The 108,885-nt window shown below is 72.8% G+C and carries 107 protein-coding genes, 1 tRNA gene and 2 pseudogenes (1 of these 110 only partly in view); 61 read left to right on the forward strand and 49 right to left on the reverse strand.

Annotated features, from left to right (window positions below; all coding sequences use genetic code 11):
- The 3 genes and pseudogenes from ACLBXO_RS17655 to ACLBXO_RS17665 all read left to right on the forward strand — a co-directional run.
- Positions 1-250, forward strand: a pseudogene (locus ACLBXO_RS17655) (RNA-directed DNA polymerase); the annotation flags it as partial.
- Complete coding sequence (locus ACLBXO_RS17660) at positions 247-987, forward strand: hypothetical protein (protein ID WP_447686148.1); 741 nt, start codon at positions 247-249, stop codon at positions 985-987. The pseudogene ACLBXO_RS17655 and the gene ACLBXO_RS17660, both read left to right, overlap by 4 nt.
- Positions 984-1,370, forward strand: coding sequence for a hypothetical protein (locus ACLBXO_RS17665; protein ID WP_447686149.1), 387 nt, complete (start codon positions 984-986; stop codon positions 1,368-1,370). The genes ACLBXO_RS17660 and ACLBXO_RS17665 overlap by 4 nt, the downstream gene beginning before the upstream one ends.
- Before the next feature lie 32 nt (positions 1,371-1,402).
- Here ACLBXO_RS17665 and ACLBXO_RS17670 read toward each other — a convergent pair whose 3' ends face one another.
- The gene (locus ACLBXO_RS17670) at positions 1,403-2,506 is read right to left on the reverse strand and encodes an adenylate/guanylate cyclase domain-containing protein (RefSeq protein ID WP_331317418.1); all 1,104 of its coding nucleotides are present in this window, start codon (positions 2,504-2,506) and stop codon (positions 1,403-1,405) included.
- 711 nt (positions 2,507-3,217) lie between these two features.
- On the opposite strand from ACLBXO_RS17670, the gene ACLBXO_RS17675 reads away from it, so the two are divergent.
- Positions 3,218-4,255 carry a YeeE/YedE family protein gene (locus ACLBXO_RS17675; RefSeq protein WP_447686150.1) on the forward strand — a complete coding sequence of 346 codons (1,038 nt, stop codon included), beginning with the start codon at positions 3,218-3,220 and terminating at the stop codon, positions 4,253-4,255.
- 5 nt (positions 4,256-4,260) lie between these two features.
- Here the strand turns inward: ACLBXO_RS17675 and ACLBXO_RS17680 are convergent, their stop codons facing one another.
- Entirely contained in the window at positions 4,261-5,259 is a 999-nt protein-coding gene (locus tag ACLBXO_RS17680) for an MBL fold metallo-hydrolase (RefSeq protein ID WP_331317422.1), read from the reverse strand.
- 2 nt (positions 5,260-5,261) lie between these two features.
- The gene (locus tag ACLBXO_RS17685; protein ID WP_331317423.1) at positions 5,262-5,588 is read right to left on the reverse strand and encodes an ArsR/SmtB family transcription factor; all 327 of its coding nucleotides are present in this window, start codon (positions 5,586-5,588) and stop codon (positions 5,262-5,264) included.
- A gap of 211 nt (positions 5,589-5,799) precedes the next feature.
- On the opposite strand from ACLBXO_RS17685, the gene soxC reads away from it, so the two are divergent.
- The 13 genes from soxC (at position 5,800) to ACLBXO_RS17750 (ending at position 15,393) form a co-directional block, all read left to right on the forward strand.
- Complete coding sequence (soxC, locus tag ACLBXO_RS17690; protein ID WP_331317424.1) at positions 5,800-7,101, forward strand: sulfite dehydrogenase; 1,302 nt, start codon at positions 5,800-5,802, stop codon at positions 7,099-7,101.
- Entirely contained in the window at positions 7,085-7,753 is a 669-nt protein-coding gene (locus ACLBXO_RS17695; protein ID WP_331317425.1) for a c-type cytochrome, read from the forward strand. Before soxC ends, ACLBXO_RS17695 begins: the two co-directional genes overlap by 17 nt.
- 20 nt (positions 7,754-7,773) lie before the next feature.
- Positions 7,774-8,121: a sulfur oxidation c-type cytochrome SoxX gene (gene soxX, locus ACLBXO_RS17700; protein ID WP_331317427.1), complete on the forward strand. Its 348-nt coding sequence runs from the start codon at positions 7,774-7,776 to the stop codon at positions 8,119-8,121.
- Between the two features lie 13 nt (positions 8,122-8,134).
- The gene (gene soxY / locus ACLBXO_RS17705; RefSeq protein WP_331317428.1) at positions 8,135-8,620 is read left to right on the forward strand and encodes a thiosulfate oxidation carrier protein SoxY; all 486 of its coding nucleotides are present in this window, start codon (positions 8,135-8,137) and stop codon (positions 8,618-8,620) included.
- Between the two features lie 28 nt (positions 8,621-8,648).
- Positions 8,649-8,960: a thiosulfate oxidation carrier complex protein SoxZ gene (gene soxZ, locus ACLBXO_RS17710; RefSeq protein ID WP_331317429.1), complete on the forward strand. Its 312-nt coding sequence runs from the start codon at positions 8,649-8,651 to the stop codon at positions 8,958-8,960.
- Positions 8,957-9,826 (forward strand): sulfur oxidation c-type cytochrome SoxA, encoded by an 870-nt coding sequence (soxA, locus tag ACLBXO_RS17715; protein WP_447686151.1) that lies wholly within the window; start codon positions 8,957-8,959, stop codon positions 9,824-9,826. The genes soxZ and soxA overlap by 4 nt, the downstream gene beginning before the upstream one ends.
- An 8-nt stretch (positions 9,827-9,834) precedes the next feature.
- Positions 9,835-10,143, forward strand: coding sequence for a hypothetical protein (locus ACLBXO_RS17720; protein WP_331317431.1), 309 nt, complete (start codon positions 9,835-9,837; stop codon positions 10,141-10,143).
- Complete coding sequence (gene soxB / locus ACLBXO_RS17725) at positions 10,140-11,921, forward strand: thiosulfohydrolase SoxB (RefSeq protein ID WP_331317432.1); 1,782 nt, start codon at positions 10,140-10,142, stop codon at positions 11,919-11,921. The genes ACLBXO_RS17720 and soxB overlap by 4 nt, the downstream gene beginning before the upstream one ends.
- A complete protein-coding gene (locus tag ACLBXO_RS17730) occupies positions 11,918-12,385 on the forward strand; it encodes a DsrE family protein (protein WP_331317433.1) in 468 nt (155 codons plus the stop codon). The genes soxB and ACLBXO_RS17730 overlap by 4 nt, the downstream gene beginning before the upstream one ends.
- Positions 12,386-12,398: 13 nt before the next feature.
- On the forward strand, positions 12,399-12,854 hold the full coding sequence (locus tag ACLBXO_RS17735; protein WP_331317434.1) for a DsrE family protein: 456 nt from the start codon (positions 12,399-12,401) through the stop codon (positions 12,852-12,854).
- Positions 12,841-13,356: a GlcG/HbpS family heme-binding protein gene (locus tag ACLBXO_RS17740; protein ID WP_331317435.1), complete on the forward strand. Its 516-nt coding sequence runs from the start codon at positions 12,841-12,843 to the stop codon at positions 13,354-13,356. The genes ACLBXO_RS17735 and ACLBXO_RS17740 overlap by 14 nt, the downstream gene beginning before the upstream one ends.
- A 135-nt stretch (positions 13,357-13,491) precedes the next feature.
- Complete coding sequence (locus tag ACLBXO_RS17745; protein ID WP_447686152.1) at positions 13,492-14,331, forward strand: L,D-transpeptidase; 840 nt, start codon at positions 13,492-13,494, stop codon at positions 14,329-14,331.
- Between the two features lie 93 nt (positions 14,332-14,424).
- On the forward strand, positions 14,425-15,393 hold the full coding sequence (locus ACLBXO_RS17750) for a molybdate ABC transporter substrate-binding protein (protein WP_447686153.1): 969 nt from the start codon (positions 14,425-14,427) through the stop codon (positions 15,391-15,393).
- Here the strand turns inward: ACLBXO_RS17750 and ACLBXO_RS17755 are convergent.
- The 6 genes from ACLBXO_RS17755 to dsbD are packed head-to-tail and all read right to left on the reverse strand — an operon-like array spanning position 15,366 to position 20,400.
- Entirely contained in the window at positions 15,366-15,590 is a 225-nt protein-coding gene (locus tag ACLBXO_RS17755) for a hypothetical protein (protein ID WP_447686154.1), read from the reverse strand. The genes ACLBXO_RS17750 and ACLBXO_RS17755 overlap by 28 nt on opposite strands.
- An 8-nt stretch (positions 15,591-15,598) precedes the next feature.
- Complete coding sequence (tetH, locus tag ACLBXO_RS17760) at positions 15,599-16,369, reverse strand: thiosulfate dehydrogenase (protein ID WP_331317440.1); 771 nt, start codon at positions 16,367-16,369, stop codon at positions 15,599-15,601.
- Between the two features lie 30 nt (positions 16,370-16,399).
- On the reverse strand, positions 16,400-17,323 hold the full coding sequence (locus tag ACLBXO_RS17765) for a c-type cytochrome (RefSeq protein WP_447686155.1): 924 nt from the start codon (positions 17,321-17,323) through the stop codon (positions 16,400-16,402).
- A complete protein-coding gene (locus ACLBXO_RS17770; protein ID WP_447686156.1) occupies positions 17,320-17,991 on the reverse strand; it encodes a c-type cytochrome in 672 nt (223 codons plus the stop codon). Before ACLBXO_RS17770 ends, ACLBXO_RS17765 begins: the two co-directional genes overlap by 4 nt.
- A 24-nt stretch (positions 17,992-18,015) precedes the next feature.
- On the reverse strand, positions 18,016-18,651 hold the full coding sequence (locus tag ACLBXO_RS17775; RefSeq protein ID WP_447686157.1) for a DsbA family protein: 636 nt from the start codon (positions 18,649-18,651) through the stop codon (positions 18,016-18,018).
- 21 nt (positions 18,652-18,672) lie between these two features.
- Complete coding sequence (gene dsbD / locus ACLBXO_RS17780) at positions 18,673-20,400, reverse strand: protein-disulfide reductase DsbD (RefSeq protein ID WP_447686158.1); 1,728 nt, start codon at positions 20,398-20,400, stop codon at positions 18,673-18,675.
- Between the two features lie 122 nt (positions 20,401-20,522).
- Between dsbD and ACLBXO_RS17785 the strand changes: the two genes are divergently transcribed.
- The 6 genes from ACLBXO_RS17785 to ACLBXO_RS17810 all read left to right on the forward strand — a co-directional run bounded on the left by ACLBXO_RS17785 (position 20,523) and on the right by ACLBXO_RS17810 (position 24,613).
- A complete protein-coding gene (locus ACLBXO_RS17785; protein ID WP_331317446.1) occupies positions 20,523-21,182 on the forward strand; it encodes a response regulator transcription factor in 660 nt (219 codons plus the stop codon).
- Positions 21,179-22,528 (forward strand): ATP-binding protein, encoded by a 1,350-nt coding sequence (locus tag ACLBXO_RS17790; protein ID WP_447686159.1) that lies wholly within the window; start codon positions 21,179-21,181, stop codon positions 22,526-22,528. Before ACLBXO_RS17785 ends, ACLBXO_RS17790 begins: the two co-directional genes overlap by 4 nt.
- 174 nt (positions 22,529-22,702) lie before the next feature.
- Positions 22,703-23,353 carry a peroxiredoxin gene (locus ACLBXO_RS17795; RefSeq protein ID WP_447686219.1) on the forward strand — a complete coding sequence of 217 codons (651 nt, stop codon included), beginning with the start codon at positions 22,703-22,705 and terminating at the stop codon, positions 23,351-23,353.
- Complete coding sequence (locus ACLBXO_RS17800; RefSeq protein WP_419539400.1) at positions 23,353-23,742, forward strand: ArsR/SmtB family transcription factor; 390 nt, start codon at positions 23,353-23,355, stop codon at positions 23,740-23,742. Before ACLBXO_RS17795 ends, ACLBXO_RS17800 begins: the two co-directional genes overlap by 1 nt.
- Positions 23,739-24,170, forward strand: coding sequence for a YeeE/YedE family protein (locus tag ACLBXO_RS17805; protein ID WP_447686160.1), 432 nt, complete (start codon positions 23,739-23,741; stop codon positions 24,168-24,170). The genes ACLBXO_RS17800 and ACLBXO_RS17805 overlap by 4 nt, the downstream gene beginning before the upstream one ends.
- A complete protein-coding gene (locus tag ACLBXO_RS17810; RefSeq protein WP_331317450.1) occupies positions 24,167-24,613 on the forward strand; it encodes a YeeE/YedE family protein in 447 nt (148 codons plus the stop codon). The genes ACLBXO_RS17805 and ACLBXO_RS17810 overlap by 4 nt, the downstream gene beginning before the upstream one ends.
- A 273-nt stretch (positions 24,614-24,886) precedes the next feature.
- Here ACLBXO_RS17810 and ACLBXO_RS17815 read toward each other — a convergent pair whose 3' ends face one another.
- The gene (locus ACLBXO_RS17815; protein ID WP_447686161.1) at positions 24,887-26,572 is read right to left on the reverse strand and encodes a TIGR01244 family sulfur transferase; all 1,686 of its coding nucleotides are present in this window, start codon (positions 26,570-26,572) and stop codon (positions 24,887-24,889) included.
- Between the two features lie 201 nt (positions 26,573-26,773).
- Between ACLBXO_RS17815 and ACLBXO_RS17820 the strand changes: the two genes are divergently transcribed.
- Positions 26,774-27,559, forward strand: coding sequence for a sulfite exporter TauE/SafE family protein (locus ACLBXO_RS17820; RefSeq protein WP_447686162.1), 786 nt, complete (start codon positions 26,774-26,776; stop codon positions 27,557-27,559).
- 100 nt (positions 27,560-27,659) lie between these two features.
- On the forward strand, positions 27,660-28,553 hold the full coding sequence (locus ACLBXO_RS17825) for an MBL fold metallo-hydrolase (protein ID WP_447686163.1): 894 nt from the start codon (positions 27,660-27,662) through the stop codon (positions 28,551-28,553).
- A gap of 254 nt (positions 28,554-28,807) precedes the next feature.
- On the opposite strand, the gene hpxZ is transcribed toward ACLBXO_RS17825, so the two are convergent.
- The 10 genes from hpxZ to ACLBXO_RS17875 all read right to left on the reverse strand — a co-directional run bounded on the left by hpxZ (position 28,808) and on the right by ACLBXO_RS17875 (position 40,113).
- Positions 28,808-29,209: an oxalurate catabolism protein HpxZ gene (gene hpxZ, locus ACLBXO_RS17830; RefSeq protein WP_447686164.1), complete on the reverse strand. Its 402-nt coding sequence runs from the start codon at positions 29,207-29,209 to the stop codon at positions 28,808-28,810.
- Complete coding sequence (locus ACLBXO_RS17835; RefSeq protein ID WP_447686165.1) at positions 29,210-30,391, reverse strand: amidase; 1,182 nt, start codon at positions 30,389-30,391, stop codon at positions 29,210-29,212. It abuts the gene before it with no gap.
- Positions 30,388-32,004 carry an ABC transporter ATP-binding protein gene (locus ACLBXO_RS17840; RefSeq protein WP_447686166.1) on the reverse strand — a complete coding sequence of 539 codons (1,617 nt, stop codon included), beginning with the start codon at positions 32,002-32,004 and terminating at the stop codon, positions 30,388-30,390. The genes ACLBXO_RS17835 and ACLBXO_RS17840 overlap by 4 nt, the downstream gene beginning before the upstream one ends.
- Positions 32,001-32,828, reverse strand: a complete 828-nt coding sequence (locus ACLBXO_RS17845) for an ABC transporter permease (protein WP_447686167.1) — start codon at positions 32,826-32,828, stop codon at positions 32,001-32,003. The genes ACLBXO_RS17840 and ACLBXO_RS17845 overlap by 4 nt, the downstream gene beginning before the upstream one ends.
- Before the next feature lie 2 nt (positions 32,829-32,830).
- Positions 32,831-33,802: an ABC transporter permease gene (locus tag ACLBXO_RS17850; RefSeq protein WP_043755366.1), complete on the reverse strand. Its 972-nt coding sequence runs from the start codon at positions 33,800-33,802 to the stop codon at positions 32,831-32,833.
- A 4-nt stretch (positions 33,803-33,806) separates the two neighbouring features.
- Positions 33,807-35,426, reverse strand: a complete 1,620-nt coding sequence (locus ACLBXO_RS17855) for an ABC transporter substrate-binding protein (RefSeq protein WP_447686168.1) — start codon at positions 35,424-35,426, stop codon at positions 33,807-33,809.
- A gap of 312 nt (positions 35,427-35,738) precedes the next feature.
- Positions 35,739-37,322: a GMC family oxidoreductase gene (locus ACLBXO_RS17860; RefSeq protein WP_447686169.1), complete on the reverse strand. Its 1,584-nt coding sequence runs from the start codon at positions 37,320-37,322 to the stop codon at positions 35,739-35,741.
- Entirely contained in the window at positions 37,319-38,878 is a 1,560-nt protein-coding gene (locus tag ACLBXO_RS17865) for an ABC transporter substrate-binding protein (RefSeq protein ID WP_447686170.1), read from the reverse strand. The genes ACLBXO_RS17860 and ACLBXO_RS17865 overlap by 4 nt, the downstream gene beginning before the upstream one ends.
- Before the next feature lie 420 nt (positions 38,879-39,298).
- Positions 39,299-39,374 (reverse strand) — tRNA-Ile (locus ACLBXO_RS17870).
- Between the two features lie 37 nt (positions 39,375-39,411).
- A complete protein-coding gene (locus ACLBXO_RS17875) occupies positions 39,412-40,113 on the reverse strand; it encodes a DNA-3-methyladenine glycosylase 2 family protein (protein WP_447686171.1) in 702 nt (233 codons plus the stop codon).
- Positions 40,114-40,298: 185 nt separating this feature from the next.
- Between ACLBXO_RS17875 and ACLBXO_RS17880 the strand changes: the two genes are divergently transcribed.
- The 3 genes from ACLBXO_RS17880 (at position 40,299) to ACLBXO_RS17890 (ending at position 41,623) form a co-directional block, all read left to right on the forward strand.
- Positions 40,299-40,856 (forward strand): metallophosphoesterase, encoded by a 558-nt coding sequence (locus ACLBXO_RS17880; RefSeq protein WP_331318617.1) that lies wholly within the window; start codon positions 40,299-40,301, stop codon positions 40,854-40,856.
- Between the two features lie 67 nt (positions 40,857-40,923).
- Positions 40,924-41,250: a hypothetical protein gene (locus ACLBXO_RS17885; protein ID WP_447686172.1), complete on the forward strand. Its 327-nt coding sequence runs from the start codon at positions 40,924-40,926 to the stop codon at positions 41,248-41,250.
- Positions 41,243-41,623, forward strand: coding sequence for a hypothetical protein (locus tag ACLBXO_RS17890; RefSeq protein WP_447686173.1), 381 nt, complete (start codon positions 41,243-41,245; stop codon positions 41,621-41,623). The genes ACLBXO_RS17885 and ACLBXO_RS17890 overlap by 8 nt, the downstream gene beginning before the upstream one ends.
- Before the next feature lie 235 nt (positions 41,624-41,858).
- Here ACLBXO_RS17890 and ACLBXO_RS17895 read toward each other — a convergent pair whose 3' ends face one another.
- Positions 41,859-42,620, reverse strand: coding sequence for a sigma-70 family RNA polymerase sigma factor (locus tag ACLBXO_RS17895; protein WP_331314374.1), 762 nt, complete (start codon positions 42,618-42,620; stop codon positions 41,859-41,861).
- 106 nt (positions 42,621-42,726) lie between these two features.
- A complete protein-coding gene (locus tag ACLBXO_RS17900; RefSeq protein WP_447686174.1) occupies positions 42,727-43,731 on the reverse strand; it encodes an SDR family oxidoreductase in 1,005 nt (334 codons plus the stop codon).
- Between the two features lie 185 nt (positions 43,732-43,916).
- Here ACLBXO_RS17900 and ACLBXO_RS17905 point away from each other — a divergent pair, with 185 nt between their 5' ends.
- From ACLBXO_RS17905 to ACLBXO_RS17930, 6 genes are all read left to right on the forward strand, one after another.
- Positions 43,917-45,125, forward strand: a complete 1,209-nt coding sequence (locus ACLBXO_RS17905) for a YihY/virulence factor BrkB family protein (protein WP_447686175.1) — start codon at positions 43,917-43,919, stop codon at positions 45,123-45,125.
- Positions 45,126-45,478: 353 nt separating this feature from the next.
- The gene (locus ACLBXO_RS17910) at positions 45,479-46,189 is read left to right on the forward strand and encodes a Crp/Fnr family transcriptional regulator (RefSeq protein ID WP_447686176.1); all 711 of its coding nucleotides are present in this window, start codon (positions 45,479-45,481) and stop codon (positions 46,187-46,189) included.
- 113 nt (positions 46,190-46,302) lie between these two features.
- Complete coding sequence (locus ACLBXO_RS17915) at positions 46,303-47,598, forward strand: LarC family nickel insertion protein (RefSeq protein WP_447686177.1); 1,296 nt, start codon at positions 46,303-46,305, stop codon at positions 47,596-47,598.
- Positions 47,595-48,413: an adenine nucleotide alpha hydrolase gene (locus tag ACLBXO_RS17920; RefSeq protein ID WP_447686178.1), complete on the forward strand. Its 819-nt coding sequence runs from the start codon at positions 47,595-47,597 to the stop codon at positions 48,411-48,413. The genes ACLBXO_RS17915 and ACLBXO_RS17920 overlap by 4 nt, the downstream gene beginning before the upstream one ends.
- Positions 48,410-49,090, forward strand: a complete 681-nt coding sequence (gene larB / locus ACLBXO_RS17925) for a nickel pincer cofactor biosynthesis protein LarB (RefSeq protein WP_447686179.1) — start codon at positions 48,410-48,412, stop codon at positions 49,088-49,090. Before ACLBXO_RS17920 ends, larB begins: the two co-directional genes overlap by 4 nt.
- Before the next feature lie 55 nt (positions 49,091-49,145).
- Positions 49,146-50,255, forward strand: coding sequence for an aldo/keto reductase (locus ACLBXO_RS17930; protein ID WP_447686180.1), 1,110 nt, complete (start codon positions 49,146-49,148; stop codon positions 50,253-50,255).
- Positions 50,256-50,426: 171 nt separating this feature from the next.
- On the opposite strand, the gene ACLBXO_RS17935 is transcribed toward ACLBXO_RS17930, so the two are convergent.
- Positions 50,427-52,703: a xanthine dehydrogenase family protein molybdopterin-binding subunit gene (locus tag ACLBXO_RS17935; protein WP_447686181.1), complete on the reverse strand. Its 2,277-nt coding sequence runs from the start codon at positions 52,701-52,703 to the stop codon at positions 50,427-50,429.
- A gap of 135 nt (positions 52,704-52,838) precedes the next feature.
- The gene (locus tag ACLBXO_RS17940) at positions 52,839-53,408 is read right to left on the reverse strand and encodes a PepSY domain-containing protein (protein WP_331314360.1); all 570 of its coding nucleotides are present in this window, start codon (positions 53,406-53,408) and stop codon (positions 52,839-52,841) included.
- 159 nt (positions 53,409-53,567) lie between these two features.
- Between ACLBXO_RS17940 and ACLBXO_RS17945 the strand changes: the two genes are divergently transcribed.
- On the forward strand, positions 53,568-53,816 hold the full coding sequence (locus ACLBXO_RS17945; protein ID WP_331314359.1) for a hypothetical protein: 249 nt from the start codon (positions 53,568-53,570) through the stop codon (positions 53,814-53,816).
- Positions 53,817-53,820: 4 nt separating this feature from the next.
- Here the strand turns inward: ACLBXO_RS17945 and ACLBXO_RS17950 are convergent, their stop codons facing one another.
- Positions 53,821-54,585, reverse strand: coding sequence for an SDR family NAD(P)-dependent oxidoreductase (locus tag ACLBXO_RS17950; RefSeq protein ID WP_447686182.1), 765 nt, complete (start codon positions 54,583-54,585; stop codon positions 53,821-53,823).
- A gap of 348 nt (positions 54,586-54,933) precedes the next feature.
- On the opposite strand from ACLBXO_RS17950, the gene ACLBXO_RS17955 reads away from it, so the two are divergent.
- Together ACLBXO_RS17955 and ACLBXO_RS17960 are read left to right on the forward strand one after the other, a co-directional pair.
- A complete protein-coding gene (locus ACLBXO_RS17955) occupies positions 54,934-55,677 on the forward strand; it encodes an SGNH/GDSL hydrolase family protein (RefSeq protein ID WP_331314355.1) in 744 nt (247 codons plus the stop codon).
- The gene (locus ACLBXO_RS17960; RefSeq protein WP_447686183.1) at positions 55,674-55,991 is read left to right on the forward strand and encodes a hypothetical protein; all 318 of its coding nucleotides are present in this window, start codon (positions 55,674-55,676) and stop codon (positions 55,989-55,991) included. The genes ACLBXO_RS17955 and ACLBXO_RS17960 overlap by 4 nt, the downstream gene beginning before the upstream one ends.
- An 11-nt stretch (positions 55,992-56,002) precedes the next feature.
- Here ACLBXO_RS17960 and ACLBXO_RS17965 read toward each other — a convergent pair whose 3' ends face one another.
- Both ACLBXO_RS17965 and ACLBXO_RS17970 read right to left on the reverse strand, forming a co-directional pair.
- On the reverse strand, positions 56,003-56,776 hold the full coding sequence (locus tag ACLBXO_RS17965; RefSeq protein WP_447686184.1) for a GNAT family N-acetyltransferase: 774 nt from the start codon (positions 56,774-56,776) through the stop codon (positions 56,003-56,005).
- 1 nt (position 56,777) lies between these two features.
- Positions 56,778-59,663 carry an amino acid adenylation domain-containing protein gene (locus ACLBXO_RS17970; protein WP_447686185.1) on the reverse strand — a complete coding sequence of 962 codons (2,886 nt, stop codon included), beginning with the start codon at positions 59,661-59,663 and terminating at the stop codon, positions 56,778-56,780.
- Between the two features lie 231 nt (positions 59,664-59,894).
- Between ACLBXO_RS17970 and ACLBXO_RS17975 the strand changes: the two genes are divergently transcribed.
- The 3 genes from ACLBXO_RS17975 to ACLBXO_RS17985 are packed head-to-tail and all read left to right on the forward strand — an operon-like array spanning position 59,895 to position 63,720.
- Complete coding sequence (locus ACLBXO_RS17975) at positions 59,895-60,980, forward strand: GNAT family N-acetyltransferase (RefSeq protein ID WP_447686186.1); 1,086 nt, start codon at positions 59,895-59,897, stop codon at positions 60,978-60,980.
- Positions 60,980-62,311 (forward strand): lysine N(6)-hydroxylase/L-ornithine N(5)-oxygenase family protein, encoded by a 1,332-nt coding sequence (locus tag ACLBXO_RS17980; protein WP_447686187.1) that lies wholly within the window; start codon positions 60,980-60,982, stop codon positions 62,309-62,311. The genes ACLBXO_RS17975 and ACLBXO_RS17980 overlap by 1 nt, the downstream gene beginning before the upstream one ends.
- Positions 62,308-63,720: an MATE family efflux transporter gene (locus tag ACLBXO_RS17985; protein ID WP_447686188.1), complete on the forward strand. Its 1,413-nt coding sequence runs from the start codon at positions 62,308-62,310 to the stop codon at positions 63,718-63,720. The genes ACLBXO_RS17980 and ACLBXO_RS17985 overlap by 4 nt, the downstream gene beginning before the upstream one ends.
- 24 nt (positions 63,721-63,744) lie before the next feature.
- On the opposite strand, the pseudogene ACLBXO_RS17990 reads toward ACLBXO_RS17985, so the two are convergent.
- A pseudogene (locus ACLBXO_RS17990) lies at positions 63,745-64,236 on the reverse strand (sigma-70 family RNA polymerase sigma factor); the annotation flags it as partial.
- A gap of 345 nt (positions 64,237-64,581) precedes the next feature.
- Here ACLBXO_RS17990 and ACLBXO_RS17995 point away from each other — a divergent pair.
- Complete coding sequence (locus ACLBXO_RS17995; protein ID WP_331314348.1) at positions 64,582-64,977, forward strand: DUF3307 domain-containing protein; 396 nt, start codon at positions 64,582-64,584, stop codon at positions 64,975-64,977.
- A gap of 34 nt (positions 64,978-65,011) precedes the next feature.
- Here the strand turns inward: ACLBXO_RS17995 and ACLBXO_RS18000 are convergent, their stop codons facing one another.
- The 15 genes from ACLBXO_RS18000 to ACLBXO_RS18070 form a co-directional block, all read right to left on the reverse strand.
- On the reverse strand, positions 65,012-67,267 hold the full coding sequence (locus tag ACLBXO_RS18000; protein ID WP_447686220.1) for an SLC26A/SulP transporter family protein: 2,256 nt from the start codon (positions 67,265-67,267) through the stop codon (positions 65,012-65,014).
- 226 nt (positions 67,268-67,493) lie between these two features.
- The gene (locus ACLBXO_RS18005; RefSeq protein ID WP_273563121.1) at positions 67,494-67,763 is read right to left on the reverse strand and encodes a hypothetical protein; all 270 of its coding nucleotides are present in this window, start codon (positions 67,761-67,763) and stop codon (positions 67,494-67,496) included.
- A gap of 140 nt (positions 67,764-67,903) precedes the next feature.
- Positions 67,904-69,079: an FMNH2-dependent alkanesulfonate monooxygenase gene (gene ssuD, locus ACLBXO_RS18010; RefSeq protein ID WP_331314345.1), complete on the reverse strand. Its 1,176-nt coding sequence runs from the start codon at positions 69,077-69,079 to the stop codon at positions 67,904-67,906.
- Positions 69,080-69,197: 118 nt separating this feature from the next.
- Positions 69,198-70,073, reverse strand: a complete 876-nt coding sequence (locus tag ACLBXO_RS18015; RefSeq protein WP_447686189.1) for an ABC transporter ATP-binding protein — start codon at positions 70,071-70,073, stop codon at positions 69,198-69,200.
- Positions 70,073-70,855: an aliphatic sulfonate ABC transporter permease SsuC gene (gene ssuC / locus ACLBXO_RS18020; RefSeq protein ID WP_447686190.1), complete on the reverse strand. Its 783-nt coding sequence runs from the start codon at positions 70,853-70,855 to the stop codon at positions 70,073-70,075. The genes ACLBXO_RS18015 and ssuC overlap by 1 nt, the downstream gene beginning before the upstream one ends.
- Positions 70,855-71,898 carry a sulfonate ABC transporter substrate-binding protein gene (locus ACLBXO_RS18025; RefSeq protein ID WP_447686191.1) on the reverse strand — a complete coding sequence of 348 codons (1,044 nt, stop codon included), beginning with the start codon at positions 71,896-71,898 and terminating at the stop codon, positions 70,855-70,857. The genes ssuC and ACLBXO_RS18025 overlap by 1 nt, the downstream gene beginning before the upstream one ends.
- Positions 71,899-71,916: 18 nt before the next feature.
- Positions 71,917-72,888, reverse strand: coding sequence for an aliphatic sulfonate ABC transporter substrate-binding protein (locus tag ACLBXO_RS18030; RefSeq protein WP_447686192.1), 972 nt, complete (start codon positions 72,886-72,888; stop codon positions 71,917-71,919).
- Between the two features lie 8 nt (positions 72,889-72,896).
- On the reverse strand, positions 72,897-73,469 hold the full coding sequence (msuE, locus tag ACLBXO_RS18035; RefSeq protein ID WP_447686193.1) for an FMN reductase: 573 nt from the start codon (positions 73,467-73,469) through the stop codon (positions 72,897-72,899).
- 401 nt (positions 73,470-73,870) lie between these two features.
- Complete coding sequence (locus ACLBXO_RS18040) at positions 73,871-74,233, reverse strand: hypothetical protein (protein ID WP_447686194.1); 363 nt, start codon at positions 74,231-74,233, stop codon at positions 73,871-73,873.
- Positions 74,234-74,375: 142 nt separating this feature from the next.
- Positions 74,376-75,416, reverse strand: coding sequence for a sensor histidine kinase (locus tag ACLBXO_RS18045; protein WP_447686195.1), 1,041 nt, complete (start codon positions 75,414-75,416; stop codon positions 74,376-74,378).
- The gene (locus tag ACLBXO_RS18050) at positions 75,403-76,911 is read right to left on the reverse strand and encodes an ATPase domain-containing protein (protein WP_331314333.1); all 1,509 of its coding nucleotides are present in this window, start codon (positions 76,909-76,911) and stop codon (positions 75,403-75,405) included. Before ACLBXO_RS18050 ends, ACLBXO_RS18045 begins: the two co-directional genes overlap by 14 nt.
- 224 nt (positions 76,912-77,135) lie before the next feature.
- A complete protein-coding gene (locus ACLBXO_RS18055) occupies positions 77,136-78,680 on the reverse strand; it encodes a carbohydrate porin (RefSeq protein ID WP_331314332.1) in 1,545 nt (514 codons plus the stop codon).
- Positions 78,681-78,766: 86 nt separating this feature from the next.
- Complete coding sequence (locus tag ACLBXO_RS18060) at positions 78,767-79,693, reverse strand: Gfo/Idh/MocA family protein (RefSeq protein ID WP_447686196.1); 927 nt, start codon at positions 79,691-79,693, stop codon at positions 78,767-78,769.
- Positions 79,694-79,695: 2 nt separating this feature from the next.
- On the reverse strand, positions 79,696-80,676 hold the full coding sequence (gene araD1, locus ACLBXO_RS18065) for an AraD1 family protein (RefSeq protein ID WP_447686197.1): 981 nt from the start codon (positions 80,674-80,676) through the stop codon (positions 79,696-79,698).
- Between the two features lie 72 nt (positions 80,677-80,748).
- The gene (locus ACLBXO_RS18070; protein ID WP_447686198.1) at positions 80,749-81,387 is read right to left on the reverse strand and encodes a hypothetical protein; all 639 of its coding nucleotides are present in this window, start codon (positions 81,385-81,387) and stop codon (positions 80,749-80,751) included.
- A 138-nt stretch (positions 81,388-81,525) separates the two neighbouring features.
- Between ACLBXO_RS18070 and ACLBXO_RS18075 the strand changes: the two genes are divergently transcribed.
- Complete coding sequence (locus ACLBXO_RS18075) at positions 81,526-82,275, forward strand: FadR/GntR family transcriptional regulator (RefSeq protein WP_331314327.1); 750 nt, start codon at positions 81,526-81,528, stop codon at positions 82,273-82,275.
- A gap of 40 nt (positions 82,276-82,315) precedes the next feature.
- Here ACLBXO_RS18075 and ACLBXO_RS18080 read toward each other — a convergent pair whose 3' ends face one another.
- Together ACLBXO_RS18080 and ACLBXO_RS18085 are read right to left on the reverse strand one after the other, a co-directional pair.
- A complete protein-coding gene (locus ACLBXO_RS18080) occupies positions 82,316-84,115 on the reverse strand; it encodes an IlvD/Edd family dehydratase (RefSeq protein ID WP_447686199.1) in 1,800 nt (599 codons plus the stop codon).
- Positions 84,112-85,275 (reverse strand): aldose epimerase family protein, encoded by a 1,164-nt coding sequence (locus ACLBXO_RS18085; RefSeq protein WP_331314324.1) that lies wholly within the window; start codon positions 85,273-85,275, stop codon positions 84,112-84,114. Before ACLBXO_RS18085 ends, ACLBXO_RS18080 begins: the two co-directional genes overlap by 4 nt.
- Before the next feature lie 161 nt (positions 85,276-85,436).
- Here ACLBXO_RS18085 and ACLBXO_RS18090 point away from each other — a divergent pair, with 161 nt between their 5' ends.
- The 14 genes from ACLBXO_RS18090 to ACLBXO_RS18155 all read left to right on the forward strand — a co-directional run bounded on the left by ACLBXO_RS18090 (position 85,437) and on the right by ACLBXO_RS18155 (position 100,511).
- Entirely contained in the window at positions 85,437-86,762 is a 1,326-nt protein-coding gene (locus tag ACLBXO_RS18090; RefSeq protein WP_331314322.1) for a sugar MFS transporter, read from the forward strand.
- Positions 86,763-86,788: 26 nt separating this feature from the next.
- Complete coding sequence (locus tag ACLBXO_RS18095; protein WP_447686200.1) at positions 86,789-87,652, forward strand: SMP-30/gluconolactonase/LRE family protein; 864 nt, start codon at positions 86,789-86,791, stop codon at positions 87,650-87,652.
- A 437-nt stretch (positions 87,653-88,089) separates the two neighbouring features.
- Positions 88,090-89,211 carry an NAD-dependent epimerase/dehydratase family protein gene (locus ACLBXO_RS18100; protein WP_447686201.1) on the forward strand — a complete coding sequence of 374 codons (1,122 nt, stop codon included), beginning with the start codon at positions 88,090-88,092 and terminating at the stop codon, positions 89,209-89,211.
- On the forward strand, positions 89,208-90,284 hold the full coding sequence (locus tag ACLBXO_RS18105) for an SDR family NAD(P)-dependent oxidoreductase (protein WP_447686202.1): 1,077 nt from the start codon (positions 89,208-89,210) through the stop codon (positions 90,282-90,284). Before ACLBXO_RS18100 ends, ACLBXO_RS18105 begins: the two co-directional genes overlap by 4 nt.
- Positions 90,281-91,588, forward strand: a complete 1,308-nt coding sequence (locus ACLBXO_RS18110) for a TIGR04295 family B12-binding domain-containing radical SAM protein (protein ID WP_447686203.1) — start codon at positions 90,281-90,283, stop codon at positions 91,586-91,588. Before ACLBXO_RS18105 ends, ACLBXO_RS18110 begins: the two co-directional genes overlap by 4 nt.
- Positions 91,573-92,706, forward strand: coding sequence for a glycosyltransferase (locus ACLBXO_RS18115; RefSeq protein ID WP_447686204.1), 1,134 nt, complete (start codon positions 91,573-91,575; stop codon positions 92,704-92,706). The genes ACLBXO_RS18110 and ACLBXO_RS18115 overlap by 16 nt, the downstream gene beginning before the upstream one ends.
- Positions 92,703-93,815 (forward strand): CgeB family protein, encoded by a 1,113-nt coding sequence (locus tag ACLBXO_RS18120; RefSeq protein WP_331314313.1) that lies wholly within the window; start codon positions 92,703-92,705, stop codon positions 93,813-93,815. The genes ACLBXO_RS18115 and ACLBXO_RS18120 overlap by 4 nt, the downstream gene beginning before the upstream one ends.
- Positions 93,812-94,915, forward strand: coding sequence for a CgeB family protein (locus ACLBXO_RS18125; protein ID WP_331314311.1), 1,104 nt, complete (start codon positions 93,812-93,814; stop codon positions 94,913-94,915). The genes ACLBXO_RS18120 and ACLBXO_RS18125 overlap by 4 nt, the downstream gene beginning before the upstream one ends.
- 11 nt (positions 94,916-94,926) lie before the next feature.
- Positions 94,927-96,015: a CgeB family protein gene (locus ACLBXO_RS18130; protein WP_447686221.1), complete on the forward strand. Its 1,089-nt coding sequence runs from the start codon at positions 94,927-94,929 to the stop codon at positions 96,013-96,015.
- 15 nt (positions 96,016-96,030) lie between these two features.
- Positions 96,031-97,038 carry a UDP-glucuronic acid decarboxylase family protein gene (locus ACLBXO_RS18135; RefSeq protein WP_447686205.1) on the forward strand — a complete coding sequence of 336 codons (1,008 nt, stop codon included), beginning with the start codon at positions 96,031-96,033 and terminating at the stop codon, positions 97,036-97,038.
- Positions 97,039-97,065: 27 nt separating this feature from the next.
- Complete coding sequence (locus ACLBXO_RS18140; RefSeq protein WP_331314305.1) at positions 97,066-98,148, forward strand: inositol-3-phosphate synthase; 1,083 nt, start codon at positions 97,066-97,068, stop codon at positions 98,146-98,148.
- An 82-nt stretch (positions 98,149-98,230) separates the two neighbouring features.
- On the forward strand, positions 98,231-98,833 hold the full coding sequence (locus ACLBXO_RS18145) for a histidine phosphatase family protein (RefSeq protein ID WP_447686206.1): 603 nt from the start codon (positions 98,231-98,233) through the stop codon (positions 98,831-98,833).
- On the forward strand, positions 98,830-99,603 hold the full coding sequence (locus tag ACLBXO_RS18150; protein ID WP_331314304.1) for a TIGR04290 family methyltransferase: 774 nt from the start codon (positions 98,830-98,832) through the stop codon (positions 99,601-99,603). The genes ACLBXO_RS18145 and ACLBXO_RS18150 overlap by 4 nt, the downstream gene beginning before the upstream one ends.
- Positions 99,600-100,511: a beta-xylosidase gene (locus ACLBXO_RS18155; protein WP_331314302.1), complete on the forward strand. Its 912-nt coding sequence runs from the start codon at positions 99,600-99,602 to the stop codon at positions 100,509-100,511. Before ACLBXO_RS18150 ends, ACLBXO_RS18155 begins: the two co-directional genes overlap by 4 nt.
- 230 nt (positions 100,512-100,741) lie before the next feature.
- On the opposite strand, the gene ACLBXO_RS18160 is transcribed toward ACLBXO_RS18155, so the two are convergent.
- Positions 100,742-100,963, reverse strand: coding sequence for a DUF6894 family protein (locus ACLBXO_RS18160; RefSeq protein ID WP_331314300.1), 222 nt, complete (start codon positions 100,961-100,963; stop codon positions 100,742-100,744).
- Positions 100,964-101,202: 239 nt separating this feature from the next.
- Here ACLBXO_RS18160 and ACLBXO_RS18165 point away from each other — a divergent pair, with 239 nt between their 5' ends.
- Together ACLBXO_RS18165 and ACLBXO_RS18170 are read left to right on the forward strand one after the other, a co-directional pair.
- Complete coding sequence (locus tag ACLBXO_RS18165) at positions 101,203-101,409, forward strand: hypothetical protein (protein WP_331314299.1); 207 nt, start codon at positions 101,203-101,205, stop codon at positions 101,407-101,409.
- A 596-nt stretch (positions 101,410-102,005) separates the two neighbouring features.
- The gene (locus ACLBXO_RS18170; RefSeq protein ID WP_447686207.1) at positions 102,006-103,064 is read left to right on the forward strand and encodes a LacI family DNA-binding transcriptional regulator; all 1,059 of its coding nucleotides are present in this window, start codon (positions 102,006-102,008) and stop codon (positions 103,062-103,064) included.
- A 12-nt stretch (positions 103,065-103,076) separates the two neighbouring features.
- Here the strand turns inward: ACLBXO_RS18170 and ACLBXO_RS18175 are convergent, their stop codons facing one another.
- Genes ACLBXO_RS18175 through ACLBXO_RS18185 form a run of 3 tightly spaced genes read right to left on the reverse strand, consistent with a single transcriptional unit; the run spans position 103,077 to position 106,895 of the window.
- Positions 103,077-104,825 carry an ABC transporter ATP-binding protein gene (locus ACLBXO_RS18175; protein ID WP_331313457.1) on the reverse strand — a complete coding sequence of 583 codons (1,749 nt, stop codon included), beginning with the start codon at positions 104,823-104,825 and terminating at the stop codon, positions 103,077-103,079.
- A 13-nt stretch (positions 104,826-104,838) separates the two neighbouring features.
- A complete protein-coding gene (gene fhuF / locus ACLBXO_RS18180) occupies positions 104,839-105,645 on the reverse strand; it encodes a siderophore-iron reductase FhuF (protein WP_447686208.1) in 807 nt (268 codons plus the stop codon).
- Positions 105,642-106,895, reverse strand: coding sequence for an MFS transporter (locus ACLBXO_RS18185; protein WP_447686209.1), 1,254 nt, complete (start codon positions 106,893-106,895; stop codon positions 105,642-105,644). The genes fhuF and ACLBXO_RS18185 overlap by 4 nt, the downstream gene beginning before the upstream one ends.
- 223 nt (positions 106,896-107,118) lie before the next feature.
- Here ACLBXO_RS18185 and ACLBXO_RS18190 point away from each other — a divergent pair, with 223 nt between their 5' ends.
- The 3 genes from ACLBXO_RS18190 to ACLBXO_RS18200 all read left to right on the forward strand — a co-directional run.
- Positions 107,119-107,337, forward strand: a complete 219-nt coding sequence (locus ACLBXO_RS18190) for a hypothetical protein (RefSeq protein ID WP_447686210.1) — start codon at positions 107,119-107,121, stop codon at positions 107,335-107,337.
- Between the two features lie 79 nt (positions 107,338-107,416).
- The gene (locus tag ACLBXO_RS18195; protein ID WP_447686211.1) at positions 107,417-107,749 is read left to right on the forward strand and encodes a hypothetical protein; all 333 of its coding nucleotides are present in this window, start codon (positions 107,417-107,419) and stop codon (positions 107,747-107,749) included.
- Positions 107,750-107,755: 6 nt separating this feature from the next.
- A protein-coding gene (locus ACLBXO_RS18200) for an HWE histidine kinase domain-containing protein (RefSeq protein ID WP_447686212.1) crosses the window boundary here: on the forward strand, positions 107,756-108,885 show its 5' portion. It continues 619 nt past the right edge of the window; the window shows 1,130 of its 1,749 coding nt (coding positions 1-1,130); the start codon lies at positions 107,756-107,758; its stop codon lies beyond the right edge, outside the window.

Below are 108,885 nucleotides of genomic sequence, written 5' to 3' on the forward strand. Positions count from 1 at the left end.
CAGCGGCGTGCCGGCCTCGGGGCGCCCGCGCCTCGGCGCGCCGGAGCCCGCCGCCCGCGCGGAGGCCGCGCCGGACGCGGGCGCCGAGCCCGACGACGCCCCGATGAAGCCCTGGAAGGTCGTCCTGGGGATCTTCGTCCTGTTCCAGGCGGCCGCCCTTCTGCACCCGGCGCTCGGGCTGCTCGTCCTCGCGGTCGCCCTGCTGCTCGGCCTGCGACGCCTGCTGCGCCGCTGGCGACGGCGCCGATGAGCGTGGCCCGGAGCCTCCCTGCCGGGCACCTCCGGACCAGCCTCGCCGCGCTCTTCGCCCTGGCCCCGGTCCTCTCGCTCGGACCGGGGGCGTCCCGGGCCGAGGAGGCGCCCGCCGCACCCGTCTTCAACAAGGCCGAGGCCGCGGAGATCGCGGAGCCGCTGCGGCAGGACCCGGCCTTGCTGCGCAGCTTCGGCACCTGCCCGGCCGACACCTTCGCGCGGGAGCGGCCGCTCTGGCGGTGGGCGTTCGCGCCCCGGCGGCCCACCGAGCGCCGCTGCGCGCGCGAGCCCGCGGCCTGCTACGCGCTCTGCACCCGGTGGTCGAACGCGCCGGCCTGCTTCGACCTCGCCCTCGCCCTGGAGCACCACTCCCTCGACGTCGCCGACATCCTCGACAAGGAGCGGCTCTACGCCCTCGCCTGCGCGGGCGGGTTCCCGGCGGGCTGCACCAACCGTGCGGCCGGGATCCGGAACGGCGGCTACGCGGAGGATCCCTTCCGCGACGCGCCGCGCGCCGACACGGATGCCTGCCTCGCCCGGAGCTTCCGCCTCGATTGCGACCGGCGCGGCGCCTGGGGCTGCGCCATGCTCGGCCAGGCCTATCGCCTCGGCGAGGGCGTCGACGCCGAGGCGTCCCGGGCCCGGGCGGCGTTCGACATGGCCTGCGCGATCAACCCGGACTTCGCGGCCTGCACCTTCGCCAAGCGGCAGCTGGCCGCGATGGGCGCGCCGTGAGCGCCGGCGACGCCGGACCGGATTCCGACGCTCTGCGGGCCCTCTACGACCGGGTCGACCCGGTGCCCGCGGGGCCGCCGGCCCCGGGCCACGCGCGCGCCTCCCTGTGCGTGGACGCGGGCGACGGGGAGGACGTCGCCGCCGCCGAGCGCTGGATGCTGGCCCATGCCGGCCGGCTCACCCGCGTGCGCAGCACCGGCTGCGGCTGCTGCGTGATCGGCTGGGACATCGAGGGCCCGGCGGCGCTCGTCGCCACCCTGCCGGCGGCGCTCGGGGCGGCCTCCGACTGGGCCGGCCCGGCCGCGGCCCCGCGGGGCGCGCCGATCGCGTGGGTTCGGCGGCTCCGCGAGCGCTGGGTCCGCCGCGGGCTGAGACGCGGCTGAGACCCGGCTGACACGGGGCGGAGACGAGGGGCCTAGCGCGGTACCGCGACGACCTCGGCGCGATCCGGCACCGGCGGCGCCGGCCTCCGCTCCGGGATCAGCCGGTCGGGCACCGCCGCCCCGCGCTCGAGGGTGGCGACCGCCAGGGGGGCGCCCCGGCCGCGCAGGGCGTGCGTCCCCAGTGGACGGGCGCGGACGCCCTCGGGCAGCCGGTCCAGCCGGTCGAGCAGATCCTGCGAGATCAGGATGCCGACGCCGAGCGGCCGGCACAGGGCCTCGATCCGCGCGGTGACGTTCACGGCGTCGCCGAAATACGCGATCTTGTGGCGGTCGACCCCGACCTCGGCCGTGACCACCGGACCGCCGTGCAGCGCCGCCCGCAGCCGCGGGACCGTGCCGAACCGGGCTTGCCAGGCCGCGGCCTGCGCGTCGATCCGGTCGAGCACCTCGAACACGCAGGTCACGCAGCGCGCGTCCTTCAGGCCGCGCTTCATCGGCCACGTGATCATCGCGAGGTCCCCGATGAAATCGTCCGTGGAGCCGGCGTTGCGCCGCACCGGCTCGGCCAACGTCGCGAAGACGGCACCGAGGTATTCCTGCGCGCGCAGGTCGCCGTGGGCCTCCGCGAAGGCCGTGGAGCCGACCACGTCGAGGAACAGGAAGATCCGCTCCTCCTGCACCGGCCTGTGGTAGCGGCCGATCATGAAGTTCACGAACACCTCGCCGCCGATCAGGTCGCGCATGCGCATGACGAAGACCAGCAGGGCCGACACGGCCAGCGAGTAGGCGAGGAACCGCGGGGTGATCCGCACCGCCGTGGACAGGCTGTCGCCGGTCAGGCCGAAGGCCCAGACGACCAGCCCGCCGAGGGCGCAGCCGAGCGTGATCAGCACCACGTAGAGCAGCTCGGCCGCCAGCATGTAGATCAGCGCCGGCAGGCGTCGCAGCCGCGTCTGGACGCCCGACAGGGCCAGGCCGGGCACGAAGGCCAGCACCGTCCCGCCGACCGCCAGGGCGTAGACGAGGCCGGCGAGCATCGAGGCCCCGCCGACGAAGAGCAGGTTGTAGAGGAGACCCGCCCCGCCGGAGGCGAGGAGGAGGGTCAGGGCCCAGAGCCAGCGGTACTGTGGGAGCATGGGCGGTCGGCGGGGTCGAGCGTGGCGGCGGGCACGGTTTGACCTACGCGATGGCGGGGGGCGAAGGCGAGAGGGCGGGGGCGCGCCGCGCCGGGCGGGTCGGGCCGGTGCCCTCAGACGGGCCGGTCAGCCGTGACCGATCGGGAGCGATTCGCGCCGTCCACACGACGTCGTCCCCTGGAGTCGCGCGGCCACAGGCGGGGGAGCTCGCCCTCACCGGGCGGTGACCGGTATCCGCGGGCATCTGCAATGAAGCGCGGAACGGCAAAGATCCACCCATCTGGGAGGTTCGGAGGCGGTGAGCCAAAGCGGATTTGGCCAGACGCGGCGAGTTTGCTTCGGCGCAGGGCCGCCTGAAAACGGACGGCCATCTGCCGGTCCCTGCAGGCCGCGCAGATCGCGGTCGGCTCTCACCGGAAGCGGACGCCGCTAACGCCGGCTCTTCTGCAGCGATGCGACCCGATCCGATCGTCTGACCCATGATGCCGATCCACGCTTAGATATGGATCCGCTTGGAGCCGAGATACCAGGGCATTGGGTCCGTCGGGCGAGTGCTCATACCTTCACTTGGCGGCCGACCAATGTCGACAGAGCCGCGCGAGAGTGTTCCGCGCGATCAGCCTCATAAGCTTCCCTTAAGCCGCGCCGTGAAGTTTCTTGAGACCCGAGAAACTGTAGTTGGTTGCAGTCGGCAGGGCGATGGGAGGATGGATGGAGCCGCATCTCGTCCGTGCGGTGCTCGGACTCGTGATCGGCTGCGCGCTCGGCTACGCCGCGCGGCGCGGCCGCTTCTGCACGCTCGGCGCGCTGGAGGATGCCGTTTACGGGCAAGATACACGGCGCCTGCGCGCCTGGGCGCTCGCCATAGCGGTGGCCATTCTCGGCGTCCATACCCTGCGACTGAGCGGACTCGCGCTTCACCGGACGCTGTACGCCACACCGCAGCTCCAGCTCGGCCCCCTCGTCGTCGGCGGCCTGACCTTCGGGTTCGGCATGGCGTTGGTGGGCAACTGCGCCTTCGGCAACCTGCTCCGGCTCGGCGGTGGGGACCTGAAGGCCCTGGTCGCGCTCCTCGTCGCCGCCGTCTCGGCGGTGATGGCAATGCGGGGGCTCACCGCCATCGTGCGGGTGGTGGCGGTCGATCCGCTCTTCGTGTCGATGCCCGGCGGACGCGCGCAGCTCCTCCCGGAGCTGCTGGGTTTCGGGCGCACCGCGGCGACTGCCCTCGCGGCCGCCTGCGCCGTCCCCCTCGCCGTCTACGCCTTCGCCGGCAGTACCTTCCGGCAGGACCGGAAACTCGTCACCGCGGCGATCGCGATCGGGATGTGTGTGACCGCCGGATGGTGGGCGACCGGCTTTGCCGGCTACGACGAGTTCGGGACCGAGCGTCCGCTATCCCTGAGTTTCGCCCGGCCGGTCGGCGACACCGTGCTCTTCGCGATGTTGGCCTCCGGTATGCAGGTGGATTTCGGGATCGCCTCGGTCGTCGGCGTCCTGCTCGGAGCGTTTATCGAGGCACGTCAGGCCGGGCGATTCCGCTGGGAGGCGCCGGACGATCCGGGCGAGTTGCGCCGGCATCTCGTCGGTGCCTTCCTGATGGGGACCGGCGGTATCACGGCTCTGGGTTGCACCATCGGCCAGGGGATCACCGGAGTCGCGACGCTCTCCGTCGGCTCCGCCATCGCCCTGGCGTCTATCGCGCTGGGCGGACGCGCCGGCCTCTACTACCTCGTGGAGCGCCGGGTCTGATCGCCTCAGGGCCCGGGCTTCCCGCCGTCCGTGAAATGCGCGCCTTCCCGTTCCAGGAAGACCCTGTAGGCGTTGCCGCGGTTGTTGGCGGCGAAGGCTGGGAGCGTCGCGTAGGCGGACCAGTCGGCGGCCCGATAAGCGGCGTCGAAATCGGTCCACGTGTCGACCGCCGCCGTCATCACGCGCCTGAGATCGGCGATGTAGCCCGCCGTGAAGGCGATGGCCCGCGCAGCCTCGGTCGAGGGGGCGCCGTGGCCGGGAATGATGAAGCGGGGCTTCAGGCCCTCGACTCGCTTCAGGGCCGCCAGCCAGCGGTCGGTATCGACGTCATCGCTGTTCATGTGCGGGATCCGTCCGTTCTGGACGATGTCGCCCGCGAACAAGACCCCGTCGGGCTCGACCATCATCATCAGGTCGCTCGCCGAGTGGGCGGGCCCGGCATAGAGCAGCACGAAGCGCTTGCCGCCGAGCGTCAGGGTTGCCCGCTCGGCAAAGGTGATGTCGGGCGGTACGATCCGCGTGTGCTCGTCCACCCAGGGGGCGAGTGCGCCCTGACGCTGGCGCAGGCGGGCATCGGCCCGCTCGTCGGCGGTCTCGTCGTTCTCGCGGTACTCCGCCGCGCGCTCCTGGGCGATCACGACCGCGCCGGTATGATCCTTGAACGCCTGCAGCCCGTAGATGTGGTCGGCGTGATAATGGCTCACGACGAGGTAGCGGACCGGCTTGTCGGTGACTCTGCGGATCTGCTCCAGGAGCGCCCAGCCGAGGCTCGGCGTGCCCAGGGCGTCGAACACGACCACGCCCTCCTCCGTGACGACGAAGCCGCCATTCGACGTGTTGCCCTCGTTGGCCTGGCTCGGCACCCCCGTGTTGCCGATGCTGTAGTAGACCGGCTCGCCGGGCACCTGCGCCACGGTGAGCGGCGTGCCGAGGGGCGGATAATCCGCGGCGCGCGCAGGTCCCACGATCACGATGGCGAGGATCAGCGCGACCCGAAGGATCATCCTCAGAGATCCTTGCAGTAGAGCTGCTTGAGGAGCCCGATCACCGCGACGGCGTTCGGGTCCTTGATGCTGTAGAAGAGTGTCTGCGCCTCCCGCCGGAACGTGAGGACCCCGTCCTCCCGCATCCGCGCGAGGTGCTGCGACAGGGCGGACTGGCTGAGCCGCAGCTCCTCGACCAACTGCCCGACCGTCATCTCGCCGTGGACGATCAGAAGGCAGGCTATCATCAGCCGGTGCTCGTTCCCGAGCAGGCGCAGGAGCCGCACGGCCTGGGCGGCCTGATCCGCGAAGGCATCCAGTGTCGTCTCGTCGATCGTCGTCGCCTGCATGGTCTCGCAAAACCGGCTTGGCCCAAATTGGATCGGGCGAGAAGAGATCGCGGCCATCGTCGCCCGAACGGGGCGCCCTGGCCAGTCAGCGAACCGCCGCAACGGAACGGCGGTCCCTATATCAGATTTTGCTAAATTAGCATTGACTGATGGAAGGCGGCTGGCTAGCCCTAGAGAAACGGCGCGAGCCGGTCAATTCGGGAGGAAGCCGGTGACGAACCGGACTGACGGGCGCACGCCAGAAGGCGGAGCGCCGACGCGATCCCATGCGCCGGCCCTCGCCCGCAGGCGCTTCCTGCGGCTCGCAGCGGCGGGAGCGGGCGGCGCGGCGCTACCGAAGCTCGCCGGGGCTGGAGAGGCGGGACCGCCGGCCGAGTATCCCTGGTCGCAGAGCCTCGGGGCTGGGGTCGTGGACCGGCCCTACGGTCAACCCGCCGCGCAGGAGGCCGGCGTGATCCGCCGAAACGTGCCCTGGCTGACGGCCGGCACGGAATCGTCGATCAGCTTCTCCCCGATCCAGGACTTGCAGGGCATCCTCACGCCCAACGGCCTGTTCTTCGAGCGCTACCATGCCGGCCGCGTCGACGTGGATCCGGAGCAGCATCGTCTGATGATCCACGGTCTGGTGGAGCGCCCCCTGCTGCTCGCCATGAGCGATATCGTCCGCTTCCCCTCGGTCTCGCGCATCCATTTCATCGAGTGCCCGGCCAATGGCGGCATGGAGTGGCGCGGGGCGCAGCTCAACTCGCTCCAGTTCACCCACGGCATGATCTCCTGCGCCGAGTGGACCGGCGTGCCACTCTCGACCCTCCTCGCGGAGGTCGGCGTGAAGCCCGAGGGCAAGTGGGTGATGTTCGAGGGGGCGGACGGCGCCCACATGAACCGGTCCCTGCCGCTGTCCAAGTGCCTGGACGATTGTCTGATCGCCTACGGCCAGAACGGCGAGGCGCTGCGGCCGGAACAGGGTTATCCGCTGCGTCTGGTGGTGCCGGGCTGGGAAGGCAATGTCAGCGTCAAGTGGCTGCGGCGTATCAAGATCGGCGACCAGCCGTGGTATACGCGCGAGGAGACTTCCAAGTACACCGACCTGATGCCTGACGGGCGATCGCGGGGATTTACTTGGGGAATCGATGCCAAGTCGGTCATCACCTTTCCCTGCCCCGAGAAGCCGCTCGGCAAGCCCGGCCTCTACGAGGTGCGCGGCCTCGCCTGGACCGGCAATGGCAAGGTCAAGCGGGTCGACGTGTCCTTCGACGGCGGCGCCAACTGGCAGACCGCGGCCCTGCACGAGCCGGTCCTGTCGAAGGCTCTGACCCGGTTCTCCCTGCCGTGGCAATGGGATGGCGGGCCGGCCCTGCTCGAATCCCGCGTCATCGACGAGACCGGATACGTACAGCCGACCATCGCCGATCTGCGCAAGGTCCGCGGTGTGAACTCGGTCTACCACAACAACTCGATCCAGACCTGGCAGGTGAAGCCGGATGGCAGCGTGTTCGATGTCCAGACCGCTTGAGACCCTTCTCGCTCTCGGAGCACTGCTCGCCCTCGCCGGGGCCACGCAGGCCGGCGAAAGGCCCCGCTACGGCTACGGCACGCCTCCAACCCAGGCGCAGGTCGACGCCTGGAACATCGACGTGCGCGGCCATGACGGCCTTGGCCTACCGGCCGGCAAGGGCGGCGTCGACCAGGGCAGCGAGGTCTTCGCCGAGAAGTGCGCCGCCTGTCACGGCACGTTCGGCGAGGGCGTCGACCGCTGGCCCAAGCTCGCGGGCGGGGAAGGCACCCTGAAGGCGGACCGCCCGGAGCCGACCGTGGGCAGCTACTGGCCCTTCGCCGCGACCCTCTACGACTACATCGACCGGGCGATGCCGTTCCCGAATCCGCGCAGCCTCGCGCCGGACGAGATCTACGCGCTCACCGCGTACATCCTGAACCTCAACAACCTCGTGCCCGCCGACTTCGTGGCCGACAAGGACAGCCTGCCCAAGGTCAGGATGCCGAACCACGGCAGTTTCACCTGGACGGATCCGCGGCCCGACACCCGAGTCGCGCCGTGCATGACCGGGTGCCGCGATCCGAAGGCGGTCGTGATCACCTCGACCGCCGAGGGCAAGACCCTGACCCCGCGCACCACGGGGCCCCTCGACGACATGCAGCCGAAATGACGTCCCCCAAGGAGGCCTCCATGCATCGGCGTCCCGCCACGGCCTTGCTGCCCGCCGCGCTGCTCCTCGCCTCCGCCGGTACCGCGCTGGCGCAGGGTGATGCGGCCGAGGGAAAGGCGATCGCGTTCGACCGCGGCCGGGGCAACTGCCTGTCCTGCCACGCGATTCCGGGCGGCGACCTGCCCGGAAACATCGGCCCGTCGCTGGCGGGCCTGAAGGAGCGATACCCGAACCGCGAGGATGTGGTCGCGATCATCCGAGACGAAACCCTGCGCAACCCGGCGACAGTGATGCCGCCGTTCGGACGGAACCTGCTCCTCTCCGACCGGGAGATCCGGTCCGTCGTCGAGTACCTCTATTCGTACTGAAAGGAAGGCCGACATGGCTGCCTCTGACAGCAAGATGTTCGACCGTCGCTTCGTCCTCCGGGCGGCGGGCCTCGGGAGCGTTCTGGCGGTGACCGCCTTCGGATTTCCGCTCCGAGCGGCGGCCAGTTCCGCCGCCTACCCTGCCGACGCCTTCAGGCAGAAGGGCGAGGCGGACGCGGTGAAGGCGCTGTTCGGACAGGCCGCCGCGGCCTCCGACAAGGTCAAGCTCGACGCGCCCGAGATTGCCGAGAACGGCGCCGTCGTGCCCGTCTCGGTCAGCACCGACCTGCCGGACGTGACCGCGATCGCGATCCTGGTGGCCGAGAACCCGAGTGCCCTGGCCGCCCTGTACAAGTTCGCGCCTGGCACGCCGCCCACCGTGGCGAGCCGCCTGAAGATGGCCAAGACCACGCCGGTCATCGCCGTCGTGGAGGCCGGAGGCAAGCTCTACAGCGCCACCAGGGAAGTGAAGGTCACGGTCGGCGGCTGCGGCGGCTGACGACGCCAACACGAGCGGAGGAACATCCATGCCATCGACCATCCGCGTGCGCGCGACCGCCAGCGGCGACCAGACCGACGTCCAGTCGTTGATCCAGCATCCCATGGATTCCGGATACGTGAAGGATTCCAAGGGGGAGCTGATACCCCCGCACTATATCGAGACCGTCACCTTCGAGCACGACGGCAAGGCGGTGTTCACCGCCTTCTGGGGGCCCGCAGTCTCGAAGGACCCCTACCTCAAGTTCAAGTTCTCGGGAGGCAGGAAGGGCGACGAGCTCAAGGTCAGCTGGACGGATAACCTGGGCAAGACGGATTCGTCCGTCGCGAAGATCGGATGAGTGCCCGCCGCGCCCCGGCGGTCGGGTTCGCCCTCGCCTTCGCCCTCGCCTTCGGCCTCGTCGCCGGCCTCTCCGTGGCGCGTGCCGCCGACGCCGTCGATCCGAAGGCCGACCTGAAGGCGTTCCAGGCCTACTTCTTCGAGAAGTTCCCGAACGTGACGCGTGAGGACTTCGTGAACGGGCCCTACTCGATGGATGAGGGCATGCGCAAGCAATGGGAGGAGAAGGAAGAATTCCCGCCCTATGACTTCGCGGTCGAGCGCGGCAAGGAACTGTTCGAAACGCCGTTCAAGAACGGCAAGACCTTCGCGGGCTGCTTCGAGAACGGCGGCATCGGCGTGCGTCAGACGTATCCGCGCTTCGACCCCGGGCTCGGCGAGGTCGTCACGCTGGAGTACGCGGTCAACCGCTGCCTCACCGAGAACGGTGAGGCCCCCTATTCCTACGTCAAGGACGATATGGCCGCCGTGACGGCCTACATGGCGTTCACCTCGCGCGGGAAGCCTTTCACCGTCACGGTCCCGGACGATCCGCGGGCGCTCGCGGCCTACGAGGCCGGCAAGCAGTACTTCTACACCCGCCGGGGACAGCTCAACTTCTCCTGCGCGAGCTGCCACGTCCAGAATCCCGGGAACCGCATCCGCGCCGAGGTTCTGGCGCCAGCGCTCGGCATCACTGCGGCGCTGCCGATCTACCGCTCGGAATGGGGCGGCATGGGCACGGCGACCCGCCGCTACATGTCGTGCAACAGCCAAGTCCGCGGAACGCCGCTCGCCCCCGACGACGTGCTCTACCGCGACGTCGACTACTTCCTCTCCTTCATGAGCAACGGGCTGCCGATCTCCGGCCCCGGCGCGCGTCCGTGAGGTCGGCCATGGTCTCGCCAACGGTGCGCGCCGCGCTCGCCTTCCTCCTGCTACCGGCCTCGGCCGCCCTGGCGGCGGGGGCGGAGGAGGCGAGGCAGGCCTACGCGGCGGCCAAGATGCTCTCGGACACGGCGGCCGCCAACAAGAACCAGTGGCCCGCCACGGCGACGGCGCTCGCCGCCGCCAGGGCCGCGACCGAGACGGGCCGCTTCGACGAGGCCGTCGCGCGGGCGATGGAGGCCGAGGCGCTGGCCCGCGCCTCCATCGCGCAGACCGAGCGAGAGAAGACCGCCTGGAAGGATGCGGTGATCCGATGACGCGCGAGCTGGACGTATCGAGCCCCGGCCTGCGCCGACGGCAACTCCTCCAGGCCGGCGGCGCCGCCCTGGCACTGCCGTTCCTGTGGCGCCGCACCCTGGCGCAGGACAGGGGCGCGGGGCTCTACGCGCTGCAGCCGTTCGGCAATGCCCGCCTTCTGCACATGACCGACACCCATGCCCAGTTGCGGCCGGTCCTGTTCCGGGAGCCGAGCGTCAATATCGGCATCGGTGCGATGCGCGCCCGCCCGCCCCACCTGGTCGGCGAGGCGTTCCTGAAGCGGTTCGGCATCGCTCCCGGCAGCCGCGAAGCCTACGCCTTCACCTATCTCGATTTCGAGGCGGGCGCGCGGCGCTACGGCCGGCTCGGCGGCTTCGCGCACCTGAGCAGCCTCGTCGCCCGGCTGCGCGCCGAGGCGCCCCGCGGACATGCCGTGCTGATCGACGGCGGCGATCTCTGGCAGGGCAGCGGCCTCTCGAATGCCCGCAAGGGCGCCGACATGGTCGAGGCGGCCAATCTCCTGGGTATCGAGGCCATGACCGGCCACTGGGAGTTCACCTACGGGCAGGACGGGCTGCGGGCCAACCTCGACAGGTTCAAGGGCGAGTTCCTGGCGCAGAACGTGTTCCTCACGGAGGAGGCGGCCTTCAACGAGGCGCCGGCCTTCGATTCCGCGTCCGGCCGAGTGTTCAAGCCGGCGACCGTGAAGGCATTCGGCGACCGCCGCGTCGCGGTCATCGGCCAAGCCTTCCCCTACGTGCCGATCGCGCACCCGAAGCGCTTCACGCCGGATTGGACCTTCGGCATCCGCGACCGCGAACTCCAGACCCTCGTGGACGATCTGCGGGCGAAGGAGAAGGTCGACGCCGTGGTGCTGCTCTCTCACAACGGCATGGACGTCGACCTGAAGCTCGCGAGCCGCGTCTCCGGCATCGACCTCATCCTCGGGGGGCACACCCACGACGCGGTGCCCGAGCCGGTCGCGGTGGAGAATTCCGGCGGGAAGACGCTCGTCTCGAATGCCGGCTCGAACGGCAAGTTCCTGGCGGTGGTCGATCTCGACCTCGCTCCGGGCTCCCTGCGGGGCATCCGCTACCGCCTGCTCCCGGTCTTCGCCGACCTCCTCGAGCCCGATGCCGAGATGGAGGCGTTGATCGCCGCCCTCGAGGCCCCGCACGCGGCCGCGTTCGGGCGGCGCCTCGCAACCGCGGAAGGCCTACTCTACCGCCGAGGCAACTTCACCGGCACGATGGACCACCTGCTCTGCGATGCCCTGCGCGGGCAACTCGACGCGGAGATTGCCCTGTCTCCGGGCTTTCGCTGGGGGACCACGACCCTTGCCGGAGGAGAGATCACGGCTGCCGACGTCCTGGCGCAGACCGCGACGACCTATTCGGAGGTCTACGTCCAACCGATGACCGGCACCCAGATCCGCTCGATCTTGGAGGATGTCTGCGACAACCTCTTCAATCCGGATCCGTATTACCAGCAAGGCGGCGACATGGTCCGCGTCGGCGGCTTGAGCTACCGCTGCGAGCCGGGTGCCGAGAGCGGCAAGCGCCTCTCGAACCTCACCCTCACGGACGGCGGCGCCCTCGATCCGGCCAAGACGTACCGCGTCGCGGGCTGGGCCTCGGTGAACCCGCAGGATGGCAAGCCGGTATGGGAGGTGCTGGAGGCCCATCTCGGTCGCTCGTCGAAGGCGCACCTGTCGGCCGACCGGCCGGTCGATGTCGGCGGCGTGGCGGACAATCCCGGCTACGGCGGAGCCGCGTGAGGCGCGTCGGCCTCCCGCGCCGGCTGCTCCTCGGCGCGGCCCTTGTCCCGGCCGCTGCATGGGCGGCCGGGACCGTCGGCGGCGGCGCGCCACCGGAGATCTCAGCCTTCGCGGAGCACCGCCTCGCCCTGCAGCTGTCAGAGCGGGAGCCGCACCGGCAGGATCTCGTGCTCAGCGTCGCCAACAACGTGCTGAAGGCCTACGGGCCGGACAAAGTCGCCGTCGAGGTCGTCGCCTTCGGGCCCGGCATCGATCTCCTGCGCGCGGACAGCCCCCGCCGCGCGGCCGTCGACAGCCTCGCGTCGCAGGGCGTGCGCTTCGACGTCTGCCTGAACACCGTCGAGACCATTGCCCGCGAGACCGGGCAGCGGCCGGCGCTCAACCCGCACGCCATCCCGGTCGAGGCCGGCGTTGTGCAACTCATGACGCTCGCCGAGGCCGGGTACATCCTAGTCCGGCCCTGACCGAGGATCCGCCATGCGACAGCCTGCCCGACGCCTGATCCTGTTCCTGCTGGCCGGGCTCGCTGCCGCCCCGGTCGCGGCCGCCGAGGCCGGTAAGGGGCATCGCGTGGTGTTCCAGGTGGACACGGCCGACCCGGCCACGATGAACCTGACGCTCAACAACGCGACCAACGTCATCGACTATTATCGCGCCCAGAACGAGCAGGTGGAGATCGACATCGTCGCCTTCGGGCCGGGCCTCGCCATGTATCGGGCCGACAAGTCCGCGGTCGCCGACCGGATCGCGCATTTCGCCGATTACGGCTTCCCGTCGAAGATCCAGTTCTCCGCCTGCAACAACACCAAGACCGCCATGGAGAAGGCCGAGGGACACCCGATCACGCTGCTGCCGCAGGCGACGATCGTGCCTTCCGGCGTGGTGCAGATCATGGAGCGGCAGGAGCAGGGGTGGAGCTATGTGCGGCCTTGAGACGATCCGCGGGCGCGCCGTCCTCGTGGCCGTCGCGAGCATGAGTCTCGCGCGGCCAGTCGCCGCCGAAGAGGCGCTGGTCACCTACAGGTCGGTCTCTCCGGACATCGCCCTGGAGATCGCCCAGGCGGCCATGAAGCGGTGCCGCGACGACGGGCTTCAGATCGCGGTCGTCGTGATGGACCGGTTCGGCGCCCCCCTCGTGCTGCTGCGCGACCGCTTCGCCGGCCTGCCCTCGGCGGCCACGGCGTCATCGAAGGCCTACACGGCACTGAGCTTCCGCAGCAGCACGGCGGAGTTCGCCCGAGGCATCGAGAACAAACGCCTCGATGCCGGCCTCGGCCGGCTGCCGAACGTGGTCGCCATGGCGGGCGGCCTGCCCGTCGAGGCAGGGGGAAGCGTCGTCGGCGCGGTCGGCGTCTCAGGCGCGCCGGGTGGCGACAGGGACGAGGCCTGCGCCGCCGCCGGGATCGAAGCCGTGCGGGACCGGCTCGACTTCTGACACGGGCCCGGGCGCCCTTAAGCGCGGCTTAAGCTCGGCCGCGAGGATCGCCGCCCGACGCCCGTTCCGTCCCGCCTGCCGCCCGACGCGGCCGGCAGCGGAGTATCCCGCCGGGCTGCCTCTGAAGGCCTCCGCATGCCGCTCCGTTTATCGTCCCTGCCGGCTCTGGTCCTGGCGGCTTCGGCGCTCGGCGCCTGCTCCGCTACCCTGGGCGCCCCGGAGCCCGGCGCGGTCGCGTCGCTGCCGCCGGATGTCCAGCGGCGCTACGCGGCCATCACCGACGAGCCCTACGCGGTCCCGGCGATCGATCCGCAGGACATCAAGGCGCGCAACGTCCGCCAAGTGGTCGACTACGACACGACCGAACCCCCCGGGACGATCCTGGTCGATCCCTACAACCGCTTCCTCTACCTCGTCCTGGAGGGCGGGAAGGCCCTGCGCTACGGCGTCGGCGTCGGCAAGGCGGGCTTCGAGTTCGCCGGCACCGCGACGGTGGCCCGCAAGGCCGCGTGGCCGAACTGGACGCCGACACCCGACATGATCCGGCGGGAGCCCGACCGGTACGGGCCCTGGGCCGGCGGCATGAAGGGCGGCGCGCGCAATCCCCTGGGCGCCCGCGCCCTGTACCTGTTCAAGGACGGCAAAGACACGCTCTACCGCATCCACGGCACCACCGAGCCCTGGAGTATCGGAGAGGCCGTCTCCTCCGGCTGCATCCGGATGCTCAACCAGGATGTCATCGACCTTCACCGCCGCGTCCCGACGGGATCGAAGGTCGTGGTGCTGGGACCGCGCGCGGTCGCGAGCGCCGGCCGGTCTGATCCAGCGACGACGGAGAGCATCGTGCCCGGATCGAGCGGCGCCGGACGCGTTGACCGGACGGGTCTCGATGCGCTGACGCGGCAACTCACGACGGGAACCCGTCGGACAGCCTCCGGCGTCGCGGATGAGTCGGAGGTTGGCGACGGTCGCTGATGCCCGCGATCGAACCTGTGCTCCCGCCCGGCCCGGGCCGCGCGACGAGCGCCTTCATGCTGCACACGGCCGACGCAACGGGAGAGTACCGCGATGATTCGCGCTCAAGGGTTCACCCATCTTGGGATCGCGTTCGCCCTGACTCTGTGCGCGGTGCCAAGCCGCGCCGCCGAGCCGTCGGTCGCGTGGCTTCCGCCCTGGCAGGGGGGCGCCAACAATCCTGCGATCGACAGGGGATTGGACTTCACCGTCAAGGAGGCCGACAACCTCGCCGACTTCCACGGGGACCTGACCAATGCCGGGCTCATACTCTACGTCGGTGGCAACTACTTCTTCGCCATGGCGCCCCTGGTGGTCGCCTTCGAGGCGAAGCACCCCGAATTGAAGGGCCGCGTCTACTACGAGACAATCCCGCCCGGCCTCCTGGTCCGGCAGATGAGGGCGGGCGGGCGCATCACTGTTGGCAACATGACTTGGACTGCCAAGCCAGATGCCTACTTCTCGGGCCTGAGGGCTGTGAACCGCCTGATCGATGATGGCGATCTCGTCGGCCCTCCCACCGTGTACGCCACCAACCAGCTCGCGATCATGGTGCCCAAGGGGAACCCAGCCGGGGTAAAGGGGCTGGCCGATCTCGGCCGGCCGGACATCAGGCTCGCCATGCCGAACCCCGACTACGAGGGCGTGGCGCGTCAGATCAAGGCCGCGCTCGCGAAGGCGGGCGGCGATGCTTTGGTGACGGCGGTGTACGAGACGAAAGTCGCCGGAGGCTCGACCCACCTCACGCGGATGCACCATCGACAGACGCCGGTTTGGCTGATGCAGGGGAAGGCCGAGGCCGGCGTCACGTGGCGCTCCGAGACGCTCTTCCAAGAACAGGCCGGTCTACCGACTGAACGCATCGACATCCCGGCCGACCTGAACGCCACCGGCATCTATGCCGGCGCTGTTGTCAGAGGCGCCGCTCACCCAACCGAGGCGAAGCTCTGGCTGGAATTCCTGTTGAGCGACGAAGCGCGATCCATCTTCGCTCGCTACGGCTTCGGCGCATATCGGCCGTGAGCCGGCGATGACTGCATGCCCCGCGCGAGGGCTCGGTTGAGCGTCCGAAGAGCGCGGTCGTCGCGGGTGCAGAGATCGTGGGCGAAGGCCTCCTCCAGGTAGGCCGCCTCCGGTGTCGGCCGCGTCTTGCCCGCGGCGGCCTGCGTCGCGGGGAGGCCCAGCGCCGCGGCCAGGAGCCAGAGGCCGATCCGCGTCATCGCTCGGTTCACTTCGCGTAGTGGAAGCCGGCCTGCTGCAGTTCGGGCAGCGTGCCGACGGCGCCGGGGGTCAGGATCACGCCCGGAATCAGGTGGTTGGTGAGGTCGGCCGCGAGCGCCTCGTGCGAGAGGCGGTCGGGATTGAGGTCGCGCTTGATGAGCGCGGCCGCCTGTTCCCAGATCGCGTTGTGGCACGACAGGAACACGACGCCGCGGGCCATCAGCGCCGGAATGCTGTTGTTCGCCGGCGAGAACATGCCGGCGGGATCCTGATAGTCGGACGCACTCACTTGCGCCGCCGACTTGGGCTCGATGAGTGTGTTGGTCTTGAAGCTCTCGCCGGCGAGCTTGGTGAACTGGTACTTGTCCCACATCGCTTGATCGTAGAGGGCGATGTTGGCCGAGCCGTGCGTCGCCGAGGCCGCCAGAAAATCCGGGTGCCGGAACGACCACACCTGATTGTTCACGGCATTGCGCATCAGGTTGAGCCAGGGTCCGCCGATCTCGGTGTTGTCCCAGACCTGCCGCGGGCCGCCGCGGTAGGCGATCACCTCCGACAAGGCCTCGTGATCCCAGAGATCGGGTCGGTCGAGGATCATCGGTACGGTCTTGAAGTCGCGGCGACGCGGCGCCTCGGCGAGGCGAGCCGTGAGTGCCTGCAGGGTCTGCGCACCCTCGGGCGGTCCGGAGGCGGCGGTCGCCGCTGCGGGACGACTTTCTGCGAGGCCGGCGGCAAGGCCGGCTCCCAGGGCGAGAAGGCCACGACGTGCGAAATTCATGATCGTCCTCCGATCGGAGCCGGTCTCGAGTCAGCGCGGAACGGTGCCGGAGGGCGGGGCGTGCGCGCCGAGTGTCACGCCGTCCACGGTCCGGCCGTAGTAGTCGTAGGGACTGTCGTGATGGGCGGCGCGGGTCACGGCGAGGTCGCCGGTGAAACGCGGGTCCTGCGGACGCTCGCGGCTGTCGATATAGGCGGCCACGTCCCACGCCTCCGGGTCGGTCAGGCTGTCGCCTTGGCCAAGCGGCATGTTGGCCTTGATGAAGCCTGCCGCATTGACGACCGAACTCATCCCAGCCCCCCAGTTGTAGGACCTGTCGCCCCACAGCGGCGGGAACACGACGGTTCCGTCCGGGCTCGCCTGTCCGGCGCCGTCGCCGCCGTGGCAGAGGGCGCATTTCGCGGCGTAGACCTCCCGGCCGTGCCCGATATCGAGGCTCTCGGGTTTGGCGAGCTTCGGATATCCCTGACCGGGCAGCTTCACCCCTACCGGTGCGCCGCCCGCCAGGAAGGCCGCATAGGTCTCCAGGGCGACCAGCGCGGGATCGCCGAGCGGGGGCGCCTTGCCGTTCATGCTATACCGGAAGCATCCCTGGAGGCGCTCGGCGAAGGTGTTCACGTGCCCATTCTTGGCCCGATAGGCCGGATACAGCACGTAGGCGGCCCAGAGCGGTGCAGAGTGCCCGAGCCGCCCGCGGTCGAGGTGGCAATTCGAACACCGGAGGTCGTTGCCGACGAAGCCGGGCACCTGCGCCTTCGTGTCGTGGAAGATGCGCTCGCCCTGACGGATGACCTTGCCGAAGGCGTCGTCGGGGATCGCCGAATCCGGCGGCGGCGCGAAGGCGCCCGCAGTCTCGGTCTCGGCCTCTGCCGTACTGAACTGCAGCAGCGCCAAGGCTAGCCCGAGGATGGATACGGCCGCCGAACGGATCGCGTCGCGTCTCTCGAGACTCATGGCCGACCCCCGACCGGCGAGGCGGGGAGAGCGGCGTAGTAGGCGGCCGCCGCAGCCCCGTCGTCCTCGCCAAGCTTGGCGGCGATGCCCTTCATCAGCCCGAGCGGATCGTTGTGCCGCGTTCCGGCCTTCCAGGCGGAGAGTTGCGATCTCAGGTAGGCGGCCGGCTGGCCGGCGAGCGCCGGGAAGGCGGGACCGACCCCCTGTCCGCCGGGCCCGTGGCACTGCGCGCAGGCGGGCAGCCCCTTCGACCACGCTCCGGTTTCCGCGAGGGCTTTGCCTCGCGCCATGACGGTGGTGTCCGGAATCGACGTCTCCGCGGCGACCTTCGATGCAGGGAGTGCGGCGTAGAAGGCGGCGACTGCACGCCGCTCGCCCGGCGTCAGAGCCTGGGCGATGGGGCTCATGATCTCGTTCTGGCGGGTTCCGTCGACGAAGCTGTCGAGCTCGTGCACGAGGTAACCGCCGGCGAGGCCGGCGAGGCGGGGGAAGCCATCCGCGGCGCTCCCGCCGCCGCGATCCCCGTGGCACGAGGCGCAGGCCGGGGCTCCGGCCTGCGTTCCGTTCCCGGCGATGTCACCGCCGTCGGCAGCCCGAGTCGGACCGGCGACGAGAGACATCATCAGCCCGGCGAGCGTGATCCGGGAACTCCATCCTGACGATCTCATCGCCTCCTCCCGACGTATTCGGTTCTACTGTCCGGCCTGCCGGGCGCGAGCCTGCGCTATCGCGTCGCGAAATCCCTTCGCATCCAGCGCCTGGGCCACCTTGAGTGGGCCGACGAGGTAGACGGGAGTTCCCTGCAGACCCATCGCGTCGGCTTGGGCCATCGTACGCTGGAGCAGGCTACCGATTTCCTGCTTGTGCGAGTCCCGGTCGGCTTCGAGCTTGGCCATGTCGATGCCGGTGCCGGCGATGGCCTGCCGCATCTGGTCCTTCGCGATCTTGCGGCCGGGAATCGCCATCAGCGCGCCGTGCACGTCCTGATATCGACCCTGATACTTGGCCGCGAGCGCCATCTGCGCCGCGTAGATCGAGGCATCGGAGAGGATAGGCCAATCCTTGTAGACGAGGCGGATGCGGCCATCCTTCGTCACCGCCGCTTCGAGTTCGGGCTCGGCCTTCTTGCAGAACGGGCAGTTGTAATCGAAGAACGCCACGATGGTGACATCGCCCTTCGGGTTCCCCGCCTCGGGTGCGTCGGGGTCGTGCAGGATGGCGTTCACGTCCACGCCCTGCGCCAAGGCGAGTCCCGGCCTCAGCGTGCGCACCAGGGGCCACGCGGCGGCCGTGACGAGGGAGGCGCGAAGAAGCTGTCTGCGGTCCATGGATCGGTCCTTGTCTGAGGATCAAGCGCCGAGGCGGTCGAGCACGCGGCGGAATTCAGCCGCCGACACTTCCCCGGTCGAGCGCGTTCCGGCGATCTCCGCGCTGCTCCTGTCATCGAGGAAGATCAGGGTGGGCGGACCGGCGACCTGGAAGCGTCGCATCAGACCCTCGCTCGGGGGACCGGGGGCCGTGATGTCGGCGCGGATCACCGTGACGCCACGCAGCTTCTCCCGCACCGCCGGGTCGGCGAGCACCGTGCGCTCGATGGTCCGGCAGGCGGTGCACCACGCCGCCGAGAAGGCGATCAGGACCGGCCGGCCGCTGCCGCGATTTCCGGCCAGGGCGGCATCGAGTTCGGCCGTGCTGTGCACCACCGTCTCGGCTTCGGGCGCCTGAGCTCCGGCGGTGAAGGCCAGAGGCCGAAGCGGATCGTCCTGGCCCGCGGCGGCCCCGACGGCCAACGTCGCGCCGTAGACGACGGCCAGGATCCCGGCCGCCTTGCCGAGACGCCGGACGGCACCATCCGTCGGTGACAGCCTGTCGAAGGCGCCGGCGAACACGCCGCCCCCGATCGCGAGGGCGGCCCAGAGGGCGAGGGCGGCCGGTGCGGGCACTGCGCGCCCGACGAGCGAGACGGCCAGGCCGAGGAAGACGAAGCCGAAGATGCGGTTCGTGACGCGGAGCCACGGCCCCGAGCGCGGCAGCAGACGGGTGCCGAAGGTTCCGACCAGCACGAGCGGCAGACCCATGCCGAGGCCGAGGGCGAACAGAGCCGCCGCACCGCGCCCGATATCGCCGGTCTGCGCAACGTAGAGCAGGGCGGCCGCGAGCGGAGGCGTCACGCAGGGGCCAACGATCAGCGCGGAGGTGAAGCCGAGGATCGCCGCTCCGCTCACGGGCCCCAACGCCCCTCCGGGCCGACCGGCAAAGCGTGCAGTCAGGGCGGCTGGCAGGCGCAGGTCGAACAGGCCGAAGCTCGCCAGACCCAGGACGACGAACACGGCAGCCATCGCGGAGAGGGCGACAGGCGACTGCAATGCCATCTGCAAGTTGCGACCGGACCAGGATGCCGCCACCCCGAGGGCGGCATAAGCCGTCGCCATGGCGAGTGCGTAGGTCGCCGAGAGGACGAAGCCGCGGCCACGCATCGGAGATTGATCGGGCCCGGATCCTGCGAGCATGCCCGCAAGGATCGGCACCATCGGCAGCACGCAGGGGGTGAAGGCCAGAAGCAGCCCGAGCCCGAAGAAGGTCACGACCAGCACGGGCAGCAGCCCGGTCAGCGCGGGAAGCAGCGGCACCGTCTCGGCGGAGGGAGCCGGGTCCCAGCCCGCGGCGGCCACGGCGGGGGTCGCCGCCGGCATCTGGACCGCCAGGGTAGCGAGATCGACAGTCCGTCGCGCGGGCGGGTAGCAGATGCCCCGCTCGGCGCAGCCCTGATACCGGACGACGAGCCTGCTCATCCCCGCGAGGGCGCCGGGCGCGATCGTCGCCGTCGCGTGTGTCCGGTAGATCTCGGTGGGACCGAAATTCGGGTCGTCCTCCATGTGGCCCGGCGGCGTCGCGACCGGGACCGCCTGCCCGGTCTCGGTCGCGGCTGAGATCCGGTCACGGTAGAGGTGGATTCCGGGCGCCATGCGCCAAGCGAGCCGGAGCGTCCCGTCCGGGTCCCGCTGAGCCGTGAGGGCGAAGGGCGCGCCCTCGGCGCGTCCGCGATCAGCGGGGAGCGCGGCGCAGACCAGGGCCAACAGGATGAGAGCGACGCGGCGAGGGGATATGGATGACGCGGAAGACATGCCGACAGCCTCACCGCTCCGCTTAAGCCAGGCTTAAGGAGGCGGCCGGAGAGCGCGCACAGGAGGCTTGATCCATGCGCATCCTCGTCGTTGAGGACGATCCCATCCTGGGCAACGGCCTGCGGGCCGGCCTGTCCCTCGGCGGCGCGACGGTCGATCACGTGGGCGACTGCGCCGACGCCGCCGCCGCCCTGGCGACCTCGGATTTCTCGGCCATCGTCCTCGACGTGATGCTGCCGGACGGCAGCGGCATCGATCTCCTGCGCGACCTGCGCGCGGCCGGAGACCGGACGCCGGTCCTCCTGCTGACTGCCCGCGACGGCGTGGGGGACAAGGTGGCGGGTCTCGATGCCGGCGCCGACGACTACCTCGCCAAACCCTTCGATCTCGACGAGCTCGCGGCGCGGCTGCGCGCCATCACACGGCGCGACATGGGCCGCGCGGAGCCGGAGCTGCGTCACGGACCGATCCGCGTGAATCCGGCCGACCTCACGGCCAGCGTCGCCGGGCGTCCCGTGAGCCTGTCGCGCCGGGAATTCGCGATCCTCTCGGCGCTGATGGAGCGGCCCGGACAGGTCCGCTCCCGCGGCGATCTGGAGGAGCGGCTCTACGGCTGGCAGGAAGACGTGGAGAGCAATGCCGTCGAGGTTCACATCCATCACCTGCGCGCCAAGATCGGCCGCGAGGCCATCGAGACTCTGCGCGGCCTCGGCTACCGGATGCGGCCCCTGTGACCGGCTCGCTCCGCCTGCGCCTGTTCGCCGCGCTCCTCCTCGCCACCGGCATCGTCTGGCTCGCGGCCGTGGTCTGGATCGCTGTCGGCAGTCGACGGGAGGTCGAGCGGGTGCTCGACACGCGCCTGCAGGAGGCCGCCCGCATGGTGGTCTCCCTGGTCACGGATCTCGACCATCCGTCGAGCACGACCGCGGAAGGCCGGCCGGCTCAGCTCGGCAGCTACGAGCGCCAGCTCTCCTGTCAGGTCTGGTCCCTCGACGGGCGGCTCATCGCCCGGTCGAGCGGCGCGCCTGACCGGAAGCTCTCCGAGGCCGCGCCGGGCTTCTCCGAGCGGACCATCGACGGCGAGACGTGGCGTGTGTTCACGGCCGAAGATGCCGGGCGCAACGTGCGGGTCATGGTCGGCGACAGGCTCGGTCTGCGCGAGCGGCTGGTCACGGATCTCATCAAGGGCGTCGTCTGGCCGGCCCTGCTCATCGCGCCGCTCCTCGGAGCGGTGATCTGGCTCAGCCTCGGGCGAGGCCTGCGGCCGCTGCGGCGCATGGCCCGCGATCTCGCGCAGCGGGACGCGGACGACATGCGGCCGGTCGATGCCACGCACGCGCCGGTCGAGGTCCGGCCCCTCGCCGACGCCCTGAATGGTCTGTTCGGCAAGGTCGAGGCGGCCCGCGCCCACGAGCGCACCGTGACGGCCTTCGCCGCGCACGAGCTGCGGACGCCGCTCGCCGGGCTGAAGACCCAGGCTCAGGTCGCGCTCGCGGCCCGGGACCCGGACACGGTCCGGGAGGCGTTGGGGCAGATCATCCTCGCCGTCGATCGGAGCAGCCGCCTCGTGCGCCAGCTGCTCGCCCTCGCCCGCGTCGACGCGCAGGAGCGCGTGCCCGCAACGGATTTGGTCGCGCCGGCCGAGGTGCTTCAGCGCGTGATCGCCGGTGTCCCCTCCGTGGGCGAGATCACCGTCGCGGTCAGTCCCGACGCGCAGGTCGGGTCCGTGCGAACGAACGCCGAGTATCTGGAGCTGGCGCTCCGCAACCTCCACGAGAACGCCGTCCAGCACGCCGTCCCCGGTGGCTCGGTGCGCTGGCGCCTGAACCGGGACGGCCTCACCGTCGAGAATGACGGACCAACCATCCCCGAGGACGAGGTCGCGAGGCTCGGTACCCGCTTCTTCCGGGGCCGAAACCGGCATCCGACCGGCAGCGGCCTCGGCCTCGCCATCGCCAAGGCCGCGCTTGCGAAGATCGGTGCCCGGCTGTCGATCGACAACAGGGAGGACCGGACCGGGGTCGTGTGCAGCGTCACGCTCGGGTCGGACGAAGCCCCGGTCGCGGTCAAGCCGGCCTGAGCGGCCTCTCGCGTCGCGGTCGATCGCGGAGGTCGATGCCGGACCATCTCCGAACGCCCCTCTGCGCGGTCGATTGACGTTTTTGTATATTCAGGATTCCGTTCCATGCGTGGCTTAATTGACGCCAGCCGGCGAGGGGGTATTGTCGCAGCGCAGTCTGCGCAGAGTCAGTTCATGATTTCAGAAAACAACCTTGGCGTCGCTGGCGTGCCCCCTGCCCTGCCGCCGATCATCGGGGACGCGGCGCCGGGCTTCCGCGCACGAACGACAATGGGCACGCGCGCCCTCTCGTCGTATCGCGGCCGCTGGCTCGTGTTCTTCTCGCATCCGGCCGACTTCACCCCGGTCTGCACCAGCGAGTTTGTGGCGTTCGCGCGGGCCCATGAGGCGTTCCAGGCCCTGGATTGCGATCTCCTGGCGCTCTCCGTCGACAGCCTGTCGTCGCATTTGGCGTGGCAGCAGAGCATCGAGCAGCGCTTCGGCGTCCGGGTGCCGTTCCCCATCGTGGAGGATCCGGCGATGGGGATCGCGCAGGCCTACGGCATGCTGCCCCAAGGTGCGACGTCGAGCGCCACGGTGCGCACCACCTTCGTCATCGATCCCGACAGCATCGTGCGGGCCCTCATCACCTACCCGCTGACGGTGGGAAGGAGCGTCGCCGAGATCCTGCGGCTGGTGAAGGCCCTTCAGGCCTCCGACGCGGCCAACGTCTCGACCCCGGAGGGCTGGCAACCCGGCGAGCCGGTGCTGATGAACCCGCCGCTGACGAGCGACGAGGTCGGCGCCTGCGGCCCCGACTGGTACTATCGTCTGGAGAGCGTCTGATGGCGCCAGGCACGGACGAGGCCCGGGCGACCGCAGCGGCCGACCTGCTCAAGCTGGTCGCCAACCCGAACCGTCTGCGCATCCTCTACCTGCTGACGGATGGCGAATGGTCGGTCTCGGAGATCGAGCAGCGCCTCGGCATCCGGCAACCGACCCTGTCGCAACAGCTCGGCGAATTGCGCACCGCCGACGTCGTCGCCACCCGGCGTGAGCACAAGGTGGTCTTCTACAGCCTGACCGACCCGCGCGTGCGCGCGCTTCTCGGGGCAATCGAGGACATTCTGGTACTCGACCACCCGCAACGGCGGCTTCCGCCACGAAAATCCGATGCGCGAGCAAGAGCGCTCGGCCAGGCAGCCCAATTCGGAAAGATCGGAGACGAGCCGTGACCGCATTCCTCGCGCCGCTCGCGGGCGGCGCACTGATCGGCGCCTCGGCGGCGCTGCTGCTTCTGGCCAACGGTCGCATCGCCGGGATCAGCGGCATCCTCGGCGGTCTGCTCGACGGTCTCCTCGGTCCGGCGGCCCGCGACTGGTCCTGGCGCGCGGCCTTCCTCGCCGGGCTTCTCGCCGGCCCCGCCCTGTACAGGTTGGCGGCGGGCCAATGGCCAGATGTCCGCGCGGATGCGTCGTGGCCGATGCTGATCGCCGCCGGTCTTCTCGTCGGCTTCGGGACGCGCCTGGGCTCGGGCTGCACCAGCGGTCACGGGGTCTGCGGCTTGGCCCGGCTCTCCCCGCGCTCCTTCGCGGCGGTCGGGACCTTCATGGCAGCGGCCATCGTCACCGTCTTCCTCGTCCGGCACGGGGTGACGCGATGACCGCCCCTCGCCTCCTCGCAGCCCTCGCAAGCGGTCTTCTCTTCGGTCTCGGTCTCGCATTGTCGGGGATGATGAACCCGGCGAAGGTCCTGGGCTTCCTCGACGTCGCGGGCGTCTGGGATCCGAGCCTCGCCTTTGTGCTGGCCGGGGCCGTCGGGGTCTCGGCGCTCGGCTACGCGGTCAAGGCTCGCATGGCGCAGCCGGCGTTCGCGCCCCGCTTCGAGGTGCCTACGAACCGCCGTCCTGATGCGCGACTCGTTGCTGGGAGCGCCCTCTTCGGTATGGGCTGGGGGCTCGCCGGATTTTGTCCCGGACCTGCCCTGGCCGGGCTCGCGCTCGGCCTGCCGCCGGTCGTCGTGTTCGTGGGCGCGATGCTGGTCGGCATGGCACTGCACAGGTTGGTCGTCGCGCGAACGCCGGCTCTCCCCGCCGCCGGCCGGTGACGCCACCGTTATCGCTCGACAACAGGGGCCGGTCCTCTCGCGGCCCCTTCCCTGCGTGCCGTGCCTCGAGCGTCACTCGATCTCGCGGTCGAGTCGAGTTCGCAGGTCCTGCGCTTCTGCAGCCATTCTTCGATGATGGCTCGCCGGTCATCCGTCGGGAGACCGATACGGATCTTGAGCAGTCGCGCGGCTGCCGTCGCTCTCGATCCCGGCTCGTCCCGTGCGGGCCTCATCCCCGTACCGCCCACCGTCGCTCGCCGCGGTGGCGCGGCCTCAGGCCACGGATCGATCGGCCGCATGAGGCTTGGCCATCCACTCGCGGCCCTTCAGCATGGCCTTCCAGTAGATCGGAGGCAGCATCCGCTCCTTGAGAAGCCACGCCATATGGCTCGGCTTCGTGCCGTCGATCAGCCAGTTGGGGAAGCTCGGCATCAGCTTGCCGCCATAGCCGAACTCCGCGAGCAGGATCTTGCCCCGTTCCACCGTCAACGGGCACGAGCCGTAGCCGTCATAGGCGGCTTCGACCCCGCGAAGGTGTCCCATCTCCACGAGCAGATTGTGGGCGACCACCGGCGCCTGTTTGCGGGCCGCGGCGGCGGTCTTGGCGTTCGGCGTGTTGCACGCATCGCCGAGTGCGTAGATCGCGGGGTAGCGTCTGTGGCGCAGGCTCGCGGGATCGACTTCGATCCAGCCCCCGGCATCGGCGAGCGGCGAGACACGGACGAAGTCGGGCGCCTGCTGTGGCGGGACGACGTGGATCATGTCGAAGTCGGTCTCGACCGTCTCGCCACCTCCGTCCTCGGTCTTGCGCGAGAACCATGCGCGCCGGGCAGGTCCGTCGATTCGAGTCAGCGTGTGATCGAAGTTCAAGCGCGCGCCGTAGCGCTTCACATAGGCCATGAGCGGCGGAACGTACTCCTTCACGCCGAACAGAACCGAGCCGGCATTGTAGAACTCGATCGCCATGCTCCCGAGCCGGCCCGCGCGCAGCCAATGGTCGGCGGAGAGATACATCGCCTTCTGCGGCGCTCCCGCGCACTTGATCGGCATGGGCGGCTGCGTGAACACGGCACGACCGGAGCGTAGATTCTGCACGAGTTCCCAGGTGTAGGGCGCGAGATCGTATCGGTAGTTTGAGGTGACGCCGTTCTGCCCGAGGGTCTCGGCGAGCCCCTCGATCCCGGCCCAGTCGAGCTTTAGACCCGGCGCGACGACCAGGCGGTCATAGCGGACCACGCGAGAGTCCCCCAGGAGCACCGACTTGCTTTCCGGCTCAAAGGCCGTCACCGCCGACTTGATCCAGCGCACGCCGTCCGGGATCAGCGACGCCATGGTCCTGGCCGTATCTGAAGGCGCGAAGATGCCGCCCCCGACCATGGTCCAGCCGGGCTGGTAGTAGTGGATGTCGGCGGGATCGATCAGGGCGACGTCGAGGTCCGGCTTGCGAGCCTTGAGGCTTGCCGCGACGGCGATGCCGCCGGCTCCGCCCCCGACGATGACGACGCTGTGGAACAAGGCGCCCGAATCCGTCGGGATGCGCCGCCCTGCCCCGATGCGCCGGACGACGGCAGAGAGGTCAAATCCTGCCGCGTTCGTTGCGGCGAGGATCTCCGGTAAAGGGCGTCCGCGCGCACCTTCGCTCAAGGCCCACAGCGTCGCCGAGCGGGTTCCGGTACGGCAATAGGCGAGGACCGGCTTGGGCAGCGCCGCCAGCATCCGGCCGAATGCGGCCGCATCCGCGTCCGTGACCTTGCCGGACGCGACGGGCAGGTAGCGGGCCTCGAGCCCCGCCTCGCGAGCCGCGGTGTCGATCTCCGAGAAGCTTGGCTGGCCGCCGCCCTCGCCGTCGGGGCGATTGCAGATCACGGCTCGAAAGCCGGCCTGCGCGGCCTCTGCGAGGTCTTCGGTGGTCACCTGCTTCGCGATCGACAGGTCCTGAGCGAGACGATGGGCGCGCATGGTCGTTCTCGTCATTTCACATTTATGTATATCTTGACTCGAGTCTCAGAGAACCACATCTTGACTTGCTGCACAACGGATCGCATCGTAAAATCGAATTCGAGCGCCGTCGATATCTTAATCTATAAAATGACGTGAGGCGCTCGGTCCGCTTCCGGCAATCCGCAGCCGGAAGCTGCGGAGCTCGGAGAACCAGCGGCCATGCATGCACTTCCGGCTCTCCTGTCAGGCTCAGGGGTCGGCTTCACGCTCGGCCTGATCGGCGGCGGCGGCTCGATCCTGGCGACCCCGCTTCTGCTCTACGTGGTCGGCATGACGCAGCCTCACCTGGCGATCGGAACGAGCGCGCTCGCGGTGGCGGCCAATGCGTTCCTGACGCTGATCGGCCATGCCAAGGCGGGGAATGTGCGCTGGCGATGCGCCACGATTTTCGCCCTTGTCGGGATCGTCGGCGCACTGGCCGGATCGTCCCTTGGGAAGGCCGTGAACGGACAGCGCCTGCTGTTCCTGTTCGCGTTGCTGATGATCGTCGTCGGCATCCACATGCTCCGAGGCCGAAAGGGCGTGGACGGTGCTGTCGAGCCGGCCGGCTGCGGTCCGGTGCCGAGCGCGAAGGTCGTGGCGGTCGCGTTCGCAGTCGGCATGCTGTCGGGATTCTTCGGGATCGGTGGCGGCTTCCTGATCGTGCCTGGACTCGTCTTCGCCACTGGAATGCCGCTCATCTCGGCCGTCGGCACCTCGCTGCTCGCCGTTGGCGCCTTCGGCCTCGCTACAGCCCTGAACTACGCCGTGTCCGGCATGGTCGACTGGATCGTGGCAGCGCAGTTCATCGCCGGCGGCCTCGTCGGCGGATTTTTCGGAATGAAGCTTGCCAATCGGCTTGCGGACTTCAGGGGAGCACTCAACGCGGTGTTCGCCACCGTGATCTTCGTCGTCGCCGGGTACGTGATCTATCGCAATGCCGGCGCCCTTTCAGGTATTCCGTAATATTTCGAGCGACGGGAACTTGTTTTACAAAGAAAGTCACCCGATGCATGCGATGGCGTGCATTTCAATCCCCAGCCTGCAACGAGACCGAGAGCCTGCCATGTCAGCTTCGATGCCATCGCGCCCAGCCGTGCGCGCCTTCTACGAGGATCGGACCGGCAGCGTCCAATACGTTGTCTCATGCCCGGCGACCGGTAAATGCGCCATCATCGATCCGGTGCTCGACTACGACGAGAAGTCGGGTGCCACGGCGGCGCGTTGCGCCGATGAGATCCTCGCCTATGTCCGCGATCGGGGGCTCGCGGTAGACTGGATACTGGACACCCATCCGCATGCCGATCACTTTTCGGCGGCCCACTATCTCAAGATGCGGACTGGAGCGCCGACTGCCATCGGCGAGCGCGTCGTGGATGTTCAGCGTCTCTGGAAGGAGATCTACGGCTTTACCGCAATGCCGGCCGACGGGTCGCAATGGGACCGTCTGTTCGCGAGTGGCGATACGTTCTCGGTCGGCGAGGTCCCGGCTCGAGTCGTGTTCTCGCCGGGGCACACCCTCGCGTCGATAACCTATCTGATCGGCGACGCGGCATTCGTTCACGACACCTTGTTCATGCCGGATTCGGGCACGGCGCGCGCGGATTTTCCGGGCGGTGACGCGAGGGCGCTCTGGCATTCGATCCAGGCGATCCTCGCGTTGCCGGATGAAACGCGCGTCTTCACCGGCCACGATTATGGACAGGGCGGCCGCGCACCGCTCTGGGAGAGCACCGTAGGCGAGCAGAAGGCGCACAACACCCATATGGTGGCCGCTGCGGACGAGGCCGCCTTCGTGCAGATCCGCCAGCGGCGCGACGCGACGCTGCCGATGCCCAAGCTCATCCTGCATGCCCTCCAGGTGAACATCCGGGGCGGCCGCCTGCCAGAACCGGAGGCGAACGGCCGGCGCTACCTTCGCATCCCGCTCGACGCGCTGGAGGGGGCGGCCTGGGACTGACGGGCCAGCGCTTCGTCACGACCCGTCGCGGACTTATGGGCGCCTCAGGGCGCGGTCGACGCGCGCCGCCTGAGCCGCCCCTATCGTCGTCATCGCGCCATGAATCGGCTGGACCCGCGATCGTCCGCTTCCGCCCCCTCTCCGGGCGAAAGCGGATTGGCGGAATTCCACCCCTCCGAGCCGCTCACGCAGGCGGTTTGAGGAATGGCTGCTTCGGAGAATAACGGACAGGAAAGCGGCCCGCCGAATCGCTCTCAGCGATCCGCGGCCGGCATGATTGACACGTGCGCTGACACCACCTTCCAGCCGAGACCGGGCAGGCGCATCCAGGTCTGGCTCTGACGCCCGATGCCGGGCTTGCCGCGCGGCGTGAACTCCAGATTGACCGTGGCGAAGTCGCTCCCGAGCGTCAGAATCTCCAGCCGGATCCGCGCCGCCTTGGTGCCGCCCGACGGCGGATCGGCCGCCACGCGGGCGGCGTGGATCTCGGCGAAGCCGTAGCAGTTCTCGGCCAGCGCGTAGCGGATCGTGTGCGGACTGTCCCAGAAGGTCGCGTCGAGGACGGCGACGTCCTTCTCGACGAGCGCCTGCTCGTAGCGCTCGAACAAGGCCGCGATCTCGGCCACGATCTCCGGCCGGTTCACCGTCACGTCCATTCAACCCTCCAGGGCGACCGCGGTCCGGATCAGATCGAGGTCGGTCCCGCGCGCACCGATGATCGACAGGCCGACCGGCGCGCCATCGACGGAGGCGCCCGGCAGATTGACCTGCGGGACGCCGGTGAGCCCGCCGTGGCTGGTCAGGCAGGCGATGCGCTCCCGCACGGGCTGCAGCGCGCCGAGCGGCAGCCCGCGCAGGGGCGCCGGGAACGGGGTGGTCGGGAGGCACAGGATCGTGCCGGGGGGCAGGAGCCGGGCGAGGCGGGCCCTCGCCTCGATCCGCATCAGGCTGGCCGCGCTGCGCTCGGCCTCGGTCATCATCGAGCCCTGGATCAGCGAGCGGGCGACCGAGAAGGCGAGGCGCGGGTTGCAGGCATCGAGCCAGGGCTCGAAGGTCTGCCACGCCTCGCTGCTCTGGAGGACGCGCTGCGCCCGCTGCCAGACGGACAGGCCCTGCGGCGCGAGCGTCACGTCGCACCGGTTGCCGATCAGGGCGGCCAGGCGGGCGATCTGCGGGGCCAAAGCCTCCTGCACGGCGGGGTCGGCGAAGCCGAGCGCGTCGGCGGCCACGAGCAGCGTGTGCGGCAGCTGGTCCGGTATCTTCTGATCGAACAGCACCGCGCCGACCCGCGCGAAGGTCGCCGCGTCCCGGGCGAACCAGCCGCAGGTATCGGAGCTCGGCGCCTGCACGCAGATCCCGAAAAAGTCGATCCGGCCGTGCGTCGGCCGGATGCCGTAGAGGCCGCAGAAGCTCGCCGGCACGCGCACGGAGCCGCCGGTATCGGTCCCCAGCGCGAAGTCGCAGGCGCCCGACGCCACCGCGGAGGCCGAGCCGCTGGACGAGCCGCCAGGCACCCGGTCCGGCATCGCGGGATTGAGCGGCGTGCCGTCGTGGGCGTTCTCGCCGAGGATCCCCAGCGAGACTTCGTCGGTGACCGTCTTGCCGACGACCGAGGCGCCCGCATCGAGCAGCCGCTGCACCACGCCGGCATGGCGGGCCGGCGTCGGGTAGACCCGCGGCCAGTCCGGGTTGCCGCCCCCCGTAGGCGTGTCGGCGACGTCGATCAGGTCCTTGACGGCGAAGGCGAGGCCGGCGAGCGGCCCCGTCGTGTTGCCCGCGACGCGAACACGCGGCCCGGGCAGGAACGGGTCCGTCGAGAGGGGCTGCGCGGTCGTCATGCGGGGATCGGTTCCTGCCACTGCGCGCCGGGCACGGCGGCGAACAGCGCCTTGGTGTACGGGTGCTTCGGCGCGAAGAAGATCTCGGAGGTCGGCGCGACCTCGACCACCTGCCCGGACCGCATGACGGCGATCCGGTCGCAGACCTGCAGCGCGACCCGGAGATCGTGGGTCACGAACAGCATGCTGAGGTGGAGCTGCGCCTTGATGTCGGCGAGCAGCGCCAGGACCTGCGCCTGCACGGAGACGTCCAGGGCCGAGACCGGCTCGTCGGCCACCAGGATCTCGGGCTTCATGGCCAGCGCCCGGGCGATGCCGATCCGCTGGCGCTGGCCGCCGCTGAACGCGTGCGGGTAGCGCTGCGCCGCCGCGGGATCGAGGCCGACCAGCGCCAGCATCTCGCAGGCCTGGACCCGCGCGATCCCGGGCTCGGTGCCGTGGATGATCGGCCCCTCGGCGACGATGTCGACCACGCGCTGGCGCGGATCGAGGGAACCGTAGGGATCCTGGAACACCATCTGCACGCGCCGGCGGTGTGGGCGCATCTGGCGGCGGCTCAAATCGGCGACGCTGTGCCCGGCGAGGATGATCTCGCCGCCGTCGACCGGCATCAGCCGGGTGAGCGCCCGCGCCAGCGTGCTCTTGCCCGAGCCGCTCTCGCCGACGAGGCCGAGGGTCTCGCCCCGCCTCAGCGAGACGTCTACGCCGTCGAGGGCCCGGGTGACGCGGCCGCCGAACAGGCCGCGGGCGCCGTAGGTCTTCTCGACCCGCTTGGCCTCCACCACCAGGGGGGCGGTGCTGGCGGCGCGGCGCGGCGGCGGCGCGAGCTTCGGCACGGCGGCGAGGAGCGCGCGCGTGTAGGGATGCTTCGGGGCGCCCAGCACCGAGGCCGTTGGCCCCTGCTCGACGAGGACGCCCTTCTGCAGGACCGCCACCGTGTCGGCGATGTCGGCCACGACGCCGAAATCGTGCGTGATGAACAGGACGCTCGTGCCGTGCTCGCGCTGCAGCTCGCGGATCAGGGAGAGGATCTGCGCCTGCGTGGTGACGTCGAGCGCCGTGGTCGGCTCGTCGGCGATGAGCAGCCGCGGGTTCAGCGCCAGCGCCATGGCGATCATCGCCCGCTGGCGCTGGCCGCCCGAGAGCTGGTGCGGGTAGGCGCGCAGGAGCCGGGCCGGGTCCGGGAGGTGGACGCTCGCCAGCAGCGCCAGGATGCGCGCCCGGCGGTCGGCGCGCCCGAGCCTCGTGTGGATGCGCAGGACCTCGTCGATCTGCCGCCCGATCGTGTGGAGCGGGTTCAGGGCCGTCATCGGCTCCTGGAAGATCATCGCGATCCGCGCGCCCCGGACCTTGCGCATCTGACGCGGGGTGATCGCGGCGAGATCCGCGCCCTCGAACAGGATGCGCCCGCCGGCGACGCGCACCCGCGGTTCCGGGAGCAGGCCGAGGATCGCGCGGGCCACCATCGACTTGCCCGATCCGCTCTCGCCGATCAGGCAGGTGACTGCGCCGGGCCGCAGGACGAGATCCAGATCGGTGACGGCATTCGAACGGTCCGCGCCGGGCGGCAGCGCGATCGTCAGCTTTTCGATCTCGAGGACGGCGTCGCTCATCGCTCTCGGAGCCTCGGGTTCAGGACCTCGTTCAGGCCGTCCCCGACGAGGTTGATGGCGAGGACGGTCAGCAGGATCGCCAGCCCGGGGAAGGTGCAGATCCACCACGCCGACCGGAGGACCGCGCGGCCCGAGCTGATGATCAGGCCCCAGCTCATCACGTTGGGATCGCTCAAGCCCAGGAAGGCGAGCCCCGCCTCGATCAGGACCGCGGTGCCGATCAGCAGCGTGCCGACCGCGATGATCGCCGCGGTGCAGTTCGGCAGCATGTGGCGGAAGACGATGCGGGCGTCGCCCGCCCCCAGGCCGTCGCAGGCCAGCACGAACTCGCGGCCGCCGAGCGCAACGAACTCACCCCGGACCAGCCGGGCGATGCCGGGCCAGGAGACGGCCACGATGGCCACGACCTCGCTGACGAGCGACGGCGACAGGATCGCCACGATCAGGATCGCCAGCACGAAGGCGGGGATCGTCTGGAAGAACTCCGTGAGCCGCATCAGCGCGACCTCGACGCCGCCCCGGTAGTAGCCGGCGAGCCCGCCGATCAGGGTCCCGAGCAGGATCGCCGCCCCGGTCGCGCTGAGGCCGATGATCAGGGAGGTGCGGGCGCCGTACGCGATCTCGGCGGCCACGTCCCGGCCCAGCGTGTCGGTGCCGAGCGGAAACGGGCCGCCCGGCGGCTGGAGGGCGGGGCCGACGAGCGCGAACGGATCGCCCGGATAGAGGAGCGGCGTGAGCGCCACGAGGGCGGCCAGCCCGAGGAGCACCATGGCCCCCGCGAGCGCGAGGCGGTTGCGCGCGAACCGCGCCAGGGCCGTGCGCATCGCTAGAGCTCCAGCCGCGGATCGAGGCAGACGTAGACGAGGTCGACGGCGAGGTTGATCACGACCACGAGGCAGGCCGAGACGAAGAAGATGCCGAGGAGCAGGTTGAGGTCGCGCGACTGGAGCGCGTTGAAGGCCAGCGTGCCGACCCCCGGCCAGCCGAACACCGTCTCGACCACGATCGAGCCGCCGATCAGGTTCCCGGCCTGCACGCCCGCCATGGTGACCACCGGCAGCAGCGCGTTGCGCAGGACGTGTCCGGTCATCACCCGCGCCTCGGTCTGGCCCTTGGCGCGGGCGGTGGTGACGTAGTCCATGCCGACCTGCTCCAGCACGGAGGCGCGCATCACCCGGGCGTAGACCGCGAGGTAGAACAGGGCGAGCGCCACCGCCGGCATGACGAGGTGGCGGCCGACGTCCCAGACCTCGTCCCAGCCCTCGTTGTCGGCGCCGACCGTGTCGTAGCCGCTGGTGGGCAGCCAGCCGAGGCGGATGGCGAAGACCACGATCATCATCAGCCCGAGCCAGAAGCCCGGCGTCGCGTAGGCCACGAGGCTGACCAGCGAGATGACCGCGTCGCGCCAGGAATTGCGCCCGGTCGCGGCCACGAGGCCCAGCAGCGTGCCGATCAGCAGCGCCGCCGCGAAGGCGGTGAGCATCAGCAGGCCGGTGGGCCAGAGCCGGTCGACGATGAGGCTCCCCACCGGACTGTCGTTGCGGAACGAGTAGCCCAGATCGAGGTGGAGCATGTTCAGCAGATAGACGCCGAACTGCGTGGCGAGCGGCTGGTCGAGGCCGAACTTGTGGCGCAGCTGCTCCATGTATTCGGGGCTCGCCGCCCCGCTCTCGCCCGCCAGCACGGAGGCCGCGTCGCCGGGCGCGAGGTGGATCAGGAAGAAGTTGAGCACGACGATGCCGAGCACCACCGGGATGGCCAGCAGCAGCCGGTAGCCGAGGAAACGCGCGAGCCGCACGGGACTACGCGTCCATCCAGGCCCGCTCGAAGGCTTGCTGGGTTCCGAGGGGGCCGGTCGTGTGGTCCCTGAGGCGCCGGTTGAAGACGCTGACGTACTGCACGTCGATGAGCCAGATCATCGGGCTGTCCTCCGCCAGGATCTGCTGGACCTTCTTGTAGAGCGCGGCGCGCTTCTCCGCGTCCGGCTCGCGCGCGCCCTCGCCGAGCATGCGGTCGATCTCGGGATTGCTGTAGAAGGTGTCGTTGACGAAGGTCACGCCCTTGCGGATCTGGCTGGTGAGGAACTGCTTGTTCAGCCCGTAGACCGGGTCGACGCCCTGGCTGAGGAACGGCTCGTTCAGGTCGTAATCGTAGTTGGTGTAGACGCGGCGCAGCCAGGTCGCGGTGTCCTCCGAGCGGAGCGTCACGGCGATGCCCACGATGGCGAGCGCCTGCTTCAGGTACTCGGCCTGCCGCAGCCACTGCTCGCCGAAGGAATTCACCTCCAGGTGCAGGGCGAAGCGGGTCCCGTCCGGGCCGCGCGGGGCGCCGGCCTGATCGAGCAGCCTGTTGGCGATGTCCAGACGGTCCGGCACGTCGTACTGGCGCACGTCGTCGGTGTAGAGGCCGGCGGTCTTGAACTTGCGGCTGAGCGGGCCGGTGGCGGGCTGGCCGTAGCCGAACATCACGTCCTTGAGGATGACCTTGCGGTCGATGGCGTAGGCGATCGCCTGGCGCACGTCCTTCTTCTGGAGCTGCGGGTGACGGCCGTTCAGCTCGAGGACGCTCTGGGCCGGCGTCATCTCGTAGCCCTTGGTCGTCAGGTCGAGGATCGGGTTGGTCTTCATCCGCGCGAGGTCGGCGTAGTTGACCGCGCTGTACCCGGCGAAATGCGCCTCGCCCGCCTCCATGGCGGCCGAGCGCGTGGCCGCGTCCGGGATGAACCGGGCGACGATCCGGTTGAGATACGGCAGGCCGGGCTTCCAGTATTTCTCGTTGCGGTCCAGGCGCACGAACTGGCCGCGCTCCCAGCTCGTGAACTTGAACGGGCCGGTCCCGATCGGCTTGTTGGCGCTGGGGTTCTGGAGGACGTCGGTGCCCTCGAAGACCGAGCGGCACAGGATCGGCAGGTCCCGTCCGGACAGCGCCTTCATGATGTAGGGGGCCGGATTGGCGAGCCGCAGCACCGCGGTCATCGGGTCCGGCGTGTCGACGGCGACCAGCTCCGCGAGCATGACCGGCGCGATCGGATTGTACTTCTTCAGGATCTCCATGAAGGAGTACTGCACGTCGGCGCTGGTGAACGGCTTGCCGTTGTGGAAGGTCACGCCGTCCTGGAGCTTGAACGTGATGGTCTTGCCGTCGGGCGCGACCTCCCACGACTTCGCGAGGTTCGGCTGCGGGTTCTGGTCCCAGTCGTAGGTGCACAGACCCTCGTAGACCTGGGTGGCGATCGGCGGGATGTTGCCCGCCGACACCGCGTAATGGGCCAGGGTCGAGGGCTCGGGATGGACGATCATCACCATCGTGCCCCCGCGCTTCGGCTCGGCGGCGCGCGCGCCGCTCGCGGCGGCCGCGAGGCCGAGGGGAAGCGCCAGAACCGTGCGGCGGGAGAGATCAGTCGCGTCGAACGTGCGGGACAAGCCGGAGGACTCCTGAAGCGTCCAGCCCGTTCGCAACACGCGTGCCATTGAGATGCGATGGAGACGGATCCATTACGCCGCAAGAGTGCGGGTATTATTTCGCGCAACAGTCGCTAACGGTGAAAGATCAAGCATATCATCGAGCCGCCTTCGCCCGATACGGGCATCATGAGGGCCGGTTCGACCGACGGGCGGCGGGCCGGCACGACGCCATCACGACAGCTTCGAGACGATCAGGCGGCGCGCACCCGAATGCGAGGCGGGGGCATGCCCGAGAACCGGGGAAACGCCATCGCCCCGCGTTCGACACGATCACGTCCGTTCCTCGCGCATCCGTCGCGCAAGATTCTCGCCGATCATCACGCAGGTGAAGTGCAGGTTGGCCCGGCAATCGCTCGGCATGATGGAGGCGTCGCAAACCCGCAGCCCGTCCGTTCCACGAACCTTGAGATCGGGATCGACGACCCCGGACGGGTCCTGCCAGCCGGTCATGCGGCACGTGCCGGCCGCGTGCTGGATGTCGCCGGCCTCGGCGAGCATCAGGGCATCGAGCTCGTCGTCCGGGAGGCGCGCGGCGTCGCCGATCGCGAGCGGGCTCTCGCCGAACCGGATCGCCGTCGCGAGACCGGCCAGGGCCGGATGCGCCGCCAGGCCCGCGAGGCGGCGCACCGCGTCGCGCATCCGCAGGCGATCGCGCGGGTCGTCGAGCATGTTCTCGTCGATGACCGGGTTGGCCTCCGGATCGGCCGCGGTGAGGTTCAGAGTCCCGCGCGAGAACGCGTCGTAGAGCCCGACGCCGATCGCGCCCTGCGGCGTCGGTTCCGGACCGGTCAGGGTCCGGTGGTTGTAGGCGACGAGGATCATGTCGCGCTCCCCGCCGCCCGCGAGGCCGCTCGAATAGGTGACGCAGCAATTGGTGTGGCGCGCATCCGGGCCGACGGCGCGGTGTTCCGGCTTCAGATCCAGCGTCGCCCGCAGGATCGGATGGTCCATGAAGTTGCGGCCGACCGCCTCGTGCGCTTGGCCGACGGGGATGCCGAGGGCGCGAAGCGGTTCGGCCGGGCCGATCCCGGACCGCATCAGGATGGCCGGGGAGTGGACGGCGCCGGCGCACAGGACGATCTCCCGGCCCCGGATCTCAGTCCAGGGTTCCGCACCGAAGCGCACGCGCAGGCCGACCGCCCGCCGCCCCTCGAACAGGACGCGGTCGACCAGGGCCTCGCAGCGGATCGCGAGATTCGGCCGGTCGCGCGCCGGTTCCAGGTAGCCGTCATTGGTGGTGACGCGGTGACCGTCGCGGCTGTTGATCGGGTTGCACGAGACGCCCTCGCCCGTCGGCGCGTTGAGGTCCGCCTTCCAGGGATGTCCGGCCGCGAGGGCGGCCGCGCGGAGCCCCCGATCCACCGCGCCCCAGGCCTCCGGCTTCGCGCGATACACGGGGAGCGGACCGCCGCGCCGGGCGCCGTCCTCCAGGCCGAAATCGGCATCGTCCTCGATCCGGTCGAAGAGGGGCATCACGTCCGCGGCCGACCAGCCGGTGCAGCCCTGCGCCGCCCAGGCGTCGAAGGCCGCGGGCACGCCGCGGATCGCGATCTGCGCGTTGACCGTCGAACTGCCGCCGAGCGCGCGGCCGCGCCAGTAGAAGCGGGGCTCCTGCGCACGGGTCCGCCGGCTCATCAGCCCCGGCCACTGCCAGTCCGCCTGATGGGCCGGGTCATACATGAACGGGATGATGTTGGCCGAGCGCAGCGCCGGCGGCGCGTCGGTGGAGCGCCAGTCGCGCCCGGCTTCCAGCAGGAGCACCCGGCGGCGCGGATCCTCCGAGAGGCGGGCCGCCAGAGCCGCCCCGGCGGAGCCGGCGCCGACCACGATGACGTCGTACGGGGCTGCGCTCATGGCTTCGCGACGTTCCAGAAGAGCGGGATGGCGGAGGGGATCAGACCGGTGAGCGCGGTCCGGTAGGCCGCGGGCTGCGCGAACTGGCCGAACGGGACGACCAGCCCCTCGCCGTAGACGATGGTCTGGATCTCGCCCGCGATGGCGCGCCGCTTGTCCAGATCGGGCTCGCGGGCGAAGCGGTCGAACAGGGCGACCATGCGCGGGTCGCACATGAACCCGGAACTCGCCGCGTCCTTGCAGTTGAAGTTGATCGCGGAGTTCGTCAGCGGCGAGCTGAGATCGAGCCCGAGCGCATGGATGCCGAACAGGCCCCAGCCGGCCTTCTTGGTGCGCTTGGCGAGCAGGGCTGCCCAATCCATGACCTGCAGATCCACGGTGAAGCCGGCCTGCTTGAGCCGGTCGGCCAGGATGGTCGAGGACACGCGCGCCGCCTCGAGATCGTTGGCCACCATCACGGTCACCGGCTCGCCCCTGTAGGCGGTCGCCTTCAGAGCGGACCGTGCCGCCGCCACCGAGGGGTCGTGCAGGAGGTCCGTTCCGACATGGGTCTCGTAGGGCGAGCCGCAGATGAAGAAGGCGTCGCAGGTCTGCGAGAAGCGCGGATCGAGGCCGAACCCGTCGAGGACCTCCCGCTGATCGACCAGCCGCAGCAGCACGCGCCGGATCGCCGGATCGTCGAAGGGCTTGGACGCCGTATTGATGCGATAGTGGCCCGTGAACCTGTGCGGGCCGGTGAAGTTCATCACTGCCAAGCCCTTCCTGGACTCCATCTGGGCGATCAGGTCGAAGGGCGCGTACTGCATGTAGTCGATCTCGCCCGCGCCCAGGGCGCCCGCCGCCGTCGCCCCGTCGGGGATGACGCGGATGTCGAGGGCGTCGACCTTCACGACCTTGCCGCCCGCCAGGAAGTCGGCCGGTTCGGGACGCGGCCGATAATCGGCGTTCCGGCGCAGGAGCATGTGGTCGCCGGGGACGTGCGCGGCGCGGTCGTAGACGAACGGACCGGATCCCACGACCTCGGAGAGCTGCGTCGTCGGGGGCGTCGCGGCGAGCCGCGCCGGCATGATGAACGGCGTGGGGCTCGACGTCGTGCCGAGCGTGTCGAGGACGAGGCCGTAGGGCTCCCTTAGCGTCAGCACGAAGGTCCGGTCGTCCACGGCCTCGAGGCCGGCGGTCACGTCCATGAGCCGGCCGCCCAGCGCGCTGCGGGCCGCCCAGCGCTTCAGCGAGGCGACGCAGTCGGCGGCCCGGACCGGCGCGCCGTCGTGGAAGCGCAGCCCCTCGCGCAGGGTGAAGCGCCAGGTCAGCCGGTCATCCGACACCGACCAAGTGTCGACCATCTGCGGCCGGAACACGCCCGTCGCGTCCGGCGCGAACAGCGTGTCGTAGACCATGTAGCCGAAGGTCCGCGTGATGTAGGCGGTGGTGAAGTAGGGATCGAGGGTGACGATCTCGGCCTCCAGCACCGCCTTCACGGTCGTTTCCGCGCGGCCGGAGACCGGCGCGAGCAGCGCCGCGGCCGCGAGCAGGCCGGAGAACCAGGATCGTCTCATGTCGCATTCACCCTTTGCCCGGGCCGCAGAGGCAAACCGGATACCAAGCCGATCGCGCGCGCCGGCTGGCGATCGCGGTGGAGCCGGCATGCGGGAGTGGCCGGTATACGATCGGAGGGACCGTCACGGATGATGCCGTGTTCGCGCGTCGTCGAGCCGGTCACACGGTTCAGGGAACGGGCGGCTTCCGCGAGGGCGCGGGTTCCCACCGGCTCAGGGGTGACGGCGCTTTCGCTCATCGCTGACAGGTGCGGTGCCGTCCGCCTCGACGCGCATGTCCTGACGCTGGCCGAGAGACTCCTCGACCGAGGATGGCCGCCCAGCGTGATCGTGCGTCAGGCTCTGCAGGGCGACTGCACGGCGGCGGCCCTGGGTAGCCGGAAGGCCAGATCGAGCGATCGCGGCGACTTGGCTGATGGGTGGTGGGCCCGGCAGGACTCGAACCTGCAACCAGACCGTTATGAGCGGCCGGCTCTAACCATTGAGCTACGGGCCCGGGAGGCGCCGACGGATAGCCGATCCCTGGCCGGCCGTCACCCGGATTTCGCCGCGCCGCGGGGGCGCCGGAGCCGGGGCGCGGGATCCTGTGTGGCCGGCGCGGTCTCCGGCGCGTCCATCGGCGCGTCCATCGGCGCGGCCACCGCGTCCTTGATCCGCCACAGGTAGCGGGCCAGGATCGAGCGGTACGGCGCGAAGGCGGCCGCCACCGCGGCGGTGTCGGCCCGCCCGGTGAGGCGGCGCAGGCAGCCCACCGCCGCCACGTCGCCCGCGGGCCAGATGTCGGGGTCGTGGAAGTGGAAGATGCCGACCATGTCGGCCGTCCAGGGGCCGACGCCGCGGATGCCGCACAGGATCGCCGCCCGCTCGGCATGCGGCAGGGCGGCGAGGCCGGGTCCGAGGAGGCCCGCCGTCTCGGCCGCCACGATCGCCTGGAGCGCCCGCACCTTGTTGCCCGAGATGCCGCAGGACCGCAGAAGCGCCGCGTCCCCGGCCTCGAACAGGCCCCTCGGGCTCGAGCCCGCGGCCGCGGCGGCGGCCTCGATCCGGGCCCAGATCGCCGCCGCCGCCCGGACGGAGAGCTGCTGGTTGACCACCTCGACGAACAGGCGGTCGGCGACGCACGGATGCACCGGCGGCGCGATCGGGATCGGGCCGGCTTGCACCAGCGCGGCCCGCAGCGGCGGATGGGCGCGCGCCGCGTCCAGAAGGTGGGCGTAGATGGCGGGATCCAGCATCGCCGCAGCCTTACCGGCCCGGGGGACGTCCCGGAAGCCGCCCGGAAGCCGCCCGGAAGCCGCCCGGAAGTGATCCGGAAATGGCCCGGACGCGGCCCGGACGCGGCCCGGACGCGGCGATGCGGCGGCGCGCCCCGCGCCGGCCGGTCTGGACGGGACGCGCCCGCGGCCCAGGTCTCGACACCATGGCGATCTTCTTCACCGCGGACACGCATTTCGGCGACCCGCACATCCTCCGCCACCGCGGGGCGCGGTTCGGCAGCGTCGAGGCCCACGACGAGGCCCTGGTCGCCGGCTGGAACGCCGTGGTCGGCCCGGAGGACGCCGTCTGGCACCTCGGGGACTTCGCCGCCCATGCCAGCCGGGCGCACTGCGCGGCGATCTTCGCGCGGCTGAACGGCACCAAGCGCCTCGTCCGCGGCAACCACGATTCGAACCGCGTCCTGGACCTGCCCTGGGCCGAGCCGCCGGTGGAGAGCGCCCGCCTCTCCGTCGCCGACGCGCGCGGGCGGCCGCACCGCCTGTTCCTGTCGCACTACGCGCACCGGGCCTGGCCGGGCCTGTGGCGGGAGACCCGCCACCTCTACGGGCACAGCCACGGCTGGCTCGCCGACACCACGCGCTCCTGCGATGTCGGCGTGGATGCCTGGGACGACCGCCCGGTCATCCTCGACGCGATCCTGGTGCGCCAGGACGCGGCTGCGGGCGCGCCGGAGGAACTCGCGGCCCACGGCCTGCGCTGATGGGCGGGGACCGGCGCGCTATATCGTGCGCCGGAGCATCGACAGCCCGGCAGGAGGCCGCAGCACCATGACCGACAACCCTGCCCCGCCGCCGGGCCCGGCCGACGCCGCGACCCGGGCCGCGACCCAGGCCGCTACCCAGGCCGCCACCGAACTCGGCCTCGGGACCGACTGGGCCGCCCTCGGCGCGCCGGACTGGGACCGGGTCTGCCGCCGGGCCGGCGCCATCCTGGCCGGGCAGGGCCGGGCGCCGGCGCCCGGCTGGGACGGAGCCCTGGCGCGGGCCCTCGGCCGCCCCGATCCCGCGGCCGACCGGGACGAGCTGGCCCGCGACGCGGCCAACACCGTGCTGGCCGAGAAGGGCGAGGTCTTCGCCCCCGAGGACGATGCCTGAGGCCGACGGCGACGCGCCGCCGGACCTGCCGCCGGACCTGCCATCGGACGTGCCATCGCGTGATCCGGTGGTTGCCGTGGCGGGGGTGCGGGCCGATGTAGAGGGCATGCCTCATCCCGAACACCGGGCCGAACACCGGCCTGACCACCGCCGCGCCGCCCCGAGACCGACCGAGCGCTACGCCCCCGGCGCGGCACCCTCCGCCCTGCGGGTGGTGCCCATCGCGGGCGGCCCGATCCTCGACGCGCAGACGCGCGTGCGGCTCGGCCGCCAGATGCGGGCGCTGTACGATCCGGTGATCGACGAGGCGCTGGATCCCCGGCTGGCGGAGCTGCTGCTGCAGCTCGACGCGGATCGGGGCGGCTCGACCTGAGATCCGGGGCGGGGCGTCCGGCCCGCGCTTCCGCCGCGGCTGCCGGTGAAGAGGCTCCCATCGGTGGATCGGGGGGATGTCACACCGATGGGAGCCCGGCCGAGTCGACGGATCGACCCAACCCGCTCCATATCGCCCAGGCGGCGGCCCGGGCGCTTTCACCTAAGTCAATTTGCTGGCGAATACGGCCGTCGAAGTGTCGAATTGGCGTATTCGATCGTGAGAATCGTCGCGATCAGGCCGAGGTGCCGGTCACGGACAGCATGACCCCGTCGCTGCCGATCTCGTCGCCGCCGTAGCCGAGCATGCGCGCGAGCTGCTCGCGGGCGCGCCAGACCCGGCTCTTCACGGTGCCGATCCGGCAGTTCATGACGACGGCGGCCTCCTCGTAGCTCAGGTTCTCGATCGCCACGAGGACCAGCGCCTCGCGCATCACCGGCGCGAGGCGGTCGAGGGCCGCGCGCACGTCCTGCAGGTCGAGATGGCCCCCCTGCTCGGGGATGCTGGTCAGCCGCTCGGCGTAGTTGCCGTCGGTGTCGGCGACCTCGCGGCCCTGCTTGCGGTGCTGGCTGTAGAAGACGTTGCGGAGGATCGTGAACAGCCACGCCTCCAGGTTGGTCCCGGGGGTGAAGCCGCCGCGGCCGCGCCAGCCGCGCAGCAGGGTGTCCTGCACGAGATCGTCCGCCGCGGCCGGGTCGCGCGTCAGCGAGACCGCGAACCGGTGCAGCGCCGGCACCACCTCCAGAAGGCCGGCGCGGAAGGTCCTGTCCCGCTCGCCCTCTGCCTGCGCGAGGGCGGCCTCCAGGCGCGCGAGCAGGTCGGCGAAGGGGTTCGCGGCGCCGCCCGAATCCTGGTCGATCCGCTCGTAGGTGCGGCCGAGCAGGGTGCCGAGATGGGCCCGCACGGCCTCCGGCAGGCCGAAGCGGGTCTCGTCCCCGGCCTCCTCTGCGACGTCCGCGACGGGATCGAGGAGCGGTGAGCCTTCGGTGTCGGGCATTCGGTCCGGTCGTCGGCGGGCGGGCCGGTCAAGCCCAGAGGACCGGTTGTGGCGTGCCCGGGCCGCCCATGCCGCAACATGGGTTAGCGCTTCGCCCGAACGGGGCTCAGCCGCGGGTGCCGAACCGCCGAGCCGCCGCGAGGCCGGCGAGGACAGCCGCGCAGGCCCCCGCGGCGGCGAGCCCCGCGCCGAGGGCGGTGCTCAGGGTTCCGGCATCGGGGACGCCCTTGCGGGCGCGCCAGCCGCCGTCGGCCCGCGTGCCCTCCGGCCTCGGCGCCCGCAGGGACCCGTGCGTGCGCGGCCCGGGCTCGGCCCGGTCGAGGGCCCACCGGAACCCGGCCCCCATCAGGTGCTCGGTCGGGTACGGGGCCAGCGCGTAGCCGACCTGCGCGAGGCGGGCCGGCCAGCCGACCGCGACCTCGTCGCGCGGGTGGCGCACGAGGCGGAGATAGGTCTCGGCCACGGCCTCGGGCGCGTAGTAGAGGTGCCCGGGATTGAGCCGCCGGCCGCTGACATTGGCGCCGTGCTCCAGGCCCGGCGTGTCGACGATGGCGGGGAACACGGCGCAGACGCGGATGTGCCGGTGGCGGGCGAGCTCCTGGCGCAGGCTCGCCGAGAAGCCGCGCAGGCCGAACTTGCTGGCCGTGTAGGCGGCGGCGAAGGGCGTCGGCGCCCAGCCGCCCATCGAGACCGTGTTGATCAGCGTCCCCCGGCCGCGGTCCAGGAAGTGCGGCAGCACCGCGTAGGCCCCGTGCACGGCGCCCAGCAGGTTCACCGCGATCGTCTGCCGGTGCAGGTCCAGGGGGGCGTCCAGCAAGGGGCCGAACACCCCTACCCCGGCGTTGTTGATCCAGACGTCGATCCCGCCGAAGGCCCGGAGCGCCGCCCGGGCCAGGGCGTCCACCGCCTCGGGCTCGGTGACGTCGGTGGGCACCGCGACGGCCTCGGCGCCCGCCGCGCGCAGGTCGCGCACGATCCCGTCGAGCACGTCGGCCCGCCGCGCCGCCAGGACCACCCGGGCGCCGCGCGCCGCGAAGGCCTCGGCCGCCGCCCGGCCGATACCGCTCGAGGCCCCGGTGATGACCACCGTCCCGCCGTCCAGGCGCGCCATGCCGGTTCTCCGCGTCGTGTGCCGTCGAGTTGCAACTGCACGGCGAACCGTTCCCCGCGCCGCGGCGTTCCCCCTCGCAGCTGCGGCCATTCGGACGCGCCGTTCCGGACGCGCCGACCCGGACGCCGCGCCGCGCGGTCCCGAAGGCCCCGCCCCTGTCTGCCCGAACCGTGCCGAGGTCGCCGATGCCCGCCCCCGATCCAGCCCCCGCCAGGGCCGCCGCCCCCGAGGGAGGCGCCTCGACGGTCTGGACGCTGGCCCTCGCCACCGCTTTGATCGGCCTCGTCGCCCTCCCCCGCCGGCCGGCACGCGGCTCGGCCGGTCCCGCGTCCGGTTCCTCGTCCGGTCCCGGGGCCGACCGCGCGTCCGGGCGGTCCGCCGACCGGGACGGCGCGCGCCGGACGTCGCCCGCGCATGCGGGGCGCGAGGCCCACGCCGTCGCCCGGACCGAGGCCGATCGCGGCCGGCAGGCCTCGACGCCGACCGAGATCCCCGCCAAGGGCTGGAAGGACATCGCGCTGCGCGCCTATCACGACGTCGGCGAGAACCGCCTGTCGCTGATCGCGGCCGGCGTCACCTTCTTCACGCTGCTGGCGATCTTCCCCGCGGTGGCGGCCCTGGTCTCGTGCTACGGGCTCGTGGCCGACGCCTCGACCATCAACGACCAGCTCGCCAGCCTCCAGGGCATCCTGCCCCAGGGGGCGCTGGAGATCATCGGTGATCAGGTCAAGCGCCTGAACGAGCAGGGCAACACCACCCTCGGGTTCAGCCTGCTCTTCGGCATCGTCCTGTCGATCTGGAGCGCCAATGGCGGCGTGAAGCACGTCTTCGACGCGCTCAACCTCGTCTACAATGAGCGCGAGAAGCGTAATTTTCTCGTCCTCAACCTCGTCTCCCTCGGCTTCACCGCGGGGGCGCTGCTGTTTCTCATCCTGGCGCTGGCCGCGGTCGTGGTGCTGCCGGTGGTGCTCGCCTATGTCGGGCTCGGCACCGACGCGTGGTGGCTGACCTTGCTGCGCTGGCCGGTACTGCTCGTGGCGGTGCTGTTCGGCCTCGCCCTGCTCTACCGCTACGGGCCGAGCCGGGACGCGCCGCGCTGGCGCTGGGTCACGCCCGGGGGCGCCCTCGCGGCCGTGCTGTGGATCGTCGCGTCGCTGCTGTTCTCCTGGTACGTCGCCCATTTCGGCAGCTACAACAAGACCTACGGCTCGCTCGGCGCGGCGATCGGCTTCATGACCTGGATCTGGCTCTCGACCATGATCGTGCTGGTCGGCGCCCAGCTGAACGCCGAGATGGAACACCAGACCGCCGAGGACACCACCGTCGGCGCCCCGCAACCGCTGGGTACCCGCCGGGCGCGCATGGCCGACACGGTGGGCGCCGCCGCGGAATAGCGCTCCGCCCGGCCATCCTGGCAAGCGGGGCGTCGCGGGCCACGGCGCCGACTTAACACAGGTTGGCGCACGTTTTTCTGCTGCAGGCACAAGCCGATCAAGAAGATCCGGACTTCGATGTTCGGACGACGGTTTGGCCCCCTGCCGATAGAAATATCCGTGCCTCATTATTTCAAAGATGCCCTTGGCGGCACCGTCGCGCGGGACGCTGCGGACGGGCGCGACGGCGCCCGCCCCCCTGCGGTCGCCCGCCCTCGCGCGTGCCCTGATGCCGACCCGGGCGCCTGCCCGGCCGCCCTCCGCCGCCCGGCCGCCGGCACGCCGGCGCCGCGGTGATCTGACCGGAGGCGGACGTGGAGAACCCGTTCGTACGGAAGATGGATCGGCATGTCCGGCTCGCGCCCGAGGACCGCGCGGTCCTCGACGGGCTGGGGCGCCTGCATGTCCGGCACGTCGCGGCCCGGCAGGATATCGAGGGGCAGCACAGCGACCCGTACCACACGCACCTGATCCTCGACGGCTGGGCCTGCCGGTACAAGCAGTTCCCGGACGGCCGGCGCGCGATCGTCGCGCTGCTCCTGCCGGGCGACCTGTGCGATCCGTTCGCGTTCCGCCGGGCGCGCATGGACCACGCCATCGGCGCGCTGACGCCCGTCACCGTCGCGCGGATCGCCCCGGAGCAGATCGGCGACGCGGTCCGCGGCCGGCCCGCCGTCGAGGAGTGCCTGTGGCGTGAACTGCTCGCCGCCACGGCGATCCACCGCGAGTGGATCGCCAGCGTCGGCCGGCGCTCGGCGATCGAGCGGCTGGCGCACCTGTTCTGCGAGCTGCACCTGCGGCTGACGCGGGTCGGCCTCGCGGACGGGACGACGCTGCCGATGCCGGTGACCCAGCCCGACCTCGCGGACGCCCTCGGCCAGACGAGTGTGCACATCAACCGCACCCTGAAGGAGCTGCGCACCGGCGGCCTCGTCGTCCTGCGCAGCCGCCGCCTGACGATCCGCGATCTCGACGGGCTGCGGGAGCGCGGGCTGTTCGATCCGGCCTACCTGCAGCTCTCCTGAGCGGCGCGGGCGATACGCCGCGGCGGCGCGGGTCGCGCGCGCCTTGCCGCCGGGCGGCCGCGGACGATCTGAGGCGGACCTGTCACACGCCACGGGCGCCCGCGCGACACACGATGCACATCCACCTCGACGCGCTCGGCGGCGTCGCCGGCGACATGTTCGCCGCCGCCCTGCTGGACGCCTTCCCCGAGCATCAGGCCGGCGTGTCCGCCAGCGTCCGGGCGGTCGACGCGCGCATCGCCTGCGCGGTCCGGGCGCACAACGACGGGATCCTCAGCGGCGCGCGCTTCGCCGTGTCGGCGCCCGGGGCGGAGCCCGGGCCCGCGCCGCACCGGCACGAGCATCCCGGGCGGCACGACCATCCGCATCCCCACGATCACGGTCATCAGCACGGCCATCAGCACGACCACGGCCACGCGCACCATCACGGCCACCGGCCCTGGTCGGAGATCCGCGCCGCGCTGACGGACGCGGATCTCGCGCCTTCGGTGCGGGCGCACGCGCTCGGCATTTTCGGGCACCTCGCCGCGGCGGAAGCCCGCGTCCACGGCATCGCGGTCGACGCGGTGGCGTTCCACGAGGTCGGCGCCTTCGACTCGATCGCCGACATCGTGGCGGCCGCCCACCTGATCGCCGCCCTGGCGGCGCGGAGCTGGAGCGTCTCGGCCCTGCCGCTGGGCTCCGGCCGGGTGCGGACCCAGCACGGCCCCCTCCCCGTCCCGGCGCCCGCCACGACGCTGCTGCTGGCAGGCTTTCCCACCCTCGACGACGGGATTCCCGGCGAGCGCGTCACCCCCACCGGCGCGGCGATCCTGCGCCACCTCTGCGGCGACGATCCCGGGCGGGGCCGGCCCCGGGGCATCCTCGGGCGCACCGGCATCGGCTTCGGCACGAAGGTGCTGCCGGGCCTGAGCAACTGCCTGCGCGCCCTGGTGCTGGAGGAGGCCGCGCCCCGCCCGGGCCGGCGGGACCTCGCGGTGATCGCCTTCGAGGTCGACGACCAGTCGGGCGAGGACCTCGCCCTGGGCCTCGACCGCTTGCGCGCCGAGCCGGGGGTGCTCGACGTCGTGCAGGCGCCGGTCCTCGGCAAGAAGGGCCGGATGACGGCCCATATCCAGGCCCTGGTGCGGCCGGAGAGCCTGGAGGCGGCGATCGCGGCCTGCTTCCGGGAGACCACCACGATCGGCCTGCGTTACCACCACGTGGAGGGCGCGGTGCTCGACCGCGAATCCCGCACGGTGGAGCAGGCGGGCCGTCCGGTCCGGGTGAAGGTGGTCGACCGCCCCGGCGGACGCACCGCCAAGGCCGAGGCCGACGACGCCCGGGATCACGCGGGCCACGCCGCGCGGGCGACCCTGCGCCGCGAGGCCGAGCGGCGCGCGCTGGAACAGGAGCAGGAGGAGCGGTGACGCGCCAGCATCTCGAAACGGTCCTCGCCGGGCTCGGGCCCGTCGCGGTGGCGGTGAGCGGCGGGGTCGACAGCCTGACGCTCGCCACCCTGGCCCACCGGCTGGCGCCGGGGGCGGCCCTCATGGTCCACGCGGTCTCGCCGGCCGTGCCCGGGGAGGCGACCGACCGGGTGCGCGCCGAGGCCGCCCGCGAGGGCTGGTCCTTGCGGGTGATCGAGGCCGGCGAGTTCGCCGACCCGGCCTACCGGGCGAACCCGGTCAACCGCTGCTTCTTCTGCAAGACCAACCTCTACGGCGCGGTCCGGCGGGTGACCGACCGGCAGATCCTCTCGGGCGCCAACCGCGACGACCTCGGGGAGTACCGCCCCGGCCTCGACGCCGCCCGGGAGCACGGCGTGCGCCACCCCTACGTGGAGGCCGGGTTCGACAAGGCCACTGTGCGGGCGCTCGCCCGCGACCTCGGCCTCGGCGCCGTCGCGGAGCTGCCGGCGGCGCCCTGCCTGTCGAGCCGGGTCGAGACCGGCATCGCGATCGAGCCGGAGATTCTGGGCTTCATCCACGCGGTCGAGCGGCTGGTCGGCGGGGCGCTGGCGATCGGGGGAGCCGGACGGGCAGTCCGGTGCCGGGTGCGCGCCGAGGGCGTGGTGGTGGAGCTCGATCCCGGTAGCCTGGCGGCCCTCGACGCCGCGGATCGCGAAACGCTCGGGGCGGACATCCGGACCCTCGCGCCGGCGCGCCTCGCCGGTCCGGTCCGGTTCGCGCCCTACCGGGTCGGCAGCGCCTTCCTGGTCGATCAGACGGAAGCCCGGCCGTGAGCATCTCCGAAGAATTCACCCTCGATTTCGCCCGGTCCGAGCGGATCGGGCTGGAGGAGGCGATCTTCTGCGCCGGCAAGAGTTCGGAGCAGATCGACGCGATCCTGGACGCCGCCCGGGCGCGCGGCGCCTCGCTCCTCCTCACCCGCCTCGATCCGGAGAAGCGCGACCGGCTCCATGCGGCCGCGCGGCTCGACTACTGCCCGGTCTCGCGCACCGCGGTGTTCGGCGAAGGCCCGCGGATTGCCGGCCCGGCCCGCGTCGCCGTGGTGGCGGCCGGCACCTCGGACGTGCCGGTCGCCCGCGAGGCCCTGCGGGTGCTCGCCTATGGCGGCCGGGCGGCCTCGCTCTTCGCCGATGTCGGCGTCGCCGGCCTGTGGCGGCTGACCACGCGCCTGGAGGAAATCCGGGCGCACCCCGTGGTGATCGTCGCCGCCGGCATGGACGCGGCATTGCCCAGCGTCGTCGGCGGGCTCGTGGCGGGCGCGGTGATCGCGGTTCCGACCTCCGTGGGCTACGGCGTCGCCGCGGGCGGCCGGGCGGCCCTGGAGGCCGTGCTGGCGAGCTGCGCGCCCGGCATCACGGTGGTCAACATCGACAACGGCTACGGCGCCGCCTGCGCCGCCCTGCGCCTGCTCCACGCGGCAGGACGCCTCGCCGCGGAGACCGAACGATGACCCGGCCCGACGCATTACCTCCCCTCACCCCGACATTCGCGAACGGAGACAGCCGATGGAACGCCGCAGCTTTCTACAGGGCGCCGTGCTCGGTGCGGGCCTCGCGGGCGCCGGCAGCGCGGGTGCGGCCGTGAACGCCCCCGCGCTCCCCAACACCCGGCCGCAGGACCCGGCCGACCTGCCCTTCGTCACCGATCCCGGCGAGCGCCGGGGCGAGATGCTCTACCGGTCGTTCGGGAAAACCTCCGAAAAGATCTCGGCGATCGGCATGGGCGGGTTCCACCTCGGCAAGAGCGCGGTGACCGACGACGAGGCGACCCGGCTGATCCATGCCGGGATCGACCGCGGCATCACCTTCATGGACAATTGCTGGGACTACAACGACGGGCGCTCCGAGCTGCGCATGGGCGCGGCGCTCGCCCAGGGCGGCTACCGCGACAAGGTCTTCCTGATGTCCAAGATGGACGGGCGGACCAAGGAGGAGGCGCTCAAGCAGATCGACCAGTCGCTCCTGCGCCTGCGCACCGACCGGATCGACCTCGTCCAGCACCACGAGATCCTGCGCTACGACGATCCCGACCGGGTCTTCGCCGAGGGCGGCGCCATGGAGGGGTTCCTGGAGGCCAAACGCCAAGGCAAGCTCCGCTACATCGGCTTCACCGGCCACAAGGATCCGCGCATCCACCTGCAGATGCTGGAGGTCGCCGCCGAGCGCGGCTTCCACTTCGATTCCGTGCAGATGCCCGTCAACGTGATGGACGCGCATTTCCGCTCGTTCAGTCACCTCGTGCTGCCCTACCTCGTGCAGAACGGCATCGCGCCGCTCGCCATGAAGACCTTCGGCGACGGGGTGATCCTGAAGGCGGACGCGCCGATCAAGCCGATCGAGTACCTGCACTTCTCGCTGAACCTGCCGGTCTCGGTGGTGATCACCGGCATCCAGAACCAGCGCGACCTCGACCAGGCCTTCGAGGCGGTGAAGACCTTCAAGCCGATGGACAAGGCCGCGGTGGCCGAGCTGCTGGCGCGGTCGAAGCCCTACGCGCTGGAGGGCAAGTACGAGCTGTTCAAGACGAGCGCGACCTTCGACGGCACCGCCAAGAACGCGGCGTGGCTCGGCGAGGACGTGGCGAGCGTGAAGAAGCTCGCGCCGACGATGGAGTAGGCGGCGCACGCGTTATTCCCCTCCCCCTTGCGGGGAGGGGTCAGGGGTGGGGTGGTTCAGAAGGAACCACCCCCACCCCCACGCGGGAACTGCGATCCCCAGACGCCTCCCCGCAAGCTTGAGCGATCCCGGGCAAGCCCAGGATCGCCGGGGGAGGAGAGCCGCCCTCCTCTACGCCACATCCTCCAGCCGGATCGGCAGGCTGCGGATCCGGCGGCCGGTGGCGTGGTGGACGGCGTTGGCGATGGCCGCGTTCACCCCGATGATCCCGAGCTCGCCCAGGCCCTTGAGCCCCAGCGCGTCGACCCGGTCGTCGGGATCGGGCACCAGCAGCGCCTCCACCTCCGGCGCGTCGGCGGCCGTAGGGACGAGATACTCGGCCAGATCCGGGTTGCGGTAGGCGGCGCCGTCGAGCACCGTCTCTTCGAGCAGAGCCGAGCCGAGCCCCCAGATCATCCCGCCTATGAGCTGACTCTTGGCGGTCAGCGGGTTGAGGATCCGCCCCGCCGCGAAGGCGCCGGTGAGCCGGGCCACCCGGATCTCCCCGGTCTCGGCATGGATATGGACCTCCGCGAACTGCGCGCCGAAGCCCCAGGACACGGCCTTGCCGCCCCCGCCGAGGGTGAGCCCGATATGGCCCCGCCGCAGGCCCGCGAGCGCCTTCTCCCGGTCGCCGCCCGCCGGCACGAACGCCGCGATCGTCTCGACGCCCTCGGGGCCGATGGCGTCGCGAAGCGCGATCCCGGTCCCGTCCGGCGCCGCGAGCCGGCCGCCCGCGAGGCGAAGGCTGCCCGGATCCCGGCCGGCGAGGCGCCCGCCCTGCCCGGTCGCGGCCTGCGCCAGGGTCTCGCGGATCTGCCGGCAGCCGAGCGCCAGGGCGCTCATCAGGCTGGTGGTCGTGCTCGACCCGCCCGAGATGCCGGCCGCCGGCAGGTCCGTGTCGCCGAGCCGGACCGTCACCCGCTCCACCGGCACGCCGAGCCCGTCCGCCGCGCCCATCGCGAGCAGCGTGGTGATGCCGTTGCCGATCTCGTGATGCGCGCAAGACACCTCTGCGGCGCCATCCGGGCCGAGCCGGACCCGCATCGTCGCGGCGGCGATCTTCACAGGGCGCACCGAGGTCGCGCAGCCGAGGCCGACCCGCCAAAGCCCTTCGCGCATCGAACCCGGGCGCGGCGCCCGGCGCGGCCATCCGAAGGCCTTGGCGCCCGCCTCGAAGCAGGCCATCAGCGGCCGGGTCGAGAACGGCTGTCCCGAGACCGGATCGACCGCCGTATCGTTGCGCCGGCGCAGTTCGATCGGGTCCATGCCGAGGGCCACCGCCATCTCGTCGACGGCGCTCTCCAGGGCGAACAGGAACGGCACCTCCGGGGGCGCCCGCATCGGGCCGGGCGTGTTGCGGTCGACCCGCACGGCCCGCTCCTCGGTGCGGATGTTCGGGCAGGCATAGAGGCTCGCGGTCACCTCCGCGCCCTCCATGACGAAGGGGTCGAAGCGCGACGTCACGGTCTCGGCCTCGTGGACGAGGGCGGTGAACCGGCCCGACCTTTCGGCGCCGAGGCGGATCCGGTGGCGCGATTCCGGCCGGTAATTGGCGATGGTGAAGCATTGCCGCCGGCTCGGCACCAGGGAGACCGGCCGGCCGAGGCGCTTGGCCGCGAGCGCGACCAGCGCGGTGTGCTGCGACAGCGCGAATTTCGAGCCGAAATGGCCGCCGATCAGGCCCGCCACCACCCGCACGTTCGCGGGATCGAGCCCGAGCTGCGCCGCGAGCCCGTGCTGCACGGCGCCGACGTAGCGGGTCGGCTCGTGCACGGTGAGCCTTTCGCCCTCCCAGGCGGCCCGGGTGGTGAACAGCTCGATCGGGTTGTGGTGCTGGACCGGGGTCTCGTAGCGCGCCTCGATGCGGATAGCCGCGTCCTGAAACCCGGCCCCGGCATCGCCCCGTTCGATATCCGCGTGCTGGGCTTTCAGGTCGGCGAGGCGCACGGTCTCGGCGCCGGGCGCGTCGAAGCCGCCGGCGGCGGGCTCGGCCGCGTAGGAGACTTTCACAGCACCCGCCGCCGCCTCGGCGGCCTCCTGGGTCTCGGCCACCACGAGGGCCACGATCTGGCCGGCATAGGCCACCGCGTCGGAATCGAGCGGCCGGTGCGAGCTGTTGGCGTAGCCGCCGGCCATCAGGTGCTTGACCGGGGCGACCGCGCCGGAAAAATCCCGGTAAGTGAAGATCCGGAGGAGTCCCGGCACCCGCTCCGCCGTCGCGAGGTCGAACCCGGTGATCCGGCCCCGGGCGATGGTGCTGGTCACCAGGGCGGCGTGGGCGGTGTCCCGATCCGGGCCGGTGCGGTCGGAGCTGTAGAGAGCCCGGCCCGTGACCTTGTCGGGACCCTCGACCCGGGTGTGGGGCCGGCCGAGACGGCCGTCGGTGTCCTGCGCGCCCGGATCCATGCCGCCCTCCCCGTCCGCGGCCGTCGGGCCGCCTGCAGGAAGGGAAGCGCCGCGGGGGCGGTTCGGCTCCGCAGCGGGTGGGGCGACAGGATGCAGCGGCCGCGCCGATGGCTCACCAGCGCGGCCGGGATCAGCTCAGTTCAGGACCTTCCCGTCCGGTCCGACCTTGACCTCCTGCTCCTTGTCGGCGCCGGCGACCTTGATCTCGTACTGGACCGCGGAGCCGTCCTTCTCGACCTCGGCCTCGTAGGCCTTGCCGCCGCCGGCCTTCTGCTCGGCGATGGCGAGCGCGTCCTTCAGGGAGGTCTTGGCGTTCTGGAAGTCGGAGGCCTTCAGGCGGGTGAAGTAGCGCTCGAACGGCTGGTTCTCGGTCTTGTAGAGCGCGCCCGTATCGGCGTTGATGCCGTACTCGACGAGCTTGCCGCTCGGGTACACGACCTTGATCGCGTAGTGGGCCGGGTCCTTGCTGCCGGCCTTCTCGAAATCGGCGTCGATGGCGCGGCCGCCCTTCTCGTCGCCCTGCGACTCGGCGGTGGTGAGCGCCTGGGCGAGGCCGACCTTGGCGACCTTGGCGACCTGCCACTCCTTCAGGTTGCTGTCGGCCTTGGAGGCGGGCTCGGCGGGGGTCGCGGTGGGCGTCTGGGCCAGGGCGAGGCCGGTGGAGAGGGCGAGGAGGCCGGCTGCGGCGGTGAGACGGGTGATCATGGCGGGGTGTCCCTTCGCGGGTTCGTTCACGGGAGCGTGAAACGTCGGCTCCGGAGATACGGTTGCTGCCATGCGGGAAAAAAAGCCGCCCGGTCCCCGATGGCGCGGCCCGCCGCTCCGCCTGTATGAGGAACCGAGCCACCCGACATGGAGCCGACCATGACCGCGAACGAGCCCGAGCCGCTGGACGAGTTCACGCGCCTGCACGCCAAGCTCTCCGCCCTGGAGATCGTGCTGGGCGTCCTGATCGGGCGCCTCTCCGAGGAGAACCCGGAGATCCGCGAGGACGTGAAGCGCGACGTGGCGGCGATCCTGTCGGACATGCCGATCGACGGCCCGAGCGAGGAGATGATCGCCGCCGAGGTCCGCCGCGCCGCCGAGGTGCTGACCAGCGTGTCGATCGGCTGAGCCCTCACCGCGGCGGCATCCGCAGGGCCCCGTCGAGGCGGATCGTCTCGCCGTTCAGCATCGGATTCTCGCAGATGTGCCGGACCAGGGCGGCGTACTCCGCCGGCCGGCCGAGCCGCGGCGGGAAGGGCACGCTCCGGCCGAGCGTGTCCTGCACCTCCTGGGGCAGGCCCGCCATCATGGGCGTCTCGAAGATGCCGGGCGCGATCGTCACGACCCGGATGCCGTGCCGGGCCAGCTCCCGGGCGATCGGCAGGGTCATCGAGACCACCCCGCCCTTCGAGGCCGCGTAGGCGGCCTGCCCGATCTGGCCGTCGAAGGCCGCGATCGAGGCGGTGTTGACGATCACGCCCCGGGCGCCCGCCGCGTCCGGCGCCTCGCGGGCGATGGCGTCGGCGGCCAGCCGGATCATGTTGAACGTGCCCACGAGGTTGACCGAGACCGCCCGCGCGAAGGTCTCGAGCCGGTGCGGCCCGTCGCGGCCGACCACCTTCTCCCCGGGCGCGATGCCGGCACAGTTCACGAGCCCGTGGAGGTGCCCGAACGCGTCGAGCGCCGTCCGGACCGCCGCCGCGCCGTCCGCCTCGCGGGTGACGTCCGTCTCGGCGAAGCGGGCCTGCGCCCCGAGATCCGCCGCCACCCGGGCGCCGGCCTCCCGGGCGATCTCGGCCACGACCACCCGGGCCCCCGCCGCCGCGAGGCCCCGCGCCGCCGCCTCCCCGAGGCCCGAGCCCGCGCCCGTGACGATGAAGACCCGGTCCCTGATCATCTCGCTGGCCATCCTGGCACCCCGACGCTTCCGGGCGACCGACGGCGCCCCGCGATCCCCGAGGTAGCGCGGCGGCGCGGCCGCCGGAAGGCGTCCGGACGGGCGCCTCCGCCGGATCGCGACCGCGCGGCAATTGACGTGTGACTTTTTCCCACATATAGAAGGGTGCGTTGGTCCGATGTATTGGATCGTATTTCCAAAGTGTTTCTCGCGCTTCGATGCGCGGCGGCAAGTCGTTCGGCCGCCCGCGGCCCGCTGTCTCCGGTGGCCGGGTGACGGGCCGGCCCGTCGTCCCCCGGTCCCGGCCGTCCGGGAGCGGCCGCCTCCTCACGCCTGATCAGGACTGCCATGGGCACCCACTGGATCGAGACTGCGGCCCGGCACTGGCGGCACAGGCGGATCGTCGGGCACCGCTTCGCCGAGCGGCGCGCCGGCATCCGCGCGGCGCTCCGGGCGGCCGAGCCCGGCAGCGTGCTGCTCGCCGGCAATTCCCACGCGGAGTTCGTCGGCGCGCCGGATCTCGGCGGGCGGACCTGCATCAACATCGCGGTGGGCGGCAGCACCGCGGCCGATTGCGGCCGCCAGCTCGCGGCGCTGCGCGTTCCGGTCCGCTGCGCGGCCGCGGTGCTGATCATCGGCACCAACGACATCCAGCGCTGGCGGCATCCCGAGCGGGCCCGGGTGGTCGACCGGTTCGAGGCCGACGTCCGGGGCATCCTGCGCCGCCTGGAGGCCTGGGCGGCGCAGGTCCTCGTCGCCGCGATCCCGCCGATCGGTGCCGGGGCGACCGGCCGGGATCCCGCCGCCGTCGCGGCCTTCTCGGATCGCCTGGCCGCGCTCTGCGCCGCGGGGGGCCACGCCTTCTTCGACCCGTTCGCGCCGTGGCGATCCGGTGCCGGCGGCCTCGCCGGCGCGGGCCTCCACCGGGACGGCGTGCATCTGGCCGATTACGCGCCCCTGGCCGCCGCACTCGCCCGCGCGGTGGCGGTCGATAGGGGGGGCACCGACGCGGTCCCGCCCGCGCCCGTCCGGAGACCCGCTCCGGCGGCGCCCGTCCGGGTCCTGCGCGCGGCCTGGATCGGCCGGCCGTGAGGCTCCGCGCGCGCCTCGCCGCGGCCCTGCGGTCCCCCGCGCGCGGCGCCGGGACGCCCCTGCCCCTGCGGGTCTGGCCCGCCGACGAGGCGGCTTGGCTGGAGGAGAACGGCGTCCGCCATCCGCGGGCGGTGCGGCGCACCCTCGCGGCGCTGGCCGTTCCCGGGTCCCGCGGCCGGTACGGGGCCCGGGTCGAGGGCCGGGGCAAGGTCGTGACCGGTCCGGCCAGCGCGCTCGTCCTGCGCGACGCCGAGGCGGAGATCGGGTTCGTCCTCGGCCTGACGCCCTGCGGGTACGGCGCGGAGCCGTTCTGAGCGGGCTCCGATCACGGCGGGGTCGTGCACAGCAGGGTCGGCGCGCAGGCCGTCCGGAAGCCCGCCCGGGCGTAGAGCGCCTCGATCCTGCCGCCGGCCGGGCATTGCAGGAAGACCTGGGCGGCCCCTCGCGCCCGCGCCTCGCGCAGGGCCGCGACCGTCACGGCGGTGCCGAGGCCGCGGCGCTGCCGGTCGGCCCGCGTGCTGACATTGTACAGCCCCGCCGTGTCGCCGCGCAGGTAGAGGCTGGCGCAGGCCGCCGGGCCGGCGGCGTCGCGCAGGACGAGATGCAGCGCCGCGAGGCCGGGCCGGGCCCGGGCCGCGCGCAGCGCCGGGATGTAGTAGCGGCGCAGATGCGTCCGCACGCCCGGCGCGTCGGACAGGTGGGCGAAGACCCGCTCGAAATCCGGCCCCGGCGCGGGCGTCGCCTGCACGGTGACGGCGGCGCCGGCCGGCGCCGGGGCCGGAAGTCCCCGCGCCACCATCCAGCTCGCCGGGTAGAGGACCGCGGGCTCGAACAGGGCGCGCAGCAGCGCGATCTCCCCGTCGTCCCGGGCCAGGAAGGCCGGCGCCCGGGCGCGCCCGAGGGCCGCCGCGCCCGCCCACGCGAACTGGTCGGGACGGTGAACGCCGAAGGCGAAGTTCAGGGTCGGGTCCGGGATGCTGCGCGACCAGACGTAGCCGGCGCCCCCGGGGCCGTGCTCGAGGCCGTCGATCAGGGAGCCGGTCAGCGCCGCCACGTGGGCGTCGCGCAGGGTCTCGAAGGTCGGTTCGGGCTCCCGCATGTCAGGCGGCGGTCCGAGCGTCGGCGCCTGCGGGGCCCCGGTCGTCGGGCGCCGTCAGCGCGGCGATCCGGTCGTGGAGATGCGGCGACAGGACGATGTCGAGATGATCCGTCTCCGGGACGGTCTCCACCCCGAGGAGCCGGCCGGTGAGGGGCGCCCAGTCGATCAGCGGCACGCCGCGGGCCCGCGACTCCGCCGCCACGAAGCTGCGGACCGGCACCGTGCCGGGCTCCAGGCGGAGGGACCGGAACTGGATCGCGTGGTCGACGAGCGTCCACAGCATCCGCTCCCGGCTGCCGACCTCGGGGCCGTCGGCCGGCAGGGGCTGCGGCTCGGCGGCCAGGAAGCGCAGGAACTGCACGGCGGCTTCCGGGTCCATGCGGGCGCGCAGGGCCTCCCAGTGCGCCCGCATCGGCGCGCGGGCGAGCCACGCCTCGACGCGGGCCTCGTGCGCCGCCCGCTCCGCGGGCTCGATCGGCCGGCCGGCGCCCGGGGCGAAGGCGGCCTCCAGGCCGCAGGCGTCGAGCATGCCGACCCAGTCCAGGGGGAAGCCCGGGCCGAGCCGCCGGGCGGTCTCGTAGGCGAGCACGCCGCCCCAGGACCAGCCGAGGAAGACGCAGGACCCCGCGCGGCCGCGCATCAGGTCGCGCACCCGCTCGGCATAGGCCTCCGCGAGCTCGGCCACGGCCGGCAGGGGCCGGACCGCCTCCACCAGGGAGGCGCACAGGAAGCCGTGCGCTTCCTGGCCGGGGCCGAGACGCTCCACCAGGGGCTCGTATTCCCGCGTGCTGACGAGCAGCCCCGGGAACAGCACCAGCAGCGGCCGCCCGCTCTCCGGCCGGCCGGCGGACAGCCGGACCAGGGGCGCGAGGCCCTCGTCGGCGGCCCCCGCCCCGGCGTCGATCCGGGCCGCCAGCTCCGCGATGGTCGGGTCGCGCAGGAGATCCGCCACGCCGATCCCGCCCCGCGGGGCGATGAGGCGCAGGCGGGCCACCAGCCGCAGGGCCGACAGGGAATCGCCGCCGAGTTCGAAGAAGCGCCGGTCCGCCGCCCGGACCGGGAAGCCCAGGCACTCGGACCAGATCCCGGCGAGGCGCCGCTCCGTGGCGGTCCCGGGCGGGCGCCCGCGCCGGTCGTCGGCGGCCGGATCCGGCAGGGCATTGCGGTCGACCTTGCCGTTGGTGGTGACCGGCAGCCGGTCGAGGATCGTCAGGCTCGCCGGCACCATCGGCTCCGGCAGGGTGCGGGCGAGGCCGGCGCGCAGCCGACCGGGCTCCGGTCGGCGCCCGCGCGACGGCACGACGTAGCCCGCGAGATAGGCGCCGGCCGGGCCCTCCCGGCGCAGGATCGCGGCCTCCGCGACCCCCGGCAGGGCGCGCAGGGCCGCCTCGACCTCGCCGATCTCGATCCGGTGGCCGCGGATCTTGACTTGGTCGTCCGCCCGCCCCGCGAAGGCGAGGGTTCCGTCGGGCCGCCGCCGGACCCGGTCGCCGGTGCGGTACATCCGGCCGCCGCCCGCGGCGAACGGGTCCGGCAGGAAGCGCTCGGCGGTGAGCGCCGGTCGCGCCCAGTAGCCCCGGGCGAGGCCGCCGCCGATGTAGAGCTCGCCGGTCTCGCCGTCCGCGACCGGCGCGAGGTCGGGCCCGAGCACGTAGGCCGCCCGCGCCCCGACCGGGCCGCCGATCGGCGCGTAGGGCTCGGCGAAGGTCGCGTCCGGCGGCACCGCCCAGACGAGGGGCGAGATCACGCACTCGGTCGGGCCGTAGCCGTTGATCAGCAGCCGGGGCTTCAGGGCGCGGCCGAGCCGCGCGAAGGTCTCCCGCGGCATCCCCTCGCCGCCGAAGGAGTAGACCTGGACCGGTGGGGCCTCGCCCAGGCGCTCGGCCCACTCGGCGAGCTGGCCGATGAAGCTCGTGGGGAAGCCCGCATGCGTCACGCGGTGGCGGCGGATCTGCGCCAGGGTCTCGGCGGCGGTCCAGAGCTCGGGCCCGCGCAGCACGATGCAGCCGCCGGCGACGAGCGGCGTCATCCAGCGCTCGTGGGCGCCGTCGAACGCGAAGGACAGGACGTGGAGTTCGCGCGACTCCGCGTCCATCGCGTAGGCCGCGGCCGTGGTGCGGCAGTGCATGGCCAGCGGCCCGTGCTCCACGAGCACGCCCTTCGGCGTCCCGGTCGAGCCCGACGTGTAGATCAGGTAGGCGGCGTCGCCCGCCTCCGGCAGGGCGGGAACGGGGCCGTCCGCGGCAGCCTCCAGCGCCGCGGGATCGAGCCGGGCGATGCCCGCGGGCAGCTCCAGGCGCGCGGCGATCGCCGGGGTGGTGAGGCACTGCGCGATGCCGGCATCCGCCAGCATCCCGTGGACGCGGGCGGCCGGGTAGGCCGGGTCGACGGGCAGGAAGGCCGCGCCGGCCCGGAGCACCCCGAGCAGCGCCACGATGGTTTCCGGCGCGCGCTCCAAAGCCACCGCGACCCGGTGGCCGCGCCCGATCCCCCGCGCCGCGAGCGCGGCCGCGAGGGCACCGGCCCGGGCGTCGAGTTCGCCCCGGGTCAGAGTCCGGGTCCCGAACAGCACCGCCGGCCGTTCGGGCTCGGCGGCCGCGAGGCGCGCGAGCCGGGCCGGGACGCTCTCGCGGTCGGCGTCGGGGGCGAGCGCCGAAACGGGGGCGGCCGCGGGCGCCCGCGCCGGATCCGCGATCCAGTCCCGCGCCGCCGCGATCCCGCAGGGCCCGTGCGCCCGGGTCCAGCCGGCGGGCAGCGCCCGGCCGGCCGGCCAGAAGGCGCCGTGCCCGGCCGAGTCGAAGGCCACCACCACCGGCCCGCGGGTCCAGTCCGCGGCCGCGTCCCGGGCCGCATCTTCGGCCGCGCCCGGACCTGTGTGTGCAGCCATGTCCGAAGCCATGTCCGAATCCATGTCCGCAGCGATGTCCGCGCGCCCCTCCTGGCCGTGCCTGTCCATCCGCTCGCTCCTGCGCCGCTCCGGGCTTCCAGGGAGTGACGGTTGAGACCGGGTCCCGTTCACGGCGCCGCGCCGGGCGCCGGCGGAAGCTGTCCGCACGAAACCCCTGAACGCCGGGCGGCGCCATCCGTCAGGGAGGTGCCGGCGACACGCGGAGGACGGATGACGGACGCTTCGAGCCCACGGATGCGCGACGCGGGGGCGCACCCCGCACCGAGTCACGATGACGGGGCGCAGGTGGCCGCACAGGTGGCCGCGCAGGTGCCGCTCACCCTGGACGGAACCCGGGCGGTGCCGGTGATCCGCCTCGCCGCGCCGGCCGCGCCGGCCGCGGCCGCGGAGGCGATCCTGGCGCGCGCCGAGGCGCTGACCGCCCAGGACACGCAGGTCCTGCGCATCGGCGTCGCGGCCGATCCGGCGACGTCCGGACGGCTGCTCGACCTCGGCGCGGCGCGGCCCGCCGGCGACGGGGTCGAGATCCTGCCGGGGCTCCTCTGGCAATGCGCCGCCCGCTGGCTCCCGAAGGCCCGGCCGCCCTTCCCCGAGCTGTTCACCGCCACGGCCGGCCGCCGCCACCCGCTGCGGCCCCGGACGCCCGCCGGCACGGTCTACGCGCGGGCGATCCCCTGGCTCGGCCGGCGCCTGAGCTTCCGCACGATGACGGAGCCCGGCGACGTCGCCCTGTTCTCGGGCTGGATGAACGATCCCCGGGTCGCCGCGATCTGGCAGGAGACCGGCACCCTGGAGGCGCACGCCGCCTACATCGCCGCGCTCCAGGCCGGCCCCGCGACGCTGCCGCTGTTCGGCTGCCTCGACGGCAGGCCCTTCGGCTATTTCGAACTGTACTGGGCGCGGGAGAGCCGCCTCGGGCCGCTGTACGAGGCCGGCCCCTACGACCGCGGCTGGCACGTCGCGATCGGCGACGCGTCCGTCCGCGGGCGGCCCGCGCTGTCGGCCTGGCTGCCGTCGCTGATGCACTACCTGTTCCTCGACGAGCCGCGGACGCAGCGCATCGTCGGCGAGCCGCGGGCCGATCACGCCCAGCAGATCCGGAACCTCCACGCCTCCGGCTTCGCGACGATCGCCACCGTGGACTTCCCCCACAAGCGCGCGGCCCTGGTCGCGCTGTCGCGCGAGCACTTCGTGCGCGACCGGCTCTGGGTGCCGGGGGCGGCCGCCGCCGACGCCGCGCCGCGGCCCCCCGCCGTGCCCGACGAGACAACCCTCGACGAACAGAGATGCGCGTGATGACGGATCACCCCGCGACCGACGACATCATCGGGATCGGCTTCGGCCCGGCCAACCTGTCCCTGGCCATCGCCCTCCGGGACGCGATGGGCGACGGGCCGCCGCGGCCGTCCCTGCGGTTCATCGAGCGGCAGGACCGGTTCGGCTGGCACCGGGCGATGATGCTGCCCGGCGCCGACATGCAGATCAGCTTCGTGAAGGACCTCGTGTCCCTGCGCGACCCGACGAGCCCGTTCAGCTTCCTCAACTACCTGCACGTGAAGGGGCGGCTCAGCACCTTCCTCAACCTCAAGACGTTCACCCCGTCCCGCGTCGAGTACAACGACTATCTCGCCTGGGCGGCGGACCAGTTCTCGGACGCGGTCGCGTACGGCGAGACCGTCGAGGCCGTGCGGCCGGAGATCCGCGACGGTCGGCTCGCCGCCTTCGTGGTCGAGGCCCGGCACGGGGCCGGGACGCGCCGCCTGCGCCGCTGCCGGCACCTCGTCGTGGCGGCGGGCGGCGATCCGGCGATCCCCGCCCCCTTCGCGGCCCACGCGCGGGACCGGCGGCTGATCCACTCCTCCTGGTACCTGCCGGGGATCGCGCAGGCCCTCGGGGCGCCGCGCCTGGACGGGCCCGAGCGCCGCATCCTGGTGGTGGGCGGCGGCCAGAGCGCCGTGGAGATCGTCACCGATCTCGGCGCGCGCTACCCGCGGGCGCTCGTCGACCTCGCGATCCGCGGGCCCGCCCTGAAGCCCGCCGACGACAGCCCCTTCGTCAACGAGATCTTCGACCCGGCCTCCGTCGACCGGATCCACGACGCACCGGCGCCGGTCCGGGCGGAGCTGATCGCCGCCCATCGCGCCACCAACTACGCGGTGGTCGACGCCGACCTGATCCAGGACTTCTACGCCACCCTCTACGAGCAGACGGTGAGCGGGGTGACCCGCTTCCGGCTGCGGCGCAGCACCCGGGTCGTGGCGCTGGAGCCGGACGCGGAGGGCCTGGGCGCGACCCTGCGCGACGACGTCGACGGGACCACCGAGCGGCAGAGCTACGCGGCCGTGATCTGCGCCACCGGATACCAGCGCGCCGCGATGCCGGCGCTGCTCGAGCCCGTGCGCCCGTTCCTCGCCGGCGACACCGCGGACCGGCACTACCGCCTGCCGCTGGAGCGCGCCGAGCCCCGGGTGAGCCTGCACCTCCAGGGTTTCAGCGAGCCGACCCACGGGCTGACCGAGACGCTGCTGTCGATCCTGCCCGTGCGGGCCGGCGCCATCGCGGAGACGATCCTCGGCGAGGAGCGGGCCGCCCGGGCGGTGATCCGCTCGGCCGCCGCGGCCCCGTGAGGCGGCCGGTCGATCTCGACCAGGACCGGGTCGTCGCCCTGGTCCTGCGACTGTCGGGGCCGGCGATCCTCGGCATCTCGGCCCACGCGCTGCAGATGCTGGTCAACGCGTGGTTCGTGGCCGATCTCGGCGCCGCCGCGATCGCCACCATCGCGCTGGCGTACCCGGTGACGCTGCTGGTCGCGGCGCTCGGCTACGGGGCCGGGATCGCGGCGGCCTCCCAGGTCTCCCGCGCCCTCGGGTCGGGCGACCGCGACCGGGCCGCGGCCGCCGCCGGCCTGGGCTTCTGGCTGAGCCTGCCGGCCGGGCTCGCCGTGACGGCCGCGATCGTGGCCGACACGCCGTTCTGGCTGCGCCTCCTCGGTGCCGATGCCGCCCTCGCCGCCGAGGCCGCGCCCTACACGGCGCTGGCCACGGTCGGCACGGCCCTGATGCTGGTGATGATCGTCGGCGGCTTCGTCGTGCGCGCCCAGGGCCACGCGCGCCTCAGCGGCGCCGTCATGGTCGGCAGCTTCGGCCTCAACATCCTGCTCGACGCGGTGCTGATCCGGGTCTGCGGCCTCGGCACCGTCGGCGCCGGCTGGGCGGCGATCGGCGCGCAGCTCGCGGGGGCGGCCGCCTACGGCCTGCACTTCGCCCGGGCGCGGGAGGCGGACCGGGTGTCGATCCGCTGGCCCGGGGGCCGGATCGGGCGCGGGGCCCTCGCCGAGGCCCTGACCCTCGCGCTGCCCGCCACCGGCTCCAGCCTGCTCGCGGCCTTCGCGATGGCGCTGTTCGTGGAGGCGGCCGCCCCCTACGGCGACGCCGCGGTCGCCGCGCAGGGCATCGCCCTGCGGCTGACCCTGGTGGCGGCCCTGCCGCTCCTCGGCACGATGGCGGGCGCTCAGGCCGTCCTCGGCCACGCCGCCGGGGCCGGCCGCCGGGACCGGCTGCACCGCGCCCTCGCCTTCGTGCTGGCCGCCGCCCTCGCCTACGGGCTCGTCGTCGGCGGCCTGATGATCGCCTTCGCCGAGCCCCTGGCGGGCCTGTTCGCGCGGGATCCCGCGACCGCCCGCGAGGGCGCGCGCGCCACCGCGCTCTTCGCGGTCGCCTTCATGCCGGTGGGCCTACAGCTCGCGGCCGCGACCCTGTTCCAGGCGATCGGCGCACCGCGCCGGGCCGCGGCCGTGTCGCTGGCGGCGCAGGGGCTGGCGCTGATCCCGCCGCTCCTGATCCTGCCGCCGCTGCTCGGCTACCCGGGGGTGCTCGCCAGCCGGGTCGCGGCCGAGTTCCTGGCCGACGGGCTCGGCCTGGCGCTGCTGCTGGCCTGGGGCCTCGGCGCGCGCCGGGCAGGCGGCGCAGCGCCGGTCGAGGGCCGCGAGGCAGTGCAGGTGGCCGCGGCGCACGAGACCGCACACCAGGGCGCGTGAGACCCCGAGCCGGGCCGCGATCTCGACCTGCGGCACGCCCTCGACCCGGTGGAGCTGGAAGGCCGTGCGCACCGGCTCCGGCAGCTCGGCCACCGCGGCCTCCACCTGCCGCAGGGCTTCCCGCGACGCCGCGGCCGCCTCGGGGGTCCCCGTGCCGGGATCGGCCGGGTCCGGGGCGGCGTCGAGATCGGTGAACAGGCGCCGCTCGAAGCCCTGCCGCCGCGCCCGGTCGAGGGCGAGGTTGCGCACCATCCGTCCGATATAGGCGGCCTGGATCACGGTCTCGGCCGGGGGCGGATCGGCGATCAGCCGGAGCAGCACGTCCTGGACCACGTCCTCCGCCTGGGCCGGGCAGCCGAGGATGCGGCGTGCCCGCGCGAGATAGGCGGGGCGATGGCGCTCGAACGCCGCGAGGTTCCAGGATCCGCCGGGCGGCGGCCGGCCGGGCCGGCCCGCGGCGATCCCGTGGTCCGAGAAGCCGGCGTCGCATTTCCAGGTCGCCACTGTCCCGCTCACGATGTCCCATCGATACGGCTCACGCGGATCGGACGGGTATCACGCGGCTGTTCTGTGCAACAACGTCTATCTTTGTTGATTGGAATTATTAAAACTTGCGAACCTGCGAGTTTTTCGCGGGAATAGATGGAATATCTCGCCGATCGGCCCGGTGGCGGGCGAAACATCGGTCCGGATTTTGAGATCGACCGCGCGACGTCCGGAGCCGGGCCGGCGGGACGCGCCGGATCGCGGCCCGCGCCAGGGTCGGTCGGTGCGTGTATGCTGGCACCTCCTCGATTCGGGGCGCGGTGCGCGCTGCCGAACCCTTCCCCGCAGGATCGCGGCAGGAGAGCCAGGGCCGCGATGCCGTCCGTCGATACGCTCGTCCCGGTGGGTGCCTTCGCGCTGCTGGTCCTGGCGTTCGCCGTGAAGCACCTCGCGGCGGACTTCTTCCTTCAGACCAACTGGATGGCGCAGGGCAAGCAGCGGTCCTCCGCCTGGCTCGGCCCCCTCTGCGCCCATACCGGCCTGCACGGCCTCGGCACGCTGGCGATCGCGCTCGCGGTGAAGCCGGCCCTGTGGTGGCTGGCGCTCGTCGATTTCGCGATCCACACGGGAATCGACCGCGGCAAGGTGCTGGTCGGCCAGCGGTCCCGCCTGCCGACCACGGATGCCCGGTTCTGGTGGCTGATGGGCATCGACCAGTTCCTGCACCACGTCACCCATCTCGGGCTCGCCGTGGTGCTGGCGGCGGCCTGACCCGCGGACGGGCAAGCGGGCGCCGCCGGGCGCCTCACTGCATCTCCGCCTCGAGCAGCCGGTTCGTGTCGGAGACCTTGCCGGCCAGTTCCAGGATCAGGAAGCGCTGGAAGGCGAGCGCGAGGTCCGGGCGCTCCCGCTCCATCCGGGCGAGGGCGGCGCGGTCGATGACGACCACCCGGCAGGGGCTCTCGGCGACGGCGGTGGCGGTGCGCCGACCGCCCTGGACCAGCGCGATCTCGCCGATCACCGTGCCGGCCGTCGTGGTGCGCAGGCGCAGGTTGCCGCGGCCGGGGACCTCCATCTCGATGGAGACGAGGCCCTGCTCCAGGAAGTAGAGGGCGTCGGCCGCCTCCCCCTGGCGCATCAGCGCCGCGCCCGCCGCGAGCTCGCGGACCGTCAGGTAGGGCGCGAAATCGTCCGGCCCGAACGCGCTGCCGAGCCGGTCGGCCATGTGCCGGGCGAAGACGGCGACCTCCCCCGGGCCGGCGCCGCCGGCCTCCGCCAGGAGCGTCGCCTCGGCGGCGCGCAGGGCCTCGTCCAGCGTGTCGAGGATCCGGACACGCGGGTCGGCGGTGAGCCCGTTGCGGGTGATCAGCAGCCGCGCCGCCGGATCGACGTGGACCAGCAGCACGTCGAAGCGCCGCTGCTCGGCGAGCTGGCCGACCTTGCGGAACGCGATCAGCGCCGAGCTGTCGAGCCCCACGGTCTCGCGGAAATCCAGGATCAGGACGCGCAGATCCCCGGCCTCCGCGGCGGCCCGGCGGAAGATCGCCTGCGCGTTGAGGAAGAACAGGTAGCCCTGCAGAGTGTAGATCCGGGTCCGGCCGCCGGCCGCCTCGAGCCGCGCCGCGGCGTCGGGACCGCGGATGACGCTGCTGCGCCGCTCCGCTCCGGACAGCGACCGGCGGATCGCGCCGATCTGCCCGTACTGGACCCCGAAGATCAGGATCGCCAGCAGGACGCCCACGAGGAAGCCCGTGGTGGCCCCGAAGAACGCGGTGGCGGCGCACACGACCAGCGCGATGGCGATCTCCCAGCCCGGCAGGGTCCGGCTGGCCACGCCGAGGTTGAACAGGAGCCCGATGCCGATGGCGATCAGGGCGCCGCCGGCCAGGGGGCGGGGCAGCAGCGCCAGGGGACTCGCGCCGACGATGAGGAGCGCCGCCATGACCGCGAGGGTCAGCCACCAGCCGAGCCAGTGGCCGCCGCCGATGTTGTGCAGCAGCAGCGTCGAGGTCCGGCCGAAGCCCATCGCGGAGCTGCCGAACACGCTGCCGACCAGGTTGGTGGCGCCCGAGGCGACGAACATCCGGTCGATGTCGAGATCGCGCCGGATCTCCAGCTCGACGCTCACGACGTAGAGGATCTGGATGATCACCGCCACGACGACCAGTGTGGCGATCTTCGGCCAGATCGGCAGGAGCAGGTGCGGATCGAAGGCCGTCAGGCTGCCGATGGCGGGCGGGCGCAGCAGCGTGCCCGTCGGCAGCGGCTCGATCAGCCATCCCGAGGCCTGCCCGGCGGCGACGCTGGTGCCCGTCCAGGCCAGCCCGAGATGGACCACCGCGAGGCTCGACAGGATCACCGCGGGGTAGGTCCCCCAGTGCCGGACGATCCGGGGCAGGTAGAAGGCGCAGAACCCGATGGCGAGGGTCAGGGCGATGCGCGCGAGCGCCCCGGCATCGATCCGGCCCGGATCGAGGTTCGCCGGGTCGACGGCGCGGAGCAGGGCCGCGACCGGATCGTCGACATGGCCGCCGATCTGCACGCCGCTGCGCAGGAACAGCAGCCCGACGCCGCCGAGGAAGCCGGCGAGCACCGGGTAGGGCAGGAGCTGCACCAGCAGGGAGGCCCGCAGGGTGCCGAGCAGCGCGAAGATCACGCCGGTGGCGAAGGTCGAGACGCCGCAGGCCACCAGGACGAGCTGGCCGACCGTCTCCGGATCGGTGATGCCCGCGGCCTCGAGCTGCCCGGCGACCGCCGCGGCGATCGCCGCCTGCACGATCGCGGCCGCGCCGATGAAGGACAGCGAGATCCGCGCGGTGCGGCGCAGCGCGATGAAGACGAGGCTGCCCAGCACGTAGGCCGCGAGCAGCGCCGACAGGCCGGCCGCCCGGCTCTCCGCCAGCGGCCCCGAGAAGATGAGCTGGGAGTAGCTGATGAGGTCGAGCAGCAGCACCATCACGGTGACGGCCGCGGCCGCCACGATGCGGGCCCCGCGCAGCATGGCCGCGCGGCCGCCGGCCGGGGGGGCGGTCCCGGCGGACGTCAGGTCGGTTGTCGTCATCGGCACGGTACCCGCGTCTCGAAATCCCGACGGGCGGAGCTCGCAGATCCCGGGGGAGATCCCGTGCAGTCACGCGCGCGGATCGTCGCCGAATCGCAGGACCTGATCTTGGCCACGCCAGTTCTCAACCGATGGCAGGTGTCGGCTTAAATTATCGTGCAGGCCGCTTCTGCGCGGCGTCGGCGGCCTCCGGGGCGCGGACGCCGACGCGACGGCCGCTCGGCTCTCAGCGCACCTCGCTGACGCGCTTGGTCGCCCGCTGCTCCTTCTTGTAGGCGGTGATCGCCGCCGAGCAGTTCGGGGAGAGCTTCTTGAGATTGGCCTTGAAGCAGGCCTCGACCTCCGGGCCGCCCGGCGCGTAGGCGCTGCAGAAATCCATGTAGTCGCCGGTGCAGTACTGCTTGAGGGCTTCCCGGGCCGGGGACTGCTCCGCGAAGGCCGCGGCGGGGCCGAGGCACAGACCGATGGCCAGGAGGGCCGTCTTGGTCGAAGTCATCGAAATCCTACGCTCGTCCAGGCCGCGCGAGCGCGTCGCGCGGCGATGGGCGGTGCGGATGGGCGCCAAGGATGGCATGACCATGACGCCCGGGCTGCCCGAATGCAGATCAGCCATGCCCCGTGACGGCGGGCCGCCGGTCAGTGCGCGCCGACGCGGCGGGTCGGCACGAGGTCGTTGGCGATGATCTCGCCGAACGGGCCGTCGTTGCGGGCATTGCCGGCCGGCCGGCCGGTGGTGGCGCGCAGCGGCAGCTTCGGGAAGACCAGCTCGGCGAACCGGTAGGCCTCCTCCAGGTGCGGGTAGCCCGAGAGGATGAAGCGGTCGATCCCGAGATCGATGTACTCTTTCATCCGGTCGGCGACCTGGTCGGCCGAGCCGACCAGCGCCGTCCCGGCGCCGCCGCGGACGAGGCCGACGCCGGCCCAGAGGTTCGGCGCGACCACGAGCCTGTCGCGGCTGCCGCCGTGGAGCGCCATCATGCGGCTCTGACCGACGGAATCCTGCCGCTTCAGGGTCTCCTGCGCCTTGGCGATGGTGGCGTCGTCGAGCTTCGAGATCAGCTGCTCGGCGGCCTCCCAGGCCGCGGCCTCGGTCTCGCGGGCGATGACGTGCAGGCGGATGCCGTACGAGAAGGTCTTGCCCTTCGCCTCGGCGGCCTGCCGGGCGGCGGCGATCTTCTCGGCGACCTGGGCCGGGGGCTCGCCCCAGGTCAGGTAGACGTCGCAATGCTCGGCCGCGACCGCCATGCCGGCCGCCGACGAGCCGCCGAAATAGAGCGGCGGATAGGGCTTCTGCACCGGCGGGAAGATCAGCCGGCCGTTCTCGGCGCGCAGGTGATCGCCCTGGAAGGTCACGGTCTCGCCCGCGAGCAGGCCGCGCCAGATCGTCAGGAACTCGTCGGTGACGGCGTAGCGTTCGTCGTGGGACAGGAACACGCCGTCGCCGGCGAGTTCCACCGGGTCGCCGCCGGTGACGACGTTGATCAGGAGGCGCCCGTCCGAGATCCGGTCGAGGGTCGCGGTCATGCGGGCCGCCGCGGAGGGCTCCATCAGGCCCGGCCGCACCGCCACGAGGAAGCGCAGCTGCTTGGTCAGCGGCGCCAGCGCGGAAGCGACGATCCAGGAATCCTCGCAGGAGCGCCCCGTCGGCAGCAGCACGCCGTAATAGCCGAGCTCGTCCGCCCCCTGCGCGATCTGCCGGAGATAGCTGAGCGAGACGTCCCGGGCGCCCTCCCGCGCGCCGAGATAGCGGCCGTCGCCGTGGGTCGGCAGGAACCAGAGGACGTCGGCGCGCCCGTCATTGGCTGCTGTCATCGGAATCTCCTGTGCGGCCCGTTGGCCGGATGCGGAAAAGCCGGATCCGACTGCGCGCATCCGGTGATCGTCGAGAGCTAGGGCGGGCCGCCGCGTCCGGGAAACGGCGGCCCCGCGTTCAGGCGGTCGGCTGCGATCCGAGCAGGTGATCGAGGATGCGGCCCTCGAGGCGGGCGAGGTCCGGATCCCCGCGCCGGCGCGGCCGCGGCACGTCGACCCGCAGGTCGAGGGCGATCCGGCCGGCCTCGACCACGAGGATGCGGTCGGCCAGCGCCACCGCCTCGGTGACGTCGTGCGTGACGAGGAGCGCGGTGAACCCCTGCGCCCGCCAGATCCGCTCGATCAGGTCCTGCATGCCGATCCGGGTCAGGGCGTCGAGGGCGCCCAGCGGCTCGTCGAGGGCGAGCAGGCCCGGCCGGCTCACCAGCGCCCGGGCCAGGGCCACGCGCTGGCGCTGGCCGCCCGACAGGGTGGCGGGCCACTGCCCGGCCTTGTCGGCGAGGCCGACCTCGGCGAGCGCCGCGAGCGCCCGCTCCCGGCGCTCGGCCCGGGAGCCGTGCCCCGACAGGCCGACCGCGACGTTGTCGACGACCCGCGCCCAGGGCAGCAGCCGCGGCTCCTGGAACATGATCCGCTTCGGCGGCTCGGACCGGCGCGGGGAGCGCTCCGGCCCCTCCAGGTCGATCCGCCCGCCCGTGGGCGTGTCGAGCCCGAGGATGAGGCGCAGCAGGGTGCTCTTGCCGCAGCCGGAGCGCCCGACCACCGCGGTGAACCCGCCGGCCGGCAGGAACAGGTTCAGGCCCTCGATGACGGCGGTGCCGTCGAAGCTCTTGTCCAGGTCGCGGACGGTCACGGCGATCCCGCGGGCCGGCGGCGAGGGGGACAGATCCGTGGGCAGAGCCTTTTGCCTGAGCCCCGGGGCGGGGCCGGGCGCGGGGCGCGGGTCCGTGCCCGGGTCGGGAAGCGCCTCGCGGCGGACGGCGTCGAGCAGCATCAGGCGCTCCTGTAGGCGGGGTTCCAGGCGAGGCAGGCGCGCTCGAGCTGGCGGGTCAGGGCGTCGGCGAACTTGCCGAGGGCGGCGTAGATCAGGATCGCCAGCACGACGACGTCGACCAGCATGAACTCCCGGGCCTGCATGGCCATGTAGCCGAGCCCCGACGAGGCCGAGATCGTCTCGGCGACGATCAGCGTCAGCCACATGATGCCTAAGCCGTAGCGCAGGCCCACGAAGATCGACGGCAGGGCGCCGGGCAGCACCACGCGGGTGAACAGCTCGGCGCGGGACATGCCGTAGGCCCGGCCCATCTCGACGAGGCCCGGATCCACCGAGCGGATGCCGTGCAGGGTGTTGGCGTAGATCGGGAAGAACACGCCGAGCGCCACGAGGAAGAGCTTGGCCTCCTCGCCGATGCCGAACCACAGGATCACCAGCGGGATCAGCGACAGGTGGGGCACGTTGCGCACCATCTGCACCGAGGTGTCGGTGAGCCGCTCCGACAGGCGCGACAGGCCGTTGGCGAGGCCGAGCGCGAAGCCGATGCCGCCGCCGATCACGAAGCCGGCCAGCGCCCGCAGGGTGCTGACGCCGAGATTGGTCCAGAGCTCCCCGGTCCGCCCGGCCTCCCAGCCGGCCCGGACCACGTCGAGGGGCGCCGGCATGAAGCGGTTGGAGACGAGGCCGGTCGAGACCGCGGCCTGCCAGCCGAGCAGGATGGCGGCCGGCAGCAGCCAGGGCAGCGCGGAGTCGCGCAGGCGATCGAGCTTGGAGGGGCGCATCAGCGGTTCTCCGTCCGCGTCTCGGACTTGAGGGCGTCCGCGGGCCGGGGGGGCGTCCAGACCGCGTCGGCGACCCGGACGGGCTTCGGGAGGAGCCCGAGGCGGTGGAAGCTGTCGGCGACCTTCTGCTGGTCGGCGATCGCGGCCGCGTCGAGGGGCGCGACGCCGTAGGACAGGCGGCCGAGCGCCACGGCGAGGACCGGCGCGGGGATGCCCACCGAGGGCGCCAGTTCCGCCGCCACGGCGTCGGCGTGGCCCTCGGCCCAGGCGTCGATCTCCCCGATCGCCCGCAGCACGGCCGCGACGACCGCGGGGCTGGTGTCGGTGAAGCCGCGCCGGGACAGGTAGAACTGGCGGTTGGGGGCGAGCGCGTGCCCGTCGACCCCGCGCCCGTCGACCAGGACCCGGGCGCCCGCGGCCCGCTCGGCGGCGGCCTGGAACGGGTCCCAGATCACCCAGGCATCGACGGAGCCGCGCACGAAGGCGGCGTTGGCGTCGGCCGGCGCCAGATAGGCGAGCGTCACCGCGTCGTAGGGGACGCCCGCCTGCTCCAGGGCGCGCACCAGCAGGTAGTGGACGTTCGATCCCTTATTGAGGGCGACGGTCTTGCCGCGCAGGTCGGCGACGCTGCGGATCGGGCTGTCCCTGGGCACGAGGATCGCCTCGCCCCGCGGCGCCGGCGGCTCGGCGGCCACGTAGCGCAGCTCCGGGCTCGCCGCCTGGGCGAAGATCGGCGGCGCCTCGCCGGCCGAGCCGAAATCGATCGCCCCGGCATTCAGCGCCTCCAGGAGCGGCGGCCCGGACGGGAACTCGGACCACGCCACCGCGGTGCCGAGGGGCTGGAGGGTCTTCTCCAGGGTGCCGCGGGCCTTCAGCAGCACGAGGGACCCGTATTTCTGATAGCCGATCCGGATGCTGCCGGCCGCGCGGGCGGGCCGCAGCAGCGCGGCCGCCGCGAGGCCGAGGCCGGCGGACAGGAGGCGGCGGCGGTTCGGGGCGCCGGCGGATGACAGGGACAGCGCGCGGGGCGATCGGTCGGTCATGGCTCTCTGCGATCGGTCTCAGCCGTTGCGGGCGGGGGGCGTCCAGACCGCGTCGGCGATGCGGATCGGCTTGGGGATCAGTCTCAGCGCGTGGAAGCGGTCGGCGACCCGCTGCTGCTCGGCGGCGACGCGGTCGGTCATGGGACCGATCACGTAGTCGGTCCGGTCCACCGCCCGCCGCGTCGCGGCCAGCGGCACGCCCGTGCCCTGCGACAGGAGTTCCGCCACCGCGCCGCGATTCTGCGTGCACCAGGAAGCCACCTCGCCCAGGGCGTCGATCGCCGCGGTGAGGACCGGGGCCCGGCTCTCCGCGAAGGGCCGGCTCGCCAGGAAGAAGTTGTTCTGCGGGGTGACGTCGGTGGCGCGCACCAGCACGCGCACGCCCTCCCCCTGCTCGGCGATGGCGAAGTACGGGTCCCAGATCGTCCAGGCGTCGATGCTGCCCCGGGCGAAGGCGGCCGCGGCATCCGCGGGCGCCAGCGTCACCGGCTCGATGTCGGCGTAGCGCAGGCCGGCCTTCTCCAGCGCCGCGATGGTCAGGTTGTGGGAGCTCGACGCCTTGGCGAAGGCGACGCGCTTGCCCTTGAGCTCGGCGAGGCTGCGGATCTCCGAGCCCTTCGGCAGCAGGATCCCGGCGCCGGAGCCGCCGGCCTCCTGGGCGGCCGCGTAGACGAGGTTGGAGCGCGCGGCCTGGGCGAAGATCGGCGGCGCGTCGCCGGTCTGGCCGAGATCGATCCCGTCCAGCGACAGGGCCTCCAGCAGCGGCGGCCCGAACGAGAACTCGATCCAGCGCACCGCGTATCCGAGGGGCTCCAGGCGCTTCTCGATGATCTTCTGCTGCTTGGCGACGACCAGGATGCCGTTCTTCTGGTAGCCGATCCGCAGCACGCCGGGCTCGGCCGCCCGGGCGTCCGGGGCGAGGGCCGGCGCGAGGGCCGGCGCGAGGGGCAGGGCCGCGAGGGCGGCCAGCAGGGCGCGACGGTCGAGCATCGGCCGGCTCACTCGGCGGCGGCGAGGGTGGGCGCAGCCGCGGCCGCCCGGTGCACGAGCAGCGCGGCGAGCTGTCCGCCGGCCTCGCGGGCGCGGGCGCGCACGCCGGCCTCGGTGAGTGCGCCGTCGCTGAAATCGGGATCGGAGGCGTAGACCGCGGTCGGGACTTGGAGCGCCCCGAAGAAGCCGAAGAGCGGCCGGAAGGCGTGCTCGACCACGAGGGCGTGGCGCGCGCCGCCGCCCGTGGCCACGATCGCCACGGGCTTTCCGGCGAGCGCTCCCGGATCGACCAGGTCGAACAGGTGCTTGAACAGGCCGGTATAGGCGCCCTTGTAGACCGGCGAGCCGACGACCAGCCCGTCCGCCTCCTCGATGGCCGCGAGCACGCCGCGCGCGGCCGGCGCGAGCTGGTCGCGGGTCCAGGCGGCGCCGAGACCGGTCCCGGCATCGACGAAGTCGAGGATCTCCGCGTCGAGGGAAGCCTGGGCGCCGGCCTCGCGGAGCACGGCATCCACCAGCGTGCGGGTCTTCGAGGGCCGCTGCACGTTGGCGCTCAGCCCGACGAGTCTCGGTCGTGTCATTCCGGATGCCTTGCGGTGAGACAGGATGACGGACCGCCCCGATCCCGAAGAACGGAGGTTGCGCGGCCGGACATCCGAACAGGCCGCTAGAATTGATGGCCGCGGCTGCCGCCGTCAATGAAACGGCGTTCCCAATTCTCCGATGAAGGAAAAACGTTCTCCTCGGAATCGGGCGCCCAATATGGAGTTTCATCTCGGCCGCGGCGCGGGATGCCGGCGAGATCTTGCCGCGTCGCGGGTTTCGCGCGCGGGGAGAGGGGCTTCAGTTTCCGGGCGAGCCCATCGGGAGAAGCGCGTTCTCGAAACACGGGCGGGCCTGGAACCGAATCCTCGAGCTCGAGATGCCGGGACTGCGGCCGGTGCCGGTGCGGCCGGGCGCCCCCGGACCGGCGGGCGTGCGCCTACTTGCGGACGAGGAGATGCTGCACGGTGCCGTCGTCGCCGTACTTGGTCCACATCTGCGAGCAGGTCTCCCCGGGACGCGCGCGGAACTGCGCCAGCTCCGCGTCGAGATCCTGCTGCAGGGCGACCGAGCGCTTCTTCGTGAAGAAATCGGCGTGGTTCAGGTGGTTCTCGCGCGAGAACTGGCGGAAGCGCTCCGTATCGATCCGGACGTCCGGACAGTGTCTCGCCGCCAGATCGGCCTCGATCCCCGGGCGGAGCGCGGGGATGTCCTTCTGCAAAGCCGAGCGCCGGGCCTCGGCCCAGGTGCCGAAGACCGCCCAGGCCACCACGGCCGCCACGAGAGGAACGAACTTATTCATCGCAAGACATATCGCTGTGCTGCGACATCCCAAATCTCGCACCTGCGATAAGTTCGATCAGGGCCGCGGAACGCAAGACACGTCTGTGTGAAAGCGCACACCCTGCGGCCGGCGCGGCGCCGGGTCCGGAACCCGGAGGGCCTCAGTAGGCCGGGACGACGCGCGTCTCGGGCAGCGGCGCCCGCATGGTGAAGTGCAGGCCCGCCGGCTGGAAATCGAAGGCGATCTCCGCCTGGCACTGGACCTTCAGGACGCGCTGCAGCAGCGTCGAGCCGAATCCCTTCCGCGTCGGCGCCGCCGTGGCCGGACCGCCCCGCTCGGTCCAGTCGAGGTGGAGCATGCGGGCGGCCGGCGTCTGCTCGATATCCCAGCGGATCGCGATCCGGCCCTCCGGAACCGACAGCGCGCCGTGCTTGGCCGCGTTGGTCGTCAGCTCGTGGATGGCCATGCCGGTCGGGACGGCGAGGTCGCCCATCAGGTCGATCGCGGGGCCCTCCAGCCGGATGCGCGCGCCCTCGACGTCGTTGTAGGGCCCCAGCTCGTTCATCAGCATCTCGCGCAGGGGCGCCTGCTGCCAGTAATCCTCGGTCAGGAGATTGTGGGTCTTGGCCAGCGAGATCACCCGCGCCGAGAACGACGCGTAGAACGCGTCCACGCTGGTGGCGGAGCGGGCCGAGGCCCCGAGCAGCGCCTGCACGGTCGCCAGCGTGTTCTTCACCCGGTGATGCAGCTCGCGGATCAGGAGCGCCTGCCGCTCGGTCGTGCGCTCGCGCTCCTCGAGATGGGCGCGCGCCTCGAGCTGCCGGCGCTTGGCGCGGTGGGCGGAGCGGGCCGCCATGACCAGCGTCGCCGGGTGGAACGGGCGTTCCAGCACGCTGACGTTGCCGAGCATGTCGGTCAGCTGCGCGTTGGGCTCGGCGCCCCGCAGCCGCAGGAGGATGAACGGGAAATCGGACCAGGGCGGCTGCGCGGCGATCCAGTCCGCCAGGGCCTGGCGGTTCGAGGACAGCAGCGCCTCCTCGGTGAGCACCGCGCAGGCGGCCGCGTCGAGCCGGGAGACCACGTCCGCGAGGCTGGCGCACACCCGCGTCGCGATCCGCGCCTCGCCGAGGATCGCCGCGGCGACGGCGGCGTCCCGGCCCCCCGGCGCGAAGATGAGAACCGGCAGTTCAGATTCGGTCATCTGCCGCGCGGGTCGGCAGGAGCGACGACCGCTCACCCTCGAATGTCGGAACGCCGGTCATGATCCCTCGGAACGCGCTGAGCGGTTCGCCAACGCGGATCCCGCCGGAGTCGATCCGCAATTCGCGGATCGCGTCCTCGTGGCCGCCGGTCCGCTTCTTCACGATCGAGATCGCGCGCCGCAGCCGCCCGTCGGCCTCGAAGGTGCGGAACAGCAGGATCGTGTCGCTGAGGTAGGTGAGGTCGACATTCGCGCCCATCGCCCCGATCATGCCGTGCTGGGCCAGGACGAGGAGCGAGAGCACGCCCTGCTGGTTCAGGTAGGTCAGCAGCTCGTGCATCTGCAGGAGCAGGTAATTCTCCTCCGGCATGGCGTTGTGATAGCCGGTCAGGGAGTCGATCACGACCGTCGTCACGCCCCGGTGCTCGACCGCGTTCTGGACGATGTCGGCGAGTTCGCCGGGCGAGACCTCGGCCGGGTCGATCTGCTCGACGATGAGGGATCCGGCGGCGATCGCGTCCTCGACCGGCATGGCGAGGCCGCGGGCTCTGCGCGTGAGGACGCCGGTGGTCTCGTCGAAGCTGAGGATCAGCGCCCGCTCGCCGCGGGCGATCGCCGCGGTGACGCAGGTGAGCGCCACCGTGGACTTGCCGACGCCGGACGGGCCGATCAGCATCGTGCTGGTGCCCCGGTCGAGGCCGCCGCCGAGCAGCTGGTCCAGTTCGGGGCTGCCCGTGCCGCACCGGTCGTCGGGGAAGGTGGCGAGATGCTCGGCCGCGACGAGGCGCGGGAACACCGTGAGGCCGCCGCGCCGGATGACGTAGTCGTGGAACCCGCCCCGGAACGGCGTGCCGCGCATCTTGATCACGCGCAGGCGCCGCCGCTCGCCGCCGTACAGGGGCGCGAGCTGCTCCAGCCGGACCACGGCGTGGCTGAGGCTGTGCAGGTTCAGGTCGTCCGTCTCGGCGGTGAGGTCGTCGAGGAGCAGCGCCGTGGTGTTCTGGATGAGCAGGAAGCTGCGCAGGGCGTGGACCTGCCGCCGGTAGCGCAGCGATCCCTGCGAGAGCAGTCGGATCTCCGACAGGCTGTCGAACACCACGCGCTGCGGCTTGAGCCGCTCGATCTCGGCGATCGCCATCCGGACGGTCTCGCCGAGCTCGAGGTCGGACGAGTGGACGAGGCTCTGCTGCTGCCCGGGATCGAGGCTGAGTTCCGGCGCGACGAGCTCGCAGATCTCGATGCCGTCGAGGGACCAGCCGTGGCGCTCCGCGACGTTCAGGAGCTCGCGCCGGCTCTCCGAGAGCGTGATGTACAGGCAGCGCTCGCCCCGGCGCACGCCGTCGAGGAGGAACTGCATCGCCAGCGTGGTCTTGCCGGATCCGGGCCGCCCCTCGATGAGGTGCGAGCGCTGGGACGCGTAGCCGCCGGCCAGGATGTGGTCGAGGCCGGTCACTCCGGTGGAGACCGGTGCCGCGTCGTGATCGGTCACTGCCATGTCGAGGTCTCTGCCGTCGTCCCACGGGCCCGGCCCGCCGACCGCGCGACGGAACGCGGAGCCCGGTCTCGTACACGAAGGTGCGCGCAGCGCGAAACGCCGCGCCGCCGGCACGGCGATCCGGCCCGGCGCGCACGGGCCTCGCGGCCGCGGGACGGCCCCTCCCCCGGCCGGGACCGCGGGCCCGGCGCCCGCAGGGAGCGGGCGCCGGGGTGGTCAGGGTGTCACTGGCTGCCCGGGCCCTTCGCGAGGCCGGCCAGGGTGAACAGGTCCACCGACAGCTTCGCGCCGATCACGACGGCGTCCGGGATCGGCTTCGGGCGGAACGGGAAGCGGGTCTGGTCCGGGTCGATCACGTATTGCAGGTTCGGCATCAGCCGCACCGCCGGGGTGAGCTGGATGCCGTAGCTGAGTTCCAGGATGGTCTGCAGGGACTCGACGGTCCGCGTGCCGAGGCCCAGCGACGCGCGCGCCGCCCGGATGTTGGCCGTGCCGAGCGGCGAGAGCTTCTCCATGGCGACGACGAGGCCGAGGGTGTCGTAGGGCCGGCCCGGGAAGGTGCCGGTCAGGACGGCGCCGCCCTCCAGGAAGTAGTCCTGGGTCTGCCGGCCGCCGGTGCCGCCGATCGCGACGCCGAACACCGACAGGCCCTGGACGCCGTTCGGATCCGGCCGCCAGACCATCTGGTCGAAGCGGGCGTAGACCGCCGACCGCCCGAACCGGGTCAGCGGATCGAGGCCGCTGAAGACCTGGGCGGCGCCCCGCCGGTCGAGCACGGGATCCGTGTAGTCCGACCGGTCGAACACGGCGCCGATGCTGTAGTTGCGCGGCAGCGGGTCGTTGCCGAAATTGGTCGAGTAGCCGACCTCGACCGGCACCAGGAATCCGGTGGCGCCGCGGGTCGACCAGTCGACGCCGTTCCGGGTCGGCAACTGGTCGCGCGGGTTCACCTCGTAGATGCCGGCGTGCAGGAACACCGTGTCGGTGACCCAGGCCTTGGCGTGGCCGCCCCACGTGGCGATCGGCCAGTAGGTGAAGTTCGTCAGCTTGAAGATGGACTTGGGCGCGCCGCAGGTCGCGTTGTTCTGGAAGTTGCAGTAGAGCGGCGAGGCCAGGAAGTTGGGGTTGGCGAGCAGGCGGCCGACCTCGATGTCGAGGCGGTTGTCGAGCAGCTTCTGCTCGTAGGACAGCAGCGTCAGGTGGGCGGTCTGGCCGCCGCCGTAGATCTCCTGCACGCTGCCGTTGAAGCCGATATCGTCCTGCGCCAGGCTCCGGCCGTGGCGCTGGGTCACGACCGTGTGGACCGAGCCGCCGTCGATGCCGGCGAGGCGGGCGAGATCCGCGTCGAGGCCGAACGCGATCTGGCCCGCGTAGGCCGATCCCTGCCGGATGCCGCCGGACGGGTTGGCGGCGAACTCGCCGGTGTAGTTCAGGATCATGCTGATCCCGTTGCCGAGGTCGAGGGTGCCCGGCGGCAGGCTGGGCGGCGCCGCGCTGCTGCCCTGCACGTCGAGGCTGGCCGCGGCGCTGCTGGCGCCCGAGAAGCTCCGCGCCTCCCGGATGACCCGCCGCCGGGCGCGGTTCGCCCGATAGCGGGCCTTCTGCGCCGGGCTCGCCGTCGGGCCCGGATTCACCAGGGACGGTCCCCCGTCCGGGGCCGTCGCCTCACCCTGCGCGACCGCCGGGCCCGCCGTGACCGACGCGGCGCAGATCGCGAGCGCGGCCCATCGCCGATGCTTTCCCCAACGCTGTCCCCCAAGCTTTCCCATGTGTGACTCCCCCTTAACCGCGCGGCCTTGCCTGGCTCTGTCGCGTTCGTGTCCCGCAGGGGCCCTCCCGGGCAGTCCGTGTCCGGTCAGTCCGTGAAGGCCTCCTTCGTGCGGCGCTCGCCGCGCAGGAAGGCGTCGGCGGCGTGGATCAGCGGATTCAGGTCGACGTCGCTGGCGCCGGAGCGGACCAGGGCGGCGAAGCGGTCGTAGAGGCCGCGGTACTCCGCCTCGGGCGGGAGCGGCTGGTCGCGGCCGGCGATCGTCAGGGCGGCCCCGCCCCGCGACAGGACCAGGGGACCGTCGTCGGTCTCGACGCGGATGTCCCAGGTCTGCGGCCCGGTCTGGCGCCAGTCGAACCGGGCCTGGATCGGGGTTCCGGCGGCGTCCGCGAAGTGCAGGTCGGCGGCGATCGGCGCCTGCCGGTTCGCCGGCACCGACAGGGTCGCGCCGGTCAGGAAGAACGGCGGCAGGATGTGGGTGGCGATCGACAGGGCGTTGATCCCCGGATCGAACACGCCCAGCCCGCCCGCGTCCCAGATCCAGTCCTGGCCCGGGTGCCAGTGCCGGACATCCTCCAGCCACGCGATCGCCACCGACCGGATCCTGCGGCCCGCCAGCCATCGGCGGGCGGGCTCCACCCCCGGCGCGTAGCGGGAGTGCCAGCTCGCGAACAGGCTCACCCCCCGGTCCCGCGCGGCCGCGACGAGGAGCCCGACCTCGGCCAGCGTCGCGGCCGGGGGCTTCTCGAGGAAGACGTGGCGGCCCGCCGCGATCCCCGCCAGGGCCGCCGCGCACCGCGCCTGCGGCGGCTGGCACAGGGCGACGGCGTCGAGGTCGCCGTGCGCCGCCAGCATCGCCTCCAGGGTGGCGTAGCTCGGCACGCCGTCGAGGCCGCCGTGCGGGCTCGCCACCGCCACGAGCGCGTAGTCCGGCGAGGCGGCGATGGTCGGCAGGTGCTGGTCGCGGGCGATCTTGCCGACGCCCACCAGGCCGATGCGGATCGGATCCGTCATGGTCAGAGCACCCGCACGGTCGCGTCGACGGCCGGCGCCGCCGCCAGCGGGTTGCGCAGGGGTCGCGTGAACGGCGCGGCCTCGATCTCGAACACGTCGCCCGGCCGGGTCGCGACGCCGTCGCTGAACGACAGGGTCGCGGTCCCGAAGAAGTGGACGTGCACGTCGCCGGGGCGCCGGAACGGCGCGTACTTGAAGTGGTGCCGCTCCAGGTTGGCGATGCTGTGGGACATGTTGGCCTCCCCGGACAGGAACGGCTTCTCCCAGAACACGGTGCCGTCGCGCAGGATGCGGCTGGTCCCGCGCACGTTCGGGGGCAGGGTCCCGAGCCAGAGCTCCGGGCCGAGGGCCGCCGGGCGGAGCTTGGAATGCGCCAGCCACAGGTAGTTGCCGCGCTCGGTCACGTGGTCGGAGAACTCGTTCGCCAGGGCGAAGCCGAGGCGCACCGGCGTTCCGTCGGCGTCGATCAGGTAGATCCCGGCGATCTCCGGCTCCTCGCCGCCGTCCAGGGCGAAGGCGGGCGAGACCAGCGGCTCGCCGGTGGCGACCAGGCAGGATCCGTCGCCCTTGTAGAACCACTCGGGCTGCACGCCGGCCTCGCCCGGCGCCGGCCTGCCGCCCTCGACGCCCATCCGGAACATGCGCATCGAATCGGTCGGCGCCGGGCCGGCCGCGGCCGGGCGGTGCATCGCGTCGCGGCCCTCGGCGGAGCCGAGATGCGTCAGGCCGGTGCCGCTCAGCAGCAGGTGGGCGGGATCGTCGTGGTCGATGGGCGGCAGGAGCCGGACCGCGTCGAGATCGACGGGCGCGCCCAGTCCCGCCCGCTCCGCCGTCGCGGCCAGATCGCCCCCCGCCGCGAGGGCCCTGCGCGCCAGGGCCCGCACGCTGTCGACGCCGAGCACCCGCCGCGCCCGGCCGCCGGCGAGCAGCGCGACGCCCCGTTCCCCGTCGGCGGCGCGGAATTGTAGGAGTGATTGACCCATCTGTGTCCTCCCGGGGACGACCGCTGCGGGGCGTCCTGAACGCGCGGCCGTCGAGGGTCGCGCGGCGGCCTGTCAGCGGCCGGGTTGCGGGGCGAGAACGCCGTCGATCCGCCGCGCGCGGCGCCAGGGATTGTCCGGGCGCAGGGGCGGCGGCAGGAGCCCGGCGGGCAGGGCCCGGTGGCGGACCGGGCGGAGGAACGGCGCGATCGCCGGCGTGCCGACCGCGCGGCTGCGGCCGTCCGACGTCTCCGGCAACGGGCCGCCACGCACCGTCGCGGGGGCGACAGCGACGCCGGCCGGCCGGCCGTTCGCCCGGACCCGGCCGGCCCCGTGGGCCGAGCGGGCCGGATCCGCGAACGGCTGCAACGGCCCGACCGCGCGGACGCGCCCGTCCTCCGGCCGCGCGCGCGGCAGGCCCGTCCCGGCCATCGCCCGCGCGATCAGCGGCGCGCCGAGCTCGGCGCGGCCGTCGGCGACAGCCTCGCGACAGGGTGCGCGCGTGTCGGGAGGCCTCTCGGAGGCGCGCGGGAACGCCGCCTCCAGGGCGCGGGCGGCCTCGACCTCCGGGCGGCCGGCGGCCGGGAAGGCCGGCACCGGGGCCGCGCCGATGGCGGGATCGGCGGCCCGGAAGCTCGCGGCCGCGGTGACGTCGGCGGCGCCGGCCAGGACGCGGCCGCGGAATGTGACAGGCCCTGGCGACTCACTACTCATACAAATAGGCTAGGCCAGTTCGCCTTCGCCCGCAAGCGCGGCCGCGGTTCCGGTGCGACGGGCGCTCCCCTTTGCGCTCCTACAACTTCAGGATACGATCGCGCCGTTCCTGCCCCGACCCGGTGGCCCGGATCGGAGGTGGACGCGGTGAGGCAGGAGCGCGGTTCGGAGAGCGTCACGCTGCCCCTCGCCTCGGGGTCGCGCCGGATCCACGGCTCGGTCGCCCGCGATCTGGGCGTGGCGATCCTCGGCGGCCGCTACGCCCCCGGGGACGTGCTGCCCGGGGAGATCGAATTCTCTGAGAAATTGAACGTCTCGCGCACCGCCTATCGCGAGGCGATCCGGATCCTGAGCGCCAAGGGGCTCGTCGAGAGCCGCCCGCGCACCGGGACCCGCGTCAGCCAGCGCAGCCGCTGGAACCTGCTCGATCCCGACATCCTCGCCTGGGCCTTCGAGTCGGAGCCGAGCGAGTCGCTCATCCGCGACCTGTTCGAGCTGCGGATGATCGTCGAGCCGGCCGCGGCCGCGCTCGCGGCCGAGCGGCGCTCGGGCCTCGACATCGCCCGGATGGGCCACGCCCTGGAGGAGATGGGCCGCCACGGCCTCGCCACCGAGGCCGGGCGGTCCGCCGACCAGGCCTTCCACAACACGATCCTGGAAGCGGCCCGCAACGGCGCGCTGATCGCCCTGTCGAGCTCCATCGCCGCCGCGGTCACGTGGACGACGATCTTCAAGCACCGCCGCCAGGGCCTGCCCCGGGACCCGATGCCGGATCACCGCGCCCTCTACGACGCGATCGTGGCGGGCGACCCGGACGCCGCCCGCGCGACGATGACCGAGCTGGTCCGCCTCGCCCTCGCCGACACCGAGCTGGCGATGCGGCCCTGACGGTGCCGGCGCGGGCATCGCCGCAATGACCTCGCTGGCCTCAGTGGTTGTCGCGCGGCACGCCCCGCGTCTGCGCGATGCGCTGGAACGCCTCCGCGCCCTCCAGGATGGCCCCGGTGTGCATCTGGCCTACCGCGGCGCGCTGCATCGCCTGCCAGGGCGTCTGCGCGGCCGGGTAGGCGTAGCCGCCGGCCGCCTCCAGGGCCGCGCGCCGGCGCGCGATCTCGTCGGCGTCGACCAGCATGTCGGCGGTGCCGCGGCGCAGGTCGATCCGCACCCGGTCGCCGGTGCGCAGGAGCGCGAGGCCGCCGCCGGCCGCCGCCTCGGGCGAGGCGTTGAGGATCGACGGCGAGCCGGAGGTGCCGGACTGGCGCCCGTCGCCGAGGCAGGGCAGCGCCTGCACGCCGGCCCGGATCAGCCGCGCGGGCGGGCGCATGTTCACCACCTCGGCGGCGCCCGGGTAGCCCACGGGCCCGGCCCCGCGCATGACCAGGAGGGTCTCCCCGGTGATGCCGAGGCTCGGGTCGTCGATCCGGGCGTGGTAATCCTCCGGCCCGTCGAAGACCACGACGGGGCCCTCGAAGGCGTCCGGATCCTCGGGGTTCGACAGGTAGCGGGCGCGGAAATCGTCGCCGATGACGCTGGTCTTCATCACCGCGGCGTCGAACAGGTTGCCGCGCAGGACCAGGAAGCCGGCCGCCTCCTTCAGGGGCCGGTCGATCGGCCGGATCACGTCCTCGTCCTCGATCGCGGCGTCCCGGCAATTGTCGCCGAGGGTCTGCCCGTTCACGGTGAGGGCGCCCTCGCGGATCAGGCCGCGGCGCATGAGCTGCGCCACCACCGCGGGCAAGCTGCCGGCGCGGTAGTAATCCTCGCCGAGATAGGCGCCCGCCGGCTGCAGGTTGACGAGGAGCGGCACGTCGAGCCCGTGGGTCTGCCAGTCCGCGATGTCGAGCGCGACCCCCATGTGGCGGGCGATCGCCGCGAGGTGGATCGGCGCGTTGGTCGAGCCGCCGATCGCGGAATTGACCGCGATGGCGTTGAGGAAGGCGTCGCGGGTCAGGATGTCGGAGGGCTTCAGGTCCTCCGCGACCATCTCCACGATGCGCTTGCCGGTCCGGTAGGCGGCCTCCTGCCGGTCGCGGTAGGGCGCCGGGATCGCGGCCGAGCCGGGCAGCATCATGCCGAGCGCCTCGGCCAGCGTGTTCATCGTGGTCGCCGTACCCATCGTGTTGCAGAAGCCGGTCGAGGGCGCCGACGAGGTGACGAGCTTGATGAAGCCGTCGTGGTCGATCTCGCCCGCCGCCAGCATCGCGCGGGCCTTCCAGACGATCGTGCCCGAGCCCGTGCGCTGGCCCTTGAACCAGCCGTTGAGCATCGGCCCCACCGACAGGGCGATGGCCGGGATGTTCACGGTGGCGGCCGCCATCAGGCAGGCCGGGGTGGTCTTGTCGCAGCCCGTGGTCAGCACCACGCCGTCGAGGGGGTAGCCGTAGAGCAGCTCCACGAGGCCGAGATAGGCGAGGTTGCGGTCGAGGCCGGCGGTCGGCCGCTTGCCGGTCTCCTGGATCGGGTGGACGGGGAACTCGAGCACGATCCCGCCCGCCTCGCGGATGCCCTCGCGGATCCGCTCCGCGAGGACGAGGTGGTGGCGATTGCACGGGGACAGGTCCGAGCCGGTCTGGGCGATGCCGATGATCGGCTTGCCCGAGCGCAGCTCCTCCAGGCTGAGCCCGAAGTTCAGGTAGCGCTCCAGGTAGAGCGCCGTCATGTCGATATTGTCGGGGTTGTCGAACCACGCGCGCGAGCGCAGGGGCCGTGCAATCGGTCGGTCGGTCATTTCTGGGTCCGGTGGGCGGGGCTGGTCGAGAAGCGGTAGGTGATCACGTTCCGGTAGGTCTTGCCGGGATCGAGCCGGGCCGAGCCGAAGGCCGGCCGGTTCGGCGTGTCGGGGAAGAGCTCCGGCTCCAGCGCCAGGGCGTCCGACTGGCGGTAGGCGAGGCCGGACTTGCCCACCGCGGTCGCGTCGAGGAAGTTGCCGGCGTAGAACTGGAGGCCGGGCTGGTTGCTCGCCACGTCGAGGACGCGGCCCGAGTCCGGATCCTCGACCCGCGCCACGGGGTGCGGCTCGGCCGTGGGCGCGTCGGTCACGACCCAGTTGTGGTCGTAGCCGCGCCCGCGCACGATCTGAACGTCCCGCCCGTCGCGGATCCGCGCGCCGATCACCGCGGGCTCGCGGAAGTCGAAGGGCGTGCCGGCCACCGGCAGGTGTTCCCCGGTCGGGATCAGGGTGGCGTCGACCGGCGTGAAGCGCTCTGCCGGGATGGTCAGGGTCTGGTCGAGGATCGAGCGGCCCGAGCCCTCGCCCGCGAGGTTGAAGAAGCTGTGGTTGGTCAGGTTGACGATGGTCGGCTTGTCGGTCGTCGCCTCGTAGGTGACCGTGAGCGTGTTCGTGTCGTCCAGCGCGTAGGTGGCGGTCGCCGTCAGCGTGCCGGGATAGCCCTCCTCGCCGTCCGGGCTGACGTAGCGGAGGGTCACCGACGGGGCCGCGCCGCCCTTGACCGCGGTGATCGTCCAGAGCCGCTTGTCGAAGCCGGCCGCGCCGCCGTGCAGGGCGTTCGGGCCGTCGTTGGTGGCCAGCGTGTAGGCCCGGCCGTCGAGGGTGAAGCGCCCGGCGCGGATGCGGTTGGCGTAGCGCCCGACGCTCGCGCCGAAATAGTTGCCCCTGGCCAGGTAGGAGGCGAGGTCGTCGTAGCCGAGCACCACGTCGGCGGCCTTGCCGGACCGGTCCGGCACGTCGAGGCTCCGCAGCAGCGCCCCCCACGACAGGATCCGCGCCGTGATGCCCTTGCCGTTCGTCAGCGTCACCTCCTCGACCGTCCGTCCGTCCGGCAGCGTGCCGAACACCGTCCGGGTCGGCTCGGCCGCCCGCGCCGGGTCCGGCGTCAGGCCCGGCAGGGCCGCACAGGCGCACAGCGCCAGGGATCCCACTCCTCGCATCGCGTTCTCCCCCCTCGTGATTCAGCCCGCCGCGCCGGTCCTGCGCCGGTCCACGACGGGGCGCGCGGTTGACGTCCGCGAACCCGGTATATACTCAGACAAATAAAAGGGACAACACGGGACCCCGGCAAGGCGGCCCGAAAGGCAGAGGACAACGCCGGATGGCTGGACCGATCGCGACCGCGGGGACCGCGGCGCCCCGGACGGGGGCGGAGGCCGCGCGCGACCGGGGCGGCTACCGCCCGGCCCTGTCGCTGCTGGCGAGCCTGTTCTTCATGTGGGGCTTCATCACGGTCATCAACAACACGCTGCTGCCGCACCTGCGCAGCGTGTTCGACCTCGATTACACGCAGACCACGCTGATCGAGTCCGTCTGGTTCATCGCCTACTTCGTCGCCTCGATCCCGGCGGCCAAGCTGATCGAGCGCGTCGGCTACCAGCGCGCCCTGGTGACGGGGCTGGGCATCATGGCGCTGGGCACCCTCGGGATGATCCTCGCCGCCCACCGGGTCTCCTACGCGATCACGCTCGCGGCCCTGTTCGTGATCGCCAGCGGCATCACCCTCCTGCAGGTCGCCGCGAACCCCTACGTGGCGGTGGTCGGCCCGGCCGAGAGCGCCCCGGCGCGGCTGAACCTCGTGCAGGCGTTCAACTCCCTCGGGACGACCCTGGCGCCGCTGTTCGGCGGCTACCTGATCCTCGGCCGCTCGGCCTCGGGCAACGCCGCCGCCGGCGCCACCCTGACCCCGGCCGAGCGCCTCGCCGACGCGCAGTCGGTGCAGCTGCCCTACCTGATCGTGGCGGTGATCCTCGTCGTCCTCGCCGTGGTCATCGCCCGCTTCCCGCTGCCCGCCATGGGTGCCTCCGGCGGCGCCACGGCCCGGGCCGCCAGGGCCGAGCGCGCCGGCCTGTCGCTCTGGCGCCACCGCAACCTCGTGCTCGGCGTGCCGGCGATCTTCATCTACCTGATCGCCGAGATCGGGGTGTCGAACCTGTTCATCAACTTCGTGTCGCAGCCCGAGATCGGCGACCTGACCCACGCCCAGGCCTCGCGCTACCTGTTCCTGCTCTGGGGCGGCATGATGGTCGGCCGCTTCGTCGGCAGCTACCTGATGCAGCGGTGCCCGGCCGAGACCGTCCTGGCCGGCGCGGCGGTCGGCGCCTGCGCGGTGATGCTCGTGGCGACCTTCGCCACCGGTCACCTCGCCCTGTGGGCGCTGATCTCGGTCGGCCTGTTCCACGCGATCATGTTCCCGACGATCTTCACCCTGGGCATCCGCGGCCTCGGCCCGCTCACCGAGGAGGGCGCCGGGCTGCTGATCATGGCGATCGCGGGCGGCTCCCTGGTCGTGGTGCAGGGCTGGGCGGCGGACCGGTACGGGCTGCAGCACGCCTTCCTGATCACCGCCGCCTGCGAGCTCTACGTCCTGTTCTACGCGCTCTGGGGCTGCCGGACCGGCGCCGCATCGCGGCCGGCCGGCGCCTGAGCGTCGGCCGGGCGAGGGGCACGGCCATGGACCCGCGGATCCGCATCCTCGATCGGCCCCGCCGCGACCGGCTCGGCGAGGGCCCGGTCTGGGTTCCGGAACGGGGCGTGCTGTTCTGGGTCGATATCGAGGCGCCGGCCCTGAACTGGCTCGACCTCGCCGCCGGCGCGACCGGCACGCGGCCGTTCCCGGAACCGATCGGCTGGATCATCCCCCGCGCGGGCCGGCGCGACTTCATCGTCGGGCTGAAGAGCGGCTTCGCGACCTACGATCTGGAGGCCGGTCGCCTCGCGCCGATCGGCGACCCCGAGCCCGACGATCCGGACAACCGCCTGAACGACGCCAAGGTCGACGGCGCCGGCCGGATCTGGGCCGGCAGCATGCACCAGGCCGAGACCGCGGTCTCGGGCGCCCTGCACCGGCTCGATCCGGACCTGACGTGGCGACGGATGGATACCAGCTACGGCGTCGCCAACGGGCCGACCTTCAGCCGCGACGGCCGGATCCTCTATCACAGCGACAGCGCTGCCCGGACGGTCTACGCCTTCGATCTCGCCGCCGACGGGGCGCTGACGGGCAAGCGGCCCTTCCTGCGCTTCCCCGACGACTGGGGCTGGCCCGACGGCATGACCACGGATGCCGAGGGCTGCCTGTGGATCGCCCACTGGGGCGGCGGCCGGATCAGCCGCTTCGATCCCGACGGGCGCCTGCTGCGCGCGATCCCCCTGCCCGCCCCCAACATCACGAGCTGCGCCTTCGCGGGCCCCGGCCTCGACCGGCTGTTCGTCACCTCGGCCGCGCGGGGGGCCGAGCACGTGCCGGAGGCCGGCGCGCTGTTCGAGCTCGACGTCGGCGTCGCCGGCCTGCCGCCCCGCGCCTTCGCGGGCTGACGGACCCGGCGCCTAGGACAACAGGCCCCTGCGGCGATCTTCCCCCTCCCCCGGCGGGGCCGGTTCCCCGGCGGCCGGGGAGCGGGATGCCGGGGCCCGCGCGTGGCAACGGGCCACCTCGATCCCGCGGCGCGGCCGCCGCGGCATGTGCCCGCGCGGTGCCGGCGAGGCCCGGCCAGTACATCCGGTCGGGCTTTGCTGAGGGAATAGGGCGCTGATCGTCGCCCTCCGCCGCGGCCATACTGGCCGCACCCGCGGATCGACTGCCGCGCGATGATCCGTTGTTGGCGACAGATAAGCGGCCGTATTTATTCGTTTTCGTCGTTATAGCCCCGCTTCTCGCCGAACAAATTCGGCTCTTAATCTGAGTTATTTCATCGGGACGGGATTCCCGATCTACATAGCTTTAAGTCCTTGCAGGGGAGTTTCCACACCTCGTGCCGGAATCCGTGCTCATTACCGGTGGTGCTGGCTTCATCGGCCGCCACCTCTCCGCCGAGCTGCTGCGCCGCGGCTACCGCGTGCGGGTGCTCGACAGCCTGATCGAGCAGGTCCACGGCGGCGAGACGGGCCCCGGCGGCGCCGGGGTGCTGCCGCCGGAGGTCGAGTTCCAGGCCGGCGACGTCCGCGACGGCGCCGCCGTGGCCCGCGCCCTGTCGGGCATCGACCGGGTCGTCCACCTCGCGGCCGAGGTCGGCGTCGGCCAGAGCATGTACGCGGTCGAGCGCTACGTCTCGGTCAACGATTGCGGCACGGCGGTCCTGTTCCAGCAGCTCATCGACGCCCCGGTGAAGCGCGTGGTCGTGGCCTCCTCGATGAGCATCTACGGGGAGGGGCTGTACCGCGCCTCGGACGGGTCGACCGCCGAGGAGGTGGTGCGCCGCCCGCGCCGGTCCGGGGAGCCCTGGGACCCCCTCGACGGGCATGGGCAGCCGATGCGGCCGATCCCGACGCCCGAGACGAAGCGGCCGGCGCTCGCCTCGGTCTACGCGCTGACCAAGTACATGCAGGAGCGCCTGACGCTCACCCTCGCGCCCGCCTACGGGATGGAGGGGGTGGCGCTCCGCCTCTGGAACGCCTACGGGCCGGGCCAGGCGCTCTCGAACCCCTATACCGGCGTGCTGGCGATCTTCGCGGCGCGCCTCCACAACGGCCAGCCGCCGATGATCTTCGAGGACGGCGCGCAGCGGCGCGACTTCGTCCACGTGGAGGACGTCGCGCAGGCCTTCGCGCTGGCCCTGGAGCACCCGGCCGCCGCCGGCCAGGTCTACAACGTCGGCAGCGGCCAGGACCGCACGGTCAGCGAGGTCGCCCGCCTGCTCGCCCGCGCGATGGGCCGCGCGGAGATCGCGCCGGAGGTGACCGGCCAGGCGCGGCTCGGCGACATCCGCCACTGCATCGCCGATATCGGCAAGATCCGGCGGGAGCTCGGCTACGCGCCGCGCCGCGACTTCGCCGAGGGGCTCGCCGAACTCGCCGCCTGGGTGGCCGAGCAGCAGGCCGTCGACCGCGTCGCCGAGGCGCGGCGCGAGCTCGAAGCGCGCGGTCTCGTCGCGTGAGCGGCCGGCCGATCCTCGTCACCGGCGGCGCCGGGTTCATCGGCGCCAACCTGTCCGACAGCCTCGCGGCCGACGGCCACGCGGTGATCGTCTACGACATCCTCTCGCGCCCCGGCGTCGAGGCCAACCTCGCGTGGCTGCGGCAGCGCCACGGCGGCCGGATCGTCCCGATCGTCGCCGACATCCGCGACGTCCAGGAGCTCGGCCGCGCGGTGGCGGAGGCCGGCGCGGTGTTCCACTTCGCCGCCCAGGTGGCGGTGACGACGAGCCTCGTCGCGCCCCGGGCCGACATGGAGATCAACCTCCTCGGCACCGTGAACCTGCTGGAGGCCCTGCGGGCCGAGGCGCGGCCGGTGCCGCTCCTCTACGCCTCGACCAACAAGGTCTACGGCGACCTGCCCGACATCGCCCTGGAGGCGGTCGGCGACGCCTACCTGCCGGCCGATCCGGAGCTGCGCCGGCGCGGCATCGGCGAGACCCGGCCGCTGGATTTCCACACGCCCTACGGCTGCTCCAAGGGGGCCGCGGACCAGTACGTCCTCGACTACGCCCGCAGCTTCGGCATCCCGGCGGCGGTGATGCGGATGAGCTGCATCTACGGGCCGCGCCAGATGGGCAACGAGGACCAGGGCTGGGTCGCCCACTTCCTGATAAGGGCGCTCGCCGGCGAGGCGGTCACGCTCTACGGCGACGGACGGCAGGTGCGCGACATCCTGCACGTGCGCGACGTGGTGGCGGTCTACCGGGCGGCGCTCGCCCGCATCGACGAGGCGGCGGGCCGCGCCTTCAACGTCGGCGGCGGCCCCGGCAACGCCGTGAGCCTGCTGCAGCTCCTCGACCATGTCGGCGCCCTGCTGGGGCGCCCGGTGGCGCGCAGCTTCCAGGCCTGGCGCCCGGGCGACCAGCGCTACTACGTCTCGGACACCCGCCGGGCGGTCCAGCGGCTCGGCCTCGCCCCCTTCACGGCCTGGCGCGACGGCGTCGCCGACCTCGCCGGCTGGCTCGCCGCCGCGCGCGCACCGTCGGACGGCGCGGCACCGATCGCGGCACCGATCGCGGGAGCGGCCGCGTGAGGGTCGCCCTGGTCAACCCGCCCTGGGACTTCCGCAACAGCATCTATTTCGGCTGCCGCGAGCCGCACCTGCCGCTCGAGCTCGGTTATTCCGCGGCGCTGCTGGCGGCCGCCGGCCACGAGACGCTGCTCGTGGACGCGCATCTCGAGGGCCTGACCGCCGGGGCCGCCGCCGACCGCGTGGCCGCCTTCGCCCCCGCCATGACGGTGGTGGCGACCGCCCCCACCTACCTGTTCTGGCGCTGCGCCCCGCCGGAGCTGCGGGTGCCCCGCCTGTTCCTCGACACCCTGGCGGGCCGGGGCGGGACGACCGTGGCGGTCGGCCCCCACGGCTCCGCGACGCCGCGCCCGGTCCTCGACAAGCTCGGCTGCGCGGTCGTCGTGCGCGGCGAGTGCGAGGAGGTCGTCGCCCGGCTCGCCGGCCTGCCCGACCTGCGCCCGGACACCCTGCGGGCCGTGCCCGGCCTCGCCGTCCGCGACGACGGGGCGGTCGCGGTGACCGGCCCGCCCCAGGCCGGCCGCTTCACCGATCTGCCGGCCCTGCGCTGGCCGGATCACTGGATCGCCCGGCACCGGCACCACCACCACCGGTTCGACGCCGCGCCGGACGGCCCGGGCGCGGAGGTCGAGGCCTCGCGCGGCTGCCCCTACACCTGCTCGTTCTGCGCCAAGATCGACTTCCGCGACGCCTATCGCCGCCGGGAGCTCCCCATCGTCCTCGACGAGATCGACGGGCTGATCGCGCAGGGCGTCACCTACGTCTACTTCGTCGACGAGATCTTCCTGCCGCAGAAGCCGCTCCTGGAGGCGCTGGTCGCCCGGGACCTGCGCTTCGGGATCCAGACCCGGATCGACCTGTGGAAGCCCGACCTGCTCGACCTCCTCGGGGCGGCGGGCTGCGTCTCCATCGAGGCCGGGATCGAGAGCCTGACCGAGGCGGGCCGCGCCGCCCTCGACAAGCGCTGCCGCGCCTCGACCGACGACCTCGCCGAGCGGCTGATCCACGCGCGCCGCACCGTGCCGTTCGTGCAGGCGAACCTGATCGCGGTCGCGGGCGACGACCCCGACCTCGTGGCGGCGTGGCGCGACCGCCTGCGCGGCCAGGGCGTCTGGGCGAACGACCCGGTGCCGCTCTACCCCTATCCGAGCTCCCCGGATTACCGCCGCCTCTGGGGCGAGCCCGACGACCGGGCCTGGGAGCGGGCGCACGCCCACTACCTCGGCCAGTTCGCGCAGTTCAGCGAGATCCAGGACGAGCGCCCCCTGCCCCTGCCCGAGCTGGAGGCCGCATGCGGGTGCTGCTGAACCCCGCCCCGGCAGCGGCGCCGCACGTCCTGATGAGCGCGGACGCGGTGGGCGGCGTCTGGCAGTACAGCCTCGACCTCGCGGCCGGCCTGGTCCGGCGGGGCCTCGCCGTGACCGTGGCGGTCCTGGGCCCGGCCCCCTCCGCGGCGCGGATCGCGGCGGCCGAGGGGGCCACGGGCGCGCAGATCCGCACCACCGGGCTGCCCCTGGACTGGACCGCCGCGACGCCCGGCGCCGTGCTGGACGCCGCGCGGGCCCTGGCCGGGCTCGCCCGGACCGTGGGCGCGGATCTCGTGCACCTGCACAGCCCCGCCATGGCCCTCGCCGATTTCCCCGTGCCGGTGGTGGCCGTGTGCCATTCCTGCGTGGCGACGTGGTGGGACGCCGTCGAGACCGGGCCGCTCCCGGCCGACCTCGCGTGGCGCCACGACCTCACCGCGCGGGGGTGCCGCGCCGCCGACGCCCTGCTCGCCCCCACCCGGGCGCACGCCCTCGCCACCGCCCGGGTCTGCGGCCTCGCGCGGCCGCCCGCGGTGGTCCGCAACGGCCGCGCGCCGGGCGCCGCGCGGCCCCGGGCCGCGGAACCCTTCGCCTTCACCGCCGGGCGCCTCTGGGACCGGGCGAAGAACGCCGCCGCCCTCGACCGCCTCGCCGCCCGCCTGCCGGTGCCGCTGCGCGCCGCCGGCCCCGTCGACGGGCCGAACGGCGCGCGGGTCGAGACGCGCCACCTGCGGCGTCTCGGGCGGCTCGACGATGCCGGGATCGCCGCGGAACTCGCCGGCCGCCCGGTCTTCGTCTCGCTCGCCCGCTACGAGCCGTTCGGCCTCGCCGTGCTGGAGGCCGCCGCCGCGGGCTGCGCCCTCGTGCTGTCCGACATGCCGGTCTTCCGCGAGCTGTGGGACGGGGCCGCCGCCTTCGTGGGCGCGGACGACGACGCGGCCGCCGCGCGGGCCGTGCGGGACCTGCTGGACGATCCCGCCCGGCGCGACGCCGCCGGAGCGGCCGCGGCCGATCGCGCCGCCCGCTACGGGGTCGAGGCGATGACCGAGGGCGTGCTCGGGGTGCTGCGCGGCCTCCGCGACGGGGCGCCGGCCCGGCTCGGCGGGGCCGCGGCATGAGGATCGCCTACTTCACCCACTCGCTGGCCTCGTGCTGGAACCACGGCAACGCGCATTTCCTGCGCGGCGTCCTGCGCGAACTGCGGGCGCGCGGCCACGCCGTCGCGGCCTACGAGCCCGAGGGGGCCTGGAGTCTCGCGAATCTCCTGCGCGACCACGGCGCGGCCGGCCTCGACGCCTACCGGGCGGCCTATCCGGAGCTGGCGTCCGACCGCTACGCGGCGGTCGACGCGGTGGTGGAGCGCGTGGCGGAATGCGACCTCGTGCTGGTCCACGAGTGGAGCGAGCCGGCCCTCGTGGCGGCGCTCGGCGCCGCCCGGCGCCGCGGGGCGCGCTACACGCTCCTGTTCCACGACACCCACCACCGGGCGGTGAGCGCCCCGGCGGAGATGGAGCGCTTCGACCTCTCCGGCTACGACGGCGTGCTCGCCTTCGGCGAGACCCTGGCCGCCGTCTACCGGGCGAAGGGCTGGGGCCGCCGCGCCTTCGTCTGGCACGAGGCGGCCGACACGCGTCTGTTCCGGCCGCCTGCGGAAGAGGCGGCCCGCGCCGGCCTGATCTGGATCGGCAACTGGGGTGACGACGAGCGCAGCGCGGAGCTCGAGACCTACCTGTTCCGCCCGGCCGCGCAGGTCGGCCTGCCGCTGGACGTCTACGGCGTGCGCTACCCCGCGGCGGCGCTCGCGACGCTCGGGCGCACCGGCGCCCGCTATCACGGCTGGGCGCCGAACGCCGCCGCGCCCGGCCTGTTCGCCCGCCATCTCGCCACCGTGCACGTGCCCCGGCGCTTCTACGTGGAGCGGCTGCCCGGCATCCCGACGATCCGGGTGTTCGAGGCTCTCGCCTGCGGCATCCCGCTGGTCTGCGCGCCCTGGGACGACGCGGAAGCGCTGTTCCGGCCGGGCCTGGACTACCGCGTCGCCCGCACCGGCGCCGAGATGGAGAGCCACCTGCGCGCCCTCCGGACTGATCCCGAGCTGCGCCGCGCCCTCGCGGCCTCCGGCCTCGCCACGATCCGGGCGCGCCACACCTGCGCGCACCGGGCCGAGGAACTCCTGTCCATCGCCGCCGGCCTGCGGGCGCCCGCCACCCTGGAGGCCACCGCGTGAGAATCGCCTTCTACGGCTCCTCCCTGCTATCGTCCTACTGGAACGGCGCCGCCACCTATTACCGGGGCATGCTCGCAGCCCTGGCGCGGCACGGCCACACCATCACCTTCTACGAGCCGGACGCCTTCGACCGGCAGCAGCACCGGGACATCGAGCCGCCGCCCTACGCGGCGGTGACGGTCTACCCGGCGACGATCGAGGCGGCGCGCGCGGTCACCGCAGAGGCCGCGCGGGCCGACGTGGTCGTCAAGGCGAGCGGCGTCGGCGTGTTCGACGACGCGCTGCTCCAGGGCGTGATCGCGGCGTCGCGCCCCGAGGCTCTGCGGATCTTCTGGGATGTCGACGCCCCGGCGACGCTCGCCGAGATGCGCGCCGATCCCGACCACGCGCTCCGCCGCGCCCTGCCGGACCTCGACCTCGTGCTCACCTACGGCGGCGGCCCGCCGGTGGTCGCGGCCTACGAGGGCTTCGGCGCCCGCGCCTGCATCCCGATCTACAACGCGCTCGATCCGGAGACCCATTTCCCGGTGCCGCCGGAGCCGCGCTTCGCGGCCGACCTCGCCTTCCTGGGCAACCGCCTGCCGGACCGCGAGGCAAGAGTAGAGAAATTCTTCCTCGCGGCGGCGGCGCGCCTGCCGGAGCGGTCTTTCCTCATCGGCGGCAACGGCTGGGAGAGCCGCGGCCTGCCGCTCAACGTCCGGCATCTCGGCCACGTCTACACGCGCGAGCACAACGCCTTCAACACGACGCCCCTCGCCGTCCTGAACATCGCCCGCGACAGCATGGCGGCGGTCGGCTTCTCCCCCGCCACCCGGGTGTTCGAGGCGGCCGGCGCCGGCGCCTGCCTGATCACCGACGCCTGGGAGGGGCTCGGCCTGTTCCTCGACGAAGGGAGCGAGGTGCTGGTCGCCCGGGACGGGCGCGACGTCGCCGACCACGTCGCCGCCCTCACCCCGGAGCGGGCCCGCGCCGTCGGCGAGGCCGCCCGCCGGCGCATCACCGCCGAGCACACCTACGCGCACCGGGCGGTCGAGGTCGACGCGATCCTGCGGGCGGAGGCGGCCCGCAAGGCGGACGCGACCCGGCGGAGCGTCGCGTGAGCGCGCGCCCGATGCGCGTCGTCGTCCTGGGCCTGAGCCTGTCCTCGTCCTGGGGGAACGGCCACGCGACCACCTACCGGGCGCTCCTCAAGGCCTTCGCGGCCCGCGGCCACGCCGTCCTGTTCCTGGAGCGCGACGTGCCCTGGTACGCCGAGCACCGCGACCTGCCCGATCCGGGCTTCTGCGATCTCGCCCTCTACGCCGATCTCGACGGGCTCGACGCGCACCGCGCCGCCATCGCCGGGGCGGAGGCCGTGATCGTCGGCTCCTACGTGCCGGAGGGCATCGCGGCGGGGGCCCGCGTGCTCGACTGGGCCCGGGGAACCCGGGCCTTCTACGACATCGACACGCCCGTGACCCTGGCCGCCCTGGAGGCCGGCACCTGCGCCTACCTCGCGGCCGGGCAGATCCGGGATTACGACCTCTACCTGTCCTTCACGGGCGGCCCGACCCTGCGGCGCCTGGAGCGGGCCTACGGCGCGCCCGTGGCCGAAGCCCTCTACTGCTCGGTCGATCCCGAGGCGTACCCGGCTCTCGACCGAGCGGCGCGCTACGATCTCTCCTATCTCGGGACCTACAGCCCGGACCGGCAGCCCACGCTGGAGCGCCTGCTGATCGAGCCGGCCCGCCGCGCGCCCGAACTCCGCTTCGCGGTGGCGGGTCCGCAGTACCCGGCCGGGATCGACTGGCCCGCCAACGTGGCGCGGATCGAGCACCTGCTGCCGGACCGGCACCCCGACTTCTACGGGGCGAGCCGCTACACCCTGAACGTCACCCGCGCCGACATGGTCCGGGCCGGCTGGAGCCCGAGCGTGCGCCTGTTCGAGGCGGGCGCCTGCGGCACGCCGGTGCTCTCCGACGCCTGGGACGGTCTCGACACCCTGCTCGTCCCCGAGCGCGAGATCCTGCTGCCCGACGGTCCGGACGCCGTCCTCGCCGTCCTGCGCGGTCGCGCCGAGGCGGAGCGGCGGCGGCTGGGTGCGGCCGCCCGCGCGGCGATCCTGGCGCGGCACACCGCCGCCGCCCGCGCCGCGGAGTTGGAGCGCTATCTCTGCAGGGCGCGCGCGCCCGCGCCCGATCTCGCGATCATCGGTCACTAGGCACTCGGGAGAATGATGGTGGGAACCAGGAGCGGCATCCGAGTCCTCGTCGCCGGCGGCGCCGGGTTCATCGGCTCGCATCTGATCGACGCGCTCCTCGCCGACGGGGCGCGCGTCACCTGTGTCGACAGCCTGCTGACCGGGCGGCGGTCGAACCTCGCCCATCTCGCCAACGAGGCGCGGTTCGACTTCGTCGAGGCGGACGTGACCGAGCCGCTGCCGGCGCTGCCGCGGTTCGACCGGGTGTTCAACCTCGCCTGCGCGGCCTCGCCGCCGCACTACCAAGCCGACCCGGTCCACACGATGATGACCAGCGTGCTGGGCACCGGACGGCTGCTGGAAGTCGCCCGGGATGCCGGGGCGCGCTTCCTCCAGGCCTCCACCAGCGAGGTCTACGGCGATCCGGAGCGGCACCCGCAGCAGGAATCCTACTGGGGCAACGTCAACCCGACCGGGCCGCGGGCCTGCTACGACGAGGGCAAGCGCTCCGCCGAGACCCTGACCTTCGATTTCGAGCGCCAGCACGGCCTCGACATCCGCGTCGCGCGGATCTTCAACACCTACGGTCCGCGGATGCGCGCCGACGACGGCCGGGTCGTCTCCAACGTGATCTGCCAAGCGCTCGCCTGCGACGACATCACGGTCTACGGCAACGGCGAGCAGACCCGCTCCTTCTGCTACGTCAGCGACCTGGTGGACGGGCTCCTGCGGCTGATGGCGACGGAGACGCCCCTCGCCGGCCCGGTCAACCTCGGCAACCCCCGCGAGCTGACGGTCGGCGCGCTGGTCGACCTCGTGGTGCGGATGACGGAGACGCCGTCGCGGATCGTGCGCCGGCCGCTGCCGGTGGACGACCCCCAGCGCCGCCGGCCGGACATCACCCGCGCCGAGACCCTGCTCGGCTGGTCGCCCCGGGTGCCCCTGGAGGAGGGGCTGGAGGCGACGATCGCGTGGTTCTCCCGCGAGATCGCCCCGCGCCGGGCCCGTCCGGCCATCGAGGAGCGCGCCGTTGTCGCCGGCTGAGCCACGCCCCGGGCGGCCGAGGCGCTGATGGACGCCGCCCCCATCCGCGTCGGCCTCGTCGGGATCGGCAACTGCGCCTCGTCCTTCGTGCAGGGGCTGCACCATTACCGCGACGCGGCGCCCGGCGAGCCCGTGCCCGGCCTGATGTCGCCGGATCTCGGCGGTTACCGGGTGCGCGACATCGCGGTGGTCGCGGCCTTCGACGTCGCCGCCGCCAAGGTCGGGCGCGACCTCGCCGCGGCGATCCTGGCCCAGCCCAACAACACGCAGGTCTTCGCCGCGGTGCCGGAGACCGGCGTCACGGTCCGGCGCGGGCCGACGCTCGACGGGATCGGCCGCTACCTCGAGGGCGTGGTGGCGGAGTCCTCCGAGCCGGTCGCCGACGTGGCGGCCGAACTGCGGCGCACCGGCACGCAGGTGCTGGTCTCCTACCTGCCGGTGGGCTCCCAAGGGGCGACCGAGTTCTACGCGGCCTGCGCGCTCCAGGCCGGCTGCGCCTTCGTGAACTGCATCCCGGTCTTCATCGCGTCGAACCCGGAATGGGCGGAGCGCTTCGCCGCGCGGGGGCTGCCGATCGTCGGGGACGACATCAAGAGCCAGGTCGGCGCCACGATCGTGCACCGGGTGCTGGCCAATCTCCTGCGCGAGCGCGGCGTCCGGCTGGACCGGACCTACCAGCTCAATTTCGGCGGCAACGCCGACTTCCTGAACATGCTGGAGCGCGAGCGGCTGGAATCGAAGAAGCTCTCGAAGACCCGGGCGGTGACGAGCCAGCTCGACGGAGCCCTGGCGCCGGGCGACATCCATGTCGGCCCGAGCGACCACGTGCCGTGGCTGACCGACCGGAAATGGGCGCATATCCGGCTGGAGGGCACCGCCTTCGGCGGCGTGCCCCTGAACATCGAGCTGAAGCTCGAAGTCTGGGACTCGCCGAACTCGGCCGGCATCGTGATCGACGCGGTGCGGTGCGCCCGCCTCGCCCTCGACCGGGGTCTCGGCGGGGCCCTGGAGGGGCCGTCGAGCTACTTCATGAAGTCGCCGCCCCGGCAGTTCACCGACGCCGAGGCGCGGGAGCGGACCCTGCGCTTCGCGGCGGGCGAGGGCGCGTGAGGGCGGTCGGCGCACCGGCGGGCGCTGGACCGGCCGCCCGGTCGCTGACGCCCGGCGCCGCGCTTCCGGCGGGGCGCCCCGCATGAGGCAGGTCTTCCTCGTCCGCCACGGCAGCCACGACCGGCTCGGCCGGATCCTGTGCGGGCGCATGCCGGGCGTCTCCCTGAGCGAGGCCGGCCGCGCCGAGGCCCGGGCCCTCGCCGGCGCCCTCGCCCGCCGCCTCGCCGGCAGCGGCGCCGGCACCCTGCTGGCGAGCCCGCGCGCGCGCGCCGCCGAGACCGCCGCGCCGATCGCCGCGGCCCTCGGCCTGACGGTCGCGACCGAGCCCGACCTCGACGAGATCGAGACCGGCGCCTGGACGGGCCGCGGCTTCGACGCCCTCGCGGCCGATCCCCTCTGGGCCGCCTGGAACGCGGAGCGCGCGACCGCCCGCCCGCCGGGGGGCGAGAGCATGGCGGAGGCGCAGGGACGTATCGGCCGGGTCCTCGCCCGCTTCGCGGCGGACGGCGCGCCCGTGATCCTGGTGAGCCACGGCGACGTCATCCGGGCCGTCCTGCTCGGACTCCTCGGCCTCGGCCTCGACGCCTACGACCGGATCGTCGTCGACCCGGCCTCTCTCAGCGAACTCGCCCTCTGGCCCGGCGGCGGGCGGGTCGTGTCGATCAACGAACGGACCGCACCATGACGGCCGAAGAGCTGCGGCGGCGGGCCGACGCCCTCGGCCCCTGGTTCCACAACATCGACCTCGGCGACGGCGTCTGGACCGCCCCGGACCATTTCCTCGGCGACTATCCGGGCGTGAAGTGGCGGCGCTTCGCCGACGCGCTGCCCGCCGACCTCACCGGCAAGAGCGTCCTCGACATCGGCTGCAACGGCGGCTTCTACGCCATCGCGATGAAGCGGCGCGGCGCGGCCCGCGTGCTCGGCCTCGATTCCGACGACCGCTACCTCGCCCAGGCCCGCTTCGCCGCCGCACGGCTCGGCCACGACATCGAGTTCCGCAACCTCTCGGTCTACGACGTGGGGGCCCTGGGCGAGCGGTTCGACGTGGTGCTGTTCATGGGGGTGCTCTACCACCTGCGCCACCCGCTGCTCGCCCTCGACCTGATCCGCGAGCACGTGGCCGGCGACCTCCTGGTGTTCCAGTCGATGCTGCGCGGCAGCCGGGCCGTCGAGCCGGTCGCCGAGGATTACGATTTCTGGGACATGGACCCGTTCGAGCGGCCCGGTTACCCGCGGATGCACTTCGTCGAGCGCGCCTACGCGCATGACTGGACGAACTGGTGGATCCCCAACCGCGCCGGCATCGAGGCGATGCTGCGGGCGAGCGGCTTCGCCATCGCGGCCCGGCCCGAGGCGGAGGTCTATCTCTGCCGCACCGCGCCGGTCCCCTACGGGGTGGGGGCCGCATACCCCGCGCGGGCGCGGGCTCACGGACGCGGGGGAACGCGATGATCGACTCGGTGATGCTCTGGAACGAGCCCAACAACAAGTCGCACTGGGATCCCGAGATCGACCCCGACTGGCTGCTCTTCGCCGAGATGGCCAAGGAGGCGGGCCACGCGGTCCGGGCGGCGAACCCGAACCTGCTCCGCGTCCTCGGCGGCATCTCGCCGATCGACCCGGTCTTCATCCGCAACATGGCGGGCCGCGGCGTCCTCGACGCGGTCGACGCGGTCGCGGTGCACGGCTTCCCCCTCGACTGGAACCTGTGGTCGATCCACGACTGGCCGGCCAAGCTGGAGGAGATCCGCGCGGTCACCGACCTGCCGGTCTGGGTCTCGGAGGTCGGCGTCTCGACCTTCGGCGCCGAGGAGGTCCAGGATTGGGGCCTGCGCCGGACCCTCGAGCTGCTCGCCGGCCGGGCGCCGCGGATCCACTGGTACAGCCTCTACGACCTGCCGCGGGAATGGGAGGCCACCACCCGCCACAAGGAGGCCGAGGGCTCCTCGTACTACCGGCACTTCCACATGGGCCTGCTCCGGCAGGACGGCACCCCGAAGATCGCCCTGGAGAGCTTCGCCCGCCACGCGCCGGAGATCGGCCTGTGCCAGTGGTTCCACTTCGAGGACCACCGGCTCGACGAGGCCGTCGCGTGGATGAAGCGGCTCGGCGTGCGCTACCTGCGCACCGGCCTGTCCTGGGCCGACAGCTTCCGCCCCGGCGCGCTCGACTGGTTCGACCGGCAGATGGCGGCGCTGCGGGATTTCGACGTCACCGTCACCTTCTGCTTCACTCCGGAGCACCGGGGGATCTCGCCCCACCACACCAGCGCGCCGCTGGTCCGCACCGAGTTCGCGGAGTTCTGCGCCGCCATGGTCCGCCGCTACGCCCCCGCGCCCCGGCCGGGCACGACCTGGTAGGGCGCGCCGCGCGCCGGCCGGGTGCGGGCCGAGCGGTCGCGGGCCGCCCGTTTGCCAGCAGTCGCGGGAACGTGCGCGCTTCTCATCCGGATGGGGGATGCGGGTGCCGCGTCCCGGGTCTACGGTCGGGCCTTCTCCGAGACGAGATCACCTCAAGCCCGCCCGGCCAGGCCGCGGCGGGCTTCTTGTCGGGCGCCGCCCGGCGCCGTGCCGGGCGTCCCGGGCAGGCGCTACCGCCGGATCGGCAGCCGGTGGCGGGCGTAGCCGGCGGCATCGCGCACGACCAGGCTCCAGGACCGGTCGGGATCTTCCGCGCAGACCTCGTCGGCCATCTCGGCGATGACGCTGCGCGCCTCGGCCATGGCCTCCTCCAGGCTGCCGACCTCCACGCCGTCGTCGTCCCGGATCGTCTCCTCGCCGCTCTCGAGGTCGAAGTAGAAGCGCTCGGACACCGACCCCCCCTGCTGCCGCCCCGCGGCGATCGTCCGGATATCTCTACGTAGTGCGAAACACGACTGGGAAAGGTCTTCGGCTCGATAAACCTTAATGTATCTAAAACATGGAGTTTGCCCGGTACTACGCGAGCCGGCCGAGATTCCGCTCACGGTATCGCTTACAAGAATGTCCAGCGTCCCCCCGCCGTCGTCCGACGGCCCGGAGCGGTGGCGCGCCTGAGCCGGGGCCCCGTGACATGTCGACCTCCGCCAACCCGCCCAACCCGAGCGCCGAGACGGCCGCGCTCCGCAAGGACAAGCTGCGCGCGCACATCAGGAGCGTTCTGTCGACGATCCGGTCCCATCATACGGCCCGCGGGGCGTCGTCGATCCGCACCACGGGCTACGTCCTTGGCGGGTGGTTCTGCGGCGCGGCTGCGGCGTCGATCCCGCTTTTTACGTAGCAACGGTCCATCCAAGGGATGTGTTTCATGAGGCGCCGCGAACAGGCGCTTCGAACGGCGTCCCATGGCAGAGAACACCCAGATCCGGTCCCATATCCGCGGCGTGCTGCTCCGATTGATGCGGCGGCTGCGCGAGCGGGCCGGCTGACGGGGCCTCTTCGAGGCCCGGGGGACGGTCAACAGGAGGCCGTCGCCCGACGGCCCGGCCTCCCTGACCGCCGAGCCGCGTGATGAGCGGACTGCGTCGGTCCATGCGTCGGTCCATGCGTCGGTGCGTGCGACGGTCCATGCGACGGTGCATCGTGGGCGTGGCCTCCGGCTCGGGGGCGGCGCCCGACGCTCCGATCCCCGCCCGCGATGCCGCCCGGCGGACCGGTCGGAAGGCGGGACCGAAGCCCCCGAGAATCCGCAGGACGACCCGGATTTCGCGCGCGAATAATCGGTCTCGTGCAGCCTTTGCGCCGGAAGGCGCCGTCTTCGCCCACAGGTCGCGACTTTATCTCGGTTCGATACAGATCTAGTCTGTCGCACCGATCGAGGCGGCACCGCGCGCCCGCGCCGGGCGGCGGCCGTCCGGATCGGCTCCCGAGGTGACGATGGGCCAGACGACGATCAAGGACGTCGCCCGACGGGCCGGCGTGAGCTTCCAGACGGTCTCGCTGGTCCTGAATCACCCGCAGAAGGTCGCCCGGACCACGCGCGAGACCATCGAGACGGCCATGCGCGACCTGGACTTCGTGCCCAGCCTCGCGGCCCGGTCGCTGCGCAAGAAGCCGAGCCGCAGCGTCGCCTGCGTGTTCGCCCCCGCGCCGGGGCCCGCCGCCGACGGGGGCTGCCCGGGCGTGGAGGCCGATCACGGCCACGTCCTCCAGACCTTCGGTACCGTCACCGACCAGCAGGGCTACACCCTGGTCCATCGCTGCCGCCGCGGCGACGACCCGGACGGCCCGGGCCGGATCGCCAGCCTGGTCAGCGAGGCCCGGGTCGACGGCCTCGTGGTCTTCCCCGAGGACCGGGACGACCCGCTGATCGGCCTGCTCCAGGCCAAGCGGTGCCCGTTCGTGGTGTTCGGCCTGGACGTGCCCGGCACGCACTACGCTGCGCGGGCCGAGCGCGACGCGATCCACGGGGTCGTCCGCCACCTGATCGCGGCGGGGAGCCGGTCGATCTGCCTGCTCACGGGCGACGCCGGCCGGCCGGCCGCCGCCACCGAGCGGTTCCGCGGGTACCGGGACGCCCTCGCGGAATCCGGGCTGCCCCTGCGCGACGCCCTCGTGGTCGCCTGCGACGGGACCGCCGCGGGCGGCCACCGGGCCGCGCGGGCGCTGCTGGAGAGAGGGCCGGGCGCGCGGCCGGACGCCGTCGTGGCCGCCAGCGACCGGGTGGCGCTCGGCGTGCTGCGGGCGCTGCACGAGGGCGGCGTGCGGGTGCCCGGGGAGATCCGCGTCGTCGGCTTCGACAATCTCAGCCAGGGGGCCTACGCGGTGCCGAGCCTGACCTCGGTCGATGTCCCGGTGCTCGACATGGTCCGGTTCGCCTTCGCGACGCTGGTCGAACTGATCGAGGGGACGCGGGCGCCGGACGACCTCGCCCAGAAGCTGTTCCCCACGCGCCTCGTGGTGCGCGAGTCGAGCGCGGCGGCGGGGCCGCCCTAGCGGGGCCGGTCCTCACTCCGCCGCGAGGACGCCCGCCCCGGTCTCGCCGCGCCCGAACTGCGCCGCGTGCAGGCGGCTGTAGGGGCCGCCGGCGGCGAGCAGGGCCGCGTGCCGGCCCTCCTCGACGACCCCGCCCTCCCCCAGGACCACGATGCGGTCGGCGTCCCGGATGGTGGCGAGGCGGTGGGCGATCACCAGGGTCGTGCGCCCGCGGGCGAGCTCGGCGAGCGCCCGCTGGATCTCCCGCTCGGTCTCGGTGTCGAGCGCCGAGGTCGCCTCGTCGAGGATCAGGATCGGCGGGTTCTTGAGGAACACCCGCGCGATGGCGATGCGCTGCTTCTGTCCGCCGGACAGGCGCACGCCGCGCTCGCCCACCACCGTGTCGAGGCCCTCGGGCAGCCCGTCGATCAGCCCGCCGAGCCGGGCGCGCCGCGCGGCGGCGTCGATCTCGGCCTCGGTGGCGTCGAGGCGGCCGTAGGCGATGTTCTCCCGGATCGTGCCGGCGAACAGGAACACGTCCTGCTGCACGATGCCGATCTGGCGGCGCAGGCTCGCCAGCGTGATGGCGCGGATGTCGATGCCGTCCACCGTGATGCGGCCCGCCTCGACCTCGTAGAAGCGCGGCAGCAGCGCGCAGAGGGTGGTCTTGCCGACCCCCGAGGGACCCACGAACGCCACCGTCTCGCCGGCCGCGACCGCGAGGTCGAGGCCGGTGAAGACCGGGCGGCCGGGGCCGTAGCCGAAGCCGACCCCTTCGAAACGGATGTCGCCGCGCAGGGCGCCGACCGCGCGGGCGTCCGGACGGTCGGTGATGTCGGGCGCGGTGGCCAGCAACTCCTGGTAGCGGCGGAAGCCCGCGACCCCCTTCGGATACGTCTCGACCACGGCGCCGATCTTCTCCAGCGGCCGGTAGAACACGCCCACCAGCAGCAGGAAGCCCACGAAGCCCCCGGGCGTCAGGTCGCCCCGGACCACGAAGGCGGCGCCGCCGAGCAGCACCGCGATCTGGACGAGGCGCAGGCCGAGATAGTTGATCGACAGGCCGGCCGCCATCAGCCGGTAGGCCTCGAGCTTCGTGTCGCGGTAACGGGCATTGTCGAGGGCGAACAGGGCGCGCTCGTGGGGCTCGTTGGCGAAGGCCTGCACGACCCGCATCCCGCCGACATTCTCCTCGATCCGCGCGTTGAAGGCGCCGACCCGGCCGTACTGGGCCTGCCAGTTGCGGGTCATGCGGCCGCCGTAGCGGATCGACACGAAGGCGATCAGCGGCAGGATCGCCGCGGTGATCAGCGCCAGCGGCGCGTGGACGTAGAGCATCAGCGCGAAGGCGCCCAGCAGCGTCATCACGGCGATGAACAGGTCCTCGGGCCCGTGATGGGCGACCTCGCCGATCTCCTCGAGGTCCTTGGTCACCCGGGCGACGAGGTGGCCGGTCTTCTGGCCGTCGTAGAAGCGGAAGGACAGCTTCTGCAGGTGGTCGAAGGCCCGCGCCCGCATGGTGGTCTCGATGTTGATGCCGAGCACGTGGCCCCAGTAGGTGACCACCACCATCAGGCCGGCATTGGCGACGTAGACCAGCGCCAGCGCGGCCGCGGCGAGCAGGATCAGGCCCCAGTCCTGCCGGGGCAGCAGGCTGTCGATGAAGCCCTTCACCGCGATGGGGAAGCCGAGCTCCAGCAGGCCCGACAGCACCGCGCAGCCGAAATCCACCAGGAACAGCGTCCGGTACGGCCGGTAATAGGCGAGGAAGGCCTTCAGCATCGCGCGGCTCGGATCAGCGTTGGGCGGCGCACTCGACGGGGCAGAGCGCGCCGCAGGACGGCACCCCCGGGAGGCGGTGGCGCAGGCAGCAGACGCGCCGCCGCCGGCAGCCCGACGCCCCCGGGCAGAGCGCCTGCGCAAGAGGACTCTCGAGCGGGCTCCTAGCGCAGGCGGGGCCGGCGCGCCATCCGAGGCAGGCCGCGACGTCGTCACAGGCGGCGGCGCGGGCGGCGGCGCGGGCGGCGGATTGGGCTGCGGAGCAGGCCGTGGGGCAGGCGCTCGCACAGGCGGTGCCGGGCCCCGCCCCGTCCCCGAGTTCCCGGGCGACGTAGTCGAGGATCACCGCGGCGTTGCCCCAGAGGACCCGGGGCGCGATCCCGCACCGGGCGTGGCACAGCTCCACGAACGGGCGCAGATGCGCCTCCACCAGCCCGGTCAGGCCGGGGGCCGGGCAGGCCGCGCAGGCCGGCCCGTCCGCGGGCAGGCGGAAGCGGCACGGGCGGCCGGCCCCGTCGAGCTCGAGGCTGACCGCGTCGAAGGCGAGCGGCAGCGGCCGGCCGAGGCGCAGCAGGGCGGTCAGCGCCGGCGTCGCCAGGGCCGCGAGGTAGAACTGGCTCCAGTACGAGACCCGGACCCGGGGGTCCGCGGTCTGGAACGCCGCGCCGAACCCGGCCCCGAAGGCCGCCAGCGTCGCGTCGAACACGTCGGGATCGCGCAGGGCGCCGAGGGGCACCGCCCCCGGGCCGCCGGGGCCCTCGGCGATCCCGTCCCGGTAGGCCGCGAGCGTGTCGGGGACCTGGGCGGCGACCTCGGCGATCATCGCGCCGCCCCGCCGTCGCGCAGGGTCCGGTCCACCGCGACGGCGAGCCACGCCACCGCGGCGGCGTAGAGCGGCAGGGTGGCGGCGAAGTAGCCCGGCCAGCCGATCCAGCCGGCGAGCGCCGGGGCGGCCACCCGCAGCGGCATCGCGGCGAAGAAGGCGGCGCCGAACAGGAGCGCGTAGTCGGTGGCGGGCCTCGGGCCCTGGGCCCAGCGGTAGATCATGTTGAAGACCGGCACGCCCAGGAACCCGCCCGCGACGAAGCTCAGCACGGCGGCGGCGACGCCGAGATCCGGCATCCGGCCCGCGCAGGCGACGACCATCAGGCCGCCGGAGGCGAGGACGCCCAGAGCCCCCGCGGCGATCAGCGGGACCGTGCCGAACCGCGCCGCCAGCCCGCCGGCCGCCAGCGCCATGACGAGGTTCACGCCGGGGAGCACGGTGCCGGTGAGCGTGCCGACCTGCCCGAGCGGGACGCCGAGATCGAGGAGCGCCAGGGTGTCGGGCCCGGCCACGAGGTAGGAGGCGGCGAAGTAGGCCCCGAGCACCAGCACGCGCCCGCCCAGCCGGCGCAGCCGCGCCAGCGAGCCCGACCAGCGCTCCGGGCCGGCGCCGGCCGCGGCGCCCCCGCGCGGGCGCGCCTCCCGGTAGCCCAGGATCGGCAGCAGGCAGAGGGCGTCGAGGGCCGCGCAGGCCAGGACCGCCCAGCGCCAGCCCAGGCTGTCGTAGGAGCCGACCAGCACGCCGACCCCCAGGATCCCGCCGAGGGAGGCGCCGCACAGCTTGGCCGAGGCCACGAAGGCGCGCCGCTCCGCCGGCACGGTCTCGACCACCAGGGCCTCCAGGGCGATGTCCATGGTCGCCACGCCGGCGCAGGCGGCGATCGCCAGGGCGAGCAGCGCCGGGAGCGGCCAAGTCTCGCCGAGGCTCAGGACGACCAGCAGGAGCACCGTGGCGGCCTGCGCGGCCGCGATCCAGCCGATCCGGTGGCCGAGGACCGGCAGGCGGAGACGGTCGAGCAGGGGCGCCCACAGGAAGGTGAGCCCGACCGGCAGGTTGATGAGCTGCAGAAGCCCGACCTCGGCCAGCTCCACGCCGCGCGCCCGCAGGATCAGCGGCGCCCCGCCGGACAGGAAGCCGAGCGTCGCCCCGAAGGTCACGTACAGGCAGAAGAACGGCGCGAGCGGCCGCAGACCCGCCAGGGTATCGACGACCCGTGTGCCGATGGCTGGTCCGGCGGAACCGGTCACCGCGACCCGCACGCCGGGCCGCGATCCGCGCCGGCCCGGAGGCCGCAGTTTATAATCACACTAATCTGTTGATTTACCTCGGGTTTTGCTGTTTAGAGAGGTCGGCGCCGGGGATCAAGCCGGCGGCGTTTCGCGGCGCGTCGGCGCGCGCTCCGCCGGCGGATCCGGCGTTAACCTTTCGTCAACCATGCCCCTGACAGAGTCTCCGGCGGAGGGCTGAGCCATGACCCGACGCCGGGATTTCGACGCGCTGAGCGAGGCGCAGATCGCCGCGAACCGCACGCAGGGGCGCTGGGTCGAGCCGAAGGCGGGATTCCGCCCGGCCGGGCCGCGGGCCGTGTCCGATCTGCTCGACACGATCCAGCACGTGGCCGAAGCCGCGACCGGCGAGCGCAGCTTCCTGCACCTGCGTCCGGAGGCCGGCCGGCCCCGCGGGCGCTGAGACGATCCGTCCCGCGATCCCGCGATCGCGACCGCGCGGCGCACTGGCAAGGGCCGGCCGGTTCTGCAACAACGCCGGCATGAGACGGCGTCCCGCCCTCGATTCCGCCCGCGCGCGCGCCGACCGCCCACGCCCGATCCGGCGCCGCTTCGCGGACGCGGACGCGGCCGGCGCGCTGGCCGGGCCGCCGATCGGCGATGTCGGCCTGCCCGGCGGCCTCAGCGGCCGGGAGACGGCGGAGGCGGCCCGCCCCGGCCCGCCGGACCGGAAGATCCCGGTCATCACCGGCTGCGCCGGGACCGCGACGTTCGGCACTCGCGGCCTCGAACCGGGGCTCCGGGTGATCGCCGGGCCGGTCCCCGCGCGGACCCTGGCCGCGCGGGTGCGCGCGACGATGGCCGGTCGCGACTGACCGTCGATGCCGCCGCGCTTCCGGTTCCCCGCCCCGCTCCCACGCTCTCTGCCCCTGTCGCTGACGACCCGCATCCTGCTGCTCGTCCTGCTCGCCCTCGCCCCGGCGCTGGCGATCCAGGGCTACAACGAGGTCGCCCTGCGGGCGAGCCGCGACGCGGCCGTGCGGGCCGACGCCCGCGCCACCGCGCGGGACGTCGCCGAGGATTTCGCGCAGATCTCCGAGCGGATGCAGCAGGCCCTCGACCTGATCTCCGGGGACGCCACCGTGCAGGCGCGGGAGCCGGCGGCCTGCACCGCCTACCTGCGGCGGGCGGCCGCGCGGCTGCCGCACGTGCTGCTGATCGCCCTCACCGATCCCGACGGGGCCGTGATCTGCGACAGCGCCGGCGCGCCCGCGGGCGCCTATTCGAGCCGCGGCCGGACCTATCACCGCCGCGCCCTGGAGCGGGGCGGCTACGCCGTGGGCGGATACGCGGTCGGCTTCCAGACGAAGCGCCCGTCGATCCACTTCGCCCGGGCCGTCCATGCCGGCGACGCGGCGGGGCCCCCCGCGGGCGTCCTGCTCGCCGCCGTCGACCTCGACTGGCTCTCCGACCACCTGGAGCAGGCGCTCCATCAGGCGGAGACGGCGATCACCGTGACGGACCGGGACGGCCTGATCATCGCCCGCCGCCCGGACGAGGCGGCCTGGATCGGCAGGCCGATCCCGCCCGACCGGGTCGCCATGCTGGAGGCTCAGGGCAGCGACGTCCGCGTCGCCGCCGGCCTGGACGGCCGGACGCGGATCATCGCCACCGCGATGCCGGACGGCCCGCTGGCGGGAGTGCGCGTCGTCGTCGGGCGCGACTACGCCACCGCCTTCGCGGATATCGACGCCGCCACCCGCCGCGGGCTGGTCCTGATCGCCCTGGGGGCGGCGCTGGCGCTCGCCGCCGCCCTCGTGGCCGGACGGGTGTTCATCCGGCGCCCGGTCGACCGGCTCCTGCGCACCGCGGCGGCGTGGCAGGCGGGCGACCTCGCCGCCCGCACCGGCCTGCGCGGCGCCGCGGAGTTCGACCGGCTCGGCAGCAAGCTCGACGCCATGGCCGGAACCCTCCAGCGCAGCACCGCCGAGCTGCGCGCGGAGATCCAGCG

The organism is Methylobacterium sp. C33D (genome assembly GCF_053345825.1).

What these genes read in the sequence shown, in the direction of transcription:
- ACLBXO_RS17660 (WP_447686148.1), top strand. Translation starts at nt 247, where the DNA reads ATGAGCGTGGCCCGGAGCCTCCCTGCCGGGCACCTCCGGACCAGCCTC.
- ACLBXO_RS17670 (WP_331317418.1), bottom strand. Translation starts at nt 2,506, where the DNA reads ATGCTCCCACAGTACCGCTGGCTCTGGGCCCTGACCCTCCTCCTCGCC.
- ACLBXO_RS17675 (WP_447686150.1), top strand. Translation starts at nt 3,218, where the DNA reads ATGGAGCCGCATCTCGTCCGTGCGGTGCTCGGACTCGTGATCGGCTGC.
- ACLBXO_RS17680 (WP_331317422.1), bottom strand. Translation starts at nt 5,259, where the DNA reads ATGATCCTTCGGGTCGCGCTGATCCTCGCCATCGTGATCGTGGGACCT.
- ACLBXO_RS17685 (WP_331317423.1), bottom strand. Translation starts at nt 5,588, where the DNA reads ATGCAGGCGACGACGATCGACGAGACGACACTGGATGCCTTCGCGGAT.
- ACLBXO_RS17695 (WP_331317425.1), top strand. Translation starts at nt 7,085, where the DNA reads ATGTCCAGACCGCTTGAGACCCTTCTCGCTCTCGGAGCACTGCTCGCC.
- soxX (WP_331317427.1), top strand. Translation starts at nt 7,774, where the DNA reads ATGCATCGGCGTCCCGCCACGGCCTTGCTGCCCGCCGCGCTGCTCCTC.
- soxY (WP_331317428.1), top strand. Translation starts at nt 8,135, where the DNA reads ATGGCTGCCTCTGACAGCAAGATGTTCGACCGTCGCTTCGTCCTCCGG.
- soxZ (WP_331317429.1), top strand. Translation starts at nt 8,649, where the DNA reads ATGCCATCGACCATCCGCGTGCGCGCGACCGCCAGCGGCGACCAGACC.
- soxA (WP_447686151.1), top strand. Translation starts at nt 8,957, where the DNA reads ATGAGTGCCCGCCGCGCCCCGGCGGTCGGGTTCGCCCTCGCCTTCGCC.
- ACLBXO_RS17720 (WP_331317431.1), top strand. Translation starts at nt 9,835, where the DNA reads ATGGTCTCGCCAACGGTGCGCGCCGCGCTCGCCTTCCTCCTGCTACCG.
- soxB (WP_331317432.1), top strand. Translation starts at nt 10,140, where the DNA reads ATGACGCGCGAGCTGGACGTATCGAGCCCCGGCCTGCGCCGACGGCAA.
- ACLBXO_RS17735 (WP_331317434.1), top strand. Translation starts at nt 12,399, where the DNA reads ATGCGACAGCCTGCCCGACGCCTGATCCTGTTCCTGCTGGCCGGGCTC.
- ACLBXO_RS17740 (WP_331317435.1), top strand. Translation starts at nt 12,841, where the DNA reads ATGTGCGGCCTTGAGACGATCCGCGGGCGCGCCGTCCTCGTGGCCGTC.
- ACLBXO_RS17745 (WP_447686152.1), top strand. Translation starts at nt 13,492, where the DNA reads ATGCCGCTCCGTTTATCGTCCCTGCCGGCTCTGGTCCTGGCGGCTTCG.
- ACLBXO_RS17750 (WP_447686153.1), top strand. Translation starts at nt 14,425, where the DNA reads ATGATTCGCGCTCAAGGGTTCACCCATCTTGGGATCGCGTTCGCCCTG.
- ACLBXO_RS17755 (WP_447686154.1), bottom strand. Translation starts at nt 15,590, where the DNA reads ATGACGCGGATCGGCCTCTGGCTCCTGGCCGCGGCGCTGGGCCTCCCC.
- tetH (WP_331317440.1), bottom strand. Translation starts at nt 16,369, where the DNA reads ATGAATTTCGCACGTCGTGGCCTTCTCGCCCTGGGAGCCGGCCTTGCC.
- ACLBXO_RS17765 (WP_447686155.1), bottom strand. Translation starts at nt 17,323, where the DNA reads ATGAGTCTCGAGAGACGCGACGCGATCCGTTCGGCGGCCGTATCCATC.
- ACLBXO_RS17770 (WP_447686156.1), bottom strand. Translation starts at nt 17,991, where the DNA reads ATGAGATCGTCAGGATGGAGTTCCCGGATCACGCTCGCCGGGCTGATG.
- ACLBXO_RS17775 (WP_447686157.1), bottom strand. Translation starts at nt 18,651, where the DNA reads ATGGACCGCAGACAGCTTCTTCGCGCCTCCCTCGTCACGGCCGCCGCG.
- ACLBXO_RS17785 (WP_331317446.1), top strand. Translation starts at nt 20,523, where the DNA reads ATGCGCATCCTCGTCGTTGAGGACGATCCCATCCTGGGCAACGGCCTG.
- ACLBXO_RS17795 (WP_447686219.1), top strand. Translation starts at nt 22,703, where the DNA reads ATGATTTCAGAAAACAACCTTGGCGTCGCTGGCGTGCCCCCTGCCCTG.
- ACLBXO_RS17800 (WP_419539400.1), top strand. Translation starts at nt 23,353, where the DNA reads ATGGCGCCAGGCACGGACGAGGCCCGGGCGACCGCAGCGGCCGACCTG.
- ACLBXO_RS17810 (WP_331317450.1), top strand. Translation starts at nt 24,167, where the DNA reads ATGACCGCCCCTCGCCTCCTCGCAGCCCTCGCAAGCGGTCTTCTCTTC.
- ACLBXO_RS17815 (WP_447686161.1), bottom strand. Translation starts at nt 26,572, where the DNA reads ATGCGCGCCCATCGTCTCGCTCAGGACCTGTCGATCGCGAAGCAGGTG.
- ACLBXO_RS17820 (WP_447686162.1), top strand. Translation starts at nt 26,774, where the DNA reads ATGCATGCACTTCCGGCTCTCCTGTCAGGCTCAGGGGTCGGCTTCACG.
- ACLBXO_RS17825 (WP_447686163.1), top strand. Translation starts at nt 27,660, where the DNA reads ATGTCAGCTTCGATGCCATCGCGCCCAGCCGTGCGCGCCTTCTACGAG.
- hpxZ (WP_447686164.1), bottom strand. Translation starts at nt 29,209, where the DNA reads ATGGACGTGACGGTGAACCGGCCGGAGATCGTGGCCGAGATCGCGGCC.
- ACLBXO_RS17835 (WP_447686165.1), bottom strand. Translation starts at nt 30,391, where the DNA reads ATGACGACCGCGCAGCCCCTCTCGACGGACCCGTTCCTGCCCGGGCCG.
- ACLBXO_RS17840 (WP_447686166.1), bottom strand. Translation starts at nt 32,004, where the DNA reads ATGAGCGACGCCGTCCTCGAGATCGAAAAGCTGACGATCGCGCTGCCG.
- ACLBXO_RS17845 (WP_447686167.1), bottom strand. Translation starts at nt 32,828, where the DNA reads ATGCGCACGGCCCTGGCGCGGTTCGCGCGCAACCGCCTCGCGCTCGCG.
- ACLBXO_RS17860 (WP_447686169.1), bottom strand. Translation starts at nt 37,322, where the DNA reads ATGAGCGCAGCCCCGTACGACGTCATCGTGGTCGGCGCCGGCTCCGCC.
- ACLBXO_RS17865 (WP_447686170.1), bottom strand. Translation starts at nt 38,878, where the DNA reads ATGAGACGATCCTGGTTCTCCGGCCTGCTCGCGGCCGCGGCGCTGCTC.
- ACLBXO_RS17875 (WP_447686171.1), bottom strand. Translation starts at nt 40,113, where the DNA reads ATGCTGGATCCCGCCATCTACGCCCACCTTCTGGACGCGGCGCGCGCC.
- ACLBXO_RS17880 (WP_331318617.1), top strand. Translation starts at nt 40,299, where the DNA reads ATGGCGATCTTCTTCACCGCGGACACGCATTTCGGCGACCCGCACATC.
- ACLBXO_RS17885 (WP_447686172.1), top strand. Translation starts at nt 40,924, where the DNA reads ATGACCGACAACCCTGCCCCGCCGCCGGGCCCGGCCGACGCCGCGACC.
- ACLBXO_RS17890 (WP_447686173.1), top strand. Translation starts at nt 41,243, where the DNA reads ATGCCTGAGGCCGACGGCGACGCGCCGCCGGACCTGCCGCCGGACCTG.
- ACLBXO_RS17895 (WP_331314374.1), bottom strand. Translation starts at nt 42,620, where the DNA reads ATGCCCGACACCGAAGGCTCACCGCTCCTCGATCCCGTCGCGGACGTC.
- ACLBXO_RS17900 (WP_447686174.1), bottom strand. Translation starts at nt 43,731, where the DNA reads ATGGCGCGCCTGGACGGCGGGACGGTGGTCATCACCGGGGCCTCGAGC.
- ACLBXO_RS17905 (WP_447686175.1), top strand. Translation starts at nt 43,917, where the DNA reads ATGCCCGCCCCCGATCCAGCCCCCGCCAGGGCCGCCGCCCCCGAGGGA.
- ACLBXO_RS17915 (WP_447686177.1), top strand. Translation starts at nt 46,303, where the DNA reads ATGCACATCCACCTCGACGCGCTCGGCGGCGTCGCCGGCGACATGTTC.
- ACLBXO_RS17930 (WP_447686180.1), top strand. Translation starts at nt 49,146, where the DNA reads ATGGAACGCCGCAGCTTTCTACAGGGCGCCGTGCTCGGTGCGGGCCTC.
- ACLBXO_RS17935 (WP_447686181.1), bottom strand. Translation starts at nt 52,703, where the DNA reads ATGGATCCGGGCGCGCAGGACACCGACGGCCGTCTCGGCCGGCCCCAC.
- ACLBXO_RS17940 (WP_331314360.1), bottom strand. Translation starts at nt 53,408, where the DNA reads ATGATCACCCGTCTCACCGCCGCAGCCGGCCTCCTCGCCCTCTCCACC.
- ACLBXO_RS17945 (WP_331314359.1), top strand. Translation starts at nt 53,568, where the DNA reads ATGACCGCGAACGAGCCCGAGCCGCTGGACGAGTTCACGCGCCTGCAC.
- ACLBXO_RS17950 (WP_447686182.1), bottom strand. Translation starts at nt 54,585, where the DNA reads ATGATCAGGGACCGGGTCTTCATCGTCACGGGCGCGGGCTCGGGCCTC.
- ACLBXO_RS17955 (WP_331314355.1), top strand. Translation starts at nt 54,934, where the DNA reads ATGGGCACCCACTGGATCGAGACTGCGGCCCGGCACTGGCGGCACAGG.
- ACLBXO_RS17965 (WP_447686184.1), bottom strand. Translation starts at nt 56,776, where the DNA reads ATGCGGGAGCCCGAACCGACCTTCGAGACCCTGCGCGACGCCCACGTG.
- ACLBXO_RS17970 (WP_447686185.1), bottom strand. Translation starts at nt 59,663, where the DNA reads ATGGCTGCACACACAGGTCCGGGCGCGGCCGAAGATGCGGCCCGGGAC.
- ACLBXO_RS17975 (WP_447686186.1), top strand. Translation starts at nt 59,895, where the DNA reads ATGACGGACGCTTCGAGCCCACGGATGCGCGACGCGGGGGCGCACCCC.
- ACLBXO_RS17980 (WP_447686187.1), top strand. Translation starts at nt 60,980, where the DNA reads ATGACGGATCACCCCGCGACCGACGACATCATCGGGATCGGCTTCGGC.
- ACLBXO_RS17995 (WP_331314348.1), top strand. Translation starts at nt 64,582, where the DNA reads ATGCCGTCCGTCGATACGCTCGTCCCGGTGGGTGCCTTCGCGCTGCTG.
- ACLBXO_RS18000 (WP_447686220.1), bottom strand. Translation starts at nt 67,267, where the DNA reads ATGACGACAACCGACCTGACGTCCGCCGGGACCGCCCCCCCGGCCGGC.
- ACLBXO_RS18005 (WP_273563121.1), bottom strand. Translation starts at nt 67,763, where the DNA reads ATGACTTCGACCAAGACGGCCCTCCTGGCCATCGGTCTGTGCCTCGGC.
- ssuD (WP_331314345.1), bottom strand. Translation starts at nt 69,079, where the DNA reads ATGACAGCAGCCAATGACGGGCGCGCCGACGTCCTCTGGTTCCTGCCG.
- ACLBXO_RS18015 (WP_447686189.1), bottom strand. Translation starts at nt 70,073, where the DNA reads ATGCTGCTCGACGCCGTCCGCCGCGAGGCGCTTCCCGACCCGGGCACG.
- ssuC (WP_447686190.1), bottom strand. Translation starts at nt 70,855, where the DNA reads ATGCGCCCCTCCAAGCTCGATCGCCTGCGCGACTCCGCGCTGCCCTGG.
- ACLBXO_RS18025 (WP_447686191.1), bottom strand. Translation starts at nt 71,898, where the DNA reads ATGACCGACCGATCGCCCCGCGCGCTGTCCCTGTCATCCGCCGGCGCC.
- ACLBXO_RS18030 (WP_447686192.1), bottom strand. Translation starts at nt 72,888, where the DNA reads ATGCTCGACCGTCGCGCCCTGCTGGCCGCCCTCGCGGCCCTGCCCCTC.
- msuE (WP_447686193.1), bottom strand. Translation starts at nt 73,469, where the DNA reads ATGACACGACCGAGACTCGTCGGGCTGAGCGCCAACGTGCAGCGGCCC.
- ACLBXO_RS18040 (WP_447686194.1), bottom strand. Translation starts at nt 74,233, where the DNA reads ATGAATAAGTTCGTTCCTCTCGTGGCGGCCGTGGTGGCCTGGGCGGTC.
- ACLBXO_RS18045 (WP_447686195.1), bottom strand. Translation starts at nt 75,416, where the DNA reads ATGACCGAATCTGAACTGCCGGTTCTCATCTTCGCGCCGGGGGGCCGG.
- ACLBXO_RS18050 (WP_331314333.1), bottom strand. Translation starts at nt 76,911, where the DNA reads ATGGCAGTGACCGATCACGACGCGGCACCGGTCTCCACCGGAGTGACC.
- ACLBXO_RS18055 (WP_331314332.1), bottom strand. Translation starts at nt 78,680, where the DNA reads ATGGGAAAGCTTGGGGGACAGCGTTGGGGAAAGCATCGGCGATGGGCC.
- ACLBXO_RS18060 (WP_447686196.1), bottom strand. Translation starts at nt 79,693, where the DNA reads ATGACGGATCCGATCCGCATCGGCCTGGTGGGCGTCGGCAAGATCGCC.
- araD1 (WP_447686197.1), bottom strand. Translation starts at nt 80,676, where the DNA reads ATGGGTCAATCACTCCTACAATTCCGCGCCGCCGACGGGGAACGGGGC.
- ACLBXO_RS18070 (WP_447686198.1), bottom strand. Translation starts at nt 81,387, where the DNA reads ATGAGTAGTGAGTCGCCAGGGCCTGTCACATTCCGCGGCCGCGTCCTG.
- ACLBXO_RS18080 (WP_447686199.1), bottom strand. Translation starts at nt 84,115, where the DNA reads ATGACCGACCGACCGATTGCACGGCCCCTGCGCTCGCGCGCGTGGTTC.
- ACLBXO_RS18085 (WP_331314324.1), bottom strand. Translation starts at nt 85,275, where the DNA reads ATGCGAGGAGTGGGATCCCTGGCGCTGTGCGCCTGTGCGGCCCTGCCG.
- ACLBXO_RS18090 (WP_331314322.1), top strand. Translation starts at nt 85,437, where the DNA reads ATGGCTGGACCGATCGCGACCGCGGGGACCGCGGCGCCCCGGACGGGG.
- ACLBXO_RS18095 (WP_447686200.1), top strand. Translation starts at nt 86,789, where the DNA reads ATGGACCCGCGGATCCGCATCCTCGATCGGCCCCGCCGCGACCGGCTC.
- ACLBXO_RS18115 (WP_447686204.1), top strand. Translation starts at nt 91,573, where the DNA reads ATGCGGGTGCTGCTGAACCCCGCCCCGGCAGCGGCGCCGCACGTCCTG.
- ACLBXO_RS18120 (WP_331314313.1), top strand. Translation starts at nt 92,703, where the DNA reads ATGAGGATCGCCTACTTCACCCACTCGCTGGCCTCGTGCTGGAACCAC.
- ACLBXO_RS18130 (WP_447686221.1), top strand. Translation starts at nt 94,927, where the DNA reads ATGCGCGTCGTCGTCCTGGGCCTGAGCCTGTCCTCGTCCTGGGGGAAC.
- ACLBXO_RS18135 (WP_447686205.1), top strand. Translation starts at nt 96,031, where the DNA reads ATGGTGGGAACCAGGAGCGGCATCCGAGTCCTCGTCGCCGGCGGCGCC.
- ACLBXO_RS18140 (WP_331314305.1), top strand. Translation starts at nt 97,066, where the DNA reads ATGGACGCCGCCCCCATCCGCGTCGGCCTCGTCGGGATCGGCAACTGC.
- ACLBXO_RS18145 (WP_447686206.1), top strand. Translation starts at nt 98,231, where the DNA reads ATGAGGCAGGTCTTCCTCGTCCGCCACGGCAGCCACGACCGGCTCGGC.
- ACLBXO_RS18150 (WP_331314304.1), top strand. Translation starts at nt 98,830, where the DNA reads ATGACGGCCGAAGAGCTGCGGCGGCGGGCCGACGCCCTCGGCCCCTGG.
- ACLBXO_RS18155 (WP_331314302.1), top strand. Translation starts at nt 99,600, where the DNA reads ATGATCGACTCGGTGATGCTCTGGAACGAGCCCAACAACAAGTCGCAC.
- ACLBXO_RS18165 (WP_331314299.1), top strand. Translation starts at nt 101,203, where the DNA reads ATGTCGACCTCCGCCAACCCGCCCAACCCGAGCGCCGAGACGGCCGCG.
- ACLBXO_RS18170 (WP_447686207.1), top strand. Translation starts at nt 102,006, where the DNA reads ATGGGCCAGACGACGATCAAGGACGTCGCCCGACGGGCCGGCGTGAGC.
- ACLBXO_RS18175 (WP_331313457.1), bottom strand. Translation starts at nt 104,825, where the DNA reads ATGCTGAAGGCCTTCCTCGCCTATTACCGGCCGTACCGGACGCTGTTC.
- fhuF (WP_447686208.1), bottom strand. Translation starts at nt 105,645, where the DNA reads ATGATCGCCGAGGTCGCCGCCCAGGTCCCCGACACGCTCGCGGCCTAC.
- ACLBXO_RS18190 (WP_447686210.1), top strand. Translation starts at nt 107,119, where the DNA reads ATGACCCGACGCCGGGATTTCGACGCGCTGAGCGAGGCGCAGATCGCC.
- ACLBXO_RS18195 (WP_447686211.1), top strand. Translation starts at nt 107,417, where the DNA reads ATGAGACGGCGTCCCGCCCTCGATTCCGCCCGCGCGCGCGCCGACCGC.